The following is a 114,839-nucleotide window of genomic DNA, read 5'->3' as shown; positions in this document are numbered from 1 at the left end:
AGCTGCTGGAAGGCCAGCACCACCGTGCCGCGTGCAACCCCAAGTTTTTCCGCGAGAATTCGGCAGGACGGCAGCGGCATCGAGGCGGCGATCTGTCGGTCGAGAATGGCCGCGACGATCGCCTGGCGGATCTGCGCCTGAAGGGTTTGGCCGGATTCAGCCGAAATCCGGAACAGGCCGGACCATATGGCCGTGTCATTGCGCTGTGGCATGGGAAATCTTCCTCGGATGGCCAGCTGTTTTCACTTGGCTGGACCAGTGGAGTGTATGGGTGGCATAAGGGGTTGCGCCAATCAATTTTTCTGATCGCTGGGATTTATGCCAGTGATCTATCAAGCGCGACGCAGAGCGTCGTCGCCACGCGTTAAAGCCCGACGCGCAGCGTCGTTGCGGCACCCCAGGCGCGATGCATGGCGCACCGCACCCTCGCGGCGAAATTCCCGCCTCCTCACCGTCCAATATCACCTCTCATCAAAGCGTGACGAGGTGCGTCATCGCCACCGCTTGAATGAAATGGAAATCGGCTCGATAGAATGACGCGCCGACACGCGCCGGAAACATCCGGCCTGTTAAAATGGTCTAAAAACCCGCCAGGAGCCCGCTAGTGGACCAGTCATCCTTTGACAAGCAACTTGCAGCCTTGCGTGAGCAGCGCGCGGCAGCCAAGGGCACCATGCGCGAGGCCTTCGCCGCCGATCCCAAGCGCTTCGAGACATTCTCCGCCACCGATGGCGATCTTCTGCTCGATTGGTCGAAATGCGCGGTCGACGCGAATACCATGACGACGCTGGAGAAGCTCGCCGATGCCGCCGATCTCGCGGGACGCCGCGCCGCGATGTTCGAAGGCAAGAAGATCAACATCACCGAGAATCGCGCCGTGCTGCACACCGCGCTGCGCAACCTGACCGGCAAGAGCGTGATCGTCGACGGCCAGGACACCAAGGCCGACGTGATTGCCGTGCTCGATGCCATGGGCGCCTTCGCCGACGCCATCCGCTCCGGCAAGGCGGCCGGCGCCACCGGCAAGAAGATCACCGACATCGTCAACATCGGCATCGGCGGCTCGGACCTCGGCCCGGCGATGGTGACGCTGGCGCTAGCGCCCTACCATGACGGGCCGCGCGCGCATTACGTCTCCAATGTCGACGGCGCCCATATCCATGACACGCTGAAGGGCCTGTCTCCCGAAACGACTTTGTTCATCATCGCCTCCAAGACCTTCACCACGGTCGAGACGATGACGAATGCGCAAACGGCGCGCGATTGGGTGCAGAAGGCGCTTGGCAAGGAAGCGGTCGGCAAGCATTTCGCCGCCGTCTCGACCGCGCTCGACCTCGTGGCGAAATTCGGCATCGAGCAGGACCGCGTCTTCGGCTTCTGGGACTGGGTCGGCGGCCGTTACTCGGTCTGGAGCGCCATCGGCCTGCCGGTGATGATTTCCGTCGGCCCGCGCAACTTCCGCGCCTTCCTCGATGGCGCGCATGAGATGGACGAGCATTTCCGCACCGCGCCGATGCAAAAGAACCTGCCGGTGCTTTTGGGGCTCATCGGCTGGTGGCATCGCGTCGTCTGCAAATATCCGGCCCGTGCCGTCATCCCTTACGACCAGCGCCTGTCGCGCCTGCCGGCCTATCTGCAGCAGCTCGATATGGAATCGAACGGCAAGAGCGTCACGCTGGACGGCGCCGCGGTCGCCACGCCGACCGGTCCGCTTGTCTGGGGCGAGCCCGGCACCAACGGCCAGCATGCCTTCTTCCAGCTCCTGCATCAGGGCACCGACTTCATCCCGGTCGAGTTCCTCGCCGCCGCCGTCGGTCATGAGCCTGAACTGAAGCACCAGCACGATCTGCTGCTCGCCAACTGCCTGGCGCAGTCGGAGGCCTTCATGAAGGGGCGCACGCTGGAAGAGGCGCGCGCGCAGATGCTGTCCAAGGGCATGAAGCCGGCCGACGTCGATCGCATTGCGCCGCACCGCGTCTTCTCGGGCAATCGCCCCTCGCTGACCATTCTCTATAGAAAGCTCGATCCGCGCACGCTGGGCCGGGTGATCGCGCTTTACGAGCACCGCGTCTTCGTCGAGGGCACGCTCTTCAACATCAATTCCTTCGACCAATGGGGCGTCGAACTCGGCAAGGAACTAGCGACCGGCCTGCTGCCTGTCGTGGAGGGCAGGGAGACTGCCGCAAAACGCGACGCCTCGACCGCCGGACTGGTGGGACATATCCACCAATTGCGTGGCGCGGAGTAAACGGGATTGGCGGACATCAAGGGAATATTGTTCGACAAGGACGGCACGCTTGTCGACTTCAACACAACCTGGCTCGGCGTCGCCGACTTCATGGCGATGGATGCCGCCGAGGGCGACCGCTGGAAAGCGGATAGGTTGCTTGCCGCCGCCGGCTTCGACTTCGTCACGAAGCGCTTCAAGCCCGATTCGATCTTCGCTTCCGGTTCGAACATGGACGTCGTCGAGCTCTGGTTCCCGCGTCTGTCCGAGGAGGACCAGATGCACGCCGTTTCCCGCTTCAACGAGATCACTTCGGTGCAGGGGTCGGCCATGGCGGTCGCGCTGCCGGGCGTCATCGACTCGCTGCGGACATTGCACAAACGATCCTATCGGATGGGCGTTGCCACCAACGATTCGACCAGCGGCGCCGAAAGGACGCTCGCTACGCTCGGCATCGCGCAGCTCTTCGATGCCGCCTTCGGCTACGACGCTGTTGCCAATTCCAAGCCGGCGCCCGACACGGTCGTCGCTTTCTGTGACCTGACCGGGCTAAAGCCGGGCGAGATCGCCATGGTCGGCGACAACCGCCATGATCTGGAAATGGCGCGCGCCGGCGGGTGCGGTCTGGCGGTGGGGGTGCTCTCCGGCACCGGCACGCGCGACTCGCTGGCGCCGATGGCGGACGTCGTTTTGGATTCGGTCGCCGACCTGCCGGATTTCCTCGCCGCGCGGGTGAACGTGCCGGCGGACTAAAGCAATTTCAGGAAAAAGCGCGTAGCGGTTTTCCGTCCGGAATTGCGTAAAAACAGAGAGTTGGAGCGGTTTCGCGATTCGGTCTAATGCTGAATCGCTCTAACCGGTTTCCGCCACAAGCGCGAAGACGGCGCTGGACCTGGGCTCGCTGCCGCCGTTTCCACCGACATCCGGCACCTGATATTCGTCGAGCAGGCAAAGCCGTGGCCTGGGCAGCCAGGCGCGGCCGGGGTCGCCGACCAGCACGTCGATGCCGGCGGCGAGGCAGCGGTCGAGGAACGGCATCATCCGCTGCCCTACATCCCGCGCGTAGAAGACGTCGCCGGCGAGCACGAGATCGACCGCCGGCGGCGGACCGGCTGTGACGTCCTCAGCGCGTATCTGGATGGCGACACCATTGGCTTCCGCGTTGAGGCGGAGCGCCGCGACGCCATTGCGGTCGATCTCCGCCGCGATCACCGCGCGGGCTCCGGCTTTTGCCGCCGCGATGCCGACCAGCCCCGAGCCGGCGCCGAGGTCGAGCACGCGTTTGCCGGCCACGATCGACGGACGGTCGAGGATATAGCGTGCCAGCACGGTGCCGCCGGCCCAGGCATAGGCCCAGTAGGGCGGCTGTGGCTCCGGCCAGCTTTCGTCGCTGTCGTCGTCCGGTTCGAGCAGCCGCCGCAGTCCGCTGCCGGCATGCGCCAGGTAGAGCCTGATCTCCGGCAGCGACGGCACCGGCGCCAGCCGCATGTTCGCCCTGATGAATTCCGCCGGATCGCACCCCTTTGTCCGCTGTCGCCTTTGGCTGGCCGTGGGATCGCTCAAGCCTGGTCCCGTAACGCCCGCCGCAGGATCTTGCCGACCGGCGTCTTCGGCAGCTCGGTGCGGAATTCGATGAATTTCGGCCGCTTGTAGCCGGTCAGGTTCTCGCGGCAATAAGCCAACAGCGCCTCGACGGTGAGCGCCGGGTCCTTCTTCACCACGAACAATTTTGGCACTTCGCCGGAATGCTCGTCCGGCACGCCGATCGCCGCCACTTCAAGCACGCCGGGGTGATGCGCCACCACCTCTTCCAGTTCGTTGGGATAGACGTTGAAGCCGGAGACCAGGATCATGTCCTTCTTGCGGTCGACGATCTTGGTGTAGCCGCGCTCGTCCATGAAGCCCATGTCGCCGGATTTGAAGAAGCCGTCCTTGGTCATCACCTTGGCGGTCTCGTCGGGCCTGTTCCAGTAGCCGGCCATCACCTGTGGGCCGCGGATGCAGATCTCGCCCACTTCGCCGAGCGGCACGTTGTTGCCGTCGTCGTCGCGGATGGCGATTTCGGTCGAAGGCAGCGGCAGGCCGATCGTGCCGGTGAAGTCGCTGGAGCTGAACTTGTTGGCGGTCGCCACCGGCGAGGTTTCGGACAGACCGTAGCCTTCGCTCACCGGGCATCCCGTCAGCGCCTTCCAGCGCTCGGCGACGCCCTTCTGCACCGCCATGCCGCCGCCCAGCGTCAGGATCAGCGGCTTGAAGTCGAGCTTGCGGAACTCCTCATTGTTGAGCAGCGCGTTGAACAGCGTGTTGAGGCCCGGGAAGATATGCATCGGGTATTTCGCCAGTTCCTTGACGAAGCCCGGAATGTCGCGCGGGTTCGGGATCAGCACGTTCTGCGCGCCCTGCTGCATGCCCATCAGCGCGTTCACCGTCAGCGCGAAGATGTGATAGAGCGGCAGCGCGCAGATGAAGTTGAGATGCGCCGGCTTCGGCTTGATCGTGTAGGCGTCCTCCACCCACAGCGAATTCTGCGCGACGTTCGAAAGCACGTTGCGATGCAGCAGCACAGCGCCCTTCGAGACACCGGTGGTGCCGCCCGTATATTGCAGGAAGGCGATGTCGTCGCCGGAGACCGTGGGCGGCTTGAAAGCGATGGTCGCGCCGGTCTTGAGCACGGCGTTGAACTTGACGTGGCCGGGCAGCGACCATGCCGGAACCATCTTCTTCACCCGCCGCACGACGATGTTGACGATGGCGCCCTTGAGACCGCCCAGCATGTCGCCCATCGCCGCGACGATGACATGCTTGACCGACGTCCTGGCGATCACCGCCTGCAGCGTGCCGGCGAAGTTTTCGAGAATGACGATCGCCTGCGCGCCGGAATCCTTCAACTGGTGTTCCAGTTCGCGCGGCGTGTAGAGCGGATTGACGTTCACCACCGTGTAGCCGGCGCGCAGTATGGCCATCATCGCCACCGGATATTGCAGCACGTTGGGCATCATCAGCGCGACGCGCGCGCCCTTCTCCAGGCCTCTTGCCTGCAGATAGGCGCCGAACGCGGCCGACAGCCGCTCGAGCTCGGCATAGGTGATCGACTTGCCCATGCACACGAAGGCCGGCTGTCCGCCGAATTGCTTGCAGGCGCCGACCAGGAAGTCGCCGATGGACTTGTAGGGCAGGGCGCCGATCTCGGCCGGCATGTTCTTCGGATAGCTTTTCAGCCACGGTTTTTCCGGCAGGCCGGCGGTGAGCTCGGTGATCGCTTTCGGCAGGCCCTTCGAGGCAGGTTTCGCGACGGTCGGCTTCACGGCCGCCGCTTTTGCCGTTGCCGGCTTGTCCGCTTTCGCGGCTGCCGTCTTGGCTTTTGGCGTTGCGGGTTTGGCGGTGGCCTTGGCCTTTGCTTTCGCCGCGGCTGTCGTCTTGGCTGCTTTTGCCACCTGTCTCTCCCTGTCGCCTTCGATCTGGGCGCCCGCTTCCAGGGAAGCGTCCTCCACGCCGGTCATGGATTTTCCAGGAAATCCCGCCCATGGTCTATGTATTGCCTCTATCGGCAGCCGTGCAAGCCTTGCCCCAGCGGCAGGACCGGGAAAGATTTGCCGTCGAAATCTGATGCCCCGGCGACCTCCCGCATCGTGTCTGCGCGGCCGGCTGACCCCAGGCGGTCGGGCCCCGTAGGCTCATTTCCAAAGGCGGCCGATCAATAAAAAAATGCCGCCGTTAATAATGTCGTGAGGAGAAAAGACTACTCATTTTTGCTGCCTATAGAGCAAAAACTAGATTCTTTTCCTGCTTCCCATGGGGTACGCAAACGAGGTGTTCCAAAGGCGAAGAAACGGTGCTTATATGCGCCCTTCGCGAGCCTGATAGAGGGGCTTGAGAGAACATCAGGGAGTGCTCAATGAAAAAGACAATGACTTTTGCAGCCGCGTTGCTGGCTGCAAGCGTCCTCAGCGGCATGGCCAGTGCTAAGACGCTCGTTTATTGCTCGGAAGCGTCGCCGGCCAATTTCGATCCGGGTACGACGACCGGCGGTAACGACTTCGACGCGTCTTCGCGCACCGTTTATTCGCGACTGGTCGAATTCAAGCACGGTGGCACCGAGATCGAGCCTGGTCTGGCCGACAAATGGGAAATTTCCGACGATGGCCTGGTCTACACCTTCCATCTGCATCCGGGTGTGAAGTTCCAGACCACCGACTATTTCAAGCCGACGCGCGACCTCAACGCCGATGACGTCGTCTTCTCCTTCGATCGCCAGTTCAACAAGGAGAATCCGTGGAACGGCGACAAGTATCTGCCGAACCTCACCTGGGACTATTACACCGGCATGGACATGCCGAAATACGTCGCCAAGTGGGAGAAGGTCGATGACCTCACCGTCAAGCTGACGCTGACCGAGCCGAACGCGCCGATGCTGGCCAATCTCGGCATGGATTTCGCCTCGATCGTGTCGAAGGAATATGCCGACCAACTCCAGAAGGACGGCAAGATGGCCGACTTCTCGACCAAGCCGATCGGCACCGGTCCGTTCCAGTTCGTCGACTACCAGCTGGATTCGGTCATCCGCTATGCGGCCAATCCCGACTATTTCAAGGGCAAGGAAAAGATCGACGATCTCGTCTTCGCCATCACGCCTGACGCGACCGCCCGCATCCAGAAGGTGCTGGCTGGCGAATGCGACATCGCGCCCTATCCGAACCCGGCCGACATCGCCACCATCAAGGCCAACAAGGACGTGACCCTGATGGATCAGGCCGGCCTGAACATCGGCTATATGAGCTACAACACCACGATCCCGCCGCTCGACAAACCGGAAGTGCGTCATGCGCTCAACCAGGCGATCGACCGGGAAGCCCTGATCAAGTCGCTGTTCCAGGACGCCGGCGCCACCCCGGCCGAGAACCTCATCCCGCCAACCATGTGGTCGTGGGACAAGGACGTGAAGACCGACACCTACAATCCGGATGAGGCCAAGAAGGTGCTTGAGGCTGCCGGACTGAAGGAAATCCAGCTCTGGGCTGCCGACCGCGTTCGTCCCTACAACCCGAACTTCCAGCGCGCGGCCGAGCTGATCCAGGCGGACTGGGCCAAGGTCGGCGTCAAGGCGGACATCGTCAACTATGAGTGGACGAAGTATCGCGAGGAAGGCAAGAAGAAGGACCGTCCGGGCGCCTTCCAGATCGGCTGGACCGGCGACAATGGCGATCCGGACAACTTCTTCGCCACTCTCTTCGCCTGCTCCGCCATCGGCGTGTCGAACTACTCCAGTTGGTGCGACAAGGACTTCGAGGACCTGATCCAGAAGGCCAAGAGGACCAGCGACCAGGCCGAGCGCACCAAGCTCTATGAGCAGGCGCAGGTGATCTTCGCCAAGGAAGCCCCGGCTTTCCTGCTGGCCCACAGCCAGGTCTATTCGGTCGTTCGCAACAACGTCACCGGCTACAAGATGGACCCGCTCGGCATTCACCGCTTCGACGGCGTTGACAAAGCCGAATAAGATTGCGAACGGGGCGGCGTAAACTTCAGCGCCGCCCCATTCCATTCAAGATGCTCCGATATCTTCTCAACAAAATCGCCCTCCTGATTCCGACCCTTGTCGGCATCACCATCTGCGCCTTCGCGTTTGTGCGGCTGCTGCCCGGCGACCCGATCCTCGCCATGGCCGGCGAGCACGGCGTCGCGCCCGCCCGCTATGAAGAGCTCAAGCAGCAGTTCGGCTACAATCTGCCGATCTGGGAGCAGTACGCGCGCTATGTCGGTGAGGTCGCCACCGGCGATTTCGGCGTCTCCATTTCGTCCAAGCGTCCGGTGCTCGAGGAGTTCAAGACACTCTTCCCGGCAACGCTGGAGCTGTCCTTCTTCGCCATGATCTTCGCCATGATCATCGGCATCCCGGCCGGCATCTTTGCCGCCGTCAAACGCGGCTCCTGGTTCGACCAGTCGCTGATGGGCACGGCGCTTGTCGGCTATTCCATGCCGATCTTCTGGTGGGGCCTTTTGCTCATCATCTTCTTTTCCGGCTATCTCGGCTGGACGCCGGTCTCGGGCCGCATCGGCCTGCAGTTCTTCTTCAAGCCGATCACCGGCTTCATGACGATCGACACCTTGCTCTACGGCAAGTGGGACGCCTTCCGCTCGGCGCTTAGCCATCTCGTCCTGCCGGCGATCGTGCTCGGCACCATTCCGCTGGCGGTGATCGCGCGCCAGACGCGCTCGGCCATGCTGGAGGTGCTGGGCGAGGATTACGTCCGCACCGCGCGCGCCAAAGGCCTTTCCGCGGGCCGCGTCATCGGCGTGCATGCGCTGCGCAACGCGCTCATCCCGGTCGTCACCACCATCGGCCTGCAGGTCGGCACGCTGCTCGCCGGCGCCATCCTCACCGAAACCATCTTTGCCTGGCCGGGCATCGGCAAGTGGATGGTCGATTCCATCTTCAAGCGCGACTATGTCGTCGTGCAGTCGGGTCTGCTGTTGATCGCGCTCATCGTCATGGCGGTGAACCTCATCGTCGATGTGCTTTACGCCGTCATCAACCCACGCATCAGGGCGGCATAAATGAGCCAGACCGAAATCGCCCCGATGGCCGCCGGCAATCCGGATCGTCTCACCGGCCTCAAGACCTTCTGGCACTATTTCTCGGTGAACCGCGGCGCCGTCATCGGCCTGTTCGTCTTTGTCCTGTTGGTGCTGGCTGCCCTCTTCGCGCCGCTGCTCGCGCCCTATGCGCCCGACGTGCAGGACAAGACCGCGTTCCTGCGGCCTCCGGCCTGGCAGGATGGCGGCTCGACGCAATATCTGCTCGGCACCGACCCGGTCGGCCGCGACATCCTCTCGCGCCTGCTTTACGGCGCCCGCTTCTCGCTGCTGATCGGCGCGGTGGTGGTCACGCTGGCGCTCACCGGCGGCATCACGCTCGGCCTGCTTGCTGGCTATTTCCGCGGCTGGGTCGACGTCGCGATCATGCGCGTCATGGACCTGATCCTGGCCTTCCCGTCGCTGCTGCTCGCGCTGGTGTTGGTCACCATCCTCGGCCCCGGCCTGTTCAACGCCATGCTGGCGATCGCGCTCGTCCTGCAGCCGCATTTCGCCCGCCTGGTGCGCGCCGCCGTGATGGCCGAGAAGAGCCGCGAATATGTCGTGGCGGCGAAGGTCGCCGGCGCTGGCCATATCAGGCTGATGCTTGCCACCATCCTGCCCAACTGCCTGGCGCCGCTGATCGTCCAGGGCACGCTGTCCTTCTCCAACGCCATCCTGGAAGCCGCAGCGCTCGGCTTCCTCGGCCTCGGCGCGCAGCCGCCGACGCCGGAGTGGGGAACCATGCTTGCCTCGGCGCGCGAGTTCATCCTGCGCGCTTGGTGGGTGGTCACCTTCCCAGGTCTCGCCATCCTCATCACCGTGCTTGCCATCAACCTGGTCGGCGACGGCCTGCGCGATGCCCTCGATCCCAAGCTCAGGAGGTCGTGATGGCGCTGCTCGACATCCAGAACCTCGTCGTCGAATTCCTGACCGCATCGGGCCCGTTCCGCGCCGTCGATGGCGTCTCGCTCCATGTCGACGAGCGCGAGGTGCTCGCCATCGTCGGCGAGTCCGGCTCCGGCAAGTCGGTGTCGATGCTGGCCGTCATGGGCCTGTTGCCTTGGACCGCCACCGTCACCGCCGACCGTATGACCTTCAACGGCCGCGATATGTTGAAAATGAGCCCTGCCGATCGCCGCAAGATCATCGGCAAGGATATTGCCATGATCTTCCAGGAGCCGATCGCCAGCCTCAATCCCTGCTTCACCGTCGGCTTCCAGATCGAGGAAGTGCTGCGCTTCCACATGGGCATGGACAAGGCCCAGCGCCGGGCGCGCGCCATCGAGCTTTTCAAGCAGGTCGGCATTCCTGAACCGGAGGAGCGGCTCAATTCCTTCCCGCACCAGATGTCGGGCGGCCAGTGCCAGCGCGTCATGATCGCCATGGCGATCGCCTGCAACCCGAAGCTCCTGATCGCCGACGAGCCGACCACCGCGCTCGACGTCACCATCCAGAAGCAGATCCTCGACCTGCTGGTCTCGCTGCAGGCCAAATACGGCATGGGCCTGATCATGATCACCCACAATATGGGCGTCGTGGCCGAGACCGCCGACCGCGTCATCGTCCAGTACAAGGGCCGCAAGATGGAAGAGGCCGACGTGCTGTCGCTCTTTGAATCGCCTAAGAGCAACTACACGCGCGCGCTGCTCTCGGCGCTGCCGGAGAACGCCGTCGGCGACCGGCTGCCGACCGTCTCCGACATGCTGTTCGAGCCGGCGCCCCAAGGAGCTGGTACATGACCAAGGTCGTCGAAGGCAAGGACATCAAGCGCGACTACCATGTCGGCGGCGGCCTGTTCCGCGGCGCGCGCACCCTCCATGCGGTCAAGGGCGTGTCCTTTAGCGTCGAAAAGGGCAAGACGCTTGCCATCGTCGGCGAGAGCGGCTGCGGCAAGTCCACGCTTGCCCGCATCATCACGCTGATCGATCCGGCCACCTCCGGAGAACTCTTCATCGACGGCAACAAGGTCGACATCGCCAGGGATGGCTTGTCGAAGGAAATGCGCCGCAAGGTGCAGATCGTTTTCCAGAATCCTTATGGTTCGCTCAACCCGCGCCAGAAGATCGGCGACGTGCTCGGCGAGCCGCTCTTGATCAACACCGACAAGTCGGCCGAGGAACGGCGCGACCTGGCGATGAAGATGCTGAAGAAGGTCGGCCTCGGACCGGAGCATTACAACCGCTACCCGCACATGTTTTCCGGTGGCCAGCGCCAGCGCATCGCCATTGCCCGCGCGCTGATGCTGAATCCGAGCCTGCTGGTGCTGGACGAGCCGGTCTCGGCGCTCGACCTCTCCGTGCAGGCGCAGGTGCTCAACCTGCTTGCGGACCTGCAGGACGAGTTCAAGCTGACCTACGTCTTCATCAGCCACGATTTATCGGTGGTGCGCTACATCGCCGACGACGTGATGGTGATGTATTTCGGCGAAGCCGTCGAATACGGTCCGCGCGACGAGGTCTTCTCCGACCCCAAGCACGCCTACACCAGGACGCTGTTCGCGGCCACGCCGCGCGCGGACGTGGCGAGCATCAAGGCGAGGCTGGCGAAGAAGAAGGCGGCTTAGAATTAAAACTCAACTGCTCTGAACGACCGAGTTTTACTCGACGACGACTTACATCTGCCAAGGCGCGGGCGACTGCTTTGCGCCTTATGCCGGACGCTCAGGCAACCGAAACAAATTCTCGAAAGCTGCCATGCCGCTCCCGGCCCCGATCTAGACATTGAGGGTCCGGCCGGTAAGAGCGCCCGCTGTACTTGGTCGTCAAAGCCGCGTTCGCCGATCTCCTGAAGCACATGCTGAATGCTCTCCGGATTGAGCGGGCTCCGATTGCCGCGACGCTCATAACCCGTCTTTCCGTGCCCGCCCTATACCCTCGAATGGCCGGGGCTCTCGTACCGGCGGCAAGCCGGCGCACTATCCGGCGGACAAGGACGCCAGGGGCGGTCACAGCCCCAGTGCCGCAGCGACCCGTTCTTGGAAATACTGCACTCCCCGCTCATGCCGCCCCGAAAGCGGGCCGGAGCTATAGGCCCCCGCGGCATAGTTGCGATGCGTATCGGCGCAGATGGAGTAGTCCTCGCGTACCACGGCCAGGGTGCCTTGCACAGATTTCGCCCTGCTCTCGGATGCTTCTGCAGAGGTGTCGGCAAAGAAGAAATGGTAGTGCTGGTCTGTGTGATGCGGTGAGGTCGGGTTGATCCGGCTAACGTTCATGCCGCCATCGAAAAGCGACAGCGTCCAGTTCGGCCACATCCAAAGCCATTTGCCGCGATAGAACAGACCGTCTTTCGGCGGTGCGGTCATCCGGACATAACCGGGATGGGCGGTGGTCTGGAAAGCTTCGAAGTCGATGGCAGCGAAGAACGAGGGATGTGTGCCAGGAATGTGGTAGCCTTCGACGAAATTGTCGGTGTAGATCTTCCAGTTCGCCGCAAAGCTGACGGTGGCCTGATCGGTGGCGGCATAGGTCTCCAACGGCTCGTCCGCCAGTTCGGCGGGCAGAGAGCCAAGTTGCTCCAGAAGACTTTCCTTCGGGTCGAGTGCCGCGAAGAGCAGCCCGCGCCACTCGGACAATTGCACCGTCTCCAGCGGCCAGTCCTCGGCGATGATCGCGGGATCCTTGCCATACCACGGGGCCTGCACCAGCCGTCCGGTGTCGGCGAAGGACCATTTGTGATAGGGACAAACGATCAGCCCACATTTGCCCGCGCCATCTGCCAGAAGTTTCGCCCCCCCGGTGGCGGCAGACGTTCTTAAATCCGCGCAAGGTCCCGTCTCGGCCCCGGATGGCGAAGATCGGCGTGCCGGCGATGTCGATGGCAAGGTATTGACCGGACGCCGCGACCGAGGCGACAGGCCCCATGAACTGCCAGGTGTGCGCGAAAATGTTGCCTCGTTCCTGCTGCCAGATATCATCGCGGACATAAAGGGAAGGGTCCAGGTTCAGGTATTGCACGGGCGGCGTGTCGACTGGCACGTGGTCGGGCCGCAAGTTGTCTGGCGTCATAGGCTAACCTCGAGTTGCTGCCATCCTGTCGTAAGCGGGGCGACATCGCAAGGGAATGGGATCTGCTGCGCACTTCCCCAGCGGTTTGTTTAATTCGCCGACCTAATTGTCGACCGCGATCATCACGTCGGATGCCTAAACCGCAGCACAGGTTGCAGGCCGACTTCGAGCCCAGTTCGTCTTACCCCTAGTAAACGGCGGGTATCAGAATGATGCGCTTGCGAACTACGGGATGGCGTCGACGGCTGGCCAGGCAGACTTTTCCAGGTCAGACAGATCCGAAGCGGCAGCTTCCGTGTAGCGAGGACCAGAATCGGACTGTCTAGTTCCGGCCCCATTCCCGCCGCTCCGAAACGCATATCTGAAGGACCGTTCTGGCCCGTTCAACCCTCACGATAGCTTGGCGACGATCGCCCGCAGCGCCTCACCGAATTTGTGGATTTCCTCGACGGTGTTGTAATGCACCAGCGAGGCGCGGATGGCGCCGCTGTCCATCGACAAATTGAGCCGCTTCATCAGGCGCGGCGCGTACATGTGGCCATCGCGGATACCGATCTGCATCTCGGCCATTTCCTCGACGATCCGCTGCGGCGACAGCGTGCCGATGTTGAAGCAGAAGGTCGGCACGCGCTCATAGATGCGCGCCTCGTCGCCGACGCCGTAGATGGTGGCATTGCAATCCTTCAGCACTTTCAGCATCTCGCGTGCCAGCATCAGCTCATAGTCGCGAATGGCGCCCATGCCGGCGACGATATTTTCGCGCCGCGAGCGATTGTTGGACGGCGCGAGATTGCGGCCGATCAGCTCCAGATACTGGACGGCCGCATCCATGCCCGACACATTCTCGTAGATGAAGGTGCCGGCCTCGACCTTGTAGGGCGGCTCGTCGGGGATGAAATCCTCGCGGAACGTCGGCAGCCGCTTCAGCGTTTCGAAGCGGCCCCACAGGAAGCCCATATGCGGCGAGAAATTCTTGTAGCCGGAGCAGACCAGATAGTCGCAGTCCCAGGCCTGCACGTCCATCAGTCCGTGCGGCCCGTAATGCACGCAATCCAGAAACACTTCGGCGCCTGCCGCGTGCGCGATCCTGGCCACCGAGGCGACATCGACGATCGAGCCGATCGAGTGCGCCGTCACCGTGCAGGCGACGAGGCGCGTGCGCTCCGACACCAGCGGCTTGAGGTCGTCGACATGCAGATTGCCGTCCTCGCGCATGCGCCACCATTTGAACTTGGCGCCGGCGGATTCCAGCGCCAGCCATGTGGCGATGTTGGCGTCATGGTCCATGTCGGTGATGACGATCTCGTCGCGTCCCCCAACCGCGTCATTGGAAAGCATCTGGCCGATGCCGAGGCTGACAAGGCGGATGAACGATGTGGCGTTCATGCCGAAGCAGATTTCGGACGGGCTGTAGGCATTGATCAGCAGCGCCACGCTTGTCCGCGCCTCGGCGACCGACTGGTCGACGGTGACGCTGCGGCCATAGCGGCCGCCGCGCTGCACATTGTGCGACACCAGATGGTTGGTCACCGCGTCGAGCACGCTTTGCGGGATCTGCGCGCCGGCGGCATTGTCCATGAAGATGAAGTCGCCGGCACGCTGCAAGGCGGGAAACATGGCGCGGATCTTTTCGACCGGAAACGCGGCGACGTTTGTGTTGTCGGTCTGATGCTTGTTCACGGGGTGTGCTCCTGCGGGGGACTTGGGATCTGTTGGTGAGTTCAGCGCGTCTTCTCCGTCTGGAAACGGCGCTCGAGCAGGCTGACCAGGCGAACCATCGGCCAGAGGAAGATCAGATAGACGAGCGCCGCGCCGATCAGCGGCGAGGGGTTGGCGTAGAGCGACTGCGCATTGGTCGCTTCCTTCAAGAGTTCCGGCAACGCCACGGTCGAGGCAAGCGAGGTGTCCTTGAACATCGAGACGCAATTGCTGGTCATCGGCGGGATGACCACGCGGATCGCTTGCGGCAGCACCACCTTGCGCAGAGTGAGCAGGAATGGCAGGCCGAGCGCCTGCGCCGCCTCGAACTGGCCCTTAGGAATGCTCTCGATGCCGGAGCGGAACACTTCGGCCGAATAGGCCGACATGATGATGGCGAATGCCGTCACGGCGGACGCCCAGGACGACAGGCGGATGCCGAGGAAAGGCAGCGCGTAATAGATCAGGATCAGCACGACCAGCACCGGCAAGGCGCGGAAGATGTCGGTGTAGCCGATGGCGAGCCAGCGCAGCGGTTTCGGCGCGTAGAGCCGCACCAGGCTGATCGCCAGCCCCACGACGATGCCGATGACGATGCTCATCACCCCGAGCAGCAGCGTGTTGAGGAAACCGCGCAGCAGCGCCGGCAAGCTGGACGCAATGACCTCGGGATTGAAGAAGGTGTCGATCAGCGACATGGGAGCGTTCCCGAACCGTTTGCGTCAGAGCAATTCCACGAAATGCGAAGCGGCTTTCCGTTCGGAATTCGCGTCAAATCAAGGATAGACGCCAGAGCGAGGCCCGAAACGTCAACTGAAGGTCTGCCTGTGGTTCCGGGAAATTCAAGGAAAAAGAGCCGTGCGGGCCCTGAAAGCCGGCACGGCTCGCTTTTGTCTCGATCAGGCCTTGGGCAGCGGCATTTCCTTGACGGTCGAGGAGTCGGCCGGCGCGTCGCTGCCGAACCACTTCTTGTGGATCGCGGCCAGCGTGCCGTCCTTCTTCATCGCGGTGAGAGCGTCGTTGAGCTTACCGAGCAGCGGATGGTCCTTGCTCATCATCAGGCCGTACTGTTCGCCGGTCTTGATACGTTCCTTCACGACGAGGTCCTTCATCTTCTGGAACGAGTACTGCATGCCGGGGATGTCGCTGACGGCGGCGTCGACGCGGCCGGCGCTGAGGTCGAGCAGCAGGTTCTGCTGCGTGTCGTAGCCCTTCACGTCGCTGAACCCGTCGGCCTCCTGATGCGCCTTGACCCAGGTTTCGCCGGTCGAGCCGGACAGCACGCCGACGACCTTGCCCTTGAGATCGGCCTCGGCGTTGATCGCGCTGTCGGTCTTGGTGGCGATGCCCATGTCGGAATCATAATAGGGCTGGGTGAACGACAGCGTTTTCAGCCGCTCCGGTGTGATGGTGATCGAGGAGATGGCCACATCGATGCGGTTGGAACTGACAGCCGCAAACAGCGCCTGGAAGCCGAGGTCGGCGATGTCGGTGGTCATGCCGGCGCGCTTTGCCGCCTCGTTGACGATGTCGACCTCAAAACCCTCGAAAGTGCCGCTCTCGTTCTTGTATTCGAAGGGCGGATTGGTCGGATAGGCGCCTACATTGAGCACATCGGCGGCATAAGCGGTGGCGGGGCCGGCGGCGATGCCGATGGCGGCGGCCAGAACAAGCAGGTTGCGACGCGTAAAGCTCATTTGGTTACCCTCTGGGTCTTCCCTCTGGTTGTTGATCGGGCGGGCTGACCCCGCACGGTTCTTGCCGTCCCGCCTCCCAGCGGGGCGTCAATTCATGGCGGCGACCATGCGGGTGAGCGCGGTCGCTATCTGGTCGCGGTCGCGGCAGACGCACATTCTGAGGAATGCCGTTGCCGAGCTTCCGAAGAGATGGCCGGGCGCCAGCCCGACGCGGGCCGTCTCCAGGATCCTGGCGCAGGCTTGCCGGGCGTCGCTTTCACCCTCAAGCGCAAAGAAGGCATACATGCCGCCGCGCGGTTTGGTCGGCAGGATGATGCCTGGGATTTGCGCCAGCCTGTCATAGGCAAGGTCGAGGCCAGTCCTGATCCGCTGTCTGATTTCCTCGACCAGCGGCTCGCCCTGCCGGATCGCCGCCACGGCGCCGGCCTGGATCGGGGCCGCGGTGCCGCTGTTGATATATTGGGTCATCGCGCCGAGCTGGTCGGCAACGCCTGAAGGATGGGTCAGCCAGCCGATGCGCCAGCCGGTCATCGCCCAGGCTTTCGAGAAGCTGTTGACCGACAGCACCCGGTCCCCGTCCTCGGCGATCTGCAGGATCGAGGGCGCGACGTCGCCGTCGAAATAGAGCCGGCCATAGACCTCGTCGGAGATGATCCAGATACCGGTGCGCCGGCTGAAGTCGAGCAGCGCCTGCATCTCTTCGCGCGACGCCGTCCAGCCGGTCGGGTTGGACGGCGTCGACAGGAAGATGGCGCGGGTGCGCGCGTCGCAAGTGGCGAACAGCCGGTCGAGGTCGAGCCGCCAGTCATCCTTGAAGTCGAGCGAGAACGGCCGCGGCTCGCCGCCGATCAGGTGGATGGCGTTGTGGATGTTCGGCCATTGCGGCGCGACATAGACGACGTTGGTACCTGTATCGACCAGCAGCTCGAGCGCAAGGTACAGCGCCTGCATGCCGCCCGGCGTTACCGTGGTCCGCGCGATCGGGATCGAGCGGCCATGGATGCGCGTCTGGTACTCCGACAGCGCCTCGTTCAGCGGGCCGTGCCCGCGCATGTTGGGAACGTAGAAGGTCAGGCCCTCGTTGAAAGCGGCCTTCGCCGCGTCGCGGATGAAGGCGGGCGTCACCATGTCGCCCTCGCCGTACCAGAGTGCGATGACATCGCCGAGCTCTCGCGCGCGAACCGCCAGGTTTGCGATGTTTTCCGTGTGAAGGTCGCGAATTTGCGCCCGCACGCCATCGAAAGCATAGCGCGCGCTGGACGACGACTGGGGCAACACAAACGACAAGGACTGAAACCCCTTCCACCAACGATGGACCGACCGGAAAAGCCCCTCCGCCACGGCAGTCGCATCAGCTTCGGATGCTATCCAAAGCACGGCGCATTTCAAGGCAAAAGTTTTAAGCTTAAAAAGTTGGCCTGTCGCTTCGCCGATACGCCCTTTGACCGCGATCGTCATCAGGCGTGTTGAGGTAGGCCTGCATCACCTGAATAGCCTTAGCCCAGTTCGGCGCGCGCGGCGGTCCAGTTGGCCGCGGCGCCGGCGCCAAGAAACATCGTGTCGCTGGCCAGCACGAAGAAACTCGCGCCGATGGCTGTCCATCGGCCGACATTCTGCGGGCTGGCGCAGAATATGCCGGCGGTCCTGCCATGCGCCACCGCCGCGCCGATGATTGTCCTGATCGCCTGGGAGAGCTTGTCCGCGCCCGCCGGTCCGACGGCATCGATCGACACCGAGAGGTCGCCTGGGCCGACGAAGACAACATCGATGCCGTCGACGGCTGCGATCGCCTCGATATTGGCCAGCCCCTCGGCGGTCTCGACCTGAATGGCAACGACAATCCGCTCATTGGCGGCGGCAAGATATTCGGGAATGCGATAGCCATAGCCGGCGGCCCGGCCAGGGCCGACACCGCGCTCGCCGAGCGGCGGATAACGCGAGGCCTTGACCGCCATCGCCGCCTGGGCCGCTGTCGAGACGCGTGGGATCAGCACGCCTTGCGCGCCGCTGTCCAGCGCCGCCTGGATCGCTTCCGGCGCATGGCCGGGAACGCGCACCATGGCCGGCACGCGGTGCACGTCGGCCGCGCGCAGCATGGTCTCGATCGTCTCGCGCGAAATCTGCGCGTGCTCCCAGTCGATGCAGAGGAAATCGAGGCCGGACGACGCCATCACTTCCACCGCGACCGGATGGGGGATGGCGGCGAAGGACCCGATGACGTTCGCCTTGCCGATGCATTTCTGGCGGAATTCGCTCATGCCTATCCCCTTTTGGTGCTGCCCAATGCATATCCGCAAACGACGGTGAGGCGAAGCTGTTTCAGGCTTGAAATATTTTTGCCCGGCCCTAGCGTGTGGGTCTTCCGCCACAAGGTCCGGACATGATCAAAGCGCATCCCCTGCACGGCCCGAACAGACTGAAGCTCGGCGTCTTTTCCACCAACGCCGATGGCGGGCTGGCCATCACCGATGTGCCGGAACGCTGGACGGCAAGCTGGCAGGATAATCTGACGGCGGCGCAGATCGCCGATCGCGCGGGCCTCGAATTCATGCTGCCGATCGCCCGCTGGCGCGGCTTCGGCGGCCGCAACAAGGTGCGCGAATTCTCCTTCGAGACCTTCACCTGGGCGGCGGCGCTTGCCGCCGTGACCGAACAGATCGGCTTGTTCATGACTGTGCATGTGCCGCTGGTGCATCCGCTCTATGCCGCCAAGGCGCTGGCGACGGTCGACCATATCAGCCAGGGCAGGGCGGGGCTCAACATCGTCTGCGGCTGGAACCCGAAGGAATTCGGCATGTTCGGCACGCCGCTGGTCGAGAAGGGTTATGACCAAGCAGCCGAGTGGATCGAGATACTCGAACGGCTTTATGCTTCAAGCGAGCCGCTCGACCATGAGGGTACTTACTATCGGCTGAAGGAGGCGGTGAGCCGGCCGGCCAGCCTGCAGGCGCCGCGCCCGGTGACGATGAACGCCGCTTTCGGCGGACCGGGCCGGGATTTCGCCGCCGCCAGATGCGACTATCTTTTCACGACCTTCTCGGAGATGAGCGATGCCGGCAAGCATGTCGCCGATATCGGCGAGCGCGCCGCCAAGGTAGGTCGTGATGTCGGCGTCTACACCGTGGCGCATGTGGTCTGCCGCCCGACCATGGAGGAGGCGCAAGCCTATTACACGCGCTACGCCGTCACGATGGCCGATCACGAAGCGGTTGATGCCCATATGGCCGGCAAAAAGGAATTCTCGCAGTCGCATGATCCGCATGCCTATGACCGCTACCGCCAGCGTTTCGCCGGCGGCGCCGGCACCTATCCGCTGATCGGCACCCCGGAAACGATCGCCGCCGACATGGCGGCGATCGCCGCGCATGGCTACCAGGGCATCGCGCTGTCCTTCGTCAACTACACCCAGGAACTGCCCTATTTCTGCGACCACGTGCTGCCGCTGCTCAGGCAGGCGGGCCTTCGCCAGTAGCTACTCGGGTATCACCGCGGTCGCTTGAATCTCGATCTTGGCCCGGTCCTCGACCAGTGCCACGACCTGCATGGCGGCCATCGCCGGGAAATGCCGGCCGATCACGTCGCGGTAGGCTTCGCCGATGCCTTTGAGGTTGCCGACATACTCGGCCTTGTCGGTGAAGTACCAGGTCATCGAGGTGATGTGCCGCGGCTCGCCGCCGGCTTCGGCCAACACGGCGACGACATTGGCGAGCGTCTGGCGCACCTGGCCGACGAAGTCGTCGGTCTCGAATTTGCATTCGGCGTTCCAGCCAACCTGGCCGCCGACGAACACCATTCGTCCCTGTGCGGCAACGCCATTGGCGTAGCCGATCGGCTTGGCCCAGCCTTCGGGCTGCAGGATCGTATGCATGTCTGGCCTCCCCCTATTTCAAATTTGGTTCGCAAGGCATCGCGTCACGCCCCGCCTATCACCTGTCTGGCGATCACCACCTTCTGCACGTCCGAAGCGCCCTCATAGATGCGCAGCGCCCGGATCTCGCGATAGAGGCTCTCGACGATGTGGCCCTTGCGCACGCCGTCGCCGCCATGCAGCTGCACCGCCTTGTCGATCACGTCTTGCGCCTTGTCGGTGGCGAACAGCTTGGCCATCGCCGCTTCGCGCGTCACCCGCGCGGCGCCCATGTCCTTGGTCCAGGCGGCGCGGTAAACGAGGAGCGCAGCGGCATCCACATCCAGCGCCATGTCGGCGAGGTGACCCTGCACCATCTGCAGCTCCGCCATCGGCGCGCCGAACAGCTTGCGTTCGCTCGCCCGCTTGACGCTCTCGTCCAGCGCGCGTCGTGCGAAGCCGAGTGCCGCCGCGCCCACCGTCGAGCGGAACACGTCGAGCACCGACATGGCGATGCGAAAACCATCGCCGGGCTTGCCGATCAGGGCGGAAGCCGGGACGCGGGCATTATCAAAGGCGAGCCGCGCCAGCGGGTGTGGCGCGATGACCTCGAGCCGCTCGGCGACGCTGAGCCCCTTCGCGTCGCTAGGCACGACGAAAGCGGAAATCCCTTTCGCGCCGGGCGCCTCGCCGGTGCGGGCGAACACGACATAGAGGTCTGCGATGCCGCCATTGGAGATCCAGGTCTTTTCGCCGGAAAGCAGATAGTCGCCGCCGTCACGGATAGCGGTCATCTCCATGTTGGCGACGTCCGATCCCGAGCGCGGCTCCGACAGCGCGAAAGCCGAGATCGCCCGACCGGCCCGCGTCTTTTCCAGCCAGCGCTGCTGCTCCGACGTCCCGAACAGCGAGATCGCGCCAGTGCCCAGCCCCTGCATGGCGAAGGCGAAATCGGCGAGCCCATCGTGGCGCGCCAGCGTCTCGCGTGTGATGCAGAGCGTGCGCACGTCGAGCGGTCCGGGGTTGGTGGGGTCCAGCGCCGTCGGCTTCAGCCAACCGTCGCGGCCGAGTTTAGCGACGAGTTCGCGGCAGGCGGCGTCGACATCGTGATGGTCGACGGGGAGGTTTTTGCCGCACCAGGCGTCGAGCTGTTCGGCGAGTTGGCGGTGGCGGTCTTCGAAGAAGGGCCAGGAGAGGAAGGAGCGGTCAGGCATGCTTGCCTCCGCAGTTCTGCGAGGTTTGCACTCTACGGCGCCCCCCTCTGTCCTGCCGGACATCTCCCCCACAAGGGGGGAGATTAGCAACTCGGGCGCCCCGCTCGATCCTGCAATCTTGGCGATTGGCGAAAGTCGGCAAAACAGCTGATCTCCCCCCTTGTGGGGGAGATGTCCGGCAGGACAGAGGGGGGCGCTGTCCCGCCAGCATGTCCTTCTTAAACGGACACAACATCCTCAATTCCCCTCGAAAACCGGCTTTTCCTTCGCCACGAACGCGTTGTAGGCCCGTTCGAAATCACCGGTCTGCATGCAGATCGCCTGCGCCTGCGCTTCCGCCTCGATCGCCTGGTCGAGGCCCATCGACCATTCCTGGTTGAGCTGCGTCTTGGTGATGCCATGCGCGAAGGTCGGCCCGGCGACGATGCGCGCCGCCAAATCGAGCGCGTCGGCTTCGAGCGCCGCCGCATCGACCAGCCGGTTGTAGAACCCCCAGCGCTCACCCTCAGCGGCGCTCATGGTGCGGCCGGTATAGAGCAGCTCGGCGGCCCGGCCCTGGCCGATGATGCGCGGCAGGATCGCGCAGGCGCCCATGTCGCAGCCGGCGAGGCCGACGCGGGTGAACAGGAAGGCGGTCTTTGCCTCCGGCGTGGCGATGCGGATGTCGGAGCTCATGGCGATGATCGCGCCGGCGCCGACCGCGACGCCGTCGACGGCCGCAATGATCGGCTTGCCGCAGTTGAGCATAGCCTTGACGAAGTCGCCGGTCATGCGCGTGAAGGCGAGCAGCGCCTTCATGTCCATCTTCACCAGTGGCCCGATGATGTCATGGACATCGCCGCCCGAACAGAAATTGCCGCCATTGGGCAGGAACACCACGGCGTCGACGTCGTCGGCGTAGACGAGGTCGCGGAAAACGTCGCGCAACTCGGCATAGCTGTCGAAGGTGAGCGGATTCTTGCGCTCCGGACGGTCGAGCCGAACCTTCGCGACCTTACCTTCGGCCTCCCAGAGGAAATGCTTCGGCTTGAGTTTGGCCATGGCGCTCATTCGCGTCCCTCCCAATTGCTGCGGAACGATTTCAGCATGCCGGCCAGCCGCCGTGCCTCGTCCTCGCTGACATTGCCGAGCAGCTCGCCGACCCAGCTCTCATGCGCGGCGGCGATCGCGGCGAAAGATTTCGTGCCTTCCTCGGTCAGCCGCACCATGGAGGTGCGCCGGTCGCCATTGCGCCGCGCTCGCGTCACCAGCCCTTCGGAAACCAGCCGGTCGACAATGCCGGTGACATTGCCGTTCGACACCAGCAGAAAGCGCGACAGGTCGCTCATCAGCATACCTTCCGGCACGCGGTAGAGCGCCGCCATCACGTCGAAGCGCGGCAGCGTCGTGTCGAACTCCTTCTTCAGCCGCTCCCGCAGTTCGGCCTCGATGGTGCGCGAGGCGCGCAGCAGGCGTATCCACAGCCGCAGCCTGTCCTTGCCCGGTCCGGCGGACGTCGGTCCCGCTACCATGTTTCACCTCCCGAGACCGAGATTGCCTGCCCGGTGATCGACCGCGCGGCGCCGCTGCACAGCCAAAGCACCGCCGTCGCGATTTCCTCCGGCTGGATGAAACGCCCTTGCGGGTTCGTCGCCGCGAGGCTCGCGCGCGCCTCATCGGTGGAACGTCCCGTTTTCTTAACGATGCGCTGGACGGATTCCTCAAGCATGTCGGTTTCGACGAAGCCCGGGCAGATGGCGTTGACGGTGACGCCGGATTTGGCGGTCTCGGCGGCCAAAGCCCGCATCAGCCCGACCACGCCGTGCTTGGCGGCAACGTAAGGCGCGACATAGGCATAGCCTTTGAGGCCCGCGGTCGAGGCGACGAAAACAATCCTGCCCTCTTTGCGCCCCAGCATTCCCGCGAGCGCCGGCTTCACAGTCAGGAAGGCGCCGGTGAGGTTGGTGTCGAGCGTGCGCTGCCAGTCGGCCAGCGAAGTCTTGTGCGCCGGCGCACTGCCCGCCATGCCGGCATTGGCGACGACGATGTCGAATGGTCCGCGCGCTGCTTCCGCCTTCTCGTGGAGAGCCGCCATGTCGGCTTCGTTCGTGACATCGGCAGCGGCAGCAAAGATGCGGTCGCTTTCCTTTGCGACCTCGGCAAGGGCAGCTTCGCGCCGCCCGCAGATGGTGACGGCCAAACCTTCTGCCGCCAGTGCCAGCGCGATGGCCTTGCCGACGCCGGAACCGCCGCCGGTGACCAGCGCGTGCCTGCCGGCAATTTCGCGCGCGGCGCTCATACTTTGAGCCCTGCTGCCGCTTCGCGCTCGGCCAGCCGGTAGATCTGGTCGCGTCCGGGCAGATAGGGATCGGGCCATTTGACGCCGCGATCGCCGAGCGTCACCGCCGCGTGCAGCGTCCAGTAGGGATCGGCAAGATGCGGCCTGGCCAGCGCCACAAGGTCGGCGCGCCCGGCCATCAGGATCGAATTGGCATGGTCCGGCTCATAGATGTTGCCGACCGCCATCGTCGCCATTCCGACCTCGTTGCGGATACGGTCGGAAAACGGCGTCTGGAACATGCGGCCATAGACCGGCTTGGCGGCGATCGAGGTCTGCCCGGCCGATACGTCGCAAAGGTCGATGCCGGCCTCGTGCAGCATCTTCGCGATCTCGACCGCGTCCGAAGGCGTGACGCCTTCGATGCCGACCCAGTCATTGGCCGAAATGCGCATCGAGATCGGCTTTTCGGCCGGCCACACCGCGCGCAGCGCATGGAATATCTCCAGCGGATAGCGCATGCGGTTTTCCAGCGAGCCGCCATAGTCGTCGGTGCGGCGGTTGGTCAGCGGCGTGATGAAGGCCGACAGCAGGTAGCCGTGCGCGGCATGGATCTCCAGCATGTCGAAGCCGCAGCGTTCGGCCATCTGGGCCGAAGCGACGAACTGGTCGCGGACCAGATCCATGTCGGCGCGGTCCATCGCCTTAGGCACCTGGTTCTTCGGCGACCATGGCACGGCCGACGGCGCCATCACCGGCCAGTTGCCGGTAGCAAGCGGCACGTCCGTTCCCTCCCAGCCGACACGGGTCGAGCCCTTGGCGCCGGAATGGCCGATCTGGGCGCAGATCTTTGCTTCGGTCTCGGCATGGACGAAATCGACCAGCCGCTTCCAGGCGACCTCATGCTCCGGTCTGTAGAAACCCGGGCATCCAGGCGTGATGCGCCCTTCCGGGCTGACGCAGGTCATCTCGATGTAAAGCAGGCCGGCGCCACCTTTGGCGCGCTCGGCATAGTGCGAAAAATGCCAGTCGGTCGGGCAGCCGTCGATCGCCTTGTACTGCGCCATCGGCGAAACGACGATGCGGTTGGCTAAAGTCATGTCGCGCAGCTTGAACGGCGCGAACATCGGCGCGCGGCGCAGGCTGTTGTCGCCGGCGCCGGCCTTGCGCTGGAACCATTCCTCGGCGCCCGCCAGCCATTCGGCATCGCGCAGGCGAAGGTTCTCGTGGCTGATGCGCTGCGAGCGGGTGAGCAGCGAATAGTTGAACTGAACTGGATCGAGGCCGAGATATCGTTCGACTTCCTCGAACCATTCCAGCGAATTGCGCGCCGCCGATTGCAGCTTCAACACCTCGGTGCGCCGCGCATCTTCATACTTGCGGAAGGCCGCTTCGAGGTCCGGCTCGGACTCGACATAATCGGCGAGCGCCACCGCGCTCTCCAGCGCGAGCTTGGTGCCGGAGCCGATGGAGAAATGCGCCGAGGCCGCGGCATCCCCCATAAGCGCCAGGTTTTTGTAAGACCAGCGCTCGCACAACACGCGTGGGAAATTGATCCAGGCCGAACCTCTGATGTGGTTGGCGTTGGTCATCAGCGGATGACCGCCGAGATGCTTTGCAAAAATGCGCTCGCAGACCGCGATCGATTCCTGCTGCGTCATCTGGCCGAAGCCGAAGGCGGCCCAGGTCTCTTCGCTGCACTCGACGATGAAGGTCGCAGTCTCGCTGTCGAACTGGTAGGCATGCGCCCACACCCAGCCATGCTCCGTCTTCTCGAAGATGAAGGTGAAGGCGTCGTCGAATTTCTGCTTGGTACCCAGCCACACAAATTTGCATTTGCGGGTGTCGATGTCCGGCTTGAAGACATCGGCGAAGGCCGCGCGTGACTTCGAGTTCAGCCCGTCGGCGGCGACCACCAGCTCATGCGTTTCCATGAAGGGTTTCGGGTCGGAAATATCGGTCTCGAACATCATCTTGATGCCGAGCTCGCGGGCGCGCCGCTGCAGCAGGACCAAGAGCCGCTTGCGGCCGATGCCGCAAAAGCCATGGCCTGAGGACACCGTGCGCACGCCGTCATGGATGACGGCGATGTCGTCCCAATAGGCGAAATGCTTCTTGATCCAGACGGCGCTGACCGGATCGTTCCTGGTCAGGTTCTCCAGCGTCTCCGCCGACAGCACCACGCCCCATCCGAACGTGTCGTCGGCGCGGTTGCGCTCATAGACCGTCACCTCATGCGCGGCGTCGCGCAGCTTGAGCGAGATGGCAAAGTAGAGGCCGGCTGGTCCGCCGCCGAGAACCGCAACCTTCATGTCTTGCGATCTCCTCCAGAGCAATTCCAGGAAAATTGCGTAGCGGTTTCCGTCCGGAATTGCGTGAGCGCTATAAGGTATCCGGAACCGCCCGCATGGCAGGCGGTTCCGGAAGTCAGTATCGCGCCCGACGACAATTATTTCAAGCTTAAAGTTTTACAATTGAACGATGGTCGGACGCTTGAAGGACTGGGTTACTTGGAGGGGTCCTTCGGGCTCCACAGCACGGTCTCCGCGCCCTTCTCATAAGCCATGCCTTGCGGATAGCTGATCGCCTCAAGCTGCAGCCCCCACGGCGCCTGGAAATAGAGGATGGTCTGGCCCGCGGCCGGCCCTTCCTTCACCGGCAGCGGTCCCATCCGGGTTTTAACGCCTTTGCCCTCGAAATAGGTCTTCGCGGCGGCGACGTCGTCGACATAGAAGGCGATGTGGAAGCCGCCGATGTCGCTGTTCTTCGGCGTCAGGTCCTTCTGGTCGGGCGCGGTGTATTTGAACAGCTCGATGTTCGAGCCATAGCCGCAGCGCACCAGGGTGATCTCCTCGATCACCGCCTTCGGATCGACGCCGAGCACGTCTTGCATGAACGTGCCCTTGTCGTCGGCGAACGGCCCGAATGCCATCGCCTTCTTGCAGCCGACGACATTGGTGAAGAAGTCGACGGCCTGCTTCATATCGGGCACGGTAATGCCGGTATGGTCGTGCCCGCGCATGCCGGGAATCGCATCCGCCGATGCGGCTCCCATTGAGCCGAACAGGATTGCGGCAAGCATCGCGCCGCGAGTTATGTAGTTCATGTCACCCTCCGTTGGCGGGCTCACTTGTCCTTGCGCACATCCGAGGCCCGCTGGTCGGCGTGCGGATAGCTCAGTTCATCCGGGCGCCTTCGCCGCTGGCTGCAGCCAGTCCGGATCGATCTCAGGCAGCGGAATGGCGGCGAGAAGGTCGCGCGTGTAGGTTTCCTTAGGGCTGGCGAACAGCGCGTCGGTGGCGCTGGCCTCGACGATCCTGCCTTCGCGCATGACGATGACCTGCTGGCAGAGCCGACGGATCACCGAAAGGTCGTGGCTGATGAAGGCGACCGTCAGCCCCATCTCGGCCGCCAGTCTTTCCAGCAGCGTCAGGATCTGCGCCTGCGTCGAGACGTCGAGGCCGGAGACGATCTCGTCGGCCAGCACGAATTTCGGCGACAGCGCCAGTGCCCGCGCGATGCCGACGCGCTGCCGCTGGCCGCCCGAAAGCTCGTGGCGGTAGCGGCTGGTAAAACTTTGCGGCAGGCCGACGCGCTGCAGGGCTTCCGCGACGCGCTCCTTCAGCCGGTCGCCAAGCCCGTTCTGCCTCAGTGGCGCCGCGATGATGCTGAAGATCGTGTGGCGCGGGTTGAGCGACGACATCGGGTCCTGGAAGATCATCTGCAGGTCGCGGCGAAGCGGCCGGAGCTCGGCCTCCGAAAGATGGCTGATATCGCGCCGCTCGAAGCCGATCGAGCCGGCGCTCGGCTCGATCAGCCTGACCAGCGCGCGTCCGAGCGTCGACTTGCCGGAGCCGGACTCGCCGACGATGCCGGTGACCGATCCCTTGGGCAGGTCGAAGTCCAGCCCTTTCAGGATTTCGGCCAGCGGCGCGCGGCCGATCAGCGGCTTGCGCGTCATGTCGGGCAGCGCCACCTTCAGCTTGCGCACGGAAAACAGCGGCTCAGCCATGGCCGGGCCTCCAGCCTTTGTCGGCGGCGGCGATCTCGGCCGCCAGCCCGGCAAGCACGCCCTCGTCGACCGGCTTCAGCGAGGCATACGGATCGGTGTAGCGCGGCGTCGCCGCGATCAGCGCGCGCGTGTACGGATGCTGCGGGGCCGCCAAGAGCTGCGCGGTATCGGCCTCCTCGACCACCTTGCCGGCATAGAGCACCGAGACCTTCTGGCTGATCTTGGCGACGACGCCGAGGTCGTGGGTGACGAACAGGATCGCCGTGCCGTGATCGCGCTGCAGTTGCGCGATCAGCCGCAGGATCTGCTTCTGCACGGTGACGTCCAGCGCTGTCGTCGGCTCGTCGGCAACGATCAGCCTCGGCTCCGCCGCGAAGGCCGCCGCGATCAGCACGCGCTGGCGCATGCCACCCGACAATTCGTGCGGGTAGCTTTTCAGCACGCGCTCGGGATCGCGGATCTGCACCTCGTCGAGCAACTGACGGATGCGCTGCTCGGCTCTCTCCGCGCTCCAGCCGAGGATGCGCACCAGCCGGTCGGTCATCTGCGGGCCGATGCGCCGCGACGGGTTGAGCGCGGTGAGCGGATCCTGCGGGATCAGCGCCGTGCGCGCGCCGATCAGGTTCCGCCGCGCCTTGGCATCGAGCCGGCCGAGATCCTCGCCCTCGATCAGCATGTCGCCCTCGACGACGCGCACGCTTTTCGGCAGGACGCCGAGCACCGCCTTGCCGATCATCGTCTTGCCGGCGCCGCTCTCGCCGACCAGCGCGCGCACTTCGCCCGGCTGGACAGCAAGCGACACCGAGCGCAGCACGCGCCGGCCGTTGGGGAGCACGGCGCTCAAGCGGCGGATGTCGAGGCACGCGCTCATTGCAGCACCGGATCGAAGCGCGCCTTCAGCGCCTCGCCGAACTGGCTGAAGGAAAGCACGGTGAGGATCAGAGTGATCAGCGGGAACACCAGCACCCACCAGGCTTGATGGATCGACAGCCGGCCCTCGGCGATGATACCGCCCCAGGTCGGATCGTCGGTCGAGATGGACAGATTGACGAAGGAGAGGATCGCCTCGACGATCACGGCGATACCCATTTCGAGCGACAACAGCGCCACGACCGACGGCAGCACATTGGGCAGCACCTCGCGCAGCATGATGCCGATGCGGCCATAGCCGGCGATGCGCGCGCTCTCGACATAATCCATGCGCGCCTGGATCATCGCCTCGGCGCGGATCACGCGACAAAAGCGCGTCCAGTCGATGATCGCGATGGCGAGGATGACGGAACTGAGTCCCGTACCCAGCACCGCGACCAGCAGGATCGCGAACAGCACCGGCGGGAACGCCATCCACACGTCGACGATGCGCGAGATGATGCGGTCGGCCCAGCCGCCGAAATAGCCCGCGATCAGCCCCAGCGCCGAACCGAGGAGACAGGCGGACGTCGCGGCGGCGAAGGCAACGATGAAGGCGATGCGGCCGCCGAAGATCAGCCGTGACAGCAGATCCCGGCCGAGGCTGTCGGTGCCCAGCCAATAGCCCGGCTCCGCGCCGTCGAGCCAGAAGGGCGGCAGGCGCTCCAGCATCAGGTCCTGCGCCAGGGGATCCTGCGGCGCGACCAGCGGCGCGAAGATCGCCGCCAGCAGCGCCAGCACAAGCCAGCCGCCGGCCAGCCACGGCCGCAGGCTCAAGCCGCGTCGGGCGATGCGCGCGTCATCCATGGCGCAGCCTCGGATTGAGCAGCGCATACATCATGTCGACGGCGAGGTTGATCAGCACGAAGAGCAGCGCGAAGACCAGCACGATGCCCTGGATCAGCGGCAGGTCGCGGTTGATGACGGCATCGATCGCCATGTTGCCGAGGCCCTCATAGGAGAACAGCCGTTCGACGATGACGGTGCCGCCAATGAGGAAGGTGAACTGCACGCCGACCAGCGTCAGCGTCGGCAGCGCCGCGTTCTTCAGTGCCTCGCGCAGGATGACCTGCGTTTCGGAAAAACCCTTGACCCGCGCCAGCACGACATAGTCGAGGTCGAGCACTTCTTTCAGCGACTGTTTCAGGAGCTGCGCGATGATCGCCGCCAGCGGCAGCGCCAAGGCCACGGCCGGCATCAGCATGTGCTTGAGCAGGTCCCAGGTGAGGTCGAAGCGGAGCCGAAGGATGCTCTCGACCAGGTAGAACTGGGTGACGAAGGGCAAATCGAGTTGCGGCGAAACCCGCCCTGAAATGTCGAACACCGGCACCAGCACGCCGAACAACAGGATCAGCACAAGGCCCCACAGGAAATCGGGGATGGAAAGCGTCGCGCCACTGGCGATGTCGATGCCGGCTTCGACCGCCGTGCCGCGCGAGCGCGCGCCGAGGATCGCGGCCGTGGCGCCGATCGCGATCGCCATCAGCAGCGCCACGGTCGCAAGCTCCAGCGTCGCCGGCAGCCGGTTGAAGACCAGCCCGAGCACGTCCTGACGCAGCGAGATCGAGGTGCCGAAATCGCCATGCAGCACGCCGCCGAGCCAGATGAAGAATTGCTGCACGATCGACTTGTCGAGCCCGTAGAGCGCGCGCAGCCGCGCAATGTCGTCATTGCTGGCGCCGGGCGGCAGCATCATGGCGATCGGGTCGCCTGGCGCCACGCGGATGACGACGAAGACGACGATGGCGACGCCGAACAGCGTCACCAGCATCGTCAGCAGACGAACGAGGAATCTCTGCAGCAGCATGCGCCCATACGCTGGATGAAAATGCGCGCCGTCTTGCGGACGGCGCGCGTGGCAATCCAAGACCGACGATCAGGCGGCCGGGGTCATCAACGCCGGCAGCAGCGCGCCGGACACATGCTGCACGACATTGACCTTTTTCGAGTGCACGATCGGCTGCGCATATTGCATCAGCGGCAGCACATAGGCCTGTTCGGCGATGTATTTGTCGACGGCCTTCCAGCCGGCAATGCGCTTGGCCTCGTCCTTCTCGCCCCACAGCGGGTTGATCATGTCGATCAGGTCCTGGCTGTCCCACACCGAATGCGGGCTCGGGCCGTACATGGCGAAGCCGGTCGAGGTGGTCGGGTCGCCGATGGAATTGCCCCAGTTGTAGAAGGCGGCTGGCGCCAGCTTGTCGGCGGCGCGCAGCTCATAGTGCTTGGCGATCTCGTAGACCTCGATATTGGCCTCGATGCCGACCTTGCGCCACATGCCGACGATCGCCTGGATCATCTCGTAGTCCTTGGGCTTGAAGCCCTTGGTCGTCTGGATGGTGAACTTCACCGGCTTCTCCGGCGAATAGCCGGAAGCGGCGAGCAGCTCCTTGGCCTTGTCCGGATTGTGCTCGACCTTGATCGAGGCATCGAAGGCCGTGTATTCCGGCGTCTCCAGCGTCGCGATCGGCTGACCGTAGCCACGCAGCAGCCGCTTGACCAAGAGCTCCTTGTCCACCGCCATCACGGCCGCCTGGCGGACATTCTTGTCCAGCATCGCCTCGATGTCGTTGAAGAAGATCATGCCGATGTCGGAAACGTTCTTGATCGAGCCGGCCAGCTCGTCCTTGGCGATCAGCCGGTCATATTCCTCATAGGGGATTTCGAGCGTCACCTGCGAGGATCCGGATTCGATCTCGGCGACACGGCTCGCCGCATCGGTGACGAACTTGATCGTCACGTTCTCGAAGGCGGGCTTCGTGCCCCAATAGTGCGGGTTGGCCTTCAGCCGCAGGAAGGCGTTGCGCTCGAACTTGTCGACCATATACGGGCCGGTGCCGATCGGCGCCTTCTCGAAGCCTTCGGCGCCGACCTTCTCGTAATAGGCCTTCGGCAGGATGTAGCCGGTCAGGAACGACATCCACTTGAAATAGACCGGGTCGAACTGCACGACGTCGCCGGTGATCTTGTTGCCGTCGATCTTGAAGTTGTTGACGTTCTTCCAGACGAACTGGATCGGGTTGCCGGTCTTCTCGTCGCCGGCCCGTGTCAGCGACCACACCACGTCTTCGGGTGTGAAGGGCGAGCCGTCATGCCATTTCACGCCCTCACGCACCGTCATCATTACCTTGGTGCGATCCTCGTTCCAGCCCCATTCGGTGAGCAGGCCGGGCGTGAAGGACAGGTCCGGCTTCTGGCCGATGATCTGGTCGAACACCGACTGGTATAGCCCCTGGATGGTCGGGTTCACCGCCGAGGGTCCGGTCGTCGGATCCCAGGAAGGCAGGTTGACATTGTAGGCGATGGTGAGCTCGTCCGCCGCCTTTGCCGCCCTCGGCAGGCCGAGCGTGGCGGCGCCAATCGCTGCGGCGCTATATCCGAGCAAGTCGCGTCTGTTGATTGTCATGGTCGTTCCCCTTGTTGGTTGTCTTTGTTCGCGCGGCGTTTTCATTCGGTGGTGGGCAACCGCGCCTTGTCCATCCCGGAATTCTGGCCCTTTGTTGGAGCATGATCTTTCCCCGAAAGCCGGTTCCCACTTTTCGGGATCATGCCCTAGTTCCCTCCCAGCTGTTGGGCGAGCATGAAGCCGGAGCCCGCGCCCGTGCCGGCGCCGGGCCATGTCGCCGCGCCGGTGAGGTAAAGGTTCGAGACCGGCGTGCTCCAGCGCGCGAAGCCGCGCGCCGGACGGAAGAGGAAATTCTGCGCCAGATGATGGCTGCCGCAGATCTGGTCGCCGCCGACAAGGTTCGGGTTCTCGCGTTCCAGGTCGAGCGGCGAGAACACCGCGCGGCCGAGGATTTTCTTGCGCAATCCCGGCGCATAGTTCTCGATGATGTCCAGCACGCGCTCGGCACAGGCGTCCTTGACCGCGTCCCAGTGAGCGGGGGCGATCTTGCCCGCCGCATCGCCGAGGATCTCCGCCGGCAGCATGCGCACCTGCACCCACAGCACGTGCTTGCCTTCCGGCGCCCGCGACGGATCGACCGCCGTCGGCTGGCCGACGACCAACACGGGCTGGTCAGGCAGCAGGCCGGCGATCGCCTGCTGGTAGACGCGCGACATGGCGTCGAGCGACGGCGCCAGATGCACATAGGCGAACTGGCGAAGCTCGGCGCCGGCGCTCCAATCCGGCAGGTCGTCCAGCGCGAGGTGGATCATCATCGTGCCCGGCGCATGGCGGAATGTCTTCATCGCCGCATCGAAGCCGGCGTCGCCGGAGCCATTGGGCAGCAGCTTGCCCGGCAGCGCTTTCGGCGCGACACCGGCAATGACGGCCTTGGTCGCGGCATGGGTTTCGCCGGATGCCAGTCGCACGCCGGCCGCCTTGCCGCCGGAAACCGTTATCTCGGCGACATCCGCGCCGGTCGTGATCTGGCCGCCGGCCGCCGTCACCATGCCGGCCAGGGCTCGGATTATGGTGTCGGCGCCGCCCTTGCCCAGTACCATGCCGAAACTCTGGTTGGCCATCGATTCCAGATAGGGGAACACGGCGCCGCCGGCGATGTCGGGCGCGAAGTCGAGATGCATGCCCCAGGCCGCGAGGGTCGTGCGCACATGCGGCGTCTCGAAATTTTCCTCGAGCCAGGCGCGAGGCGATGACAGCAGCAATCGAGCCGTATCGAGAGTGCCGGCGATGCCCTTCTTGCGCCACAGGTTCCAGGCCGTGCCGACCAGCGCCTTTGCGCTCATCGGCGAGCCCAGCAAGCGGAACAAATGTTCGGCTTCCCCTGGAAAGGCGCCGACCAGGCGGCGCCATGCGGCTGCATCCGCCGACGAGAAGGCGGCCAGCCGCGACACCGTCTTTTCGAGGTCGTGGCTGACGCCGAACCATGTCCCGTCCGGGAAGGCGCTGGCGAAACAGTCGCCCACCGGCGTGAATTCCAGCCCGTGGCCTTTCAATTCATTTGCATATTTCCGGTGAAAGGCGGAGCCGGCGAAGAGGCTTAGGTTCATCGCGCCGAAATCGTGCCGGAAGCCGGGAAGCGTGTATTCGGCGGTCCGCACCGCGCCGCCGATCGCCTCGCTGCGCTCGAAAACCGCTATTTTCCAGCCCTTGAGCGCCAGATGCGCGGCGCATGCCAGACTGTTGTGGCCCGCCCCGACAAAGATGGCGTCGAACTCGCTCACGCCCCGCCCCAAAAATGCTTTATGCTTAAAGATAATTGCAGATGCATATGTTTTCGTCTAGTAGGTATATTAAGGGCCGCAACGAGCCTTGAAGATCACCGACAAGAGGGAACGAAAGACCATGGACACGCAGAAACTCCTCGGCGAGGTCGCCAGCCAGCTGCTCTCGGGCGCCATCAAGGTGGTCGACCTGACGGCGCCGCTCGGCCCCGATACACCGCTGATCAAGCTGCCGCCGGAACTCGCCGTCGACACGCCGAAGGTCGAGATCCACGCGATCTCCAAATATGACAAGAACGGCCCGTGGTGGGCGTGGAATTGGCTGAAGCTCGGCGAGCATTCGGGCACGCATTTCGACGCGCCGCAGCACTGGATCACCGGCAAGGACTATCCGGACGGCGCCACCGACACCATTCCGGCGCAGAATTTCATCGGCCCGGTCAACGTCATCGACTGCTCCAAGGAGTCGGCGGCCGACCACGACTTCCTGCTCACCGTTGACCATATCAAGGCCTGGGAAGCCGAGCATGGCGCCATCAATCCCGGCGAGTGGGTGGTGATGCGCACCGACTGGTACAAGCGCAACGGGTCGGAAGCCGAGTTCCTCAACGCCAACGAGACCGGCCCGCACACGCCCGGCCCGACGGCGGAAGCCATCCAGTTCCTGATAGCCAAGGACATCAAGGGCTGGGGTTCGGAGACGATCGGCACCGACGCCGGCAAGGCCGGCGGCATGGAGCCGCCATTCCCGGCGCACACGCTGATGCACAAGGCCAACCGCTATGGGCTGGCCAGCCTCTGCAACCTCGACCAGCTGCCGCCGAAGGGCGCGATCCTGATCGCCGCTCCGCTCAAGATCGAGCGCGGCACCGGCAGCCCGATCCGAGCGCTGGCGCTGGTGCCGGGCAAATAGGCGAGGCGGCGGTCTTCGGGAGAAGATCATGGTTGCGGGGAACGGAGTGATGACAGTGAGAGAGTGGCAGCCTGGCAAGGCTAGCGCTCTACGGCGCCCCCCTCTGTCCTGCCGGACATCTCCCCCACGAGGGGGGAGATTGGCTGTTTCGGCGCCCCGCTCAATCCTGCACAGTGGACAGTTGGCGAAAGCCGCGATGACGGCTGATCTCCCCCCTCGTGGGGGAGATGTCCGGCAGGACAGAGGGGGGCGCGAAGGAACTCGGCTTCACGCAATTGACGCTCCCTTACCCGCGAGCACCCTACAATGACCGTCGTCGATCACATCATCGTCGGCAGCGGCATCAACGCCCTGGTCTGCGCGGCGATGCTTGGCGCCAAGGGCGCCAAGGTGCTCGTGCTCGAGCGCAACGACCGCGTCGGCGGCTGCATGCGCACCGAGGAGATCACCGCGCCCGGCTTCGTCCATGACGTGATGGCCACGACCTTCGTGCTGTTCATCACCTCGCCGGCCTTTGCCGCGCTCGGCAAGGACCTGGCGCGGCACGGGCTGGAATTCTGCCACACGGCGACCCCCACCGGCGTGCTTCGGCCCGACGGCGGCCATGCCGTGCTCACCACCGACCGTGCCGCAAACATCGCGGCGCTAAACAAGATCGCGTCGGGCGACGGCGATCGTCATGGCGGCGATGTCGGCGATATCGAACGCAATGCCGGGCTGCTGTTCGGCCTGCTCGGCGGCGCGCTCTGGTCCTATCCGACGACCAAGCTCATCGCCGGCGAGGCCTGGCGGCGCGGCCCGCGCGACCTTGCCGCTTTCATGGGCGGGGCGCTGGTGCCCGCGCGCGGTTGGTTGGAAACGACCTACACATCCGACATCGTCCGCGCGCTCTGGGCGCCCTGGGTGCTGCATGCCGGGCTCGGCCCGGAAGACGCCTTCTCCGGCCAGATCGCCAAGGTCATCGCCTTCGCGCTGGAGGCCGCCGGCGCGCCGATTGTCAAGGGCGGCGCGAAAAACCTGCTCGCCGCCTTCGAGGCGCTGATCAGGGAACGCGGCGGCGAAATCCGCGTCAACGCCGACGTCGCCTCGATCGTCCGGACAGGCGGCCGCGCCAGCGGCGTCCGGCTCGCCTCCGGCGAAACCCTGAGCGCCGGGAAGAGCGTCATCTGCTCGGTCACGCCGACGCAGCTCTATGACCGTCTGCTCGGAGGGGATGCCCCAAAGCGCGACGTCGAAGCGACGCGCGTTTATCGCTACGGTAAGGGCAACTTCCAGATCCACTACGCGTTGGACAAGCCGCCGGCCTGGCGCGGCGAGGGTCTCGACAAGGTGGCTCTGCTGCATCTGACGCCGGGGCTCGACGGCGTGTCGAAAGCCTGCAACGAAGCAGTGCGCGGCCTGCTGCCGGAGGTACCGACCATCTGTGTCGGCCAGCCGCATGCGCTCGATCCATCGCGCTGCCCCGAGGGCAAGGCGATCCTTTGGCTGCAACTGCCCGAGGCGCCGCGCCACATCAAAGGCGATGCCGCCGGCAAGCTCGAGGCGCCGGCCGACGGCCGTTGGAGCGAGGCGTTGCGCGAGGCCTATGCCGACCGCGTCGAGGCGATCCTCGCCAACCACATCGACGGTTTTCGCGCGAGCGTGATCGCGCGCCGCGCCTATTCGCCGGCCGATCTCGAAGCGATGAACGTCAACCTGGTCGGCGGCGATCCCTATGGCGGCTCGTCCACCATCGACCAGTCCTTCCTGTGGCGGCCGTTCAAGGCCAGCCGCAACCACGAGACCGGCATCAAGGGCCTCTACCATATCGGCGCCTCGACCCATCCGGGCGCCGGCCTCGGCGGCGGCTCCGGCTTCCTCTTGGCGGGGAGGCTCTGATGGAACAAAAACTCGCCGAAAAACGCCAGCGCATCTCCACCCTCGGCCAGATCGGCCTGCAGCAGTTCGCGCCCTATCTGATGAACCGCATCATGGGCCGCTACAACGCCACGCTGCGCGACGACTTCCGCAAGCAGGGCCTGACCATTCCACAGGTGCGGACGCTCGCCGTGCTCTCGGTCACCGACGGCGTCACCGTCAACGACCTCTCGGTCTACACGGTGATCGAGCAGTCGACCTTGAGCCGCACGCTCGATGCGCTGGAAGGCCAGGGCCTGGTGCGGCGCGAGCAGGGCGTCACCGACAGCCGCTTCCGCCATGTGTTCCTGACCGATGACGGACGCACGCTGTTCACGCGTGCCTGGCCGGCCATGCACGACGCCTTCGAGGCGATGTTCGACGGTGTCGACGACGCCGAGTATGCCGCGCTGATCGCGACGCTGCAGAAAATGCTGAACAACATTCGCAAGCACGAGATCTAGATGTACGCGCCGCCCCTGGCGATGGGAGAGCGGCAACGGAAGGAGGCAGAGATGGCCGAACGGTCTTTTGCCAAGGAAGTCGAAAAGCTCAGGCTTGGCGCCGGCGAGGAATTCGCGGGCGAGGGCATCCTCGCCATCACCAAGGCGCTGCTGCAATGCGGCGTCGGCTATGTCGGCGGCTATCAGGGCGCACCGATCAGTCATCTGATGGACGTGCTGGCCGACGCGCAGGATATCCTGGGCGAGCTCGGCGTGCATTTCGAGGCGAGCGCTTCGGAAGCGACCGCCACCGCGATGCTCGCCGCTTCCGTGCATTACCCGATCCGGGGTGCTGCCACCTTCAAGTCGACCGTCGGCACCAATGTCGCTTCCGATGCGCTCGCCAACCTGGCGTCCGGCGGCGTCACCGGCGGCGCGCTGATCATCGTCGGCGAGGACTATGGCGAAGGCTCCTCGATCATGCAGGAGCGCAGCCACGCTTTCGCCATGAAGAGCCAGGTCTGGCTGCTCGACCCGCGTCCGAACCTGCCCTCGATCGTCAAGGCGGTCGAGGACGGCTTCGAATTGTCGGAAATCTCCAACACGCCGGTTATGCTGCAGGTGCGCATCCGCTGCTGCCACGTCCACGGCCACTTCACCGCCAAGGACAACAAGCGCCCGCCAATGTCGGTCGCCGATGCGCTTGCCGCGCCGCGCCGCGACACCGGTCGCATCGTGCTGCCGCCCGCTTCCTTCATGCATGAGAAGGAGAAGGTCGCCAAGCGCTGGCCGGCGGCGGTCGATTTCATCAAGAGCCGCAAGATCAACGAGATGTTCGGGCCGGACCATGGCTCGGTCGGCATCGTCATGCAGGGCGGCATGTACAATTCCGTCATCCGCGCGCTGCAGCGGCTGGGCCTCGCCGACACCTATGGCGACACCGACGTGCCGCTCTATGTGCTGAACGCCGTTTACCCGCTGGTCGACGACGAGTTTCTGTCCTTCTGCGAAGGCAAGCAGGCGGTGCTGGTCGTCGAGGAAGGCCAGCCCAACTACATCGAGCAGGCCTTTGCCGCGATGCTGCACAAGGCCGGCCGCGGCACCAAGCTGGTCGGCAAGGAGCATCTGCCGATGGCCGGCGAATATACCGGGCAGGTCATGCTCGACGGCATCGGCTCCTTCCTGCGGGCGCACGCCCCGTATCTGCTGCCGGGCGAGGTGCGCGCGCCGAACAAGCTGGGCGAGGGCGTCGATACGGCCGATCTCATCAATGTCGTTCCGGGCCGCCCGCCGGGCTTCTGCATAGGCTGCCCGGAGCGGCCGATCTTCGCGGCGACGAAACTGGTCGAACAGGAGCTCGGCAAGCACCACATCGCGTCCGACATCGGCTGCCATCTGTTCTCGATCATGCCGCCTTTCGAGCTCGGCGCCACCACCATGGGCTATGGACTTGGGCCGGCTTCTGCCTCGGCCTTCAATTCGCCGGACGCAAAACGCCGCTCGATCTCCTTCGTCGGCGACGGCGGCTTCTGGCACAACGGCCTGACCTCCTCGATCGGCAATGCCGTCTTCAACAAGAACGACGGCGTCATCGTCATCGTCGACAACTTTTACTCGGCCGCCACCGGTGGCCAGGACATCCTGTCCTCGCGCGCCTCGAACCGCACCAAGTCGACCAAGCATCCGATCGACGAAGCGGTGAAAGGCATGGGCGTCAAATGGCTGCGCCACATCGACCGCACCTATGATGTCGGCAAGATGCAAGCCGCGCTGCGCGAGGCGCTGACCACCGAGGAGAAGGGGCCGAAAGTCATCGTCGCCTCGTCGGAATGCATGCTCAACCGTCAGCGCCGCGAGAAGCCGCTGGTCGACAAGGCGATCAAGGGCGGCGAGCGCGTGGTGAAGCCGAAATTCGGCGTCGACGAGGACATCTGCACCGGCGACCATGCCTGCATGCGGCTCTCCGGCTGCCCGTCGCTGTCGGTGAAGTCGCTCGACGATCCGCTGCGCGACGATCCGGTCGCATCGATCGACCAGAACTGCGTCGGCTGCGGCAATTGCGGCGAGGTGGCGGATGCGGCCGTGCTATGCCCGTCCTTCTACCGCGCCGACGTCGTCCACAATCCGGGCCGCTGGGACCGTTTCCTGGAAAGCGCGCGCCGCGCCGTGATCGGCCTGTTGCAGCGACGCCGCGAGAGCCGCCGCTTGACGTTCGCCGATGCTTGACCACAACGCAGCGCTGCGCCCGAAGACGGGCGCTTCTGATGACGAGCGGGTGATAAAACTCGCCGTGCTCGCGGTCGGCGGCCAGGGCGGCGGCGTGCTTGCCGACTGGATCACCGATGTCGCCGAGCGCAACGGCTATGTCGCGCAATCGACCTCCGTCGCCGGCGTCGCCCAGCGCACCGGCGCGACGATCTATTACATCGAGATGGCGCGCGACACCGGCCGGCTGCCGGTCTTCGCGCTGTCGCCCTCGCAGGGCGATGTCGACATCCTCATCGCCGCCGAGCTGATGGAGGCCGGCCGCGCCATCATCCGCGGTTTCGTCACGCCCGAGCGCACGACGCTGATCACCTCCTCGCACCGCATCGCCGCCGTCTCGGAAAAGATCGAGCCGGGCGATGGCCGCGCCTCGTCGGAGAAGGTCCATGCGACGGCGCAGGCGGCGGCCAAGCGCTTCATCGCCTTCGACATGGAAAAGATCGCCGCCGACAACGGCACCATGATCTCGGCCAGCCTGCTCGGCGCGCTGGCCGGTTCCGATGCGTTGCCCTTCACCCGGGAAAGCTACGAACAGGCGATCGGCGCCGGTGGCCGCGGCGTCGGGCCAAGCCTCGCGGCCTTCGCCGCCGCTTGCGACCGCGCGCGAGGCATCGCTGCTGCTCCGGCGGGCGACGAGGCAGAGGCGAGACCTGCCATTGCTCAACCCAGGCCAACGGCGAGCGTCAGTGGGCCCGAAACCTTGCTGAAGGGCTGGCAGGCCCTTGCCGGCCGCGTCGCGGCACTGCCGGTGCCGGTGCGCGACATGGCCGAACGCGGGCTGAAGAAGGTCGTCGACTATCAGGACATCGCCTATGGCGGCGAATATCTCGACCGGTTGGACAAGGCCATCGCGCTAGACGATGCGGAGCGCGGCTATGCTCTGTCGATCGCCGCGGCAAAGCATCTCGCCAACGCCATGTGCTACGACGACATGATCCGCGTCGCCGATCTGAAGACGCGCTCGACCCGCGACCGGCGCGTGCGCAAGGAGGTCGGCGTCAAGGAAGGTTCGGTCCTGCAGGTCACCGAATATTTCCATCCGCGCATCGAGGAGTTCTGCGGCACGCTGCCGGCGGGGCTGGGCAGCTACATCGAAAGCCGGCCGAAGCTCGCCGCTTTCCTCGACCGCCGCATCAACCGCGGCCGCCACATCCGCACCGACAGCTTCACCGGCTTCGCCATGCTGTGGTTCATCGGCGGCCTGCGCCGCTGGCGCCGCCGCCTGCTGCGCCACAGGATAGAAGTCGAGCATATGGAGCGCTGGTATGAACTGGCACTCGGCAAGGCGCGTGAGGATTATGCGCTCGGGGTCGAGATCCTCAACTGTCGCCGGTTGATCAAGGGCTACAGCGACACCCATGCGCGTGCCCAGTCGAAATTCGACCGCGTGCTCTCGGCGCTTCCCATGCTGAAAGGCCGCGACGATGCCGCCGACTGGATCCGCCGCCTGCGCGAGGCGGCGCTGAAGGACGAGAAGGGCGACATGCTGGACGGCGCGCTGAAGACCGTGGTGACGCTCGACGAGACCTCTGCCCCGATAACGAAGATGTGATCCGCCTGCCTGCGACGGGTTTCGGCCACGTCCTCCGTTTCACGGAGGTAGGGATCAATTTCGGAGATAAACTCATGTTGGCTAAGTATTTTCTGCCCGTTGCGCTGGCGGCCGGCACCTTGCTGCTGTCCGGAGCCGGCTCGCGGGCCATGCCGATGGTCAAACCAAGCGCTGCGTCGTTGCCGATCGAGACCGTAGGCTGGCGCTGCGGCCCCGGCTGGCACATGAACCACTGGCACAATTGCGTGCCGAACCACCGCGTCCGGCCGCTGCGCGCACGCCATTGGCACCCCCGCTTCTGGGCGCATCACCACTGGCATCCCGGCTATTGGGGCTGACGATCGGCTTCACCAGGTGAATGGACGCCCGCCCCGGAAACGGCGCGGGCGTTTTCGTTCAGGCGACGAGATCGCGCATCGGCTTCACCGCCGCAGACTCCGGAAATATCTTATCGCCAAGCACAGCGGCGGAAAGCCCGAACTGTTCGGCGAGCAGGCCCTTCAGCACTGCCCGCACATCGCTGGTCGGCGCGAGGTCGCGTTGCTCGTAGAGCTGGTTCGGCTTCAGCCCCGGCCAGTCGGCGATGACGCGGCCGCCCTTGATCGCACCGCCGGCGAGCAGCGCCACCGTGCCCGTGCCGTGGTCAGTTCCGACGGTGCCGTTGATGCGCGCGGTGCGGCCGAACTCGGTGATCGCGATGATTGCCGTGTCCTTCCACCGTTCGCCGAGCCCCGTCTCGAACTCCTCGAAGGCGCCGTCGAGGCCGCCGAGCAGATTGGCGAGCCGGCCGGTGGCGCCGCCTTCATTGACATGCGTGTCCCAGCCGTCGAAGGCGAGTGCTGCGATGCGCGGCCCGTCATCGGCAGCCATCAGCCTCGCCGCGCCTTGCGCCGACTGGCGCATGCCGGCGGCATTGCCGAGACCGCCTCTGGGTTTCATCGTCTTGGCCTCGAGCGCGTCGCCGATCGCCATCCGGTCGGCGTCGAGGCCTTTCTGAAGTGCGGCCGCCAGCACAGGATCGCGATGGTTGTAGAGGTCGAGTACGCGCTCCGCCAGCGCATCGCCGGGCGTCGGCAGGGCCTGCGGCGCCCAGCCGAGCACGGGTGCTGCGCCGCGGATCACCAGCGGCGTCGACGGTCCGACCGCGAGGCCGCCGAGTTTCGCCACGCGTTCGCCCGCGGGCAGGCTGGCCAATGCCCGGTTGAGCCAGCCGGTGGTCGCGTTGCCGGGACCGGGCAGGCCGCTTTCCAGGACGTCCTGGCCGTCGAAATGCGAGCGGTCGCGGTAGCCGGTCGCGGCCGCGTGCACCACCGCCGCCTGGCCTGCTTTGAACAGGCGCGCAAACACCGGCATTGCCGGGTTGACGGCGAAGAAATCGTCGAGCGGCGATGCCGGGTTGGCGCCTGAGAGCGAAAGCGCGATGTCGCCATGCAGGCCGGCATAGTCCGGATCGCCGACCGGCCCGACCGTCGACAGCCCGTCGAGCGCGCCGCGCAGCACGATGACAATCAGGCGCGGGTCGCGATTGTCGGCCGCTCGGGCAAAGCGCGGCAGGTAGGCCCAGGCGAACAGCGCGCCGCCGGTCGTCAAGACGCCACGGCGGGACAGGTTGGGAGTTTCGCAGAGAAGGCTCATGGGTTCATCTCCGTTGCTAGGTCACCGGCGCTGGAATTCCGGCGCCATCAACAGCAGCGCCAGGCCCTGCTGCCTGGACTCCGCCCGCGCAATCGCCTGTCGTGTCTCGGCCGAAACGGACGCACCGATCAGCGACGCCAGCGTCTCGTCGGGGTCGCCGATGTCGTCCGCCTGCTTCGCGGCCTGCCAGGCGATGTCCAGCCGCGTCTTGAGGCCCTCGGCGGAAGCCCACGCATCCGTCCGGTCGGGAAAGCCGTTCGGCCCCGGGGGCTGCCATAGCGGCCCGCCAAGCACGCTCAGCCAGCGAAGCGATCGTTGCAGTTCGTTGCCGGCGGTGGCGCCGACCGCTCGCCGCAGCGCGACGACATAGTCCAATGGCGAGCGCAGCTTCGTGAGCGGCGTCGACCAGGCTTCGGGCATGTCGACCAGCGTCAATGCGATCGAGCGCAGGTCGCCATCGGTCTTGGTGAAGACCGAGGCCAGGCGGGCGACAGCCGCCGGCGGCGGATCGTCCGCGATGAAATGGTGCGCAAGCTTGGTGGCGATGTGCCGCGCGGTGGCCGGATGGCGGGCAATGTCGTTGAGCGCCGCCTCCGCCTGGCCCATGCCGCCGTCGGGATAGGTCTTGCCGAGCAGCACGGCCTGGCCCGGCTGATGCGCATTGGCGTTGAAGACGAAGCTTCCCGGCTCTCCCAGCCGTCCCTCGCGTCCGGCCATCGTCCAGCCGGTCAGCATGCCGGCGAAGCTGGTGACGTCGGCTTGGGCATAGCCACTGCCGACGCCCAGCGTGTGCAATTCCAGAATTTCGCGGGCGAGGTTCTCGTTGAGGCCGCGTCCGCGTCGCTTGCCGGCTCGGGAATCGGGGCCAATGGACTGCTGGTTGTCGAGATAGAACAGCATGGCCGGGTGGTGCTCGACTGCCAAAAGCATGTCGGCGAAGCGGCCGAGCACGAAGGGGCGGATCGCTTCGCGTTCGAAGGCGCCGGCGCATGCCCGCACGACCGGCGCCTTGGCGACGGAGACGCAAAAATGGTTCGACCAGAAGCCGACCAGCCGTTCCACGAAACCGGGTGTCGCGGCGAGCGCCTTGTCGAAACGGGCCTGCGCTTCGTCGCGATAGATATCGGCCTCGACACGCGGCACCGCTGGTTTGGCTTTTGTCACGACCGGGCCGGCCGGGTCTTCCGCGGCTGTCGGCTGCATGGCGGCCGCTGCCCTCTCATCCCGCGCCGTCTTGCGTTCCATGGCCGCCGCCATGCTGGCCTGGATCGCCGCGGTGCTGTCCAGCAGCCCGGCATTCCTCGGATCGTCGGGGGGAATGAGCGCGATGTCTTGCTGCTTGAGCTCGGCCTTGAGGTAGCCGCGTGGATCGACGGCGACCTTGCAGAGGTCGTCGCTTGGCTTTGCGCCGAGGCCGAACCGGTTGAGCGCGACCAGCGCCGGATTCGGCGAGACGGAATTTGAGACTGGTGCGGCCAATAAAGCCTCCGTTCCGAACCGACGCCTCGGCCGGCATGTTGCATGGATCGGGAAGGGCACTCACGGCGCCGGCCGCAGCACCGGCGTCATGAGCGGGCCGTCACCAGCGGCGCCAGTGGTGCCAGCGATGGTAGGGATGCCAGACCGGGCCGATATAGACCCGCGGTCCGCCCCAGTAATAATAGCCGGGATAGATCACGCGGTGATTGGGCACGCAGCGGCCCCAATGGTTGGGATGCCAGCCCGGACCGCAGCCCCAGGCGACATGCTCGATCACCGCCGGTGCGGCGACCGGTGCAATCGGCATCGCCGAGGCGGCGCTTGCGGCGACCGTCCCCCCGATGGCGAGCGCGGCGGCGATCGAATATTTCGTCAGACTGTTCATGGGATACTCCCGAAAGTTTCGAGGTTGAAGAGAACCTGCCGGCATCGAACGATGGCAGGCCTGTCCCTCTTTCCCTTGAACGGCGCGTGCTCGCCCTTTCCGTCGCTGCCTATGGCGATTTTTTTGCAGGCGCCAGCGGCTGCCTGCCGACGCGCCGCATCAGGGCGTCCGCCAGCAGCTGGCGATCTTCCGCCGATCCCGATGCGGCGAATTCGATGATGCGCTGCTCCAGCCGGGTGCGCATGGTGACATCGGCATTGCGCGCCCGCTCGAGTGCCGCCGCAAGCGCGTTGCTGTCGAGCGTCGGCTGCTGCAGAAGGTTCGCCGCCTCGCGCCGAGCGGCCTGTCCGTCGAGGATCACGTCGCGGGACTCGCGACGCACCTCGCGCAGCGCCTGGCGGAAGATCTTGCGGTCGGCGGCCGGCAGCCTGCCGCCCGCCGATTCCAGCGAAAAGCCTGGATTGGATTTGCCGATCAGCCAGCCGGCGCCGCCGGCCAGCGCGCCGATCAGAAAGACATTCAGCACCAGCGATGCCGCGACGAGACGGGGGCTCATAGGTCTTCCTCGTAAGGATCGGCGTCGAGGCCGGCGTCGCCGAACGACGTCGCGTTGGCGTCCATGACATAATGGTCGGGCTGCGTATCCGGGTTGACGATGGTCACCAGCGCCAGCCCGGCCACGGCGCCGGCCAGGCCGATGCCGGCAAGCCCGAAGCCCAGCCACCAGAACCGGCGGTGGCGGCCCTGCCTGACCTCGGTCGCGGCGCGGGCGACAACGGCGCGATGGAGCGCCGGGCCGGGTGCTTCGACGCGATGCCGGTCGAGCATGGCGTCGAGCCTGCCGGCGCGCGCCAGGATGGCTCGGCCCTCGTCGGTTCCGGCAAACAGCATCGCGGCGGCATGTTCGGCCGGCGGCCAGCGGTGCAATGCGCCGCCATAGGCATCCGCAAGCGCGGCGAAGCGCCCGGCATCCATCGGCCCGTTTGCGGTCTTCTCAGCCATCTCGTTCCCCCTTCCACCGTTTTGACGTGGCCCCCCACGCCGCAGTCCTCAAAATTCGCAGTCCCTTCGAAGTCTCAGTCATCGCCATCTCCCGCGAGCATGGCCTGCAGAGCGCGCCGGCCGCGCGCGAGCAGGCTTTCCAGCGCGTCGACGCTGACCTGCATGGCGCCGGCAGCCTCGATGTTGGACAGCTCCTGATAATACACCAGCACGATGGCTTCGCGCTGGCGCGGCGCGATGCGCTGCAGCGCCTGATTGACCCTGCGCTCCTCGTCGCCCGGCATTGCATCGGGAAGCGGCGCTTCATCGGCCACCTCCGGCAGCTCGTCCGTCGTCCATTCGCGCCGGCGCCGCAACTGGTCGTAGCAGAGATTGAGCGCGACGCGGTGGATCCAGGTGTCGAAGCGAGCCTGCCCCTGACGCCAGCCCGAGGCGTGGCGCCAGATGCGCACGAAGGTTTCCTGGGCGACGTCCTCCGCCTCCGCCGCGTCGCCGAGCATCCGGGCGGCCAGGGCCAGGATGCGCGGCAGCTTGCGCGCCACCATCGCCTGCACGGCGCCGGGGTCGCCGGCGCCGATGCGGCGTACCAGCTCCTCGTCCGGATCGGCGCCCATCAACCGGGGCGCTCGCGACTGTCATTGTGCGGCATAGCCTCTTGGTCATTGCTCCTGATTGGGAGCGGATTTGTGGCCCGGCCTCTCGTCGGCGCCAAGCACGCCGTCGCCGTTCTTGTCGAGCTTGGCGAAGCGCTTGGCGAGGAAGGCGTCGAGCTCGCCCTTATCGACGAAGCCGTCCTTGTTGGTGTCGATGCGCGCGAAGGATTTGGCCGGATCGCCCTTGGCCTTGCGGGCGGCCTGGAAAGCGGTCCATTCGGCGAGGCTGACCTTGCCGTCATTGTCCGTATCCGCGCGCATGAACGCCTTTTCCCGGCGCGCCTCGAACTTTTCCAGCGTCAGCCCGGATTTGATTTGGTCAGACTTGGTGGCCGGAGCCGAGGTGCTCGGCGCCGTCTGGACCGGGGCAGGGGTCGGCGTCGTTGTCTGGGCGACCGCCGCTGCGGTCTGCAAGCCAAGGGCAACGACAAATATCGTTTGGCGGATCATGCTCTCGTCTCCGGTTGGGCGCGGCCATTGGCGGCCACGCTTCAGCCGTTAAACGCGAGGCAAAGCAAAATCCGTCGGTCCTTTTTCGACCGGACAAAACGTCCCCGGGATCCGGCCCGGCCGGACCGAATCGTCCCTGAAGGACCGAAAGCGACGACTATCTCGGGTGGTCGACGGCCACCAGCTGGTCCGGCTTGAAGCCGGCATGCTGCGGGGTCCAGACGTCGCCTTCGCGGTTGAACCAGTGGCACAGATACGTGCCGGAGGCCGCGCCGTCGCTGATTGTCATTTCCGGGCCTCCGGATTTCAGCCTGACGACGTCTCCGGTCTTGAAACTGTTGGGCATTTCGACCTCCCATGCTGACAAGGCGAGTTTCCCACCAACAGCGATTCCCGACAATGGCCGAGATGCGCCGATGACGTGGTGCAGGCGGGAAGGCGTGGAAAACTGGTGCCGCTAGCGTGATCCGCGAGGCAGCACTGTCATATCAAGGCTTTTGAGCTCCACTGATTGGCTGCCTTCTCCGCCCGGGAGGACGATCATGGACCTTTCTTCCGACAATTTCGGCATGGGCGCACAGGTGGAAGCCCGGCTCGCTTTTTGTGGTTAGGATTTGAGGTCAGCAAGCCGGGCTATGCGCCGACCGATGGGCGGGGGGCTTGGGGTTATCAGCCGGCGCGATCGCGAGACTGTCCGATTTGCCTGCAGGCCCACAATCGACCGAGGTCCGTCCTGCCAAACGCATTGGTCCGAAAGGACCAAAGATATAGCCCCTTATTCCGTTGGGGCAGGTTGCCCGCCGGCGGTCTTTTGTTACCTGCCCATTGCCTATGGTTCATGGGCAGACCGCTCAAACGCTCGGCCTTCAGCAACAGTTTGGTTCTCGCGGAGAAGTTTTGGTGCCGCTTGCGTGACTCGAACACGCGACCCCATCATTACGAATGATGTGCTCTACCAACTGAGCTAAAGCGGCCCGGGAAGCGTCAGGCTTCCAGAATGGGCTGGGTGATAGACTCAACCGCTCGCTAATTCAAGATGGGCAGCGGTGAATTCCGGCCTCGTTGGCGGCAATTCCGATCTAGGGTTACCGCGCCACGGGCGCAGGCGCGCCCCGTGGCGCGTGCGGGCCGCACGTCCTTCGCACCTGGCTGGCCGGCGCGACCGTACCGGTGGTGACGAAAAATGTTGATTCTTAAACAAAAAATGCCGAAATGGCTTTGGCCGGCAAGGCAGCCGCTCGCCGTTGATCGATTGGTCGCCTGTGGCCGACGATCAGACAACCGTGAGCGAACGCGCAGAGGGAGCTCGCTTGGACCCAATCGAGAAAGCGATCCGCAATGCCTTCGAGAAAGGCAATGCCGAGGACCGGGCGTTCCGCGAGAAGGTCTATCGATCGGCCTTTGCCGCGCTCGACCGCGTCCTGCAGGCCAATCCGAACGTCACGGTCGAGGCCGCCATCAGCCGCCGCAAGGCGGTGCAAGCCAAGATCGCCGAGATCGAATCGGAATTCCTGCCGGCCGTGCCCGATGTGACGCTGCCGCCGGAAAACATCGCGTCGGCCGGCAATGGCGCGCCGGATCCCCGCGTCGAAGCGCCGGCCGTGTCGGCCGCGCCGTCGGTCGACGCGCCGCTGTCGCCGTCGCAATCCGCGCCCTCGCCCTCGATCACCGTCGACGGCCCGGTCCAGCCCGATGCTTCGGACCAGCCGCGCTCACGCGTGCTGCCGCGCGTGCCCGACATCATGCCGGACGAGACCGCACTTCCCGACGCGCCGTCGCTCGACGATTCGCCGGGCGCTCCCGTCGGCAACGGCGCTGAGGTCGCGCCCGACCGCGACGAGCGGCGCATCAGGGGGCGGCGCTTGCCGCTGACCGCGATCTTCGTCGTCGCGACGCTGCTCGCGGCCGCCGGCATCGGCCTCTATTTCGCCAAGCAGACCGGCGTCTTCAAGACGGCGGCAGAGCTCGACACCGGCCCGCCGGAACCGACGCCGACGCTGGACGACGAGGACTCCTCGCCGCCGGCCGAACCCGGCTCGCCGCAGAAGCCGGGCGAGGCCGACCAGTCGAAGAACTGGATCAACGTCTTCTCGCCGGCCGATCCGACCCGTGTCAGCACGCCGTCCGACGCCGCCGCCGAGGTGATGAAGGACGACACCGGCCAGTTCTTGCGCATCCGCTCGGGCGCGTCCGGTTCGGCCATTGCCTTCGATGTCGGCCAGGGCGTGCTGGAGAAGCTTGCCGGCAAACATGCCATGTTCGACATCGTCGCCCGCTCGGAAGAGGGCAAGGAGACGCAGATTTCGGTCGACTGCAATTTCGGCGACTTCGGCGATTGCGGCCGCAAACGCTACGCGGTCGGCCACGAGCGCAACGAATATCTGTTCGACGTGCAGTTCCCCGACAAACATCCGGGCGCCGCCGGCACCATCGCCGTCAACTCCGACTTCGACCAGAAGGGCAAGTCCGTCGATATCTACGAGATCCGCGTTTCGATCGCGGAGTGATCGCGCCGCTCTATCTGCCGGCGCCGGCGCGCCGGCGAGGGGGCGTCCCTAGCCGTCCAGCAGCGCCTGCAACGTTTCGATGCGATCGGCTTCCGCGGCCGGCTTGTCCCAGCGCAACCGCGAGATGCGGGGAAAGCGCATCGCGACGCCCGATTTGTGGCGGGTCGAGCGGTTGAGGCCTTCGAACGCCACCTCCAGCACTAGGCCGTTCCCGCGGTCGGCGCGCACCGAGCGCACCGGCCCGAAACGCTCGATCGTGTTGTCGCGCACATATTTGTCGATCTCTCTCAGCTCCTCGTCGGTGAATCCGAAATAGGCCTTGCCGACGGGGACCAGTTCTTCCGAACCCTCGGGGCCGGACCAGACACCGAACGTGTAGTCGGAATAAAAGCTCGAGCGCTTGCCGTGGCCGCGCTGAGCATACATCAGCACCGCGTCGATGGTGTGCGGATCGCGCTTCCACTTGAACCAGGGCCCTTTTGGCCGGCCGGCGAGGTAGGGCGAATCCCAGCGCTTCAGCATCACCCCTTCGATGATTGGATGCGGCGGCGCCTGGCGCAGGCGCTCCAGCGGCTCCCAGTCGGAGAACGCGACAAAGGGCGAGAGATCGAAGCGGCTGGGATCGAGCGTCCCGACGAAGGCCTCAAGGCGCTTGCGGCGCTCGCCGAAGGGCAGCGCGCGCAGATCCTGGCCATCGATCTGCAGCGCGTCGTAGCAGCGCATGAATGCCGGATATTGCTGCTGGATCTTTGGCGAGACGCTCTTGCGGTTCAGCCGTTGCTGCAGGTCGGAAAAGGTTCCAGTCGCCTCGCGCGGGTCGCCGACCAGCAGCTCGCCGTCCAGCGCCGCTTCGAAATTCATGGCCGCGGCGAGGTCCGGGAAGGCGCCGGACACGTCATCGCCGGTGCGCGAATAGAGCCTGCGGACGCCGCCTTCGCACACCGCCTGCACGCGGATGCCGTCCCACTTCCATTCCGCCGCATAATCGGCCGGATCGAGCTTTTCGAGGTCGTTGTCGCCAACGGCATTGGAAAGCATCACCGGCCGGAACAGCGCGAGCGCTGCGCTCCTCGGCTTTTCCGCCCGGCCCTCCAGCCAGGCGAACAGCTCGGTGTAGGGCGGCGCCAGACCGTGCCAGAGCTCCTCGATCTCGGCGACGTCGATCTTGCCGAGGTCGGCCAGCGCCTGCTTGGCGAGCCGCGCCGACACACCGATGCGCAGGCCGCCGGTGACTAGCTTGATGATGGCGAAGCGCGCCGAGATGCTGGCGTCGTCGAGCAGCCGCGCCAGCACCTTCGGCCCGTCGGAACGGCTCGCCGCCTGCAGCCTGCCGACCACCTCGGCAAGCGTCGGCACATGATTGGGGATATGCCCTTGCGGCTGCGGCCAGACCAGCGACACAGTCTCGGCGAGGTCGCCGACATAGTCGTAGGAGTAGCCGAACAGCACCGGGTCCATGCGCTCGACCACCAGCGCGCGCAGCATCGCCGGCTTCACCGCCGCGATCGAAAGATCACCCGTGATCGCCGCCAGCGCCAGCCCGCGATCGGGGTCCTCGACGCTGCGGAAATAATCGGTGAGCAGCGTCAACTTGCCGTTGCGCGACGGCGTCAGCACCAGACGGTCGAGGAGCTCGGCGAAGCGGTTCATGGGGATGTGCGCCCCGCCAATGGCGAAAGCCGGCGCGAGGCACCCCCCTCTGTCCTGCCGGACATCTCCCCCGCACGGGGGGAGATTGGCAGTTTCGGCCCTGCCGCACATCCTGCAATGTCGGAGATTGGCGAAAGTGGGCGTGACGTCTGATCTCCTCCCTTTAGGGGGAGATGTCCGGCAGGACAGAGGGGGGCGCCGTAGAGCGCGGCGGTGGCGATTTTCCTATGCGCGTACGCCATCAATCGCCCTCGTCCTCATATCCCACCAGATGCAGCGGCCGCGCGGCGATGCCCTCCATCTCGCACCAGCGCACCAGCGCCTCCTCGCGGCCATGCGTCACCCAGATTTCTTCCGCCCCCGTTTCCTTGATGGTGATGATCAGCTCGTCCCAGTCGGCATGGTCGGAAATGATCAGCGGCAGCTCGACGCCGCCCTGCTTGGCGCGCTGGCGGATGCGCATCCAGCCTGAGGCGAAGCAGGAGATCGGGTCCGGAAAACGCCGCGCCCAGCGGTCGGCGAAGGCCGATGGCGGGCCGACGACAATCGCGCCGGCGAAATCGGCCTTGCCGCTGCTTTCAACCGTCGCCGGCTCGAGCCGGCCAAGATCGATGCCCTGGCTTTGATAATATTCGCTGAGCTTGGCCAGCGCGCCGTGGATATAGATCGGCATGTCATAGCCGGCGTCGCGCAGCAGCCGCATCACGCGCTGCGCCTTGCCGAGCGCATAGGCGCCGATCAGATGCGAGCGCTCGGGAAACTGCGCCGCCGATTTGAGCACGCGCGCGATCTCCTCATGGTCGGGCGGATGCCGGAACACCGGCAGGCCGAAGGTCGCTTCGGTGATGAAGACATCGCAGCGGACAGGCTCGAACGGCAGGCAGGTCGCGTCCTTCTGCCGCTTGTAGTCGCCGGAGGCCACGATGCGCATGCTCCCATGCTCGACGCAGATCTGCGCCGAGCCCAGCACATGCCCGGCCGGATGGAAGGTGACGGCGACGCCGTTGATCTCGATCGTCTGACCGGGAGTTGCCGCTTGCGTCGTTCCGGCGAAATCCTCGCCATAGCGCAGTCCCATGATGTCGAGCGTCTCTTGCGTCGCAAGCACCGAGCGGTGCCCGGATCGCGCATGGTCGGAATGGCCGTGCGTGATCAGAGCCCGCTCGACGGGCCGCACCGGATCGATGAAGAAATCGCCGGGCGGGCAGTAGAGGCCCTCCGGCCGGGATTTGAGCAGGTCGCTGGCGCGCATGGCTTTGAACATAGTAGCTAAATTTGCCGCGGGAAGCCCGCTGCAAGAGACTGCTGACTCGTCCTGGATCGCAATCGCGTTTCGTTGAAACCCCATCACGATCCGGCTCTTTGTTTGAACATGACCTCTCTCCGAAAACCGGTTCCCACTTTTTGCTTCCTGACCTTCGGTTCGGGATCATGCTATGGAGCCGGCCGCCGGCCCGCCTCGCCGGTGGGATCCTTCACGAATGAAACCGCTCCAAGCCTCGTCGGGCGATTTGAACGCTGACCGTCGCGCGGATTTCGCCGAGATGCTTCTCGCTTCGGGCGAGTCTGCGCGGGCGGCGGAGCTTCTGCTTGGCGCGCTGGAGCTGGCGCCGCGCTGGGCCGCCGGCTGGTTTCGCCTCGGCGAGATGCAGGAAGCGGCCAGTCTGCCCGACCAGGCCGCGCAGGCCTGGGCCATGGCGCTGAAGCTGGAGCCCGCGGATCGCCTTGGCGCCGCGCTCAAGCTTCAGCTGATCGGCAAGGCGGCCGCCGCGGCGGCGCCGCCCAGCGCCTTTGTCGAGACCTTGTTCGACCACTACGCCGACAGTTTCGAGGAATCGCTTGTCGGGAAACTCGGCTACGGGCTGCCGGATTTTCTCGGGCACGCCATTGGCAAGGCAAGGCCCGGCCGGTTCCGGCTGGCCCTCGACCTTGGCTGCGGCACCGGCCTGATGGGCGAAAGGCTGCGCCCTTTCGTCGACCGGCTTGAGGGCTACGACATCTCGGCCGGCATGCTGAGGAAGGCGAGGGGCAAGGGCATCTACGACCTGCTGGCCAAGGCCGACCTTCAGCATTTCTCCCGCACCGGCGACAGAGCCGACCTCGTGGTCGCGGCCGACGTGTTCATCTATGTCGGCGCGCTCGACCGTATCGTCGGCGCGGTTGCGAACATGCTTGCCGATGGCGGCATATTCGCCTTTTCGCTCGAGACGCTTGTCGGCGGCGGCGATTTCGCCCTTTTGCCGTCAAGGCGTTATGCTCATTCCGAGGCCTATGCGCGGCGCGCGCTTTGTGCCAACGGGCTTGCGATCCTGTCGCTGGAAAGCATGATTATCCGGCACGACCGGCGTGACCCGGTCGAGGGCCTGGCCATCGTGGCTGGCTTCCCTGCTACAACTACCGAGGCGGGGAATCCGGCAACGGCATGAGGTCGACCTTGCTGCGAAAAAGCCTGAATGGCATGGTCCGGGTTGCGCGGGGCGGATACCATGAGGAGATATCCATGCGCTGGACCATGGTTGCATTGGCATCTTGCCTGACCGTTGCCGGCTGTGTCGGCGGCACATCGATGGCCGAGCGTCAGGACGAGGATGTCCAATCCTCATTGCAATATGACGATGTGCCTTGCGACCAATTGCTGGCGCAGCGCAATCAACTGGCGCGGCAGAACAATCTGCCCGTCACCGCCAAGCCGAGCTTTTCCAATCCGGCCATGGGCTTCGGCCCGTTCATACCTGACACGCGCTCCAAGGCGCGGCGCGACAGCAACAAGGCGAGCGGCGAGATCGACGCCATGAACCGCTCGATCGACCGCCGCGACTGCGGCAAGCCGAAGAAGAAGGAGACGCTCGGGCTGCCCGGCTCGAAGCCTTCCTGAGTATCCGATATTCGATATTCCGCTTTGCGATCGGTCGGGTCGTCGAGCTTTCGTGTCTGAAGGCCGCCATGAGTCTCTCGGATCTCGGCAATCGCATCTGCATGCTAGGACCGTCCAACAGCGGCAAGTCCACTCTTGTCAATGCGATCGCCCGCAAGCGCGGCCTGGATCGCCTGGATCAGCTCTTTGCTTCCGCGATCGGGTTTGTTTCCCAACTAATATCCGGCCTCTCTGTCGACCAGGTTGTCCAGCTTTTCGCCGCGCTCGAAGGCGGCCATCTGGCGAAGCATGATCGGCACCAGATGGGCCGGGTCCGAGGTCGCCGCCGCATGCGGCGTGACGAACACTTTCGGGTGGCTCCATAACGGGCTGGTCTTCGGCAGCGGCTCGACTTCGAACACGTCGAGGCTCGCTTCTTTCAGCGTGCCGTCGTCCAGCGCGCGCACGATGTCGGTGTCCTTCTGCAGGCGTCCGCGCCCGGCATTGATCAGCACGGCGCCGCCAAGCCCGTTGCGCCGGCGCAGTTCCTTGAGCAGCCCGTAATTGACGATGCCCTGGGTTTGCGGCGTGAGCGGCAACAGCACGACGAGGATGTCGGTAGCATTGAGGAACGGGATCAGCCCCGCTTCCCCCGAATAGGTCGAAACGCCCTTCGTCGGATGCTCGCTGCGCGACCAGCCATTGACGGCGAAACCGAGCGAAAGCAGCACCGATGCCGCGGCGCGGCCGAGATGGCCGAGGCCCATGATGCCGACGGAGATGTCGCCGGCCGGCCGTTGCGGCGGCTCGTGCCAGGTCTTCTTCGCCTGTTGGCTGCGGTAGAGCATGCTCTGGCGGTGATGGTCGAGCACCCGCCACACCACATATTCGGTCATGTATTGGGTGAGATTGTCGGCGACGATCCTGACGATCGGCACGTCGGGCAGGCCGGGATCGGCAAAGATGTGGTCGACGCCGGCGCCGATCGAAAAGATGACGCGCAGATTGGGCAGCGACTTGAGAAGGTTGGGCTTCTGCTTCCACACCACCGCATAGGCGATCGACGGATCGTTCGGACCGTCCGGTTCCAGCACGACCTCGCGCTCGGCGGCTAGCAGCTCATGCCAGCGCTGCGGGTGAAAGCCGGTGAGGGCAAGCAGAACTTTGCCTTTTTCCATTTTCGGATGTTTCCCTGTTGTCCCGGTGCCGGTCCGATTACTCGCTGACCACGCCGGTCGGTGCCGTCTCGATCTTGAAGGCCGCCGCCATCAGCGCCCGCGTATAGTCGGTTTGCGGGCTGCTGAAAATCTGCGCGGAAGGTCCCGCCTCGACGATCTGGCCATTGCGCATGACGATGACGTCATTGGCAAGTGCGCGGACCACCTTGAGGTCGTGGCTGATGAAGAGATAGGCGAGATTGTGCTTGGCCTGAAGGCCGCGCAGAAGGTCGACCACTTGCGCCTGCACGCTCATGTCGAGCGCCGAGGTCGGCTCGTCGAGCATGACGAAGCGCGGGTTGAGCACCATGGCGCGGGCGATGGCGACGCGCTGGCGCTGGCCTCCGGAAAACTCGTGCGGGTAGCGGTGGCGCGTCTCGGGATCGAGGCCGACCTCCTTCAACACGGCGACCACCTTGTCGTCGCGCTGGTCGGCCGAAAGCTTCGGCTCGTGGATCTTCAACCCTTCCTCGATGATCTCCGAGACCGACAGGCGCGGGCTGAGCGATCCGAACGGATCCTGGAAGACGATCTGCAGTTCGCGCCGCAGCGGCCGCATGGCGCTGAAGGAGAGCTGGTTGATGTCGCGTCCATTGAAATTGATCGTGCCGGTCGAGGAGATCATCCGAGCGAGCGCCAGCCCGAGCGTCGTCTTGCCCGAGCCGGATTCGCCGACGACACCAAGCGTCTGGCCGGCGCGCACCGTGACGTCGATGCCGTCCACGGCCTTCACATGGTCGACGGTCTTGCGGAAGAAACCCTTCTTGATCGGGAACCAGACCTTGATGTCCCTGCCGGTCATGACGGATTTGGCGCCCGGGTCGGCCGCGGGCGGCTTGCCCTTCGGCTCAGCCGCCAGCAGATGCTTTGTATAGTCATGGCGCGGATTGGCGAAGATTTCCCCGGTCGGGCCGCTCTCGACGATCTTGCCCTTGGTCATGACGCAGACGCGGTCGGCGATCCTGCGCACGATGCCGAGATCGTGCGTGATGAACAGGAGCGACATGCCCTTGCGGGCTTTGAGCTTCGCCAGCAATTCGAGGATCTGCGCCTGCACGGTGACGTCGAGCGCCGTCGTCGGTTCGTCGGCGATCAAAAGCTGCGGCTCGTTGGCCAAGGCCATGGCGATCATGACGCGCTGGCGCTGGCCGCCGGAGAGCTGGTGCGGATAGGCGTCGAGGCGTTTCTGCGGATCGCGGATGCCGACCTCGTTGAGCAGCTCCAGCGTGCGGGCACGGGCAGCTTGATCGCGCATGCCCTGATGCAACTGCAGCACCTCGACGATCTGCTGCTCGATCGTATGCAGCGGGTTGAGCGAGGTCATCGGCTCCTGGAAGATCATGGTGATCTTGTTGCCGCGCACGCCGCGCAACGCCTTCTCGTTCATGGCAAGCAGGTCGGCGCCGCTGAACAGGATCTTGCCCGAGGGATGGCTGGCGGCGGGATAGGGCAGGAGCTTCAGCACCGACAGCGCCGAGACCGATTTGCCCGACCCGGATTCGCCGACCAAGGCAACCGTCTCGCCCTTGGCGATGTCGAATGAGATATGGTCGACGGCGATCGATTGCTTGCCGCCCTGCGCGAAGGCGACGCTCAGATCTTGGACGGACAGCAGGGCTTCGCTCATTTGAACGTCTTGCGCGGATCGAAGGCGTCGCGCGTCGCCTCACCGATGAAGACCAGCAGCGACAGCATGAGCGAAATCACGATGAACCCGGAGATGCCGAGCCAGGGGGCGTTGAGGTTGCGCTGCGCCTGTTTCAGCAGTTCGCCGAGCGAGGCCGAGCCGGGCGGCAGGCCGAAGCCGAGATAGTCGAGCGAGGTCAGCGTCGAGATGGAGCCCGAGAGCAGGAAGGGCAGGAAGGTCAGCGTCGCCACCATGGCGTTCGGCAACAGGTGCCGGAACATGATGGTGAGGTTCGGCACGCCCAGCGCCCGCGCCGCGTTGACATATTCGAAATTGCGGGCGCGCAGGAATTCGGCCCGCACCACGCCGACCAGCGCCACCCAGGAGAACAGCAGCATCAGGCTGAGCAGGATGAAGAAGCCGGGCGGCAGGATCGCCGAGACGATCAGCAGGAGGTAGAGCACCGGGATCGCCGACCAGATTTCGATGAAACGCTGGAAGAGAAGGTCGGTCCAACCGCCGAAATAACCTTGCACCGCGCCGGCCGCGACGCCGATCAGCGACGAGCCGAGCGTCAGGATCAGGCCGAACAGAACCGAGATGCGGAAGCCGTAGAGCACGCGCGCCAGCACGTCGCGCGCCTGGTCGTCCGTGCCCAGCCAGTTCCAGTTGCCGACGACGCAGTTCTCGTCGGCCTCTCCCTTCGGGTACTGACTGCAACGCTTGCTCTTGTCGTAAAGCCAGGACGGCTTTGCCGGTGCCGGTTCCGGAATGGCGTTGTTGACCGTCTGATAGGAATAGCGAACCGGTGGCCAGATCATCCAGCCATTGGAGTTGATCTCGTCCTGGATCACCGGATCGCGATAGTCGGTGACGGCGTAGAAACCGCCGAACTTCTCTTCCGGATAAGCGACCAGAACCGGAAACAGAATCTCGCCCTTGTATGAGACGATGATCGGCTTGTCGTTGGCGATCAGCTCGGAAAACAGCGACAGCACGAACAGCAAAAGGAAGATCCAGAGCGACCAGTAGCCGCGCCGGTTGGCCTTGAAATTCTGCAACCGCCTCTGGTTGAGCGGCGACAGAAATGGCCTGCGAGGCCGCGCCGGCGCGCTTTCGATCGCGGCCTCGGCCATCAGATGTCTCTCCGCTCGAAGTCGATGCGCGGATCGACCCAGGTGTAGATCAGGTCTGACAAAAGTCCGACGAACAGGCCAAGCAGCGAGAAGATGTAGAGGGTGGCGAACACCACCGGATAGTCGCGGTCGATCACCGACTTGAAGCCGAGCAGCCCGAGGCCGTCGAGCGAGAAGATGTTCTCGATCAGCAGCGAGCCGGTGAAGAAGGCCGAGATGAAGGCGCCGGGAAAGCCGGCAATCACGATCAGCATGGCGTTTCGGAAGACATGGCCGTAGAGCACCTTGTGCTCCGACAGCCCCTTGGCGCGCGCCGTCACCACATATTGCTTGCGGATTTCTTCAAGGAAGGAGTTCTTGGTGAGAAGGGTGGTCGTCGCGAAAGCCGAAAGCACGAGCGCCGTCAGCGGCAGCGTCATGTGCCAGAAATAGTCGGCGATCTTGCCGGGCCAGGACAGCTGGTCCCAATTGTCCGAAACGATACCGCGCAGCGGAAACCAGTCCCAGAACGAGCCGCCTGCGAACAGCACCATGAGCATGATGCCGAACAGGAAGCCGGGAATGGCATAGCCGACGATGACGACGCCGCTGGTCCATACGTCGAAGGTCGAGCCGTCCTTCACCGCCTTGCGGATACCGAGCGGGATCGAGATCAGGTAGGATAAAAGCGTGATCCACAGGCCGATGGAGATGGAGACGGGCATCTTCTCCAGGATCAGGTCCAGCACCGAGATATCGCGGAAATAGCTGTCGCCGAAATCGAAGCGGCTATAGTTCCACAGCATCATGCCGAAGCGCTCGAGCGGCGGCTTGTCGAAGCCGAACTGCTTTTCCAGCTTTTTGATGAATTCGGGATCGAGCCCCTGCGCGCCGCGATATTTCGAGCCGACATCGCCGGCAACGTCGAAATTGCCGCCGCCACCGGCGTCGCCGCCACCGCTGCCGAGGCGATCGTTGCTGCCCTGGTTGGTCAGCCGGGCAATCACCTGCTCGACCGGGCCGCCCGGCGCGAACTGGATGACCGCGAAGGAGATCGCCATGATGCCGAACAGCGTCGGGATCATGAGAAGAATGCGGCGCAGGATATAGGCGCCCATCAGGCGACGGGTCCCGCGCGAACAGTGATGTCAGGCTTTGCCAATCTTTGCCGCCTTGCCCTTGTCGACCCACCACAGCGCCTCGACCGGAAAGCCGAAATCGGGTTTCTGCTCGGGGAACCCGAACATGTCCCAATAGGCGCTTCGGTGATTCGCCAGATACCAACTTGGAATCCAATCGCGCCGCGCGCGCAAGGCCCGGTCCAAGGCGCGCATGGCGGTGGTCAGGCCTTCACGGTCCTTGGCGGCGCCGACGGCATCGATCAGCGCGTCGACTGCAGGGCTTGCAATGCCCGACAGGTTGCGCGAGCCCGATACGGCGGCGCTGCGCGAGTGGAAGAAGATCTCCAGATCGTCGCGGGTCGGCGTGGCGCTGAAATTGAAGGCCGCCGACAGCAGGTCGAAATCGAATGTCGATTGCCTGAGCTGGTACTGTGCCGAATCCACCAGGCGGATCGAGGCATCGATGCCGATGGCTTTCATGTTGGCGACCCAGGGCGAATAGACCTGCACGAAGGTCTCGTCATCGACCAGGAATTCGGCGGAGAGCCGCCCGCCCTTGTCGTTGACCGCGAAATCGCCGGAGCGTTTCCAGCCGGCCTCGGCGAGCAGCTTCAGCGCCGCGCTCAGTTGCTTGCGGTCCCGCCCTGAACCGTCCGGCGGTGGCTGTGTCACGGCCTCGCCGAAGGTCTCCGGCGGCAACCGGTCGCGCAGCGGCTCCAGCAGCGCCAGCTCCTGCGGCGTTGGCATACCCGAGGCCCGGAAGTCGGATTTCTCGAAGCAGGATTGCGAGCGCTCGTAGGAACCATAGAAGAAGTTGCGCCGCGTCCATTCGAAATCGAAGCAGAGCGCGATCGCCTGCCGCACGCGCGGGTCCTTGAATTGCTCCCGCCGCTGGTTGACCGCGGTGGCCTGCATGGAAGGCGTGGTTTCGGCGGGGAACTCATGCTTGATCACCTTGCCGGCGGTGAAGGCCGGAAAGTCATAGGCCGTCGCCCAGACGCGCGACGTGAATTCCTCGCGGTAGAGGATCTCGCCCTTCTTGAAGGCCTCGAACCCGGCCGCGCGATCCTGGTAGAATTCGATGCGGATGCGCCCGAAATTGTTCTGGCCGCGATTGACCGGCAGGTCGTTGCCCCAGTAATCGGCCACGCGCTCGTATTCGATCCAGGCGCCTGCCGACCACCGTCCGACCTTGTAGGCGCTGGAGCCGAGCGGCGGATTGAGCTGCGAGGAATCGAACGGGTTGGCCGTGAAGAAGGCCTTCGAAAGGATCGGGAACCCGACCACGTTGAGGATAGTGCGGGCCGACTGCTTGCCGGAGAATTTGAGCTCGACCGTATGGGTGTCCTTCGCCACCGCGTCATCCAGATGCGTCAGCGACAGCGCGTAGTCCGGATGCCCTTTGTCTTTCAGCAACTTGAAGGTGAAGGCGACATCGTCGGCGGTGAGCGGCGTGCCGTCATGGAAGCGCGCCTGCGGGCGCAGCGAGAAGGTGAAGCCGTTGCGGTCGTCCGAAATGGTGACGCTCTCGGCGATCAGCCCATAGACCGCGTCCGGCTCGTCGAGCGCCCGCACCATCAGCGAATCGAAGCACATCTCCATGCGCTGCGGAGAATCGCCCTTGGCGACGAATGAGTTCAGCGTGTTGAAAGTCTGCGGGCTCTGGTTGGCGCCCCAGTTCGGCGGCGAGAAATTGAAGATGCCGCCTTGCGGCGCATCGACATCGACATAGTCGAAACGGGTGAAATCGGGCTTGTATTTGAGGTCGCCGAAGGCCGACAGGCCGTGCAGCTTGACACCGGCCGGGGTGTCGGCAAAGGCCCGGCCAGGCAGCAATGCGGCGGCCGTCGCCGCCGCGCCAAGCGCCAGGAAGTCGCGACGAGGAAGCAAACTCCGCCGCCCCATCAATTGAGGCCCTTGTACTTGGCGGCCAGCGCCTTTTCCTTCTCGGGGTCGATCCACCAGGAATCGATATCGGCGCCGAGATATGCCGGCTGCTTTTCCGGCATGCCGAACTTGTTCCAATAAGCATACCAGACTGCCGAGCGATGGTACTGCGGCAGAACATAGAAGTTCCACAAAAGCACGCGGTCAAGGGCGTGGGTGGCGGCGACAAGGTCGGCGCGGTCGCTGGCAAAAACGATCCGATCGATCAGGGCGTCGACGACCGGGTCCTTAATGCCCATCAGGTTACGCGAGCCTGGAGCTTCTGCTGCCTTCGAACTCCAGAATTCGCGTTGCTCGTTGCCGGGCGATTCAGATTGCTGAAGCACCGTCGTTACCATGTCGAAGTCGAAGTGATTGATCCGGTTGATGTACTGGGTCTGGTCGATGATGCGTAGGGTCGCGTCGATCCCTATCTTGCGCAGGTTAGCGATGTAAGGGCTGGAGATGACTTGGTCGGTGTCGTTCGAACCGAGTATCTCGAACTTAAGCGGCTCGCCGGTCTTGGTGTTGATCATTTTGCCGCCCTTGATCTGCCAGCCGGCCTGAGCAAGGAGATCAACGGCCCGCTTAAGATATTTCCGCTCCGCTTGCGGTGTGTCATAGACAGGTAGCTTGAACTCCTGAGTGAACAATTCGGGCGGCAGCTTGTCGCGATATTTTTCCAGGATCTCCAGCTCCTTGCCTTGCGGCAGCCCGCTCGACGCCAGTTCGGTGCCTTGGAAATAGCTCGACGTTCTGGTGTTGAAGCCAAAAAACAGCGTCCTGTTCATCGTCTCGAAATCGAAGGGCTGGGTCAGCGCCTCGCGCACCCGACGATCTTGGAAAAGTGCTCGCCGCTGGTTGAACACGAAGCCCTGCATGGGCTGCGCATGTTCGCTTTCGAAGGTCTTCTTGATCACGTCGCCGCCCTTGAAGGCCGGAAAGTCATAAGCGGTTGCCCATTTGCGCGAACTCATCTCGCGGTGGATGTCGTCGAGCCCGCCCTTGGTGAAGGCCTGCCAGGCGGCGTTGTCGTCGAGGATGTAGGTAAAGCGCTGGGTATCGAAATTCTCGCGCCCGATCTTCACCGGCAGCTTCGCGCCCCAATAATCGGGCACGCGCTGCCAGACGATCTCCGAGCCTGGCTTGAAGCTGGCGATCTTGTAGGCCGCGGAGCCCAGCGGCGGCTCCAGCGTTGGCTTGGTGATGTCGCGCTTCTTGCCGCTGGCGTCGGTGCCCTCCCACCAGTGCTTCGGTAGGACGACGAGATCGCCGAGGATCTTAGGCAACTCGCGATTGCCCTTCTGGTTGAAATGGAATTCGACCTCGCGGTCCGAGATCGCGACGGCCTCGGTCACGTTCTCGAAATAGCGATTGTATCTCGGGCTGTTGGCTTTGAGCACCTGGAATGACCAGACCACGTCGTCGACGGTGATCGGCTGGCCGTCATGCCATTTAGCGCGCGGATCGAGCCGGTAGGTGGCCGACGAAAAATCGGCAGGGTACTTAAAGGCGTCGGCGATCAGCGGGTGACTGACGCTGCCTTCGTCGGTAGCCTGATCCATCAGCGTGTCGTAGAGCAGGCCGCCGCCAAACTCGGCGAAGCCGCCTGCAGGCGATCCTTGCACGATGTATGGGTTGAAGCTGTCAAACGTGCCGACGGCGACGGCGTTATACGTTCCGCCCTTCGGCGCATCCGGATTGACGTAGTCGTAATGCTGGAAATTCTCGCCGTATTTTGAAGATCCGATCAGCGACGACGTCGTACGCCACTCGTCGGCGAAGCCGGCCTGCAGGCTGGCGGCGAAGGCGAGCGCGAACGCCGATGCGAAAAGCGTGCGGAAGCGTCCAACCTTCATGCGTTCTCCTCGTCGCGAGCAACTGGAGCGTTCATCGTTTACGAAAACGACGGGCTCTCTATCGCTTTGTCTCGACGCAATTCCGGACGGAAACCGGTTCCCCTTCCTGGAATTGCTCTGACCACCCGCAATCTAGATCATTTGACGCCGGTGGGAACCGCAAGTGCCGCCTTTGTCGCCGCCCATGCAGCTTTCCCAACAGAAAAGCCGGGACGAACCCGGCTTTTCCAAGGAAGTCTCTGCGACAAATTGTTTATTGAGCGGGCGCCGCGGGCTTGGCCGGAGCGGCTCCTTCGGCCGGCTTGGCCGGCGCGGCGCCTTCCGCGGGCTTCGCGGGTGCGGCGCCTTCCGCCGGCTTGGTGCCTTCGGCGGGCTTGGCCTCGGCCGAAGCGCCCGGCTGCGGCAGCGGCTTCGGATTGTCCGACAGCGTGCGCAGATAGGCGATCACATTGGCCCGGTCTTCATCCTTCGGCAGACCGGCGAAGCCCATCGCCGTGCCCTTCACGAACTTCTTCGGCGAGGTGATGAAGTGGTTGAGATTGTCGTAGGTCCAGTGCTCCTGGCCGCCTTTCGAAAAATCCTTCATGCCGGCCGAATAGGCGAAGCCTTCATGCTCGGCGACGGGGCGGTCGACGATATCCCAGAGATCCGGGCCGACCTTGTTCGGACCGCCCTTTTCGCCGGAATGGCAGGCCTGGCATTTCTTGAAGATCGCGGCGCCAGCCTCGGCATTGGCGGTGGCGAGCAGGTCGGCGATCGGCTTGGCTTCCGCCGCGGGAGCAGCCGGACCGCCTTCGGCCGGTTCCTGCGCTTCGATGGCGAAGCCGGGCTTTTCGGGCGCCGGCGAGGCGAACAATCCGTCCGAGACGAGGCCTATCGAAAAGACGAGGAAGCAGGTTCCCAGAAATCCGCCGAGCAGCTTGTTGACTTCGTTGGAATCCATACGCCCCTTGCTCCCTTTTCCGGCGGACCGTCCCGTCCACTCCGTCCGTCGGTATCGCGAACTGCCTCGAAAGGCCAGTCAAATCGGGCGGAAACTAGGTCTTTTGCTCAGGCGTTGCAACACCTATAAGGGCGCTTCCAGTGAGACCTTTTGCCACTTTTCCATCCGCTTTTTTCGACCGCCCTGAAATCCGATGTCAACCTTGATCCTGATCCCCGCCCGCATGGCCTCGACGCGTCTGCCGGGCAAGCCGCTGGCCGACATTGCGGGCGCGCCGATGATCGTCCATGTCGCCCGCCGGTCCGCCGAGGCCGGGCTTGGCCGCGTGGTGGTGGCGACCGATACCGAAGCCGTCGCGCAAGCCGTGCGGGCGCATGGCTTCGAGGCTGTCATGACCCGCGCGGATCACGAATCGGGCTCCGACCGCATCTTCGAGGCGCTGACGGCCCTCGACCCCGAAAGGCAGGTGGAAACGATCGTCAACGTCCAGGGCGACCTGCCGACCATCGATCCCGAGATCATTGGCGCGTCGCTGCGGCCGTTTGAGGACAAATCGGTCGATATCGCTACGCTGGGCGTCGAGATCGTGCGCGACGAGGAGAAGACCAACCAGAACGTGGTCAAGATCGTCGGCTCGCCGCTGTCGGCGACACGGTTGAGAGCGCTCTATTTCACCCGCGCCACCGCGCCCTGGGGCCAGGGACCGCTCTACCACCACATCGGCCTCTACGCCTATCGCCGTGCGGCGCTGGAACGCTTCGTGGCGCTCAAGCCGTCGCCGCTGGAGCGGCGCGAACGGCTGGAGCAACTGCGCGCGCTGGAAGCCGGCATGCGCATCGACGCCGAGATCGTCAAATCGCTGCCGCTTGGCGTCGACACCCCCGACGACCTCGAGCGGGCGCGAAAAATCCTCTCAAACTGAGACATCCGTGATGGCTGAAAAGACCAACAGAATCTCCTTCCAGGGCGAGCCAGGCGCCAATTCCGATACGGCCTGCCGCAACATGTTCCCGTCGATGGAACCGTTGCCTTGCCCGACCTTCGAGGACGCCTTCAACGCGGTCGAGACCGGCAAGGCCGAGCTCGCCATGATCCCTATCGAGAACACGATCGCCGGGCGCGTCGCCGACATCCACCACCTGTTGCCGGAATCGAGGCTGCACATCGTCGGCGAGTATTTCCTGCCGATCCACTTCCAGCTCATGGTGCTGCCGGGGGTGAAGCGCGAAGAGATCAAGACCGTGCACAGCCACATCCATGCGCTCGGCCAGTGCCGCAAATATATCCGCAAGAACGGCTGGAAGCCGGTGATCGCCGGCGACACGGCGGGTTCGGCCAAGATGGTCTCCGAGGTGCGGGACCGCACCATGGCCTCGCTGGCGCCGGCTTTGGCCGCCGAGCTCTATGGGCTCGATATCATCGAGAAGAATGTCGAGGACACCGATTCGAACGTCACTCGCTTCGTCGTGCTGACCAAGAACAAGCAATGGATCGAACGCCCCGCGCCGGACGCCAAGATGATGACCACCTTCATCTTCCGCGTCCGCAACGTGCCGGCCGCGCTCTACAAGGCGATGGGCGGCTTCGCCACCAACGGCATCAACATGACCAAGCTCGAGAGCTACCAGCTCGGCGCCTTCACCGCGACGTTGTTTTACGCCGACATCGAAGGCCACCCGGACGATCCGCTGGTCAAGCTGGCGCTCGACGAGCTACGCTTCTTCTCGCGCGAAATGCGCATCCTCGGCGTCTATCCGGCCAGCGCCTCGCGTGATGAGTGGAAGGTGGCGGACTGAACGGCTAGTCGGAGCTCACGACCTTCGAGATTGGGGGAGCCTTCGCGACTTCGTCATCCACGGGCGGAGCGACGCGAAGCGGAGCGCAGACCCGAGGATCCATTCCGTAACCTTGATCGTAGAGCGCAGCGGAGCAGAATTCTGGACCGTCGCAACGCGTCGAAGTCACGGCATGGATCCTCGGGTCTGCGCGCGTCGCTTTCGCTCCTTGCTTCGCCCGTGGATGACGAAGCACGAAGGCCTTCGCCAATCTCCGACGTTTGCACTCAACCCGATATCACCCCCAGCCGAGCGGCACGTAGTCGATCTCCATGAACGTCTCGACCTCGGGCACCCAGCGGTCGCGCACGAAGGCGACATGGTCCGGGTGTTCGTTGTAGCGCGTGTAGGCCGCCTGGTCGGCGAACTCCATCGAGAAGCCGAACTGGTAGTCGTTCTTCGGGCTCACCTGCCGCAACTGCTCGAAATGCGCGACGCCCTTGATCCCGGTCAGGATTTTCTTCGCGTCGTGCAGAAAGCGCTTCGTCTCCAGCGACTGCAGCGGGTGCTTCAGCGTGAACACGACGGTGTGACGGATCATTCTTCTGCTCCTATTCGCTGTCGACCCAGGCGCGGATGAGATGATGGGCGATCGCCCCTTTCGGCGGTGTAATCAAGCCGTCGGCGTGCGTCCTGTCCAGCATCGTGCGCACCTCGTCGCGGAAAAACCAGCGGCAGTCCTCCAGCTCGTTGAGGTCGGCCTGGATATCCTCGTTGAGCGGCTCGCCGAAGCAGCCGATCATAAGCGAATAGGGGAACGGCCAGGGCTGGCTGGCGTGATAGACCACGCGGCCGAGCCGGATGCCCGCCTCTTCAAGCGTCTCGCGCCGCACCGCCGCCTCGATCGTCTCGCCCGGCTCGATGAAGCCGGCAAGCGCGGAATACATGCCCGGCGCGAAATGCTTGCCGCGCCCGAGCAGGCATTTTTCGTGCGTCACCGTCAGCATGATCGCGACCGGGTCGGTGCGCGGGAAATGGTCGGTGCCGCAGGCCGGGCAATGCCGCCTGTAGCCGCCGGCCCGCATCTCCGAGCGGTTGCCGCATTTCGAGCAGAAGGCATGGCTGGCGTGCCAGGCGAGCAGCGCCGCGCCTTGCGCCAGCGCGCCGGCCGCCGCCTCGTCGACCAACCCCTGCATATAGACGGAGCGGTAGTCGATCGCCTTGATCGTCTCGGGCAGCTTTTCCGGCTCGACGCCGGCGGGCGCCGCCAGCACAGGACCTTCCTCGGAAAAGCCGAGCAGTACGCCTTGGCCGAGCGAAACCTCGAAGGCCTGGCTTTCATCCGCCTTGAACCACGGGTCGAACGTGCCGTCGTCGAGTTTGAGATACAACCGCCCGGCATGCATCAGCATCAGCCGCGCGGTCCGGTCGGCCAGCGCTTTTTCGACCGCGTCGTCGGCGCGGTTCTCGGACTGCCGGTCGATCCGGTTGCCGGCGAAACCGACGAATTGACTGGGCTCGCGCAAGGGCGCGTCGAACAGGCGAAAGCTCATGGGGACTCGGGTGGGCTAAGGACTCGGGGATGCGGAATGGACACTGGTCAGCTTATAGCGCCGCCTTGATCGTTTCGGCAAACCGCCTGATATCGGAGCGCTGGTAGGGCTCGCGCATGCCGTGCCCCCAGACCGGTCCCGGCCAGCCGGGATCGCCCTCGGAGCGGGCGACGACATGGACATGCAGCTGGCGCACGATGTTGCCCAAAGCGCCGGTGTTGATCTTGGTGCAGCCGGTCACCCGCTTCAGCGCTTGCGCCACCATATTGGTCTCGAAGGTGAGCATCGCCTGGTCGAGCGGCGTCATTTCGTGGATTTCCTCGACACCCGGCCGCTGCGGCACCAGCACCAGCCATGGCCAGCGGCGGTCGTTCATCAGCCTGAGCTCACAAAGGCCAAGCCACATAAGCTGCTCGCTATCCGCCTCCAGCCGGGCGTCCAGCGTGAATCCGGCCTTGAGGCCAGGCAGCATGGGTGTTTCCTTCACTTTTGTTATTTGTAAGCATTTCCCAAACCAGGGACGCTAGAGCGGCGGCAAGGTGGCTGCAAGCGATTCATTGACCGCCGCCATCGATTTGGAGGACTCTCCGCCTTCGATGTGGCTACGGATTCTGGCTCGGCTCTTGCATTTCGCCGCCGAATTGCCGATATGGAGCGCGGGAGGTTGGTGGTGGACGATCCACTCGCCAACCGGGTCAGGTCCGGAAGGAAGCAGCCCTAACGAGCCCGGAACGGGTCATTGTTCCAGCCTCCCACCTCTTCGCCTTTCTCCCGCGACATTGACGGCCCCGAGCCGTGCGGGTGAGACTATGCGCAGGAATCGGCCGCCTTCCGTCGCGGTCCTGGGAGCTTTTGACGGCGAATGAGCGAAGCCGCAAATTTGGGGCCAGAAAGCCTGGAAACAGGTAAGGCCGCCGCTTATCGCGTCCTGGCGCGCAAATATCGCCCTTCGAATTTCTCCGAGCTGATCGGCCAGGAGCCGATGGTCCGCACGCTGACCAATGCGTTCGCCACCGGCCGTATCGCCCAGGCCTGGATGCTGACCGGTGTGCGCGGTGTCGGCAAGACGACGACCGCGCGCATCCTGGCGCGGGCACTGAACTACAAAACGGCGACCGTCGATCAGCCCTCCGTCGACCTTTCGATCCCCGGCGAGCATTGCCAGGCGATCATGGAAGGACGCCATGTCGACGTCATCGAGATGGATGCCGCCTCTCACACCGGCATCGATGACATCAGGGACATCATCGACCGCGTCCGCTACGCGCCGGTCTCGGCACGCTACAAGGTCTACATCATCGACGAAGTGCACATGCTCTCCACGCAGGCCTTCAACGGCCTCCTGAAGACGCTGGAAGAGCCGCCGCCGCACGTCAAATTCATCTTTGCCACCACCGAGATCCGCAAGGTGCCGATAACGGTGCTGTCGCGCTGCCAGCGCTTCGACCTGAGGCGCATCGATGCCAGCGCGCTGGTCGGGCATCTGTCCTCGATCGCGGCTAAGGAAGGCATTGCCGTCGACGACGAGGCGCTGGCGATGATCGCGCGGGCCGCCGAAGGCTCGGCGCGCGATTCGCTCTCCATCCTCGACCAGGCGATCGCCCATGGCAGCGGCACGGTGAGCGCCGAGGCGGTGCGCGCCATGCTCGGCCTTGCCGACCGCGCCCGCATCATCGACCTGTTCGAGTATGTCATGAAGGGCGACGTGGCGGCCGCGCTCGCCGAGTTCCGCGCGCAATACGACACCGGCGCCGATCCGGCCGCCGTGCTTACCGATCTTGCCGAGTTCAACCACCTCGTCACCCGCCTGCGCTTCGTGCCGGCAGCCGCCGACGATGCGTCGCTTTCCGAAGACGAGCGCCGGCGCGGCGCCGAATTCGCCGGCACGCTCTCGGTGCGCGTGCTGTCGCGGACCTGGCAGATGCTGCTCAAGGGCATTCCCGAGGTGCAGTCCTCCAACCGCCCGGTCAGCGCCGGCGAAATGGTGTTGATCAGGCTGGCGCACGCCGCCGACCTGCCGACGCTGGACGAGGCGCTGAAATCGCTGGAGGGCGCGGGCCCGCTGCCGAATGGTGCACCGCGCGCCAACGCAGCGCCGGCCGGCAATGCCGGCGGCGCGAGCCCCGTCGCGCAGACCCGGATGCCTGCTTCCACCGGTGGCGGTGCCCAGACGATGCGCCTGGTCGAAACGCAGCCCGCGCCCGCCGCCTTCGTTCCGGCGCCGGAGCCGGTCGCCGAGGCGCCCGTCGTTCCGGTAAAATCGCTGGCCGACATCGTCGCGCTTGCCGACGCCAATCGCGACATGGCCTTCAAGGTGCTGCTGAAACGCTGCGTGCGGCCGGTTCGCATCGAGCCCGGCCGTCTCGACGTCACCTTGACCGACGACGCACCGAAGATGCTGCTCAACGACCTCACTGCCAAGCTGCGCGCCTGGACCGGCCGCAACTGGCTGGTGTCGCTGTCGAAGGAAGAGGGTGGCCAGACATTGGCCGAAATGGAGACGACGAAGCGCGAGAACGCCTTCTCCGACGCCAGGAGCGACCCGACTGTCGCGGCCATACTCGCCCGTTTCCCTGGCGCCAAGATCATCGACGTGCGCATCCCGGACGTGCCGGACGTGGAAGAGGCCGAGGCCGACCTGCCGGTCGAACCGGCGGCCGATGACGACGAGACCTGAAACATTTTTAGAGGACCACCCGATGAAAGATCTTCTCGGCCTTATGGGCAAGGCAAAGGAAATGCAGGCCAAGTTCCAGGCCATGCAAGACGAGATCGCCACGCTTGAAGCCACCGGCCAGGCCGGCGGCGGTCTGGTCAGCATCACGCTTTCCGGCAAGTTCGAAATGAAGACGCTGAAGATCGATCCGTCTTTGATCAAGGCGGACGAAGCCGAAATCCTTGAGGACCTCATCCTGGCCGCCCACAATGACGCCAAAAATAAGGTCGAGCAGATCATGCAAGAGAAGACCAAGGCGCTCACGGCAGGCTTGCCGATTCCGCCCGGAATGAAATTGCCGTTCTGAGATCGTGTCCGCCAGTTAATTGATTATGAACGGAAATTGAGTCCGGGCTGCAATATTAACCATTTTGCCGGCAATGCTCACGGGCACATTTCGCGACATTCATAAAGTTTTACCCAAGTCCAGAAGTTGCTAACCTTCTAGCCATCTTTTTGCCCGAAAGAGTCTCATTCTTGCCACATCTCGGGGCGGGCTGGCATCTGGACATGAGGCTTTTTTGGTGATCGCGACGCGATGGAAGACGCCGCTGCTGCTTATCGGCATCGTCACTTCCCCCTTGCTCCTGGCCGGCTGCAGCCAGACCACTTCCTCCCATGGCATGTCGGTGTCGGGTCTGACCGATGCCCTTACGCCGAGCTTCCTGACGCGTTCCTCCAGCCATTCGCTGAAGGACAAGGAATGCTTGCAAAGGGCAATGTTCTTCGAGTCCAACCGGTCGAGCCGCGACGGCATGATCGCGGTCGGCACGGTCGTCATGAACCGGCTTCGCTCGGGCCAGCACGGCAACACCATCTGTCAGGTTGTCGGCGAGCCGGGCCAGTTTGCTCCGGGCGTCATGACTCGGCCGATGAACTCGAAGGCCCTGCCGGATGTCGAGGAGGCGGCCGATGCGGTGCTGAGAGGCGAACGCAAGGCCAAGCTCAAGAACACGATGTATTTCCACACCGCCGGCCTGCGCTTCCCCTACAAGAACATGCATTACACCATGGTTGCCGGCGGCAACGCCTTCTATGAGAAGCGCGGCCGCAACTGGCAACCGCTGCCGGACGAGCCGATGGTCGCCATGAACGTGGGCGACCAGCAGAGGTCTGACCGGCAGAAACCCGCGGCCGACGCTCCGATGCTCGTGGCTTCCGCCGAGCCGATCGTCAAGACGATCGTCCGTCCGGACCCGGCAAAGCAGGCCGCATTGGCCGCGGCCGCGCGGACCGAAGACGCTTCCGCCGAACAGACCTATGTGACGGCTTCTGTTGCGCCTTCTGCCAAGTCCGGCCGTCTGGCGCAGAAGCAGTTGGTCGTGGCGATGCAGGAGCCGATGGCCGAACCGGACGCCTCGCGTTTCGGCGGCGCCCTCAAGGGCCGCTACATCACTTCGGTGCCCAATGCGCCGCAGGAAGCGGCGATGGGCTTCCAGTCGACGCCTGAGAACACCGACGCCATCGGCGCGATGATCGTCAGCCAGGACCGGCCGCTCGAAGCCAACTGAACCCGATTGCATCCAACGCAAGGCCCGCCATGGCAGCATGGCGGGCCTTGTGCCGTTGCTGGCTGTCGTGAAAAATCCTAGATCAAGGCGATGTCGAAGAGAATCGCCGGTCCGGAAATCGAACGCCTGATCCAGCTCCTGGCCAAGGTGCCGGGGCTTGGGCCGCGCTCGGCCAGGCGCGCCGCGCTTCATCTCATCAAGAAGAAGGAACAGCTGCTCGAGCCTCTGGCCGCCGCCATGGGCGAGGCAGTCGACAAGGTGCGCATCTGCTCGACCTGCGGCAATGTCGATACATCCGACCCCTGCATGATCTGCACCGACCCGCGTCGCGACGCCGGCACGCTGATCGTCGTCGAGGACGTCTCGGACCTCTGGGCGCTGGAGCGCGCCGCGGCCATGAACGTGCGCTACCACGTGCTTGGCGGCACGTTGTCGCCGCTCGACGGCATCGGTCCGGACCAGCTCAACATCCGCTCGCTGGTCGACCGTGTCGCCGGCGGCGAGGTGAAGGAGGTCATCCTTGCCGTCAACGCCACCGTCGAGGGGCAGACGACCGCGCATTATGTGACGGATCAGCTGTCGGGCTTCGATGTGAAGGTGACGCGGCTCGCGCATGGTGTGCCGGTCGGCGGCGAGCTCGATTACCTCGACGAAGGCACGCTGGCGGCCGCGCTGCGATCGAGGACGGCGTTTTGAAGTTGGCGGTGAGGGGACCTTGGAAATGACAGCATTCTGTCGCGCGACAGAACGCGGCTTTTGCATGCTTGCTCTCGCATTCCTGCTGGTCGCGTTGATCGGGCTTTTCGCCTCCCCCACCCACGCCGCCGCCATCGACGACCAGTTCCAGGCCTGGCTGCAGAACGACCTCTGGCCCGAAGCCAAGTCCAAAGGAATCTCGAAAAAGACCTTCGACGCCGCCTTCCTCGGCGTGAAGCCGAACCTCAAGCTTCCCGACCTCGTCCTTCCCGGCGAGACGCCGACCACGCCTGAGAAACAGCACCAGGCCGAGTTCGGCCCGCCCGCCAACTATTTCGCCGAGAAGATCATTCGGGCCGTCACGTCGGGCGGAAGGACGCGCGAGAGCGCCAACGCCCGGACGCTTGGGCTGATCGAGAAGCGCTACGGCGTTCCGGGCGAGATCATGCTGGCGATCTGGGGCCGCGAGACCGGCTTCGGCGCGGCCAAGATGCCTTACGACGCGTTCGAGGTGCTTGGCACCAAGGCGTTCATGTCGACCAAGAAAGACTTCTTCCGCACCGAGGTGCTGGCGGCGCTCGAAATCGTCGAGCGCGGGCTGGCACCGGTCAATGCGATGAAGTCGTCTTGGGCCGGCGCGCTCGGCCAGCCGCAATTCATGCCGACCTCATTCTTGAAGCACGCCGTCGACTTCGACGGCGACGGACGGCCCGACATCTGGAACTCGACGCCCGACGTGCTCGCCTCGATCGCCAACTACCTCGTCCATTATGGCTGGGTGAGGGGGCGCGGCTGGGGGACCGAGGTGACGGTTCCGGCAAATGTCTCTTGCTCGCTCGAAGGACCCGACCAGGGCAAGAAGATCTCCGACTGGGTGGCGACGGGCATCAGGCGCGTTGACGGCAAGGCGTTTCCGGCGAGCGAATTGAAGGCGGAGGGTTTCCTGCTGATGCCGGCCGGGCGCAGCGGCCCGGCCTTCATCGTCACGCCGAACTTCTATGTGATCAAGCAATACAACAACAGCGATCTCTATGGCCTGTTCATCGGCCATGCCGCCGACCGCATCGCCAGAGGCGACGCCACCTTTGCCGGCACCTGGGGCGCGGTCGGCGATCTCCATCGCTCCGATATCGCCGCCCTGCAGCGGGCGCTGGAGGCCAAGGGCTACGACGTCGGCAGCGCCGACGGCCTGCCCGGCTTCAAGACCCGCCGCTCGATCGGCATCTGGCAGGCAAAGAACGGCAGGCCCGCCACCTGCTTTCCCGATGCTGCACTGGTCGCGCAGCTGAAATAGCGGCTGTCTCCCGAAAGCACGACCCCTGGCAGATTTTTGCGGATCGGCGGCTTCAATCGGCCGGCGCATGGGTCGATTCATGGCGGCCCGTCTGGTCCGAAATGGTGTCTGGCAAATGCGTGTTGCCGCTTTGATGCGCCGTCGAATAGGGAGTTGACCAACTGGACAAAAAACACGACGGTAAGCGGCCAAAGCCGCTGCTGGCCTTGCAAAGAACAATACAGCCCTGAGCCGGGAACTCAGGTCAACAAGACAGGGAACGATCACCATGATGCTGGAAAAGTTTGCTCTCCGCTCTCGCGCCCTGCTTGCGGGCGCCGCGCTGTCCGCGCTGCTCGTCGCGCCCGCCTTCGCGGTCACGCCCGCCGATACGCTGGTCGAGGGCTTTGCCATCGACGACATCATCTCGATGGACCCGGGCGAAGCGTTCGAGTTGTCGACGGCCGAAGTCACCGGCAACACCTATGATCTCCTGGTCCGCCTCGACCTCAGCGACACATCCAAGGTCAAGGGCGACCTTGCCGAGAGCTGGACCGTTTCCGACGACGGCCTGACCTACACATTCAAGCTCAAGCCCGGCATGAAGTTCGCGTCCGGCAATCCGATCACCGCGGCCGATGTCGCCTATTCCTTCGAACGCGCCATCAAGCTCGACAAGAGCCCGGCTTTCATCATCAACCAGTTCGGCATCACCGGCGACAACGTCACCGAGAAGGCCAAGGCCGTCGACGACACCACCTTCCAGTTCGTCGTCGACAAACCCTACGCACCGAGCTTCGTGCTGAACTGCCTGTCGGCCACGGTCGCCTCGGTCGTCGACGCCAAGCTGGTCAAGGAACATGTCGCCGCCGTCACGCCGAGCGCCGACTACAAATGGGACAACGACTTCGGCAATGCCTGGCTGAAGACCGGCTATGCGGGCTCGGGCAAGTACAAGCTGCGTGAGTGGCGCGCCAACGAGGCCGTCGTCATGGAGCGCAACGACAATTACAACGGCGAGAAGGCCAAGCTTGCCCGCGTTATCTATCGCAACATGAAGGAAAGCTCGGCGCAGCGCCTGGCGCTCGAGGCCGGCGATATCGACGTCGCCCGCAATCTCGAGCCGAACGATCTCGACGCCATCGCCAAGAACGCCGATCTCACCACCACCAGTGCGCCGAAAGGTACGGTCTATTACATCAGCCTCAACCAGAAGAACCCGACGCTTGCCAAGCCGGAGGTGCGGCAGGCGTTCAAATATCTGGTCGACTACGATGCGCTGGGCTCGACCATCCTCAAGGGCACCGGCGAAATCCACCAGTCCTTCCTGCCCAAGGGCGACCTCGGCGCAATGGATGACAATCCTTTCAAATTCGATGTCGCCAAGGCCAAGGAATTGCTCGCCAAGGCGGGCGTGCCGGATGGCTTCAAGGTGACCATGGACGTGCGCACCGGACAGCCGACCACGGGCATGGCGGAATCGATCCAGCAGACGCTCGGCCAAGGCGGCATCCAACTGGAGATCATTCCCGGCGATGGTAAGCAGACGCTGACCAAATACCGCGCCCGCAACCACGACATCTATATCGGCCAGTGGGGCCAGGACTATTTCGATCCGAACTCCAACGCCCAGACATTCGCCTCGAACCCGGACAATTCCGACGACGCCAAGATCAAGACGCTGGCCTGGCGCAATGCCTGGGACATCCCGGACCTGACCAAGGAAACCGAGGCGGCGCTGCTGGAGAAGGATTCGGGCAAGCGCGCCGATATGTACAAGGACCTGCAGCAGAAGATCCTCGACACCAGCCCCTTCGTCATCATCCATCAGCAGCTGGAAGTGGCCGGGCTGCGCAAGAACCTCAAGGGCTTTGCGCTCGGCCCGAGCTTCGACACCAATTTTGTCGGCGCGGTTTCCAAGGAATAGCGTCGGCGGATCCGCCGCGTGAGCGTAACTGACAATCAGGTGGCGGCGGGGCGCGGCAGCGCCCGCGCCGTCGCCGTCCTATCGTCGCTCGGCCGCTTCCTGGTCGTCGCGGTGACGACCTATCTCGGTCTTCTCGCGGTGACCTTCTTCATCGGCCGCGTCATCCCGATCGATCCGGTCCTGGCCGTCCTCGGCGACCGTGCACCCACGGTCGTCGTCGAGCGCACGCGCCGCGAAATGGGCCTCGACCTGCCCTGGATCGAACAGTTCTACATCTATGTCAAAAATGCGCTGAGCGGCGACTTCGGCACTTCGGTGCTGACCACCAATCCGGTGATGTCCGATATCCGCCGCGTCTTCCCGGCGACCATCGAACTGGCGACGCTGGGCACGATCATCGGCGCCGTCATCGGCGTGCCGCTCGGCGTGCTGGCCGCCGTCAAACGCGGCAGCCTGATCGACCAGGTCGCGCGCGTCGTCGGCCTCATAGGCTATTCGGTACCGATCTTCTGGCTTGGCCTGCTCGGGCTGGTGCTGTTCTACGCCAAGCTGCAATGGATCGCCTTTCCGGCGCGGCTCGACGTCGTCTACGAATACACATTCACGCCGATCACCGGCTTCTACCTGCTCGATGCCGCGATCCAGGGGCAGTGGGACGTCTTCTACGACGCCTGGCGCCACATCGTCCTGCCGGCCGCGCTGCTTGGCTATCTGTCGCTCGCCTACATCAGTCGCATGACCCGCTCCTTCATGCTGAACGAGCTGGCGCAGGAATACATCGTCGCGGCGCGCGCCAAGGGCCTGTCGGAAGGTCGCATCATCTGGGGCCATGCGCTGCGCAACGCTGCCGTGCCGATGGTGACGGTGATCGCGCTTTCCTACGCCAACCTGCTCGAAGGCTCGGTATTGACCGAGACCGTCTTCTCCTGGCCGGGCATCGGCCTCTACATCACCAATTCGCTGCAGAACGCCGACATGAACGCCGTGCTCGGCGGCACCATCGCCATCGGCTCGGTCTTCATCGCCATCAACCTTCTGTCCGATCTGCTCTACCGGCTGCTCGATCCAAGGACGAGGGTTGGATGAGCGCTGGAACCATCCAATCCAGGCGCGCGTGGCTCCTCAGCGACCGGCCGGCCTCGCGCCTGCAGGCAAGACTCGGCCGCGCCTATATCGCCTGGCGGCGCTTCTCCGCCAATCGGCTGGCGCTGGTCGGCATGCTGATCATCATCGCGTTGCTGGTGGTCGCCGCCTTTGCCGATGTGCTGGCGCCCTATTCGCCGACCGTCGGCGATCTCAAGAACGCCCGCCTGCTGCCGCCCGGCGCCGCGCATTGGTTCGGCACCGACGACCTCGGTCGCGACATCTTTTCGCGCATCGTTTACGGCGCGCGCTGGACGCTTTATGTGGTGATCCTCGTCGCCGTCATCGCCGCGCCCATCGGCCTGCTGGTCGGCACGATCGCCGGTTATGCCGGCGGCTGGACCGACACGATCCTGATGCGCATCACCGATATCTTCCTCGCCTTTCCGAAGCTGGTGCTGGCGCTCGCCTTCGTCGCGGCGCTCGGTCCCGGCATCGAGAACGCGGTAATCGCGATCGCCATCACCTCATGGCCGCCTTACGCGCGTATTGCCCGTGCGGAAACGCTGACGGTGCGCAACTCCGACTACATCAAGGCGGTGCAGCTGATGGGCGCTTCGCCCTTCCGCATCGTGCTGCGCCACATCATGCCGCTCTGCATCTCCTCGCTGATCATCCGCGTCACGCTCGACATGGCCGGCATCATCCTGACTGCCGCCGGCCTTGGCTTCCTCGGTCTCGGCGCGCAGCCGCCGCTGCCCGAATGGGGCGCGATGATCGCGTCGGGCCGCCGCTTCATCCTCGATCAGTGGTGGGTTGCTGCCGCACCTGGTGCCGCGATCCTCATCGTCAGCCTCGGCTTCAACCTGCTCGGCGACGGCCTACGCGACGCGCTCGATCCCCGGAGCGGCGACCAATGAGCGGCGACACCCTCCTCGACGTCGACGACCTGCGCGTCACCTTCCCGACCCGCACCGGCCTCGTGCAGGCCGTGCGCGGCGTCTCCTTCTCGCTCGGTCGCGAGCGGCTGGGCATCGTCGGCGAGAGCGGCTCCGGCAAATCGCAGACCGGCCGCGCCATCATGGGCCTCACCCCGCCGCAGGCCGAGGTTTCGGCGAAGAAGCTCGCCTTCGACGGTATCGATCTGCTTTCTATATCGCCCCGCCAGCGCCGCGCGTTGCGGGGAAACCGCATCGCCATGATCCTGCAGGATCCCAAATATTCGCTCGATCCGGTGATGACCATCGGGCGCCAGATCGTCGAGACGCTGCGCACGCACGAAAAGGTCTCCAGGGCCGAGGCGCGCGAGCGCGCGCTCGCCATGCTGCAGTCGGTGCAGATCCGCGATCCAGTCCGCGTTTTCGACCTTTACCCGCACGAGGTCTCGGGCGGCATGGGCCAGCGCGCCATGATCGCCATGATGCTGGTCACCGGACCCGAGCTGATGATCGCCGATGAGCCGACCTCGGCGCTCGACGTCACCGTGCAGCTCGACGTGCTCAGGATCCTCGACAAGCTCGTCGCCGAGCGCGGCATGGGCCTGATCTTCATCTCGCACGACCTGCGCCTGGTCTCGTCCTTTTGCGACCGCGTCGTCGTCATGTATGCCGGCAAGGTGGTCGAGCAGATCAAGGCTTCCGAACTGCGCGATGCCCGGCACCCCTACACGCGCGGCCTGCTCAACTGCATGCCGAGAATCGGCTTCGAGCGGCATCCGCTGCCGGTGCTCGACCGCAAGCCGGAGTGGGCGGCATGACGGCCTCCATCGCTGTCGAAGGACTGGAAGTGGTCTTCGACCGTTTTCGCGCGCTGAAGGGCGTGAGCCTCGAAGTGAGGGAAGGCGAATCCTATGGGCTGGTCGGGGAGAGTGGTTCGGGCAAGTCGACGCTGCTGAGGGCCATCACCGGCCTCGCGCCGGTCGCCTCGGGCGCCATTACCGTGAACGGCAAGAGGCTCGGCAAGACCCGTGACAAGACCTTCTATCGCGACGTGCAGATGGTCTTCCAGGACCCCTACGGCTCGCTGCATCCGCGCCAGACGGTCGACCGCCTGCTGCAGGAACCTTTGGCCATCCATGGCATTGCCGACGGCGAGAAGCGCATCGAGCGCGCGCTGGACGAGGTCGGCCTCGGCACCGGCTTCCGTTTCCGCTACGCGCACCAACTGTCCGGCGGCCAGCGCCAGCGCGTGGCGATAGCCCGGGCGCTGATTCTGGAACCCTCGATCCTTTTGCTCGACGAGCCGACCTCGGCGCTCGACGCGTCCGTGCAGGCGGAGGTGCTGAATCTTCTGGAAGAGGTGCGCCGCCGTCGCAAGCTCACCTTCCTGATGGTCAGCCACGACCTCGCCATCATCACCCATATGTGCGAGCGGCTGATGGTGATGCAGAATGGCGAGGCGGTGGAGACGCTGACCGCGAGCCAGCTGATCGGCCATCGCGTCAGCGCGGATTATACGCGCAATCTGCTCAGGGCCAGCGAAGGGTTTGTGAGAACGGCTTGAATGAGTACTCCCTTGCGCACGAGCAACGATATTGGGAAAGTCCTGATGAAAGATTGGAAGTTCGAGGATCCACCCAACGTCGCGGTGTTGTCAGACAAGAGCATATTCAAACGTGGCGACTGGATCGCATACGTTTTGCGTGAGGATGACAATGATGACGACGACGATGATGAAGGTGGCAGTTGGCAGTTCTACAGCAGCGACACTCGAGATCGGGATGAAAGCGACATAATGCTCGTTGGCCTGCAAGAGGTGATCGCGCGGGACGAGAGCATCCTGGCATTGGCCGATTTGCCAAAAGGTTGGCATGCTTGGCGCAACTCAAAGTCAGCGCCGTGGCAGCGCGCCAAGTCTCACCCTACCCGCCAAAGATAACGAATGAATGTCTTAGCTCTGATGCTGCACAAATTCTCCGGTACCTGAGGCAGGCGGGCTTTCCTCGCCTTTCGGCTCCTTGATCCGGAACCACGTCACATAGAGCGCCGGCAGGAACAGCAGCGTGATCGCGGTGCCGGCGATGATGCCGCCCATCATGGCGTAGGCCATCGGGCCCCAGAACACTTCGCGCGCGATCGGGATCAAGGCCAGGCTGGCGGCAGCCGCCGTCAGCGCGATCGGCCGCATGCGATGCTCGGTCGCCTCGATCACTGCCGCCCAGCGGTCCTTGCCTTCTTTGACGAGGTCCTCGATCTGCACGATCAGGATGACCGAGTTGCGGATCAGGATGCCGATCAGCGCCAGCACGCCGAGGATGGCTACGAAGCCGAGCGGCGCGCCGCTGGGCACCAGGGCGGCCACCACGCCGATCAGGCCGAGCGGCGCCACCGCCACCACCAGGAACAGGCGTTGGAAGCTCTGCAGCTGCACCATCAGGATGGTCGCCATGATGAACAGCATCAGCGGCACCACGGCAGCGATCGGTCCCTGGCTCTTGGCGCTTTCCTCGACGGAGCCCGCCGTCTCGACCGAATAGCCAGGCGGCAGCTTGGCGATGAAGGCGTCGACCGACGGTTTCAGCTCGTTGACGACGGTCGCCGGGAGCACGTCGCCGGCCAGGCCGGCGCGCACGGTGATGGTCGGCGTCCGGTTGCGCCGCCACACGGTTGGCTGCTCGAGGTCGTAGCGGAAATTGGCGACGGCGGCGAGCGGGATTGCTTCGCCGTTGCCGGTCGGCAGCTGCATGTTCTGCAGCGTCTCGATCGAGCCGCGTTCGGCCTCGCGCGAGCGCGCCACGACATTGATGAGATATGTCGCATCGCGTACCTGCGTGATCGTCGAGCCGCCCACGGTGCTGTTCAGCGCGCTGGCGATGTCGGACGAGGTGATGCCGAGCTGGCGCGCCTTGTCCTGCAACACGTCGACCCTCAGCACGCGCTGCGGCTCGTTCCAGTCGAAAGTCGGCGCGGCGAGCTTCGGATTGGCCGAGATCAAGCCGGCGAATTGCTGCGCCAGCTCGCGCACCGTCTGGATATCGGGACCGCCGACGCGGTATTGCACCGGACGCCCGACCGGCGGGCCGAGCTCGAGCGGCTTGACGAAGGCATCGGTGCCGACGAACTCCGCGCGTAGCAGTTTTTCCAGCGCCGGCTTCACCCTGTTGCGCGCCTCGATGCTCTTGGTGACGATCACCGTCTGGCCGAAATAGGGGTTGGCCGGCTGCACGTCATAGGCGAGCACGAAGCGCACCGCGCCTTGGCCGATATAGGAAGAGAAATGATCGATGTCGGGATTGCCGACCAGCGCCCGCTGTTCGAAGCGTTCCATCTGGTCGCGCGTTTCCGTGACCGAGGAGTTCTGCGGCAGGTTCCAGTCGACGATCAGCTCCGGCCGGTCGGAAGGCGGAAAGAACTGCTGCTGCACGAGCCCAAAGCCGGCGATCGAGCCGGCGAACAGAAGCACCGTCACGATGATCGTCAGCCAATGGCGGCGAACGGAAAAGATGAGCACGCGCCTGAACAGCAAGGTGAAGCGTCCAGGCTGGTCGTGATGCTTCTCCTTCATCGTTGCCGGCAGGATGGTGACGCCGAGCAGCGGCGCGAACAGCACCGCCACGATCCATGACACCAGAAGCGACACGGCGATCACGACGAACAGCGTGAAGGTGTATTCGCCGGCAGCGCTCGAATTGAGGCCGATCGGGATGAAGCCGGCGACCGTCACCAGAGTGCCGGTCAGCATCGGGAAGGCGGTCGAGGTATAGACGTAAGTCGCCGCCTTGCGCAGATTGTCGCCGACCTCCAGCCGCGCCACCATCATCTCGACCGCGATCATCGCGTCGTCGACCAGGAGGCCTAGCGCGATGATCAGCGCACCGAGCGAAATGCGCTGAAGCGATATGCCGAGATACTCCATCACGGTGAAGGTGATGGCCAGAACCAGCGGGATCGACAGCGCGACGACGAAGCCGGCGCGCATGCCGAGACTGATGAAGGACACCGCAAGCACGATGGCCACTGCCTCGAACAGCGCCCGCGTGAAGCCCGAGACCGCTTCCTCGACGATGACCGGCTGGTCGGCGACCAGATGCACGCCCACGCCGACCGGCAGGTCGGCCAGCACCTTCTGCATCTCCTCGTGCAACGCCTCGCCGAATTTCAGCAGATTGGCGTTGGGCTTCATGCCGATGGCGAGCCCGATCGCGTCCTGGCCGTTGAAGCGGAACAGGGCCGTCGGCGGGTCGACATAGCCGCGCCGGATCGTCGCCACATCGCTCAGCCGGAAGAAGCGGTCGTTGACGCGCAGGTTGATGGCCCGCAGGCTCTCCTCGGAGGTGAACTGGCCGCCGACCCGCACGCTGATGCGCTCCGGCCCGGACTGGATGACGCCGGAAGGCGTGATCGCGTTCTGCGCCTGCAGGCTGGCGACGATCGCCTGCTGGTTGAGGCCGAGCGCCGCGATCTGGCGCGTCGAGAATTCGAGATAGATGGCCTCGTCCTGCGCGCCGACCAAGTCGACCTTGCCGGCGTTCGGCACAGTCAGGATCTTGGTCCGCACATCCTCGACATAGTCGCGCAATTGGCGCGGCGTCAGCCCGTCGGCGGTGAAGGCATAGATGTTGCCGTAGACGTCGCCGAAGCGGTCGTTGAAGAACGGCCCCTGCACGCCTTGCGGGAACTGCGCCTTGATGTCGTTGACCATGTTGCGCACCTGAAGCCAGTTCGGCACGACGTCGCGCGCCTTGGTGGTGTCCTTCAGGTTGACGAAGATGACGGTCTGGCCGGCGGTGGTGACGGATCGGGTGAAGTCGAGGCTGTCGAGTTCCTCAAGCTTCTTCTCGATGCGGTCGGTCACCTGCTGCACCGTTTCCTTGACCGAGGCGCCGGGCCAGTTGGCCTGGATGATCATGGTCTTGATGGTGAAGGCGGGGTCTTCCTCGCGGCCGAGATTGAGATAGGAGAAGATGCCGGCCACCACGAAGACCAGCATGAAATACCAGACCAGCGAACGGTGGCTGAGCGCCCAGTCGGAGAGATTGAAGCCCTTCATCAGACCCCGCCCTCCGGCACTTTGACCTTCTGGCCTTCGCTCAGGCTGTGCACGCCCGCGGTGACGACGCGCATGCCGGCCTCGAGCCCCTCCGCTACCGTGAAGCTGCCACCGCTCTTGGAGGCGATCTTGATCTCGCGCGTGCTCACGCTGGAGGATTGCGGATCGACGATCCACACTTTTTCAGAGCCGTCCTTTTCGAGCAGCGCCGATATCGGCAGTTCGATCGTCGGCGCGACCTTGGTCATGCGCGTCGCCGTGATCGTCGAACCGAGCCGGAACGCCGTCGGCGGATTGACCAGCGTCAGCTTTACGCGCCGTGTGCGGGTTGTGCCTTCCGACTGCGGCGCGACCTCGCGCAGCTTGGCGTCGGTTTTGATGGTCGGCACCGACTGCAGGACGATCTCGAAGGGCATGCCGACAGTGAGGTCGCCGGTCAACTGGTCGGGGATGTCGACCACCGCCTCGCGCGGGTCCGTGCGCGCCACGGTGACGACTGTCTGCCCGGCCGAAACGGTCTGGCCGACCTCGGCGCCTGCGGCGGTGACGACGCCGTCGAAATCCGAGAACAGCCGGGCATAGCCGAGCTGCTCCTGCGACTTGGCCAAAGCGGCATTGGCGCGCTCCACGCCGGCTTCCGCCGCCTGCCGCGCTTGTTTCGCGGCATCGAATGTGGCTTGCGACGTGTTCGCCGAGGCGAGCAGCTGGCGCTGTCGATCCTCGCTGGCGGCGGTATTGGTGAACTGCGCCTGCGCATTCGACAGGTCGGCTTTCGATGCCTGGACGGCAAGCTCCAGCGCCGTCGGATCGAGCGCCGCGATGGTCGTGCCCTTGGTGATGAGGTCGCCGACCTTTACGTCGCGCGAGACGACGCGGCCGAGCAGGCGGAAAGCAAGGTCGGCGCTGTATTGCGGCTCGACCGAACCGGCGAAGCCGAAGGTTTCGACCGTCTTCGGTTCGACCACCATCGACAGGACCGGCCGGATGATCTCCGGCGGCTTCTCTTGCGAGCGTGAGCAGGCGGCAAGCGCCGCAAGGATCAGCAGGGAAGCGAGGCGCGGCAACCGGTTCATTGGCTCGCCCCCGCCACCTCGATCGTCTGTCCGGGGCTGAGCAACTGCCCGCCGGCGGTGACGACGCTCTGGCCTTCCTGCAAACCCTTGTCGACGACGACAATGCCGGAATCGAAGGCGAGCACCTCGACCGGCGCCGGCGTCACAGCCTTGCTCGACGGATCGACGATCCAGACGGCGGGCTTGCCGGCGGTCGAGGTCAGCGCCTGCCACGGCAACAGGATGGCTTTGACCGACCTGGCGCTGACCGTGCCGATCACCGCCGCGCCCAGCGGCATGCCGGCAGGCGTGCCGGGAATGCCGACCTTGACCCGGATCGATCCTGACTGGGTATCGACCGCCGGCGAGATTTCGCGCACCTTGCCGACCGCCCGGACCTGCGGGTCCGACAGCAGCGTGATCGTTACCGCGGGCGACGGCGGCGTCTGGGCAACCAGCGTTTCATGCACGTTGAAGACCGCGTCGCGGTCCCCATCCTCGGCGATGGTGAACACCGTCTGCGCCGCCTGCACCACCTGCCCGGCCTCGACCTGGCGTGCCGTGATGACGCCGGCGGCGCCCGCCTTGAGCTCGGTGTAGGACAGGTTCTCCTTGGCGTTGGCCAAAGCGCTTTGCGCGGCATCGACGCTGCCCTGCGCCACTTTCAGCGTCTGGTTGGCGGTGTCGAATTCCCGTCTCGTCGTAAACCCTTGCGAAAGCAGCGTCTTTTGCCGTTGATAAGTGGCCGCTGCCTGCGTGAGTTGCGCTTGTGCCGCGTCGAGATCGGCCTGTGCTGAACGCAGATCCGATTCCTGTTCCTGCGGATCGATGCGGGCGAGCACCGCGCCCTGGTCGACATGCTGGCCGACATCGACAAGCCGCTCGGCGATGCGGCCGCCGACGCGGAAGGAAAGATTGTTGAGCGTGCGGGCCGCGATCACGCCGGTCAGCGAGGTTCGCGGTGCATAATCGGCGAGCGCGACCGTCTGGGTGGTCACCACCACCGGCAATTTCTTTTCGGCCGCCTGCTGCTTCTGGCAACCGGCGGCTGAGAACGCGGCGGCGAAGCAGGCCAGCAGCAACAACATGTTTGGACGAGGCAAAGGGCGGAGCGGCGAAGACGGCAAGGCGGTCGCGTTCCTGCTCATGGTTCCCCTCAGCCCGCGGGAGCCGCTCCTGACGGCGGCACGTCGCCGATGAAACGAGATTAATCGATCGGCGGGAAAAGGAAACTATTTCCGCGGCGCGCATCGTCACTCTGGTTAAGATCGCCCCGCCGGCAGGCCCAATCGACTGGGCCATGGTGCCGACTTGAGCAAAACGTGAAATAAGGTCAGAAGAGGCCTGCAGCGGCACCAACAAGAACGGGCCAGTCGATGAAGGATGGCCCGATTGAGGGATGAGATGAAGAATTCAGCCATTTCCGAACGCAAGAACCAGTCGATCTCGCGCGGCGTCGGCATGACGACGCAGATCTATGCCGATCGCGCCGAGAATTCGGAAATCTGGGACGTCGAGGGCCGCCGCTACATCGACTTCTCTTCCGGCATAGCCGTGGTCAACACCGGCCACCGCCATCCGAAGGTGATCGAGGCCGTCAAGGCGCAGCTCGACCGCTTCACCCACACCTGCCACCAGGTCGTGCCTTACGAGAGCTATGTGCATCTCGCCGAGCGGCTTAACGGCATGCTGCCCGGCAAGTTCGACAAGAAGACGATCTTCGTCACCACCGGCGCCGAGGCGGTCGAGAACGCCATCAAGATCGCCCGCAACGCCACCGGCCGCCAAGCGGTCATCGCCTTTTCCGGCGGCTTCCACGGCCGCACCTTCATGGGCATGGCGCTGACCGGCAAGGTCGTGCCCTACAAGGTCGGCTTCGGCGCCATGCCAGCCGATGTCTTCCATGCGCCGTTCCCGGTCGCGCTGCACGGCGTCTCGGTCGCCGATTCGCTCGCCGCGCTCGACAAGCTGTTCAAGGCCGATGTCGATCCAGGCCGCGTCGCGGCCATCATCGTCGAGCCGGTGCAGGGCGAGGGCGGCTTCTACGAAGCGCCGCGCGACTTCATGACGGCGCTGCGCAAGATCTGCGACCAGCATGGCATCCTGCTCGTCGCCGACGAGGTGCAGACCGGCTTTGCCCGCACCGGCAAGATGTTTGCCATGGATCATCATGACGTGGCCCCCGATCTCACCACCATGGCCAAGAGCCTCGCCGGCGGCTTTCCGCTCTCGGCCGTCACCGGCCGCGCCGAGATCATGGACGCGCCCGGCCCCGGCGGGCTCGGCGGCACCTATGGCGGCAGCCCGATCGGCGTCGCCGCCGCGCACGCCGTGCTCGACGTGATCGACGAGGAGAAGCTTTGCGACCGCGCCAATGCGCTCGGCGCCAGGCTGAAGCAGCGGCTGGACTCGATCCGCGACGACGTGCCGGAGATCGTCGACATCCGCGGCCCGGGCTTCATGAACGCCGTCGAATTCAACGACGTGAAGAAGGGCCTGCCCTCGGCGGAGTTCGCCAATTTGGTCAGGCTGAAGGCGCTGGACAAGGGCCTTATCCTGCTCACCTGCGGCGTCTACGCCAACGTCATCCGCTTCCTGTCGCCGATCACCATCCAGGACGGCGTCATGACCGAGGCCCTGGATATCCTGGAGACCTCGATCCGCGACGCGCGGGCCGCCTGATCGGGCGCGTCCTAGCCCGTCGCCCTGGTCGGTTCGTCCTGACTGAAGTCCGCAAGCGCCGCCTTCAGCGCATCCGGGCCGCCCGCGACCGTTTGCGGCGTCGGCGAGAAGCCGGCGCCGAGCATCTTGCGGCCGAGCATGTGGTCGGCAGGGCGATTGACGGATTCGATGCCGAGCAGCCGGTCGCCGGCATAGTGGTAGATCGAGAACTTGTTGTCGGCGAGATCGCCAAGGACGACATGGTGATCGCCGCCTTGCGTCAGGCCGACCATCTGCAATTTCATGTCGCCGATATCCGACCAGAACCACGGCACGGCCGAGAACGGCTCGGCATGGCCGAGGATGGTACGGGCGGCAAGCCTGGCCTGGTCGGTGGCGTTCTGCACCGATTCCAGCCGAACGTCGCCGCCGGTGAACCAATGGCGATAGGAGGCCGCGTCGCCGATGGCGAGGATTTCGGGAACAGAGCTTTGCATATGCTGGTCGACGCGGATGCCGTTGCCGATGGCCAGGCCGGCGGCTTCCGCCAGTTCGACATTGGGCACCACGCCGATGCCGATGATGACCATCTGCGCCGGCAGGCGCTCGCCGCCGGACGTGATCGCGGCCGAGACGCGGCCGTTTTCGCCCTCCAGGCGGGCGATGGTGGTGCCGGTCAGGATGCGCACGCCGATCGCTTCCAGGCGCTGGCGAACATGCGCGGCGATGACAGGCGCCACGGCGCGGCCAAGCAGCCGGTCGACGGCCTCGACGACGGTGACGTTGCGGCCGGCGGCTCTCAGCGTCGCCGCTATCTCCAGGCCGATGAAGCCGCCGCCGAGAATGACCACGTCCTCGGTTTGCGCGCTGAGCTCGCGGATCGCCCGCGCGTCGGCCAGCGAGCGCAGCGAGACCACGCCGGCAAGGCCGGTGCCGTCGAGCTTGAGCAGGCGCGGCCGCGAGCCGGTTGCAAGCACCAGCCGGTCGAAGCCGAGCGTTCCACCGCCCGCGACATTCAACTGGCCCGCGCGGGCGTCGATGCTCGCGATGCGCACGCCCGGCCGGTAATCGATGTTGTGGCCAATGTAGAACGCTTCGCCGCGCAGGGGCTGCGGCTTGGCCTCCGTGTCCTTGATGAAGGTCTTGGACAGCGGCGGCTTGTGATAGGGCAGTTCCTTCTCGTCGCCGATCAGGACGACAGGCCCTTCATAGCCCTCATCGCGCAGGCTGGCTGCGGCCTGCACGCCGGCATGGCCGGCACCGACAATCACAACCCCGTTCGTCATCGCAATCCTTTTGTCTTGGAAATCTAGGCTCTTGCGCCAAGTGGCGATTGTCTGCCGCCGCCGCAAGGGCAGGCGTCCGGGTCGCACCCAGAACGGCCGCCTGTCAATCCTGTCTCCCGGTCGGGCGATCGTCTTAAAGTTGATAATCCTAGTTTAGAATAATTCTAAACTATTGTTTCAATTGATTTTTTTCTGCCACACCAGTTGACTCCCCGCCTCTCCATCGCTTTATGGAGAGCTGCGCGCGAAGCGCATCCTTTGATGTCTGGGCCTTGAACCCTTTCGATTGGAGGCAAGTGGGTGTCTTTTTATCGCGAACCGCGCATCGACGCGGCCACCATTTTTCCCGGCATGCTCATGCCTCGGCGCGGGTGGACACATGCGCCTATTGTTGAATTTCCAAGCAACTGGAGAAGGATAATGACGGCACGTAACGGCGGCAGGCTGGCTGCGATCTGCGCCACGGCTGCACTGACGGCGGCGGTGTTCGTGTTGCCGGCGAAAGCCGAGACAGACGCGAAGGCGGTGATCAAGACCTATGCCGACATCGCTTTAGCCAAATACGAGGATTCGCTGACCACGGCGCAGGCGCTGGACAAGGCGGTGGACGCACTCATCGCCAGTCCCTCGGCCGACACGTTGAACGCCGCGCGCGAAGCCTGGAAGGCGGCGCGCATTCCCTACCAGCAGACCGAAGTCTACCGCTTCGGCAACAAGATCGTCGACGACTGGGAAGGCAAGGTGAATTCGTGGCCGCTGGATGAGGGCCTGATCGATTACGTCGCCAAGAGCTATGGCAGCGAGTCGGACGAAAACGCGCTCTATACGGCCAACGTCATCGCCAACAAGGAAATCGAGATCAACGGCAAGAAGGTCGACGCCTCGAAGCTGACGCCCGAGTTCCTTTCGGGCACGCTGCAGGAGGCCGGCGGCGTCGAAGCCAATGTCGCGACCGGTTATCACGCCATCGAATTCATGCTCTGGGGCCAGGACCTGCACGGCACAGGCCCGGGCGCGGGCGAGCGGCCCTTTACCGACTACGATCTCAAGAATTGCAGCAATGGCAATTGCGACCGTCGCGCCGAATATCTGAAGTCGGCGAGCGATCTTCTGGTGTCCGACCTGCAGGAAATGGTCGGCAACTGGAAGGAGGACGGCGCCGCGCGCAAGAACCTGACCGACGGCGAGGCGAATGCCAGCATCTCCACCATCTTCACCGGCATGGGCTCGCTCTCCTATGGCGAGCTTGCCGGCGAGCGCATGAAGCTCGGCCTTTTGCTGCACGATCCGGAAGAAGAGCACGACTGCTTCTCCGACAACACCTACATCTCGCATCTCTATGACGCGGTCGGCATCCGCGACGCCTACCGTGCCAGCTACAAGCGGCTCGACGGCTCCGTGGTTTCGGGTCCGTCGGTGTCCGACATGGTGAAGGCCGCCGATCCGGCGATCGACAAGGAGTTGTCGGGCAAGCTGGACACCACCGTCGCCAAGATGGAGGCCATCCAGGCGCGCGCGCTGGCCGGCGAGGCCTATGACCAGCAGATTGCCGAAGGCAACACCGAAGGCAACGCTACCGTCCAGGCGGCAATCGACGCCTTGATCGACCAGACCAAGTCGATCGAGCGCGCCGTCGGCTCGCTCAAGCTGAACCAGATCGCCTTCGAGGGCTCTGACAGCCTGGACGCTCCCGACAAGGTGTTCAAGTAAGGTCCAGGGCATGATCCCAAAAAGTGGATACCGGTTTTTGGACGAGATCATGCCCGACTAGGAAACAGGCATGATCCCAAAAAGTGGATACCGGTTTTTGGACGAGATCATGCCCGACTGACAAGTAAGCCAAGCGGCGCCGTGGCCGGCGCCGCCAGCCAGAGCAAGTGAATGTTGATCTGCCATTGCAACATCATCACCGAGAAGGAGATCGAGCAGACGATCGTCGGTCTGCTGGATGAGGATCCCTGGCAGTTGATCGTGCCGGCGAAGGTCTACCATGCGATGCGCAAGCGCGGGCGCTGTTGCGGCTGTTTCCCAAATGTGGTGGAAACGATCATTCGGGTCACCGAGAACTACCACGCCCGCTCAGAGGTGGGCGGCGTGGACATCGTTTCACACCTGGATCGCGTGCGAGGCTTGCGCGTCCAATACGGGAGCAGAACCCATGAAGGGCGAACCGCAGGTCATCGAGCGGCTTAACGAAGCTCTGTTTCTGGAGCTTGGAGCCGTCAACCAGTACTGGGTGCATTATCGTCTGCTCGAAGATTGGGGCTACACCAAGCTGGCAAAGAAGGAGCGGGCGGAATCGATAGAGGAAATGCATCACGCCGACAGGCTGATCGCGCGCATCATCTTCCTCGAAGGCCATCCCAATCTGCAGTCCGTCGCGCCGTTGCGCATCGGCCAGAACGTCAAGGAAGTGCTCGAATCCGATCTGGCCGGCGAATATGACGCGCGCACCGCTTACAAACGCTCGCGCGAGATCTGCCACGAGGAAGGCGATTTCGTCTCGATGAAGCTGTTCGAGGACCTTTTGACCGACGAGGAAGGACATATCGACTTCCTGGAAACGCAGCTCGACCTGCTTGCCTCGATCGGCGAGGAAAAGTACGGCCAGCTCAACGCCGACTCGGCCAACGAGGCGGAGTAAGGACATGCGGGAATGCGGCGCCCCGTAGATCATTTTTCGCGCCGCGCGCTGCGGGCCGCAATCGACGGCCTGCCGCTTCGGAAGACCCCGCGATACCGGATCGGCAGCGGGGCGTCGCTTTTGCTGGCGGTCATGCTTTCCGCGCCCGCCATGACGGGTGAGCCAGCGGCTCTGCCGACGAGCCGCACCGACCTGACGCCGAAGGATCAGGCGCGGGTTCTGGCAGTCACCAGGCCAACGACCGACTTTACCAGGCCCGAGCCGTTCGAGCTGATGCAGGGCGGCGCCGGCACGTCGCGCAAGGACGTCAACCGCGATGCCTTCTCGCAATCCTCCGCCAACATCACCTTTGAGGAAGAGGGCAGCTTCAAGCTCGGCAACGCGCTGTTCCGCAAGAACTGGGTGTCGTCGCCGTCCTCGACCCAGGCTTCGGACGGGCTCGGCCCGCTGTTCAACGAGCGCGCCTGCCAGAATTGCCATTTGAAGGACGGCCGCGGGCGTCCTCCGGAAGGCGATGCCGGATCGACGTCTATGTTCCTGCGGCTGGCGCGCGACGCCGCCAGTGCGGAGGAAAAGGCCGCGCTTGCCGACCACAAGGTGCTGAACTTTCCCGATCCGGTCTATGGCACGCAACTGCAGGATCTTGCGGTGCCCGGGCTCAGGGGTGAGGGCCGCATGCGCGTTGAATACTCCGAGGAAAAGGTCGCGCTCGGCGACGGTGCCGTGGTTTCGCTACGCAAGCCGCGCTATTTCGTTGAAAATCCCGGTTACGGCCCGCTCGATCCGCGCACCACGCTCTCGCCTCGGCTGACGCCGCCGATGATCGGGCTCGGCTTGATCGAGCAGATTGCGCCAGCTGATATCCTTGCCCATGCCGATGCGGATGACCGCGACGGCGACGGCATTTCGGGCAGGCCGAACATCGTGCGCGACGAGCTGAGCGGCGCGGTGACCGTGGGCCGCTTCGGCTGGAAGGCGCAGACCGCCTCGATCCGCCAGCAGGCGGCCGATGCCTTTGCCGGCGATATCGGCATCTCCACGCCGGAAATGCCGAAGCATTGGGGCGATTGCACCAAGGCACAGACGGATTGCCTTGCCATGCCGGACGGCGTGCAGCAACGCCTCGGCACGGCCGAGGCGCCGCCGCCGGTGATGGACCTCGTCACCTTCTATTCGCAGAATCTGGCCGTGCCGGCGCGGCGCGACATCGCCACACCGCAAGTGCTCGCCGGCAAGAAGCAGTTCTACGAGATGGGCTGCATTTCCTGCCACACGCCGAAATTCGTCACCTTGCGCGGCACGCCCAACAAGGCGCAGGCCTTCCAACTGATCTGGCCCTATTCCGACTTCCTGCTGCACGACATGGGCGAGGGCCTTGCCGACGGGCAACGGGTCGGCGAAGCGAGCGGCAGCGAGTGGCGCACCCCGCCGCTCTGGGGTATTGGGCTCACCGCGACAGTCAACGGCAATGCTTTTTATCTGCATGACGGCCGCGCCCGCACGCTTGCCGAGGCGATCCTGTGGCATGGCGGCGAAGGCCAGAAGGCGCGCGATCGTTTTGCCGGGACCGCCGCGGCCGATCGTGACGCGCTGATTAAATTCCTGGAGTCGCTTTGATGTCGAAACGCGTGGCCGCCGCCCTTGCCCTTCCGCTTTTTCTGGCCATCTCCCCGCCGGCATCGGCCGCGGTCGAGGCCTCCGATGTCATCGGCCGCGCGATCGACGGTTTCGTCCGCCCGGCCTATGCCAGCCTCGACGAGCACGCGGCGGGCCTGACCAAGGCGATGCACCAGCTTTGCGAAACGCCGTCCGAAAAGAATCTCGAAGCGGCGCGCGCGGCGTTTTCAAGCACGATGGAGGCCTGGTCGGTGGCCGAGATCATCGCCTTCGGGCCGATCAAGGAGAACAACCGGCTGGAGCGCATGCTCTATTGGCCGGACCGCAAGAGCATCGGCCTGAGGCAAGTGCAGGCCACGCTGGCGTCCAAGGATGCGTCAGCCACCGATCCGGCGCAACTGGCGCAAAAGAGCGTCGCCATGCAGGGCCTCGGCGCGCTCGAATATGTGCTTTACGGCGACGGCGCCGAAACGCTTGCCGGGAAAGACGATCCTTACCGCTGCGCCTATGGGGAGGCGGTTGCCGGCAATGTCGAAACGATGGCCGGCGAGGTGCGCGATGCCTGGCAAAAGCCCGACGGCTTTGCGTCGCTCTGGGCCAATCCGGGGCCGAAAAACCCGCTCTACCGAGACGGCAACGAAGCGGTGACGGAACTGGTCGGCGTCTTCATCAACGAGCTGGACATGATCCGCGACGTGCGGCTCAAGGGCTTTCTCGGCGCCAAGCCCGATGCCGACAAGCCGAAGCAGGCGATCTACTGGCGCTCGCAGTACACGACGGCTTCGCTGGCCGCAAACCTGTCCGGCATCGACCAACTGTTCCAGGCTTCCAAGCTCGGCGACGCGCTGCCCGCCGATGCGCAATGGATGGCCGAATCCATCCACATCCAGCTCACTAACGGCGTGGCGGCGGCGAAGTCGATCGCCGGTCCGATCGACAAGGCGCTCGCCGATCCGGCGCTGCGCGACAAGCTCGAGCATTTCGCGCTGATCACGTCGAGCTTGTCGACCTTGATCGGCACCAGGATGACCGCCGAGTTCGGTCTGACCGCCGGCTTCTCGTCGCTGGACGGAGATTGATCGATGGCGTGGACAGGTACTAAGCTCATCGATCGCCGCGATTTCCTGCGGGCCGCGGGCGCGGGCTTTGCCGCCGCCATGGCGCCGCGCGCTTGGGCCGACACGCTTGCCGCGGACGCGGTGTTTGCCACGGCCTTCGTCAAGCGCGACGGCAGCTTCGGCGCCGCCGTGCTCTCCGAGGCGGGGAAAATCCTGCACACGGTCGATCTGCCGGATCGCGGCCATGACGTCGCCTTCGATCCGGTGTCGAAGCGTTCGGTGGTCTTCGCCCGTCAGCCCGGCACCTTCGCGCTTGTCTTCGACCAAGCCGGCCGCGACAAGCCATTGACCATCGCCAGCATCGCCGGCCGGCATTTCTTCGGCCATGGCGTGTTCTCGCCCGACGGCGCCTTGCTCTATGCGACCGAGAACGACTTCGACAACGCGGCAGGTGTCGTCGGTGTCTACGATGCGCGGGAGAAATTCAATCGCATCGGCGAGTTCCCGACCTATGGCATGGGGCCGCATGAATTGCTCCTGCTCGGCGATGGCCGCACTTTAGCCATCGCCAATGGCGGCATCGAAACCCATCCCGACTATGGCCGGGCCGAGCTCAACATCGCGACGATGCAGCCGTCCTACACGCTGGTCGACCGCATCAGCGGGGGCCTCATCGAAAAGCATGAATTGCCCTCGGCGCTGCATCAGCTGTCGATCCGCCACATGGATCGCGACCGGGCGGGCACGGTCTGGTTCGGCTGCCAATATCGCGGGCCGGCGACCGACCGCCCGGCGCTGGTCGGGCGCGCCGCGCGCGGTAAGGATCTCGAGCTCTTGGAGATGCCGCAGGACGTGCTCTCCGGCTTCCGCAACTATATCGGCTCGGTAGCCGCCAACGCCGCCGCAGGCACGGTCGCCGTCACTTCGCCGGAAGGCAATTCGCTGGCCGTTCTCGACGCCGCCAGCGGGCGCGTGGTCGCCACCAGGTCGCTGGTCGAGGTCTGTGGCCTCGCCCCCGACGGCACCGGCTTCATGGCGACGACCGGCGCCGGCGAGATCGTCGGCGGCGCCGGCGCCACCCGTTCCGAGCCGGACTATGTCTGGGACAACCACATGCTGCGCATCGCAGTCTCTGCTTGATAATCGAGGCCCCAGGGAGCGAAGCCGCTTAACATTTCTCCGCCCTGGCCCTTGCGGCCGCGGCCCATGCCGGGCAGAGGGAATTGTGTTTCGATCCAGTTCTTTAACCGGCGATATGAAGCTGCCCGTATGAAGGTGCTCGCCATCGACTGTGCCGCCAATCTCTGCGCCGCCTGCGCCTATGACGCAGGCGCGGGGAAGGAGCTTGGCCGTGAGGTGCGCGACCTCGGCAAAGGCCATGCCGAGCATTTGATGGCCGTCATCGAGACGGCCCTGCAAGCCGGCGGGATCGGCTACCCGGACCTCGACGCTGTTGCCGTCTCGATCGGACCCGGCTCCTTCACCGGCCTGCGCGTCGGCGTCTCGGCAGCGCGCGGCCTGGCGCTGGCGCTGAAAATCCCGGCGATCGGCGTGACGACGCTGCAAGCCCTGGCGGCGGAGGGTGCGAATGCCTTTCCCGGGCGCGCGGTGCTTGCCGCGCTCGATGCCGGCCGCGAAGAGATCCACGCGGCGCTCTATGACAAAATGTTAGTCGAGACTTACGGACCTTCCGTCGCTGCGCTTTCCGAGGCAGTGACCATGGCCATCGGCGCCGACGCGGTCCTGGTCGGGACCGCCGCGCCGCAGATTGCCGAGGCGGCGGGGCGTGCCTTCGAAACCGGTCCGGTGGCCGCCACAGCCGACATCGCGACCTATGCCAGGCTGGCCTCGGCCAGGGAGACGGGCGAAAAGCCGAAACCGCTTTATCTGCGCGGCGCTGACGCCAAGCCGCAGGCGGGTTTCATTCTGCCAAGGCAGGACAAGGGAAACGATTCCTGATGCGCATACCATTCTTTCAGCCGCGCCGCAGGGACTATGCGCTGGAACCGCTGACAGTCGCCGACAGCGCCGCTGTTTCGGTGCTGCATCGCGAGGATTTCGTGCGGCCCTGGACCGATGGCGAATTCGCAGCACTGCTCGAGCAGGACACGGTCTTCGGCTATGCCGCGCGTGAGACCGGCCAAGGCTCCAAGCCGCCGGTCGGCTTTGTGCTCGCGAGGCTGGCGGCCGGCGAGGGCGAGATCCTGACCGTTGCCGTCGCCCGCACGCATCGCCGCCAGGGCCTTGGCTGGCAATTGATGGACGCGGTGCTGCGCGAATTGCATGCGCAGCGCGCCGACGCGCTCTTCCTCGAGGTCGACGAGACCAATGCGCCGGCGATCGGGCTTTACCGCAGGCTGGGCTTCCGCCAGGTCGGTCACCGTCCGAACTATTATCGTTCGACCGAGCACGGTCCGACCGGCGCGCTTGTCATGCGCCGCGATCTTCGCTAGCCACAGGCCGGTTGGGGCGGAGCGAATGATCAAGAAATTGCGGATTTCCCTGGCGCTCTTCTATGTCGTCGTCTGTTCACTGGTGCTGGTGCCGCTGCAGATGCTGTCGATGAAGACGGGGCTGTGGCCCGAAACGTTCATCCTGAGGATCTGGCACGGTATGATCCTTCGGGCGCTGGGCATGCGGGTGCATGTGAAGGGCGCGCTGGCCAGGGAACGTCCGCTGCTGGTGGCGGCCAACCACATTTCCTGGACCGACATCATGGTGCTCGGCTCCTTTGTCGATGTGAAATTCATCGCCAGGGCCGACATGGAGGGCTGGCCGCTGATCGGCATGCTGTCCAAGCTGCAGCGCACCGTCTACATCGAGCGCGAGCGCAAGCGCACCTCCGGCGACCAGGCAAGCGAGATTGCCAGGCGCATGGCCAAGGGCGATGCCATGGTGCTGTTCGCCGAAGGCTCGACCGGCGACGGCAACCTCGTGCTGCCGTTCAAGAGCACGCTGTTCGGCGCGGCCTCCATGGCGATTTCGGAAGGGGCGGCCGAACAGGTCTTCATCCAGCCCGTGGCGATCGCCTACACGCGCCTGCACGGCATGCCTATGGGGCGCCGCCATCGGCCGATGACCGCCTGGATCGGCGACCAGGATCTGATGCCGCACCTGAAAACCTTGCTTGCCGAAGGGGCGATCGATGCCGAGGTGCATTTCGGCGAGCCGGTGCCGTTCTCCAAGGGTTCGAACCGCAAGGAGACGGCAAGGTTGATGGAAGCCAAGGTGCGCGAGATGATGCAGGCCATCCTCGCCGACCCGGCAAAGAGCCGCTGATCGGTATGTCGCCCAAAGGCCCTGTAGCGATTTTGGAACAAGGCGGCGCGATGCGCCGCGGGCAGAATCGTCTGTTTTTTGTCACGGAAAGGCGCTAGAAGCCGCCCGATGGAATTGAACACGATTGAAAGCCACGGCATCGGCACTGCGGCCGAGCACTTGGCCGGCACTGACCGCACGGCGAAAAAGGTCTTCGTCAAGACCTATGGCTGCCAGATGAATGTCTACGATTCCCAGCGCATGACCGATGCGCTGGCCGCCGACGGTTATGTCGCCACCGACGCCGTCGAAGAGGCCGATTTGGTGCTGCTCAACACCTGCCATATCCGCGAAAAGGCGGCGGAAAAGGTCTATTCCGAGCTTGGCCGCATCCGCGACATGAAAGCCGAACGCGCCGCGGCCGGCGGCGTGCTCCTGATCGGCGTCGCCGGCTGCGTGGCGCAGGCCGAAGGCGCCGAGATCATCCGCCGTGCGCCGGCGGTCGATCTGATCATCGGCCCGCAGACCTATCACCGGCTGCCCGACGTGCTGGCGCGCGTCCGTGGCGGCGAAAAGATCGTCGAGACCGAATACGCCGTCGAGGACAAGTTCGAGCATCTGCCGCAGCCCAAGCGCGCCGAATTGGCAAAGCGCGGCGTCACCGCCTTCCTGACGGTGCAGGAGGGGTGCGACAAGTTCTGCACCTTCTGCGTCGTGCCTTATACGCGCGGCTCCGAGGTTTCGCGGCCAGTGGCGCAGATCGTCGCCGAGGCCGAGCGCCTGGCCGAGGCCGGCGTGCGCGAGGTGACCTTGCTCGGCCAGAACGTCAACGCCTGGCACGGCGTCGGCGGAAATGGCGAGGAATGGGGCCTCGGCCGCCTGCTGTTCCGTCTGGCGGAAATTCCTGGACTGGCGCGGCTGCGCTACACCACCAGCCATCCGCGCGACATGGACGACGAGTTGATCGCCGCGCATCGCGATCTGCCGGCGCTGATGCCCTATCTGCATCTGCCCGTGCAGTCCGGCTCGGATCGCATTCTCAAGGCGATGAACCGCCGGCATACGGCGCGCGACTATCTGGCGCTTATCGAGCGCATCCGCGCCGCCCGAACCGACATCGCCATGTCCGGCGACTTCATCGTCGGCTTCCCCGGCGAGACGGAGGAAGATTTCGAGGCGACGCTGCAGCTGGTGCGCGAGGTGAACTATGCCTCGGCCTTTTCGTTCAAATATTCGCCGCGTCCCGGCACGCCGGGCGCTGAGATGAGCGACCATGTGGCCGAAGCGGTCAAGGACGAGCGGCTACAGCGGCTGCAGGCCCTACTTTTGAAGCAGCAGCAGGATTTCGGCTTGAGCCTGGTCGGCAAGACCGTCGGCACGCTGATCGAGAAGCCTGGCCGGCAGGCCGGCCAGATAGTAGGCCGTTCTCCGTGGCTGCAGCCGGTTATTGTTGACGACAAGGCCGGCGGAATCGGTGACATTATCGACGTACGAATCACAAGGACGGGCTACAACAGCCTGTTCGCCGAATTGGTCTGACGACCTCGGCAGATGAGGAGAGACGGTTGAGCGCTGCTGAACTGAAGAATCCGCCCCAGAGCCAGGCGTCCGGGGCCTCCGATATGGCGCACATCGTACTGACCTTCGACAACAACAAGCTAGCCAGCGCCCTTTACGGCCAGTTCGATGAGAACCTCGCCCGGCTCGAGCAGAAGCTCGGCGTCGACATCCGCTCGCGCGGCAATCAGCTGACGATCAAGGGCTCCGCCGCCGCCGCCGAACAGGCGCGCCGGGCGCTGGACACCCTCTACGGCATCCTGCAGAAGGGCGTCGACATCGCACAGTCGGACGTCGACGGCGCCGTGCGCATGGCGATTGCCGCCGACGACCAACTGACCCTGCCGACGATGGAGCGCAAGGGCAAGGTTTCGGCCGCCCAGATCGCGACGCGCAAGAAGACGATCTACGCCCGCTCGCTCAACCAGGACGCCTATATGCGGGCGTTGGAGCGTTCCGAAATGGTGTTCGGCATCGGTCCCGCCGGCACCGGCAAGACCTATCTGGCGGTGGCGCATGCGGCGATGCTGCTAGAACGCGGCATGGTCGAGCGCATCATCCTGTCGCGTCCGGCCGTCGAGGCCGGCGAGCGGCTTGGCTTCCTGCCCGGCGACATGAAGGAGAAGGTGGACCCGTATCTCAGGCCCCTCTACGACGCGCTCTACGACATGATGCCGGCCGACAAGGTCGAGCGGGCGATCGCGGCCGAAGTCATCGAGATCGCGCCCTTGGCCTTCATGCGCGGCCGCACGCTGGCGCATGCGGCGGTGATCCTCGACGAGGCGCAGAACACCACGCCGATGCAGATGAAGATGTTCCTGACCCGTCTCGGCGAGAATTCGCGCATGATCGTCACCGGCGATCCGACCCAGATCGACCTTCCGCCCAACACCAAGTCTGGCCTGGTCGAAGCGCTGCGCGTCCTCGACGGGGTGCCTGGTATCGTCACCGTCCGCTTCAACGAGGGCGATGTGGTGCGCCACCCGCTGGTCGCCGAGATCGTCAAGGCCTATGACCGCGACGGCAAGCTGGCGCGAGGCTTGGGCGCCGAAAGCTGATTATAGGCCCTATGGCTCAAAATCCGGAATTTGGCGGCGAAGCGCCGGTCGATATCGATATTTTCGTCGAGGCAGGTGCTTGGCCCGCGGAAGCCGAATTGACACGCCTCGTCGATCGCGCCGTTGCGGCCGCTTTTGCCGAGACCGGCGCGGGCGGCGCTTCCGAGCTCAGCGTCGTCTTTTCCGACGATGCCCATATCCGAACGCTCAACGCCGAGTGGCGCGGCAAGGACAAGCCAACCAACATCTTGTCTTTCCCGGCTTTTTCCTTTCCGAAAGGCGGCGCGCTGCCGCCGATGCTGGGCGACATCGTGCTGGCTTCCGAGACGGTGGCGCGCGAGGCCGCTCTGGAAGACAAGCCGATTGGAAACCATATCACCCATCTCGTTATCCATGGCCTGCTGCATCTTTTGGGCCATGATCACGAGACCGACGCCGAGGCGGAGGAGATGGAAGCGATCGAGCGCGCGGCGCTTGCGAGGCTTGCCATTCCCGATCCCTACGCGTAACAAAAAAGCTCAATTGACCCGATGGCGATGAACGACACACCAGAAACTGCCGCCCGTCCGGACGCCGGCAGTGCTGCCAAGCCTTCCGAAAAAACGGAAGAGGGCTCCAGTCCGAGTATTCCCGCCGGCAGCGCGGCCGCGGAGTCCACGCATGCCGGTCCTTCGCTCTTCGACCGCGTGCTCGGCCTGTTCCGGCACCGCAACGGCACCAGCCTGCGCGAGGAGATTGCCGGCGCGCTCGCCGAAACGGCGACCGACGCCGGCGCCTTCTCGCCCGGCGAACGCGCCATGCTCAACAACATCCTTCGCCTGCGCGAAGTGCGGGTCGAGGATGTCATGGTGCCGCGCGCCGATATCGAGGCGGTCGAGATCAACACGACGCTTGGCGACCTGCTCGGCCTGTTCGAGCAGTCCGGCCATTCGCGCATGCCGGTATATTCCGAGACGCTGGACGATCCGCGCGGCATGGTCCACATCCGCGACGTGCTCGCCCACATCACCAAACTCGCTCGCGTCAAGAAGGGCCGCAGCAGAGCGAAGACGCCGGCGTCGACCGCGCTCGACCTTGCCCAGGTCGACCTTGCGCGTACCATCGGTGATCTCAGCCTGATCCGCCCGGTGCTGTTCGTGCCGCCCTCCATGCTTGCCTCCGACCTGATGGGGCGCATGCAGACGAACCGCACGCAGATGGCGCTGGTCATCGACGAATATGGTGGCACCGATGGCCTCGCCTCGCTGGAGGATATCGTCGAGATGGTGGTCGGCGACATCGAGGACGAGCATGACGACGACGAGCCGATGATCACGCAGACCGGCGACGGCGTCTTCGTCGTCGACGGCAAGGCCGAGATCGACGAGGTCGCCAAGATGATCGGCGAGGATTTCACCGCCGGCGAGCATGGCGAATATGTCGATACGATCGGCGGCATGATCTTCAACACGCTCGGCCGCGTCCCGGCCAGGGGCGAAGTCGTACAGGCCATTCCCGGCTTCGAGTTCCACGTGCTCGACGCCGACCCGCGCCGCGTCAAGCGCGTACGCATCGTGCAGAGCCCGAAGGGCGAGCGCCAGCGCCGCCGCGCGGCCCGCACCGAACAGGCCTGATCTGCAGCAATTCCAGGAAAAGTAGGCAGCGGTTTTCCGTCCGGAATTGGGCAAAGGCAAAGACTTGGAGCGGCATGCCGATCGACGATCCGTTCAAGCACGCCACCTTTGGTTCAGGCGTCTTCTATCGCGATCCGCGCGCGGCCCTGGCCTGGCTGCAGGCGGCCTTCGGCTTCCAGCCGAGCATGCTGGTCAGCGATGCCGACGGTCGGCTGGTGCATGCCGAAATGCGTTTTGGCGACGGCTACATCATCGTGGATTCCGAATGGGATGAGCATATCGCCAGCCCGGCCTCCGTCGGCGGCAAGAACACGCAAGCCGTTTATGTCCGTCTGCAGCAAGATATCGACGCGCATTGCGAGCAAGCGCGCGCGGCGGGCGCGAAGATCGTCGAGGAGCCCGCCGACCATTTCTACGGCGAGCGCCAATACCGCGCCCGTGACCTCGAAGGCCATATCTGGACATTCACCCGCACCGTGCGCGTTGTATCCAAGGACGAGGCTGAGCGATTGAGTGGCCTGCGCATCGAGGGCTGGCACCGCTGAGCTTTTTGCAACCAGGCGGAACCGCTTGGCGTTGCGGAAACGCGGCTAAACAATGAGCTATCGCGGGATTCCCGCGATGGCGCGACCGTGTGTCAGGCCGCGCTTATCTGGGTTTGGAACGCCGGGCCCAGCCTGTTAAACCTCTAGCTCCCTGATTCGCGCGACTTGGGAAGCTGGATGCTGCGCTTTGCCGGCCGGATAATTCTGCTGTGGGGGTGGCGGCGGGCGCTGGTGGCGTTTGCCGCCGGAGCGCTGGCGGTGCTTGCCCAGGCGCCTTACGATTTCTTCGCCGTCTGCTTCGTTTCGTTCCCGGTCCTCGTCTGGCTGCTCGACGGCGCCACTGGCGAGGCTTCCGATGGCTGGTTCCGGCGCCTGCGGCCGGCTTTCGCAACAGGCTGGTGGTTCGGCTTCGGCTACTTCCTCGCCGGTCTCTGGTGGATCGGCCAGGCCTTGCTGGTCGAGGCCGACAATTTCGCCTGGGCCTTGCCCTTCGCCGTTGTCGGCATCCCCTTCGCGTTGGCCTTCTTCTATGGCTTTGCCGCCGTGGTGGCGCGGCTGTTCTGGAGCAGCGATATCGGCCGCATCGCCGCCCTCGCCTTCGGGTTCGGCCTTGCCGAATGGTTGCGCGACTTCCTCTTCACCGGCTTTCCCTGGAACGCCGTCGGCTACGCGGCGATGCCTGTGCCGCTTCTGATGCAGAGCGTGTCGGTGACCGGCATGATCGGCATGAACACGCTCGCGGTCTTCCTGTTTTCGCTGCCCGCGCTGGTGGCGGCGCGCCGGCATCTGAGGCTGGGCGTTGCCCTGTTCGTCGTCCTCGCCGCCGCCCATGTCGGCTTCGGCTATTTCAGGCTCGCCATGCCCGTCGAGCCGGCGAAACGATCCATCGACGTCCGCATCGTCCAGCCCGCGGTCGACCTCAGCGAAAAATGGGATGCCTCGGTGCGCGACCGCATCTTCGCGACTTTGCTGGGGATATCGGGGAAAGCACCCGAAGAAAGTCACGCCAAGCCCCAGCTCATTCTGTGGCCGGAGACATCGGTGCCGTTTCTCTTCACCGAGCGTCCGGACGCGCTGACGGCATTGGGCGACATGCTGGCCGACGGCCAGATGCTGATTGCCGGTGTCGTGCGCGAGGAGGGCGGATCGGCGAATGCCGGCAGCCGTTATTACAATTCCGTGGTGGCGATCAACGACAAGGGCGAGATCGTCGATGCCGTCGACAAGGTGCATCTGGTGCCCTTCGGCGAATATCTGCCCTTCGCCGATCTGTTCGAACGCTTCGGCATAGGCCAGCTCGTCGCCGGGCCGATGAATTTCGCCGCCGGCAACGAGCGCCATCCGATCGCCGTGCCGGGCGGCCTGCGCGCCGCGCCGTTCATCTGCTACGAGGTTATCTTTCCCGATCTCGTCGCCGCCGACTCTGCGTCATCTGACGTAATTGTGAACGTCACCAACGATGCCTGGTTTGGCGACACGCCAGGCCCGTATCAGCACTTCAGGCAGGCGCAGATTCGGGCGGTGGAAAATGGGTTGCCGCTGCTGCGCGCGGCCAACAATGGCATCTCCGCAGTCGTCGATTCGCGCGGGCGCATTATCGACGCGCTTGCCGTCGACGCGCGCGGCGCCATCGACGCGCATGTGCCGGTTTCTGGGCGAGCCCTCCTGTCTGCGAAACAGCGGCGCATTAACGGATTGCTGATCATGTTGCTGTTTGCGCTGATTGCCTTCACATTGAATGTAAGGCAGCGGCTACGGGTGAATTGACAGTCAGCACATTAGAAACTCATACTGTAACGCCTAAAATTTTCTCGAAGTCGGTTGGAGGGTTCTGTTGGGGCAGGTGGCTCCGGCTTCATATGGGCGGAACAAAATAGAAAAAGCCGGAAAAATTCGGCGAGGAAAAAATGACAGAAGAGAACAAGAAGAAGCCGAATCCGATCGACATCCATGTCGGGAGTCGCATCCGGCTGCGACGCAACATGCTTGGAATGAGCCAGGAAAAGCTGGGTGAAAATCTCGGCATCACCTTTCAGCAGATCCAGAAGTACGAAAAGGGCACGAACAGGGTTGGCGCCAGCCGTCTGCAGGCGATCGCCTCCATCCTGAGCGTTCCTGTCGCCTTCTTCTTCGAGGATGCCCCGGGCGAGGAGACCGGCGGCGGCAATCGAGGATTTGCGGAAGACTCCTCGATGGCGTTCGCCATCGAATTCTGCGGCAGTCCCGAAGGGCTTCAGCTCAACCGGGCTTTCGTCAAGATCGGCGACGTCAAGGTGCGCCGCCGGATCATCGATCTGGTCAAGGCGCTCTCCGCCGACGACGCCGATTGATTTTACCTATGCCACTGGCGGCGCTCTGCCGCCGGTGGCATAGCCGGCCTTACCTACATTCATGCCAGATCCGTCGCGCCGCTTGACGAGCGGCGCCCGGCACCGCTAACACGTGGCGCGCCAAAATCGGCAGCCTGCCGATCTTTTCAAGAGGGGACACCCGTGACGCGGCAGAATTATCTCTTCACCTCGGAATCCGTCTCCGAGGGTCATCCCGACAAAGTCTGTGACCGCATCTCCGACGAGATCGTCGATCTGGTCTATCGCGAAGCCAAGAAGACGGGCATGGATCCGTGGAAGGTGCGCGTTGCCTGCGAAACGCTGGCCACCACCAACCGCGTCGTCATCGCCGGCGAGGTCCGCGTCCCCGACACGCTTTTGAAGAAGGACAAGGCGGGCAACGTCCTCAAGGATGCGTCCGGCCACCCTGTGGTCAACCCGGCCAAGTTCAAGTCGGTTGCCCGCAAGGCGATCCGCGAGATCGGCTACGAGCAGTCCGGCTTCCATTGGAAGACCGCCAAGATCGACGTGCTGCTGCATGGCCAGTCGCCCGACATCGGCCAGGGCGTCGACAATGCCGCCGACCGCCAGGGCGAGGAAGGCGCGGGCGACCAGGGCATCATGTTCGGTTACGCCTGCCGCGAGACGCCCGACCTCATGCCGGCGCCGATCTACTACAGCCACAAGATTCTCGAATTGCTGGCGGCCGCGCGCCATGAAGGCAACGGCGATGCCGGCAAGCTCGGCCCGGACGCCAAGAGCCAGGTCACCGTGCGCTATGCCGACGGCAAGGCGGCGGAAGTCACGCAGATCGTGCTCTCCACCCAGCATCTCGATGCGAGCTGGGACTCCAGGAAGGTCCGCAAGGTGGTCGAGCCCTATATCCGCGAGGCGCTTGGCGACCTGAGGATCGCCGAGGACTGCAACTGGTACATCAACCCGACCGGCAAGTTCGTCATCGGCGGGCCTGACGGCGATGCCGGCCTCACCGGCCGCAAGATCATCGTCGACACCTATGGTGGCGCGGCGCCCCACGGCGGCGGCGCCTTCTCGGGCAAGGACACCACCAAGGTCGACCGCTCGGCCGCCTATGCGGCGCGCTACCTTGCCAAGAACGTGGTGGCGGCCAAGCTTGCCGACCGCTGCACCATCCAGCTCTCCTACGCCATCGGCGTCGCCCAACCGCTGTCGGTCTATGTCGACCTGCACGGCACCGGCAAGGTGGACGAATCGAAGCTCGAGGATGCGCTGCGCAAGGTCATGGACCTGTCGCCGTCGGGCATTCGCCGTCATCTCGATCTCAACAAGCCGATCTATGCAAAAACCTCGTCCTACGGCCATTTTGGCCGCAAGGCCGGTCGCGACGGCTCCTTCTCTTGGGAGAAGACCGATCTCGCCAAGGCGCTCAAGGACGCCGTCGCAGCCTGACGACAGCGGACGCAAAGGACAGGCCGAGCCGGGCGACCGAAGGCTTCTTCGGTCGCCGGCACGGCAAGACTATACGCCCGCAGCAGGCGATCGCCCTCGAAGGCGGTCTGCGCGAATATCGGGTCGACCTGACGGCGGAAGCGCCGGCTGACCTCAGGACCTTGTTCAAGGCACAGGTTTCGGCGCTCCAGCTGGAAATCGGCTTCGGCGGCGGTGAGCATCTGTTGCATCGCGCCGCGGAAGCGCCGGCAACCGGCTTCATCGGCGTCGAACCCTTCGTCAACGGCATGGCCAAGATGATGACGGCGCTTGGCAAGACGCCGCTTGCCAATCTGAGAGTCTATGACGACGACGCCACGCGCCTGCTCGACTGGCTGCCGGAAGCCTCGCTCGGCGGCATCGATCTGCTCTATCCCGATCCATGGCCCAAGAAGAAGCATTGGAAGCGACGCTTCGTCGGCGCCGCCAATCTCGGTCGCTTCGCCCGGGTGCTGAAATCGGGCGGCAGGTTCCGCTTCGCCTCCGACATCGACAGCTATGTGAACTGGACGCTGCTTGCCTGCCGCGCCAGTGGCGCCTTTGAATGGCAGGTGCGGGATGTCGCCGATTGGCACCGGCCCTATGAAGGTTGGCCCGGCACGCGCTATGAGGCCAAGGCCATCCGCGAGGGGCGGCGGCCCGCCTATCTGACGTTCATCCGGAAGTAATCGGGCGATCTGTATTGCATATAGAGCTACAGATCGCTGCATTGCAGGCCGGAGACAGCTATGGCCGCCTCGGTGGAGCGTAAGGATACCCGATCTCGATGCGCCTGCCGGAAGCGGACGTGGCGATGATCGATCGTGCCGCCACGCTGCGTGCCTCAAGCCTTTGCCTGCAGACTTGAAACACAATTCGGGATCGTCTATATCAACCTCAAATTCTTGGTCGGTATGACGAAGAGTGGGTCCACCCGGTCCCGCTCTTTTTTATTACCTGCCGGCCGGAAGTGAAAAGCGACAGGGATCTGATGACTGCAGCGGCAAGCGAGGCCGACGACCGTATCATCCGCGAAAGCGGTATCGATGCGCGCATTGCGCTGATCGTGCAGCCGGTGCTCAAGGCCATCGGCTTCCGTCTCGTGCGGGTGCAACTGACCGGCCAGAACGGGCTGACGGTGCAGATCATGGCAGAACGCGAAGACGGCACCATGACCGTCGAGGATTGCGAAGAGGTCAGCCGCGCCGTGTCGCCGGCGCTCGATGTCGATGATCCGATCGAAAAAGCGTATCATCTGGAAGTTTCGTCGCCAGGCATCGACCGGCCGCTGGTGCGCAAGTCGGATTTCACCGCCTGGACCGGCCATCTGGTCAAGCTGGAGACATCGGTTCTTGTCAGCGATCGCAAGCGCTTCAAGGGCAAGATCGCCGAGGCGGATGCCGACGGCATCCTGATCGAGCGCGACAAGGCGGCCTATGGCGAAGAGCCGACGGTGCGCGTGCCTTACGACGCGATCGCAGAGGCCCGGCTGGTGCTGACCGACGATCTCATCCGCGATGCCCTGTCGAAGGACAACCGGGCGCGCAAGGAAGCCAGGAAGCGCCGCGGCGAAGCGGAAGACGCCGCCGCCGGCGAGGAAAATGAAACCGAACAGGAAAGTTGATTGAGTAGCCGGGCTGCATGCCCGGCGCGAAATCGGGAGAAAGACAATGGTTGTAAGCGCCAACAGGCTTGAACTGCTGCAGATCGCCGATGCGGTCGCGCGTGAAAAGTCGATCGACAAGCAGATCGTCATCGCCGCCATGGCCGATGCGATCCAGAAGGCGGCGCGCTCCCGTTACGGCCAGGAGACCAACATCCGCGCCGACATCAACCCGAACACCGGCGAGATGAAGCTGCAGCGGCTGATGGAGGTGGTCGAGGCGGTCGAGGACTACGCGACGCAGATCGCGCTTTCCACGGCCCGCGAGCGCAATCCCGACGCACAGGTCGGCGACTTCATCGCCGAGCAGCTGCCGCCGATGGATTTCGGCCGCATCGCCGCCCAGTCGGCCAAGCAGGTCATCGTGCAGAAGGTGCGTGAGGCTGAGCGCGATCGCCAGTATGACGAATACAAGGATCGCATCGGCGAGATCGTCAACGGCACCGTCAAGCGCGTCGAATACGGCAACGTCATCGTCGATCTCGGCCGTGGCGAGGCGATCATCCGCCGCGACGAACTGATCCCGCGCGAGAACTACAAATATGGCGACCGCGTGAGGGCCTATGTCTATGACGTGCGCCGCGAGCAGCGCGGGCCGCAGATTTTCCTGTCGCGCACGCATCCGCAGTTCATGGCCAAGCTCTTCACCATGGAAGTGCCGGAAATCTACGACGGCATCATCGAGATCAAGTCGGTCGCCCGCGATCCGGGCTCGCGCGCCAAGATCGCCGTCATCTCGCGCGACAGCTCGATCGATCCGGTCGGCGCCTGCGTCGGTATGCGCGGCAGCCGCGTCCAGGCGGTGGTCGGCGAATTGCAGGGCGAGAAGATCGACATCATTCCGTGGTCGCCATCGGCGGCGTCCTTCATCGTCAACGCGCTGCAGCCGGCCGAAGTCGCCAAGGTGGTGCTCGACGAGGATGCCGAGCGCATCGAGGTGGTGGTGCCGGACGATCAATTGTCGCTGGCCATCGGTCGCCGCGGCCAGAACGTGCGGCTTGCCTCGCAGCTGACCGGCTGGGATATCGACATCCTGACCGAGCAGGAAGAGAGCGAGCGTCGCCAGAAGGAATTCGTCGAGCGTTCCGCACTCTTCATGGAAGCTCTCGACGTCGACGAGATGGTCGGCCAGGTGCTCGCTTCCGAAGGCTTCACCAGCGTAGAGGAAGTCGCTTATGTCGACTCGGGCGAGATCGCCTCGATCGACGGCTTCGACGAGGACACCGCTTCGGAAATCCAGACCCGCGCCCGCGAATATCTGGAGAAGATCGAGGCCGAGCACGACGAGAAGCGCAAGGCGCTCGGCGTCCAGGACGAGCTGCGCGAGATCCCCGGCGTGACCACCGCCATGATGGTGACGCTCGGCGAGGACGGCGTGAAGTCGATCGAGGACTTCGCCGGCTATGCCGCCGACGACCTGACCGGCTGGAAAGAGCGCAAGGACGGCGAGACCAAGGTTTATCCTGGTGTGCTCGCCAGCCACGGCGTCTCGCGCGCCGATGCAGAGCAGATGGTGCTCGCGGCGCGCAAGAAGGCCGGCTGGATCACCGAAGACGAGCTTGCGGCCGAAGAAGCATCGGCTGACGAAGCCGTTGGTGCGTGAGGTGAACCCGCATCGCACACAACCCGCCCCAGGACGAGATGAACGATCGCACTTGCATCGTTACGCGCAGGCAGGCCGAACCGGATGAACTGATCCGCTTCGTCGTCGGCCCGGATTCGGCCGTCGTCCCGGACATCAAGAGAAACCTGCCCGGCCGTGGTTGTTGGGTGAGCGCTGACCGCCTACATATCGAGAAGGCAGCGGCGAAGAACCTGTTTGCCCGCGCCTTCAAGGCGCAGGTGACCGTGCCGACCGATCTTGGCGGCATGGTTGACGGGCTGCTCTCCAGATCCGCTCTGGGTATGCTTGGCCTTGCCCGCAAGGCTGGCGCTGTCGTTCTTGGAGCCGCCAAGGTCGAGGGCGCGGTACGCGACGGGCAGGCGTTGCTTGTGCTGCATGCGACCGAGGCTTCGGACGACGGTGTCCGCAAGATCAGTCAGGCGCGGCGGGCGACCGTCCATCTCGGCGGTCCCGCCACCCTTGCCTACAAACTTTTCTCCGAGGCCGAGTTGAGCTTGGCATTGGGGGGTACAAATGTGATACATGCTGCCGTCCTCGCGCAGGACGCGGGACAGGCGGTTGAGAAGCGCGTTGTTGCGCTCGACCGATATCGGGGCGGTACCCCGAACGATCTGGCAATGCTTGCGGTCGTTGCTGACGAAGATGATGCCGCAGAGGATATGGAATGAACGATACGAAATCGGGCGACGACAAGACGTTGAGCGTTACGCCGAAGAAGACCTTGACGCTGAAGCGCCCCGGCCTCGAGCAGGGCACCGTGCGCCAGAATTTCTCGCACGGCCGCACCAAGTCGGTCGTGGTCGAGACCAAGAAGCGCAAGTTCTCGCTGCCCGGCGACAAGCCGGAGCCGGTGGCTGCGTCCGTCTTCACGCCGAAGCCCGCCCCTGCCCCTGTTGCCGCCGCCCCTGTCGTGCAGGAAGCGCCGAAGGCGCCGCCTCCGCCACCGGAGCGTTCCGGCATGGTTCTGAACGAACTCTCGCGCGGCGAGATGGAAGCGCGTCGCAAGGCGCTGGAAGGTTCCAAGGTCCGTGAGGCTGAGGATCGCCAGCGCGCTCAGGAAGATGCCAAGCGCCGCACCGAGGAAGAAGAACGCCGCAAGCGCGAGCGTGACGAATCCGCGCGCCGTCAGGCCGAGGAGGAGGCACGCCTGCAGACTGAGGCCGAGGCCCGCCGGCGCGCCGAGGAAGAGGCTCGCCGCCGCGCGCCGCTGGCGGCGGATGTCGTCACCGCCGAGGACGAGGAAGAGGCCAAGCCGAGGCGTACCGGTGCCGGCGCCGGGGCGAGTGCGCCGCCGCGCCGTCTTGCGACGCCGGAAGTGGCGCGGCCGGCCAAGCCGACAAAGGGCGAGGAAGATCGCCGCCGTGGCAAGCTGACGCTGAACTCGGCTCTGTCGGATGACGACGCGCGCGCCCGCTCGCTGTCGTCGATGCGTCGCCGCCAGGAAAAATTCAAACGCGCGATGCATAACGAGCCGCGCGAGAAAGTCATGCGCGAAGTGATCCTGCCCGAAACCATTACCATCCAGGAATTGGCGCAGCGTATGTCCGAGCGCGCCGTGGACGTGGTCAAGTTCTTCATGAAGCAGGGCCAGATCCTCAAGCCGGGCGACGTCATCGACGCCGACACGGCCGAACTGGTCGCCTCCGAATTCGGCCACACGGTCCGCCGCGTCGCCGAGTCCGACATCGAGGAAGGCCTGTTCAACATCGCCGACCGCCCGGAAGACCTTGTGTCGCGTCCGCCGGTCGTGACCATCATGGGCCATGTCGACCACGGCAAGACCTCGCTGCTCGACGCCATCCGCAACGCCAATGTCGTCTCCGGCGAGGCCGGCGGCATCACCCAGCATATCGGTGCCTACCAGATCGAGAAGAACGGTCAGAAGATCACCTTCATCGACACGCCCGGCCACGCGGCCTTCACGGCCATGCGCGCCCGTGGCGCGCAGGTCACCGACATCGCCGTGCTGGTGGTGGCGGCCGACGACAGCGTAATGCCGCAGACGATCGAATCGATCAGCCACGCCAAGGCGGCCGGCGTGCCGATCATCGTGGCCATCAACAAGATCGACAAGCATGACGCCGACCCGCAGAAGGTGCGGACCGAACTGCTGCGCCATGAAGTGTTCGTGGAATCGATGGGCGGTGAGGTGTTGGACGTCGAGGTTTCGGCGACCAAGGGCACCAATCTCGACAAGCTGCTGGAAGCGATCCTGCTCCAGGCCGAAGTCCTCGACCTCAAGGCCAATCCCGACCGCACCGCCGAAGGCGCGGTCATCGAGGCGCAGCTGGACAAGGGACGCGGGCCTGTCGCCACCGTGCTGGTGCAGACCGGCACGCTGATGCCGGGCGACATCATCGTCGCCGGCAACGAGTGGGGCCGTGTGCGCGCGCTCGTCAACGACCGCGGCGAGCACGTTCCGGAAGCGCCGCCGGCAATGCCGGTCGAGGTGCTCGGCCTCCAGGGCACGCCGCAGGCGGGCGACCGCTTCGCCGTCGTCAACAACGAGGCGCGCGCTCGTGAGATCACCGAATACCGCCAGCGCCTGGCGCGCGACAAGGCGGTGGCCAGGCATGCCGGCCAGCGCGGCTCGCTCGAGCAGATGATGTCGCAGCTGCAGACGAGCGGATTGAAGGAATTCCCGCTGGTCATCAAGGGCGACGTGCAGGGTTCGATCGAGGCGATCAATGCCGCACTTGAAAAGCTCGGCAATGACGAGGTGCGCGCGCGCATCGTCCATGCCGGTGCCGGCGGCATCACCGAAAGCGACGTCTCGCTCGCCGAGACGTCCGGAGCGGCGATCATCGGCTTCAACGTCCGTGCCAATGCGCAGGCGCGTGCGGCCGCGGCCGCGGCCGGCATCGAGATCCGTTACTACTCGATCATCTACAACCTCGTCGATGACGTGAAGGCAGCGCTTTCCGGCATGCTTTCGCCGGAGCGGCGCGAGACCTTCATCGGCAATGCCGAGATCCTCGAGATCTTCGACATCTCCAAGATCGGCAAGATCGCCGGCTGCCGTGTCACCGAAGGCAAGGTCGAGCGTGGCGCGGGTGTTCGCCTGATCCGCGACAACGTCGTGATCCACGAAGGCACGCTGAAGACGCTGAAGCGCTTCAAGGACGAGGTTTCGGAAGTGCCGGGCGGCCAGGAATGCGGCATGGCCTTCCAGAACTACGAGGACATGCGTGTCGGCGACGTCATCGAGTGCTTCCGCATCGAGATGGTAACCAGAACGCTCTAATTCAGGTATACTTGCCGAATAATAACGGGCGGCAGCCGAAAGGCTGCCGCTCAGACCCCTATGCATGTTGAGACATGTGGCGCGGTCCCATCCCGCGCTTCACGATTTCAGGACCAGAGAAAAATGCCCCGTTCGACACCGTCAGGACCCTCCCAGCGCATGCTGCGCGTCGGCGAGCAGGTGCGCCATGCCCTTTCCGAGACCTTGCAGCGCGGCGAAATCATCGATCCGGTGATCGAGAACAGCGTTGTCTCGGTGTCCGAGGTGCGCATGTCGCCCGACCTCAAGATCGCCACCGCCTTCGTCTCGCCGCTTGGCGCGGGCGACGACGGCGCCGTGATCGAGGCGCTCAACAGGCACGCGAAGTTCATCCGCGGCCGTGTCTCCGGCGCGCTCAGGCAGATGAAGTACATGCCGGAGTTTCGTTTTAGGCTCGACACTTCGTTCGACAATTTCGCGAAGATCAATGAACTGCTGAAATCGCCCGAAGTCGCGCGCGATCTCGGTGACGGCAAGAACAACGATAAGGACGAGGAATAGGTGGCGCGTCGCGGCAAGAAGAAGGGGCGGCCGATCTCCGGCTGGGTGGTGCTGGACAAGCCGGTCGGCATGGGTTCGACCGAAGCGGTCTCCAAGATCAAATGGCTGTTCCAGGCCGACAAGGCGGGCCATGCCGGCACGCTCGATCCACTGGCCTCCGGCATGCTGCCGATCGCGCTCGGCGAGGCGACCAAGACCGTGCCCTATGTGCAGGACGGCGCCAAAGTCTACCGCTTTAGCGTCGCCTGGGGCGAGGAGCGCTCGACCGACGACCTCGAAGGCCCGGTGACCAACAGTTCCGACCGTCGACCGGACGAGGCGGAGGTGAGGGCGCTGCTGGCGAAATACACCGGCGTCATCATGCAGACACCGCCGCAATTCTCGGCCATCAAGATCGCCGGTGAACGCGCCTATGACCTTGCCCGTGAAGGCGAGACGGTCGAGATACCAGCGCGCGAGATCGAGATCGGTCGCCTCGACATCATCGAGCACGGTGCCGACAAGACTGTTTTCGAGGTCGAATGCGGCAAGGGCACCTATGTGCGCTCGCTGGCCCGCGACATGGGCCGCGACCTCGGCTGCTTCGGCCACATCGCCGAATTGCGCCGCGTCGAAGTCGAGCCGTTCACGCCGGATGATTTCGTCACGGTCGCCGAGCTGGAAGCGGCCCGCCTTGGCGAAAGGAATGACGACAAATCGGACGAAATGGATGCCCCGATCGATTTCAGTGCCATCGATGCGCTGCTCGTCGAAACGGCGGTGGCGCTCGACTGCTTGCCGCAGGTCGCGGTCAGCGACGATGCGGCGACGAAGATCCGCCTCGGCAATCCCGTCATCATTCGCGGCCGCGACGCACCGGTCGAAGCCGAGGAGGCCTGCGCCACAGCGCGCGGCAAGCTCGTCGCCATCGGCGCCATCGAGCAGGGCATGTTCAAGCCCAAGCGGGTCTTTGTCGGGTGAATCCGGTCTAAAGTGCGACGCGCTGAAACGGATTCAGGCGACGCGCTTTAAGTCTTTGTTTTGATGCATGTCGTTGTCCCAGAACCGCTGCGCACTTGTGGGCGACATGCACTAAGTGTTTGTTATTTACGCAATTCCGGACAGAAAACCGCTGCGCACTTTTCCTGAAATTGCTCTAATCTCGGCCGAATGCTGAGTCCCGAGGGTATCTCATGGCCAAGGCTGATGCAGGCAAGAAGCGGGCATCGCTGAAAACCCGCCGGCCACCGGTCGGGGCGTCGCCCGGCACGCTTATCGCCGACCCGGCGGCGCGACGCAGCGAGCTTCGGCTGACGCTGATCTCGCCCGAGAAATACAAAACCATCGACAATGCCTCGATAGACGATCTCAACGCCCATTGCGAGAAATGGCCCGTCGTCTGGCTGGATTGCACCGGACTTGCCAATATCCCGCTGATCGAGGAGATCGGCCGCATCTTCAATTTGCACCCGCTGGCGCTGGAAGATGTCGTCAACACCGGCCAGCGGCCCAAGGTGGATTTCTTCGAGGACCACGCCTTCGTCGTCATGCGCATGATCGACGATGTCACCTCGCATCGTTACGAGCAGATGTCGCTGTTCTTCGGCGGGAATTTCGTCGTCACCTTCCAGGAGCGCGAGGGCGACCCGTTCGATCCGGTGCGCAAGCGCATTGCGGGCGCGATGCCCAACCGCCTGCGCTCGCGCGGCGCCGATTATCTGGCCTATGCGCTGATCGATGCCATCGTCGACAGCTATTTCCCGCCGATCGAGGCGGCGAGCGAAGCGGTCGACGGCATCGAGGACGAGATGCTGAACAAGCCGCACAAGCACCAGATGCAGCAGCTGCATGAACTCAGGCGCGACGCCAACGTGCTCAAAGGCGTGCTGTGGCCGATGCGCGACGCGCTGGCGACGCTGATCCGCAACGACGTGGCCTTCGTGAAGGCGGAGACCAAGATCTTCTTCAACGACACGCTCGACCATTCGCTGCGCCTGATCGAGCTGGTCGAGAACCAGCGCGACATGCTCACCGGCCTGATCGAGATGCATGTCTCGCTGACCCAGGCCCGCACCAACGACGTCATCTCCTACCTGACGATCGTCTCGGTGATCTTCATGCCGCTGACCTTCCTGGTCGGCGTTTGGGGAATGAATTTCGATCCGGAAAGCTCGCCCTGGAACATGCCGGAACTGAAAACCTATTACGGTTATCCGGCGGCAATTCTGTTCATGGCGCTTGTCGCTGCCGGACTGATCTTCTTCTTCAAATGGAAGAAGTGGCTATAGCCGCTGAAGCCTTTGTTTTCATGGCAAGACCTGCGACAAGCCGGCTTGATATTTGGGCTGGTGTTTTTTCCGGAATTGCACTATATGCGCCGCAGCTTCGCGCCCTGACGCGTCGCTTGCACTGGCCCCTGCTGGACGACATCCCGGCTGTGGGCGTCCCGTTTCCTCCAACAGATAAGGAAAAGCACGATGTCGATTACTGCCGACCGCAAGAACGAATTGATGACCGAATTCGCAACCACCAAGGGCGACACCGGATCTCCGGAAGTCCAGGTTGCCATTCTTTCCGAGCGCATCAAGAACCTGACCGAGCACTTCAAGGACCACAAGAAGGATAACCATTCCCGCCGTGGCCTGCTTGCTCTGGTCTCCCAGCGCCGCAGCCTGCTTGACTACCTCAAGCGCAAGGATGACGCGCGCTATCAGACGCTGATCGACAAGCTCGGTCTCCGTCGCTGACGAATTGACCGGCGGGCCCTCCCCGGAGGGCCCGCCGGTCGCGCATTGGCGCATCGGTCGATACGGTGCGATAATGGCGGAGCGCGACGCGCTCTTGAAATTCGCATTCGCGCAGGGCGGGTTCCGGAAACAGCGGTTTCCGGCGTCATGCGCAAGCCGGCCGATCGGCCGGCCAAACACGGTTCCGGACGCGCAGAGGGCCATTCGGAACCGCCCATGGACGGTCATGGGGCAGGATTGCAGGATGCTCGCTTGGCTTATGAGCCGAACCTACGAGCCTCCCGTTGTCTTGCCCGTGGCTGCCCGAAGGAAGCCAGGAAAGGGAGAATCCGTGACCGTTAGGACGGCGCGGCCCTTTCCGCATATGAAGGACAAGACATGTTCAATCAACACAAAGTGGAAATCGAATGGGGCGGCCGTCCGCTCATCCTCGAGACCGGCAAGATCGCGCGCCAGGCTGACGGCGCGGTGCTCGCCACCTATGGCGAGACGGTCGTTCTCGCCACCGTCGTTTCGATGAAGGAGCCGAAGCCCGGCCTCGATTTCTTCCCGCTTACCGTCAACTACCAGGAAAAGACCTATGCCGCCGGCAAGATCCCGGGCGGCTACTTCAAGCGTGAGGGCCGTCCGAGCGAAAAGGAAACGCTGGTTTCTCGCCTGATCGACCGCCCGATCCGCCCGCTTTTCGCCGACGGCTACAAGAACGACACCCAGATCGTCGTCACCGTCGTCCAGCATGATCTCGAGAACGATCCGGACATCCTGTCGATCGTCGCCACCTCCGCCGCGCTGACCCTTTCGGGCGTGCCCTTCATGGGCCCGATCGGCGGCGCCCGCGTCGGCTACATCAACGGCGAATATGTGCTCAACCCGCATATCGACGAAATGCAGGAATCCAAGCTCGACCTCGTGGTTGCCGGCACCGGCGACGCTGTGCTTATGGTCGAATCCGAGGCCAAGGAACTCTCCGAGGACCTGATGCTCGGCGCCGTAGTGTTCGGCCACAAGGGCTTCCAGCCTGTGATCGACGCGATCATCAAGCTGGCCGAGGTCGCCGCCAAGGAGCCGCGCGACTTCACCGCCCCGGATCATTCCGCGCTCGAAGGCGAGATGCTGAAGATCGTCGGCGACGAGCTTCGCGAAGCCTACAAGATCACCGACAAGCAGAAGCGCTATGCCGCCGTCGACGCCGTCAAGGCGAAGGTCAAGGCGGCGTTTGCGCCGGCCGAAGGCGAAGAGGCCAAACACACCTCCGAGCAGATCGGCTCGGTGTTCAAGGAACTCCAGGCCAAGGTCGTGCGCTGGAACATCCTCGACACCGGCTCGCGCATTGAT

At 64.4% G+C, this 114,839-nt stretch carries 104 protein-coding genes, 1 tRNA gene, 1 other RNA gene and 1 pseudogene (2 of these 107 cut by a window edge); 60 read left to right on the top strand and 47 right to left on the bottom strand.

Annotated features, from left to right (window positions below; translation table 11 throughout):
* On the bottom strand, positions 1-212 hold the 5' end (the start) of the coding sequence (locus tag FJW10_RS04650; protein WP_140647084.1) for a PLP-dependent aminotransferase family protein. 1,282 nt of this gene lie to the left of the window's left edge; the window shows 212 of its 1,494 coding nt (coding positions 1-212); its start codon is at positions 210-212; the stop codon falls past the left edge of the window.
* 392 nt (positions 213-604) lie between these two features.
* Between FJW10_RS04650 and pgi the strand changes: the two genes are divergently transcribed.
* Positions 605-2,248 (top strand): glucose-6-phosphate isomerase, encoded by a 1,644-nt coding sequence (gene pgi / locus FJW10_RS04645; protein ID WP_140898738.1) that lies wholly within the window; start codon positions 605-607, stop codon positions 2,246-2,248.
* Between the two features lie 6 nt (positions 2,249-2,254).
* On the top strand, positions 2,255-2,980 hold the full coding sequence (locus FJW10_RS04640) for an HAD family hydrolase (protein WP_140898737.1): 726 nt from the start codon (positions 2,255-2,257) through the stop codon (positions 2,978-2,980).
* Between the two features lie 99 nt (positions 2,981-3,079).
* Here FJW10_RS04640 and FJW10_RS04635 read toward each other — a convergent pair whose 3' ends face one another.
* Positions 3,080-3,715, bottom strand: coding sequence for a 50S ribosomal protein L11 methyltransferase (locus FJW10_RS04635; RefSeq protein WP_140898797.1), 636 nt, complete (start codon positions 3,713-3,715; stop codon positions 3,080-3,082).
* 71 nt (positions 3,716-3,786) lie between these two features.
* On the bottom strand, positions 3,787-5,661 hold the full coding sequence (locus FJW10_RS04630) for a long-chain fatty acid--CoA ligase (protein ID WP_140898795.1): 1,875 nt from the start codon (positions 5,659-5,661) through the stop codon (positions 3,787-3,789).
* A 461-nt stretch (positions 5,662-6,122) separates the two neighbouring features.
* On the opposite strand from FJW10_RS04630, the gene FJW10_RS04625 reads away from it, so the two are divergent.
* Genes FJW10_RS04625 through FJW10_RS04605 form a run of 5 tightly spaced genes read left to right on the top strand, consistent with a single transcriptional unit; the run spans position 6,123 to position 11,363 of the window.
* Complete coding sequence (locus FJW10_RS04625; RefSeq protein WP_140832410.1) at positions 6,123-7,721, top strand: ABC transporter substrate-binding protein; 1,599 nt, start codon at positions 6,123-6,125, stop codon at positions 7,719-7,721.
* A gap of 50 nt (positions 7,722-7,771) precedes the next feature.
* Positions 7,772-8,779 (top strand): ABC transporter permease subunit, encoded by a 1,008-nt coding sequence (locus FJW10_RS04620; RefSeq protein ID WP_140782594.1) that lies wholly within the window; start codon positions 7,772-7,774, stop codon positions 8,777-8,779.
* Entirely contained in the window at positions 8,780-9,688 is a 909-nt protein-coding gene (locus FJW10_RS04615) for an ABC transporter permease subunit (RefSeq protein WP_140898735.1), read from the top strand.
* Complete coding sequence (locus FJW10_RS04610; protein ID WP_140898733.1) at positions 9,688-10,539, top strand: ABC transporter ATP-binding protein; 852 nt, start codon at positions 9,688-9,690, stop codon at positions 10,537-10,539. The genes FJW10_RS04615 and FJW10_RS04610 overlap by 1 nt, the downstream gene beginning before the upstream one ends.
* A complete protein-coding gene (locus FJW10_RS04605) occupies positions 10,536-11,363 on the top strand; it encodes a dipeptide ABC transporter ATP-binding protein (protein ID WP_140898731.1) in 828 nt (275 codons plus the stop codon). Before FJW10_RS04610 ends, FJW10_RS04605 begins: the two co-directional genes overlap by 4 nt.
* A 381-nt stretch (positions 11,364-11,744) precedes the next feature.
* On the opposite strand, the gene FJW10_RS04600 is transcribed toward FJW10_RS04605, so the two are convergent.
* From FJW10_RS04600 to FJW10_RS04570, 6 genes are all read right to left on the bottom strand, one after another.
* Complete coding sequence (locus FJW10_RS04600) at positions 11,745-12,443, bottom strand: SRPBCC family protein (protein WP_181177400.1); 699 nt, start codon at positions 12,441-12,443, stop codon at positions 11,745-11,747.
* Between the two features lie 754 nt (positions 12,444-13,197).
* Positions 13,198-14,487 (bottom strand): cysteine desulfurase-like protein, encoded by a 1,290-nt coding sequence (locus FJW10_RS04590; RefSeq protein ID WP_140898727.1) that lies wholly within the window; start codon positions 14,485-14,487, stop codon positions 13,198-13,200.
* Positions 14,488-14,528: 41 nt separating this feature from the next.
* Positions 14,529-15,203, bottom strand: coding sequence for an amino acid ABC transporter permease (locus tag FJW10_RS04585; protein WP_140898725.1), 675 nt, complete (start codon positions 15,201-15,203; stop codon positions 14,529-14,531).
* Positions 15,204-15,404: 201 nt separating this feature from the next.
* Positions 15,405-16,202: an ABC transporter substrate-binding protein gene (locus FJW10_RS04580; protein ID WP_140898723.1), complete on the bottom strand. Its 798-nt coding sequence runs from the start codon at positions 16,200-16,202 to the stop codon at positions 15,405-15,407.
* 87 nt (positions 16,203-16,289) lie between these two features.
* Positions 16,290-17,480 carry a pyridoxal phosphate-dependent aminotransferase gene (locus FJW10_RS04575; RefSeq protein WP_246674111.1) on the bottom strand — a complete coding sequence of 397 codons (1,191 nt, stop codon included), beginning with the start codon at positions 17,478-17,480 and terminating at the stop codon, positions 16,290-16,292.
* 218 nt (positions 17,481-17,698) lie between these two features.
* Positions 17,699-18,460 (bottom strand): HpcH/HpaI aldolase/citrate lyase family protein, encoded by a 762-nt coding sequence (locus tag FJW10_RS04570; protein WP_140898720.1) that lies wholly within the window; start codon positions 18,458-18,460, stop codon positions 17,699-17,701.
* Between the two features lie 122 nt (positions 18,461-18,582).
* On the opposite strand from FJW10_RS04570, the gene FJW10_RS04565 reads away from it, so the two are divergent.
* Positions 18,583-19,674 (top strand): LLM class flavin-dependent oxidoreductase, encoded by a 1,092-nt coding sequence (locus FJW10_RS04565; protein WP_140898718.1) that lies wholly within the window; start codon positions 18,583-18,585, stop codon positions 19,672-19,674.
* Here FJW10_RS04565 and FJW10_RS04560 read toward each other — a convergent pair whose 3' ends face one another.
* The 13 genes from FJW10_RS04560 to FJW10_RS04495 all read right to left on the bottom strand — a co-directional run bounded on the left by FJW10_RS04560 (position 19,675) and on the right by FJW10_RS04495 (position 33,568).
* A complete protein-coding gene (locus FJW10_RS04560; RefSeq protein WP_140898716.1) occupies positions 19,675-20,070 on the bottom strand; it encodes a RidA family protein in 396 nt (131 codons plus the stop codon). It lies immediately after the preceding gene.
* Positions 20,071-20,114: 44 nt separating this feature from the next.
* Complete coding sequence (locus tag FJW10_RS04555) at positions 20,115-21,263, bottom strand: acyl-CoA dehydrogenase family protein (RefSeq protein ID WP_140898714.1); 1,149 nt, start codon at positions 21,261-21,263, stop codon at positions 20,115-20,117.
* Between the two features lie 237 nt (positions 21,264-21,500).
* Positions 21,501-22,313: an enoyl-CoA hydratase family protein gene (locus tag FJW10_RS04545; RefSeq protein ID WP_140898712.1), complete on the bottom strand. Its 813-nt coding sequence runs from the start codon at positions 22,311-22,313 to the stop codon at positions 21,501-21,503.
* On the bottom strand, positions 22,310-22,774 hold the full coding sequence (locus FJW10_RS04540; RefSeq protein ID WP_140658297.1) for a MarR family transcriptional regulator: 465 nt from the start codon (positions 22,772-22,774) through the stop codon (positions 22,310-22,312). The genes FJW10_RS04545 and FJW10_RS04540 overlap by 4 nt, the downstream gene beginning before the upstream one ends.
* Positions 22,768-23,541 carry an SDR family NAD(P)-dependent oxidoreductase gene (locus FJW10_RS04535; protein WP_140898710.1) on the bottom strand — a complete coding sequence of 258 codons (774 nt, stop codon included), beginning with the start codon at positions 23,539-23,541 and terminating at the stop codon, positions 22,768-22,770. The genes FJW10_RS04540 and FJW10_RS04535 overlap by 7 nt, the downstream gene beginning before the upstream one ends.
* The gene (locus tag FJW10_RS04530) at positions 23,538-25,832 is read right to left on the bottom strand and encodes a bifunctional salicylyl-CoA 5-hydroxylase/oxidoreductase (protein WP_140898709.1); all 2,295 of its coding nucleotides are present in this window, start codon (positions 25,830-25,832) and stop codon (positions 23,538-23,540) included. The genes FJW10_RS04535 and FJW10_RS04530 overlap by 4 nt, the downstream gene beginning before the upstream one ends.
* A 194-nt stretch (positions 25,833-26,026) precedes the next feature.
* A complete protein-coding gene (locus tag FJW10_RS04525) occupies positions 26,027-26,602 on the bottom strand; it encodes a VOC family protein (RefSeq protein WP_181177411.1) in 576 nt (191 codons plus the stop codon).
* Between the two features lie 99 nt (positions 26,603-26,701).
* The gene (locus tag FJW10_RS04520; RefSeq protein WP_140898705.1) at positions 26,702-27,532 is read right to left on the bottom strand and encodes an ATP-binding cassette domain-containing protein; all 831 of its coding nucleotides are present in this window, start codon (positions 27,530-27,532) and stop codon (positions 26,702-26,704) included.
* Positions 27,525-28,403: an ABC transporter ATP-binding protein gene (locus FJW10_RS04515; RefSeq protein WP_140898703.1), complete on the bottom strand. Its 879-nt coding sequence runs from the start codon at positions 28,401-28,403 to the stop codon at positions 27,525-27,527. The genes FJW10_RS04520 and FJW10_RS04515 overlap by 8 nt, the downstream gene beginning before the upstream one ends.
* The gene (locus FJW10_RS04510) at positions 28,400-29,248 is read right to left on the bottom strand and encodes an ABC transporter permease (protein ID WP_140898701.1); all 849 of its coding nucleotides are present in this window, start codon (positions 29,246-29,248) and stop codon (positions 28,400-28,402) included. Before FJW10_RS04510 ends, FJW10_RS04515 begins: the two co-directional genes overlap by 4 nt.
* The gene (locus FJW10_RS04505; protein WP_140832449.1) at positions 29,241-30,248 is read right to left on the bottom strand and encodes an ABC transporter permease; all 1,008 of its coding nucleotides are present in this window, start codon (positions 30,246-30,248) and stop codon (positions 29,241-29,243) included. Before FJW10_RS04505 ends, FJW10_RS04510 begins: the two co-directional genes overlap by 8 nt.
* Before the next feature lie 69 nt (positions 30,249-30,317).
* A complete protein-coding gene (locus FJW10_RS04500) occupies positions 30,318-31,847 on the bottom strand; it encodes an ABC transporter substrate-binding protein (protein WP_140898699.1) in 1,530 nt (509 codons plus the stop codon).
* A 146-nt stretch (positions 31,848-31,993) separates the two neighbouring features.
* On the bottom strand, positions 31,994-33,568 hold the full coding sequence (locus FJW10_RS04495) for an NAD(P)/FAD-dependent oxidoreductase (RefSeq protein WP_140898697.1): 1,575 nt from the start codon (positions 33,566-33,568) through the stop codon (positions 31,994-31,996).
* A 121-nt stretch (positions 33,569-33,689) separates the two neighbouring features.
* Here FJW10_RS04495 and FJW10_RS04490 point away from each other — a divergent pair, with 121 nt between their 5' ends.
* The 6 genes from FJW10_RS04490 to FJW10_RS04460 all read left to right on the top strand — a co-directional run bounded on the left by FJW10_RS04490 (position 33,690) and on the right by FJW10_RS04460 (position 40,975).
* Positions 33,690-34,481, top strand: coding sequence for a cyclase family protein (locus FJW10_RS04490; RefSeq protein WP_140898695.1), 792 nt, complete (start codon positions 33,690-33,692; stop codon positions 34,479-34,481).
* 306 nt (positions 34,482-34,787) lie between these two features.
* Positions 34,788-36,359: an NAD(P)/FAD-dependent oxidoreductase gene (locus FJW10_RS04480; protein WP_140898692.1), complete on the top strand. Its 1,572-nt coding sequence runs from the start codon at positions 34,788-34,790 to the stop codon at positions 36,357-36,359.
* Positions 36,359-36,841 carry a MarR family transcriptional regulator gene (locus FJW10_RS04475; RefSeq protein WP_140832459.1) on the top strand — a complete coding sequence of 161 codons (483 nt, stop codon included), beginning with the start codon at positions 36,359-36,361 and terminating at the stop codon, positions 36,839-36,841. Before FJW10_RS04480 ends, FJW10_RS04475 begins: the two co-directional genes overlap by 1 nt.
* 51 nt (positions 36,842-36,892) lie before the next feature.
* Positions 36,893-39,046: an indolepyruvate ferredoxin oxidoreductase subunit alpha gene (locus FJW10_RS04470; RefSeq protein ID WP_140898690.1), complete on the top strand. Its 2,154-nt coding sequence runs from the start codon at positions 36,893-36,895 to the stop codon at positions 39,044-39,046.
* The gene (locus FJW10_RS04465) at positions 39,039-40,637 is read left to right on the top strand and encodes an indolepyruvate oxidoreductase subunit beta family protein (protein WP_140898688.1); all 1,599 of its coding nucleotides are present in this window, start codon (positions 39,039-39,041) and stop codon (positions 40,635-40,637) included. The genes FJW10_RS04470 and FJW10_RS04465 overlap by 8 nt, the downstream gene beginning before the upstream one ends.
* A 74-nt stretch (positions 40,638-40,711) precedes the next feature.
* Positions 40,712-40,975, top strand: coding sequence for a hypothetical protein (locus FJW10_RS04460; protein ID WP_140898686.1), 264 nt, complete (start codon positions 40,712-40,714; stop codon positions 40,973-40,975).
* A gap of 58 nt (positions 40,976-41,033) precedes the next feature.
* Here FJW10_RS04460 and FJW10_RS04455 read toward each other — a convergent pair whose 3' ends face one another.
* The 9 genes from FJW10_RS04455 to FJW10_RS04415 all read right to left on the bottom strand — a co-directional run bounded on the left by FJW10_RS04455 (position 41,034) and on the right by FJW10_RS04415 (position 47,215).
* The gene (locus FJW10_RS04455; protein WP_140898684.1) at positions 41,034-42,272 is read right to left on the bottom strand and encodes a DUF1501 domain-containing protein; all 1,239 of its coding nucleotides are present in this window, start codon (positions 42,270-42,272) and stop codon (positions 41,034-41,036) included.
* A 21-nt stretch (positions 42,273-42,293) separates the two neighbouring features.
* On the bottom strand, positions 42,294-43,751 hold the full coding sequence (locus tag FJW10_RS04450) for a DUF1800 family protein (RefSeq protein WP_140898682.1): 1,458 nt from the start codon (positions 43,749-43,751) through the stop codon (positions 42,294-42,296).
* Between the two features lie 100 nt (positions 43,752-43,851).
* Positions 43,852-44,136, bottom strand: coding sequence for a hypothetical protein (locus FJW10_RS04445; RefSeq protein ID WP_140898680.1), 285 nt, complete (start codon positions 44,134-44,136; stop codon positions 43,852-43,854).
* A 109-nt stretch (positions 44,137-44,245) separates the two neighbouring features.
* Positions 44,246-44,692, bottom strand: a complete 447-nt coding sequence (locus FJW10_RS04440; protein ID WP_140898678.1) for a periplasmic heavy metal sensor — start codon at positions 44,690-44,692, stop codon at positions 44,246-44,248.
* On the bottom strand, positions 44,689-45,138 hold the full coding sequence (locus tag FJW10_RS04435; protein WP_140898676.1) for a hypothetical protein: 450 nt from the start codon (positions 45,136-45,138) through the stop codon (positions 44,689-44,691). The genes FJW10_RS04440 and FJW10_RS04435 overlap by 4 nt, the downstream gene beginning before the upstream one ends.
* A gap of 74 nt (positions 45,139-45,212) precedes the next feature.
* On the bottom strand, positions 45,213-45,752 hold the full coding sequence (locus tag FJW10_RS04430) for an RNA polymerase sigma factor (RefSeq protein ID WP_140898674.1): 540 nt from the start codon (positions 45,750-45,752) through the stop codon (positions 45,213-45,215).
* 45 nt (positions 45,753-45,797) lie between these two features.
* Positions 45,798-46,241, bottom strand: a complete 444-nt coding sequence (locus FJW10_RS04425; RefSeq protein WP_140898672.1) for an acid-shock protein — start codon at positions 46,239-46,241, stop codon at positions 45,798-45,800.
* 157 nt (positions 46,242-46,398) lie between these two features.
* Positions 46,399-46,587, bottom strand: a complete 189-nt coding sequence (locus FJW10_RS04420) for a DUF2158 domain-containing protein (protein WP_140648157.1) — start codon at positions 46,585-46,587, stop codon at positions 46,399-46,401.
* A gap of 552 nt (positions 46,588-47,139) precedes the next feature.
* Positions 47,140-47,215: transfer RNA gene (locus FJW10_RS04415), tRNA-Thr, on the bottom strand.
* Between the two features lie 336 nt (positions 47,216-47,551).
* On the opposite strand from FJW10_RS04415, the gene FJW10_RS04410 reads away from it, so the two are divergent.
* Entirely contained in the window at positions 47,552-48,748 is a 1,197-nt protein-coding gene (locus tag FJW10_RS04410) for a hypothetical protein (protein WP_140898671.1), read from the top strand.
* A 48-nt stretch (positions 48,749-48,796) separates the two neighbouring features.
* On the opposite strand, the gene FJW10_RS04405 is transcribed toward FJW10_RS04410, so the two are convergent.
* Both FJW10_RS04405 and FJW10_RS04395 read right to left on the bottom strand, forming a co-directional pair.
* A complete protein-coding gene (locus FJW10_RS04405; protein WP_140898669.1) occupies positions 48,797-50,398 on the bottom strand; it encodes a cisplatin damage response ATP-dependent DNA ligase in 1,602 nt (533 codons plus the stop codon).
* Between the two features lie 241 nt (positions 50,399-50,639).
* Positions 50,640-51,650 carry a ligase-associated DNA damage response exonuclease gene (locus FJW10_RS04395; protein ID WP_140898793.1) on the bottom strand — a complete coding sequence of 337 codons (1,011 nt, stop codon included), beginning with the start codon at positions 51,648-51,650 and terminating at the stop codon, positions 50,640-50,642.
* A 229-nt stretch (positions 51,651-51,879) separates the two neighbouring features.
* Between FJW10_RS04395 and FJW10_RS04390 the strand changes: the two genes are divergently transcribed.
* The 3 genes and pseudogenes from FJW10_RS04390 to FJW10_RS30705 all read left to right on the top strand — a co-directional run.
* On the top strand, positions 51,880-52,824 hold the full coding sequence (locus tag FJW10_RS04390; RefSeq protein WP_140898668.1) for a methyltransferase domain-containing protein: 945 nt from the start codon (positions 51,880-51,882) through the stop codon (positions 52,822-52,824).
* A gap of 74 nt (positions 52,825-52,898) precedes the next feature.
* Entirely contained in the window at positions 52,899-53,273 is a 375-nt protein-coding gene (locus FJW10_RS04385) for a hypothetical protein (protein ID WP_140833743.1), read from the top strand.
* A 68-nt stretch (positions 53,274-53,341) separates the two neighbouring features.
* Positions 53,342-53,443 (top strand): annotated as a pseudogene (locus tag FJW10_RS30705) (GTPase); the annotation flags it as partial.
* Between the two features lie 45 nt (positions 53,444-53,488).
* Here the strand turns inward: FJW10_RS30705 and FJW10_RS04375 are convergent.
* From FJW10_RS04375 to FJW10_RS04345, 7 genes are all read right to left on the bottom strand, one after another.
* Positions 53,489-54,430: a glyoxylate/hydroxypyruvate reductase A gene (locus FJW10_RS04375; protein ID WP_140898667.1), complete on the bottom strand. Its 942-nt coding sequence runs from the start codon at positions 54,428-54,430 to the stop codon at positions 53,489-53,491.
* Between the two features lie 37 nt (positions 54,431-54,467).
* The gene (locus tag FJW10_RS04370; protein ID WP_140898665.1) at positions 54,468-56,096 is read right to left on the bottom strand and encodes an ABC transporter ATP-binding protein; all 1,629 of its coding nucleotides are present in this window, start codon (positions 56,094-56,096) and stop codon (positions 54,468-54,470) included.
* Entirely contained in the window at positions 56,093-57,232 is a 1,140-nt protein-coding gene (locus FJW10_RS04365) for an ABC transporter permease (protein ID WP_140898663.1), read from the bottom strand. The genes FJW10_RS04370 and FJW10_RS04365 overlap by 4 nt, the downstream gene beginning before the upstream one ends.
* A complete protein-coding gene (locus FJW10_RS04360; protein WP_140898662.1) occupies positions 57,232-58,329 on the bottom strand; it encodes a microcin C ABC transporter permease YejB in 1,098 nt (365 codons plus the stop codon). The genes FJW10_RS04365 and FJW10_RS04360 overlap by 1 nt, the downstream gene beginning before the upstream one ends.
* 30 nt (positions 58,330-58,359) lie before the next feature.
* The gene (locus FJW10_RS04355) at positions 58,360-60,237 is read right to left on the bottom strand and encodes an extracellular solute-binding protein (protein ID WP_140898660.1); all 1,878 of its coding nucleotides are present in this window, start codon (positions 60,235-60,237) and stop codon (positions 58,360-58,362) included.
* Positions 60,237-62,117: an extracellular solute-binding protein gene (locus FJW10_RS04350; protein WP_140898658.1), complete on the bottom strand. Its 1,881-nt coding sequence runs from the start codon at positions 62,115-62,117 to the stop codon at positions 60,237-60,239. Before FJW10_RS04350 ends, FJW10_RS04355 begins: the two co-directional genes overlap by 1 nt.
* A 253-nt stretch (positions 62,118-62,370) precedes the next feature.
* On the bottom strand, positions 62,371-63,060 hold the full coding sequence (locus tag FJW10_RS04345) for a cytochrome c family protein (protein ID WP_140898656.1): 690 nt from the start codon (positions 63,058-63,060) through the stop codon (positions 62,371-62,373).
* A 193-nt stretch (positions 63,061-63,253) separates the two neighbouring features.
* On the opposite strand from FJW10_RS04345, the gene FJW10_RS04340 reads away from it, so the two are divergent.
* Complete coding sequence (locus FJW10_RS04340) at positions 63,254-63,982, top strand: 3-deoxy-manno-octulosonate cytidylyltransferase (RefSeq protein ID WP_140898655.1); 729 nt, start codon at positions 63,254-63,256, stop codon at positions 63,980-63,982.
* A gap of 10 nt (positions 63,983-63,992) precedes the next feature.
* Positions 63,993-64,856, top strand: a complete 864-nt coding sequence (locus FJW10_RS04335) for a prephenate dehydratase (RefSeq protein ID WP_140833760.1) — start codon at positions 63,993-63,995, stop codon at positions 64,854-64,856.
* Between the two features lie 277 nt (positions 64,857-65,133).
* Here FJW10_RS04335 and FJW10_RS04330 read toward each other — a convergent pair whose 3' ends face one another.
* From FJW10_RS04330 to FJW10_RS04320, 3 genes are read right to left on the bottom strand one after another with little or no spacing between them, the layout of a single operon-like run.
* On the bottom strand, positions 65,134-65,436 hold the full coding sequence (locus tag FJW10_RS04330) for a Dabb family protein (RefSeq protein WP_140645377.1): 303 nt from the start codon (positions 65,434-65,436) through the stop codon (positions 65,134-65,136).
* Positions 65,437-65,446: 10 nt separating this feature from the next.
* Positions 65,447-66,388 carry an NAD(+) diphosphatase gene (nudC, locus tag FJW10_RS04325; protein WP_140898652.1) on the bottom strand — a complete coding sequence of 314 codons (942 nt, stop codon included), beginning with the start codon at positions 66,386-66,388 and terminating at the stop codon, positions 65,447-65,449.
* A 52-nt stretch (positions 66,389-66,440) separates the two neighbouring features.
* Positions 66,441-66,860: an HIT family protein gene (locus FJW10_RS04320; protein ID WP_040985997.1), complete on the bottom strand. Its 420-nt coding sequence runs from the start codon at positions 66,858-66,860 to the stop codon at positions 66,441-66,443.
* Between the two features lie 187 nt (positions 66,861-67,047).
* On the opposite strand from FJW10_RS04320, the gene ffs reads away from it, so the two are divergent.
* From ffs to FJW10_RS04260, 12 genes are all read left to right on the top strand, one after another.
* Positions 67,048-67,144, top strand: an RNA gene (gene ffs / locus FJW10_RS04315) — signal recognition particle sRNA small type.
* A gap of 106 nt (positions 67,145-67,250) precedes the next feature.
* A complete protein-coding gene (locus FJW10_RS04310) occupies positions 67,251-69,065 on the top strand; it encodes a DNA polymerase III subunit gamma/tau (protein ID WP_140898649.1) in 1,815 nt (604 codons plus the stop codon).
* A 22-nt stretch (positions 69,066-69,087) separates the two neighbouring features.
* Complete coding sequence (locus tag FJW10_RS04305) at positions 69,088-69,411, top strand: YbaB/EbfC family nucleoid-associated protein (protein WP_140702714.1); 324 nt, start codon at positions 69,088-69,090, stop codon at positions 69,409-69,411.
* A gap of 217 nt (positions 69,412-69,628) precedes the next feature.
* The gene (locus FJW10_RS04300; RefSeq protein ID WP_140833767.1) at positions 69,629-70,615 is read left to right on the top strand and encodes a cell wall hydrolase; all 987 of its coding nucleotides are present in this window, start codon (positions 69,629-69,631) and stop codon (positions 70,613-70,615) included.
* A 90-nt stretch (positions 70,616-70,705) separates the two neighbouring features.
* Positions 70,706-71,311 carry a recombination mediator RecR gene (recR, locus tag FJW10_RS04295; RefSeq protein ID WP_140833769.1) on the top strand — a complete coding sequence of 202 codons (606 nt, stop codon included), beginning with the start codon at positions 70,706-70,708 and terminating at the stop codon, positions 71,309-71,311.
* A gap of 64 nt (positions 71,312-71,375) precedes the next feature.
* Positions 71,376-72,605, top strand: a complete 1,230-nt coding sequence (locus FJW10_RS04290) for a lytic murein transglycosylase (RefSeq protein WP_246674102.1) — start codon at positions 71,376-71,378, stop codon at positions 72,603-72,605.
* A gap of 271 nt (positions 72,606-72,876) precedes the next feature.
* Positions 72,877-74,511, top strand: coding sequence for an ABC transporter substrate-binding protein (locus tag FJW10_RS04285; protein WP_181177410.1), 1,635 nt, complete (start codon positions 72,877-72,879; stop codon positions 74,509-74,511).
* Positions 74,512-74,529: 18 nt separating this feature from the next.
* Positions 74,530-75,597, top strand: a complete 1,068-nt coding sequence (locus FJW10_RS04280; protein ID WP_140898643.1) for an ABC transporter permease — start codon at positions 74,530-74,532, stop codon at positions 75,595-75,597.
* Entirely contained in the window at positions 75,594-76,514 is a 921-nt protein-coding gene (gene nikC / locus FJW10_RS04275) for a nickel transporter permease (RefSeq protein ID WP_140898641.1), read from the top strand. Before FJW10_RS04280 ends, nikC begins: the two co-directional genes overlap by 4 nt.
* A complete protein-coding gene (locus FJW10_RS04270) occupies positions 76,511-77,350 on the top strand; it encodes an ABC transporter ATP-binding protein (RefSeq protein WP_140898638.1) in 840 nt (279 codons plus the stop codon). The genes nikC and FJW10_RS04270 overlap by 4 nt, the downstream gene beginning before the upstream one ends.
* On the top strand, positions 77,347-78,096 hold the full coding sequence (locus FJW10_RS04265; protein ID WP_140833779.1) for an ABC transporter ATP-binding protein: 750 nt from the start codon (positions 77,347-77,349) through the stop codon (positions 78,094-78,096). The genes FJW10_RS04270 and FJW10_RS04265 overlap by 4 nt, the downstream gene beginning before the upstream one ends.
* Positions 78,097-78,141: 45 nt before the next feature.
* Positions 78,142-78,471 carry a DUF2185 domain-containing protein gene (locus FJW10_RS04260; RefSeq protein ID WP_140898636.1) on the top strand — a complete coding sequence of 110 codons (330 nt, stop codon included), beginning with the start codon at positions 78,142-78,144 and terminating at the stop codon, positions 78,469-78,471.
* Positions 78,472-78,483: 12 nt separating this feature from the next.
* Here FJW10_RS04260 and FJW10_RS04255 read toward each other — a convergent pair whose 3' ends face one another.
* From FJW10_RS04255 to FJW10_RS04245, 3 genes are read right to left on the bottom strand one after another with little or no spacing between them, the layout of a single operon-like run.
* Positions 78,484-81,582, bottom strand: coding sequence for an efflux RND transporter permease subunit (locus tag FJW10_RS04255; RefSeq protein ID WP_140898634.1), 3,099 nt, complete (start codon positions 81,580-81,582; stop codon positions 78,484-78,486).
* A complete protein-coding gene (locus tag FJW10_RS04250; protein ID WP_140898631.1) occupies positions 81,582-82,655 on the bottom strand; it encodes an efflux RND transporter periplasmic adaptor subunit in 1,074 nt (357 codons plus the stop codon). The genes FJW10_RS04255 and FJW10_RS04250 overlap by 1 nt, the downstream gene beginning before the upstream one ends.
* The gene (locus tag FJW10_RS04245; RefSeq protein ID WP_246674100.1) at positions 82,652-83,722 is read right to left on the bottom strand and encodes an efflux RND transporter periplasmic adaptor subunit; all 1,071 of its coding nucleotides are present in this window, start codon (positions 83,720-83,722) and stop codon (positions 82,652-82,654) included. The genes FJW10_RS04250 and FJW10_RS04245 overlap by 4 nt, the downstream gene beginning before the upstream one ends.
* A 316-nt stretch (positions 83,723-84,038) precedes the next feature.
* Between FJW10_RS04245 and FJW10_RS04240 the strand changes: the two genes are divergently transcribed.
* The gene (locus FJW10_RS04240; RefSeq protein WP_140898626.1) at positions 84,039-85,316 is read left to right on the top strand and encodes a 4-aminobutyrate--2-oxoglutarate transaminase; all 1,278 of its coding nucleotides are present in this window, start codon (positions 84,039-84,041) and stop codon (positions 85,314-85,316) included.
* Positions 85,317-85,327: 11 nt separating this feature from the next.
* Here FJW10_RS04240 and FJW10_RS04235 read toward each other — a convergent pair whose 3' ends face one another.
* A complete protein-coding gene (locus tag FJW10_RS04235) occupies positions 85,328-86,581 on the bottom strand; it encodes an FAD-dependent oxidoreductase (RefSeq protein ID WP_140898624.1) in 1,254 nt (417 codons plus the stop codon).
* 420 nt (positions 86,582-87,001) lie between these two features.
* Between FJW10_RS04235 and FJW10_RS04230 the strand changes: the two genes are divergently transcribed.
* From FJW10_RS04230 to pnp, 27 genes are all read left to right on the top strand, one after another.
* Positions 87,002-88,291 (top strand): imelysin family protein, encoded by a 1,290-nt coding sequence (locus FJW10_RS04230; protein WP_140833792.1) that lies wholly within the window; start codon positions 87,002-87,004, stop codon positions 88,289-88,291.
* A 171-nt stretch (positions 88,292-88,462) separates the two neighbouring features.
* Positions 88,463-88,774: a (2Fe-2S)-binding protein gene (locus tag FJW10_RS04225; protein WP_140898622.1), complete on the top strand. Its 312-nt coding sequence runs from the start codon at positions 88,463-88,465 to the stop codon at positions 88,772-88,774.
* Positions 88,740-89,225, top strand: coding sequence for a bacterioferritin (gene bfr / locus FJW10_RS04220; RefSeq protein ID WP_140673174.1), 486 nt, complete (start codon positions 88,740-88,742; stop codon positions 89,223-89,225). The genes FJW10_RS04225 and bfr overlap by 35 nt, the downstream gene beginning before the upstream one ends.
* A gap of 12 nt (positions 89,226-89,237) precedes the next feature.
* Positions 89,238-90,842 (top strand): di-heme oxidoredictase family protein, encoded by a 1,605-nt coding sequence (locus tag FJW10_RS04215; protein ID WP_140898619.1) that lies wholly within the window; start codon positions 89,238-89,240, stop codon positions 90,840-90,842.
* Positions 90,842-91,921, top strand: a complete 1,080-nt coding sequence (locus tag FJW10_RS04210; protein WP_140898616.1) for an imelysin family protein — start codon at positions 90,842-90,844, stop codon at positions 91,919-91,921. The genes FJW10_RS04215 and FJW10_RS04210 overlap by 1 nt, the downstream gene beginning before the upstream one ends.
* A gap of 3 nt (positions 91,922-91,924) precedes the next feature.
* A complete protein-coding gene (locus tag FJW10_RS04205) occupies positions 91,925-93,040 on the top strand; it encodes a DUF1513 domain-containing protein (RefSeq protein WP_140898614.1) in 1,116 nt (371 codons plus the stop codon).
* 129 nt (positions 93,041-93,169) lie between these two features.
* Complete coding sequence (gene tsaB / locus FJW10_RS04200) at positions 93,170-93,859, top strand: tRNA (adenosine(37)-N6)-threonylcarbamoyltransferase complex dimerization subunit type 1 TsaB (RefSeq protein ID WP_140833803.1); 690 nt, start codon at positions 93,170-93,172, stop codon at positions 93,857-93,859.
* A complete protein-coding gene (locus tag FJW10_RS04195) occupies positions 93,859-94,353 on the top strand; it encodes an N-acetyltransferase (protein ID WP_140833804.1) in 495 nt (164 codons plus the stop codon). The genes tsaB and FJW10_RS04195 overlap by 1 nt, the downstream gene beginning before the upstream one ends.
* 25 nt (positions 94,354-94,378) lie before the next feature.
* Positions 94,379-95,179, top strand: coding sequence for a lysophospholipid acyltransferase family protein (locus FJW10_RS04190; protein WP_140898612.1), 801 nt, complete (start codon positions 94,379-94,381; stop codon positions 95,177-95,179).
* A gap of 108 nt (positions 95,180-95,287) precedes the next feature.
* The gene (miaB, locus tag FJW10_RS04185) at positions 95,288-96,697 is read left to right on the top strand and encodes a tRNA (N6-isopentenyl adenosine(37)-C2)-methylthiotransferase MiaB (RefSeq protein WP_140898610.1); all 1,410 of its coding nucleotides are present in this window, start codon (positions 95,288-95,290) and stop codon (positions 96,695-96,697) included.
* A gap of 83 nt (positions 96,698-96,780) precedes the next feature.
* Positions 96,781-97,773, top strand: coding sequence for a PhoH family protein (locus FJW10_RS04180; protein WP_246674110.1), 993 nt, complete (start codon positions 96,781-96,783; stop codon positions 97,771-97,773).
* Positions 97,774-97,784: 11 nt separating this feature from the next.
* Entirely contained in the window at positions 97,785-98,282 is a 498-nt protein-coding gene (gene ybeY / locus FJW10_RS04175) for an rRNA maturation RNase YbeY (protein WP_140898605.1), read from the top strand.
* A 27-nt stretch (positions 98,283-98,309) separates the two neighbouring features.
* Entirely contained in the window at positions 98,310-99,386 is a 1,077-nt protein-coding gene (locus FJW10_RS04170) for a hemolysin family protein (RefSeq protein ID WP_140833812.1), read from the top strand.
* Positions 99,387-99,460: 74 nt separating this feature from the next.
* Positions 99,461-99,931, top strand: a complete 471-nt coding sequence (locus FJW10_RS04165) for a VOC family protein (protein WP_140898603.1) — start codon at positions 99,461-99,463, stop codon at positions 99,929-99,931.
* A gap of 177 nt (positions 99,932-100,108) precedes the next feature.
* Positions 100,109-101,698, top strand: a complete 1,590-nt coding sequence (lnt, locus tag FJW10_RS04160; RefSeq protein WP_140898600.1) for an apolipoprotein N-acyltransferase — start codon at positions 100,109-100,111, stop codon at positions 101,696-101,698.
* 140 nt (positions 101,699-101,838) lie between these two features.
* The gene (locus FJW10_RS04155) at positions 101,839-102,261 is read left to right on the top strand and encodes a helix-turn-helix transcriptional regulator (protein WP_040985949.1); all 423 of its coding nucleotides are present in this window, start codon (positions 101,839-101,841) and stop codon (positions 102,259-102,261) included.
* A 162-nt stretch (positions 102,262-102,423) separates the two neighbouring features.
* Positions 102,424-103,689, top strand: a complete 1,266-nt coding sequence (gene metK, locus FJW10_RS04150; RefSeq protein WP_140833817.1) for a methionine adenosyltransferase — start codon at positions 102,424-102,426, stop codon at positions 103,687-103,689.
* On the top strand, positions 103,686-104,396 hold the full coding sequence (locus tag FJW10_RS04145; RefSeq protein ID WP_140898791.1) for a tRNA (guanosine(46)-N(7))-methyltransferase TrmB: 711 nt from the start codon (positions 103,686-103,688) through the stop codon (positions 104,394-104,396). The genes metK and FJW10_RS04145 overlap by 4 nt, the downstream gene beginning before the upstream one ends.
* Positions 104,397-104,698: 302 nt before the next feature.
* Positions 104,699-105,331, top strand: coding sequence for a ribosome maturation factor RimP (gene rimP / locus FJW10_RS04140; RefSeq protein WP_140898586.1), 633 nt, complete (start codon positions 104,699-104,701; stop codon positions 105,329-105,331).
* 46 nt (positions 105,332-105,377) lie between these two features.
* Complete coding sequence (gene nusA, locus FJW10_RS04135) at positions 105,378-106,973, top strand: transcription termination factor NusA (protein ID WP_140833821.1); 1,596 nt, start codon at positions 105,378-105,380, stop codon at positions 106,971-106,973.
* Between the two features lie 38 nt (positions 106,974-107,011).
* Positions 107,012-107,662 (top strand): RNA-binding protein, encoded by a 651-nt coding sequence (locus FJW10_RS04130; protein ID WP_140898584.1) that lies wholly within the window; start codon positions 107,012-107,014, stop codon positions 107,660-107,662.
* The gene (gene infB / locus FJW10_RS04125; protein WP_140898582.1) at positions 107,659-110,238 is read left to right on the top strand and encodes a translation initiation factor IF-2; all 2,580 of its coding nucleotides are present in this window, start codon (positions 107,659-107,661) and stop codon (positions 110,236-110,238) included. Before FJW10_RS04130 ends, infB begins: the two co-directional genes overlap by 4 nt.
* Before the next feature lie 123 nt (positions 110,239-110,361).
* The gene (rbfA, locus tag FJW10_RS04120; RefSeq protein WP_095765961.1) at positions 110,362-110,778 is read left to right on the top strand and encodes a 30S ribosome-binding factor RbfA; all 417 of its coding nucleotides are present in this window, start codon (positions 110,362-110,364) and stop codon (positions 110,776-110,778) included.
* Positions 110,779-111,738 (top strand): tRNA pseudouridine(55) synthase TruB, encoded by a 960-nt coding sequence (gene truB, locus FJW10_RS04115; protein ID WP_140898580.1) that lies wholly within the window; start codon positions 110,779-110,781, stop codon positions 111,736-111,738.
* 212 nt (positions 111,739-111,950) lie between these two features.
* A complete protein-coding gene (corA, locus tag FJW10_RS04110; RefSeq protein ID WP_140898578.1) occupies positions 111,951-113,045 on the top strand; it encodes a magnesium/cobalt transporter CorA in 1,095 nt (364 codons plus the stop codon).
* Between the two features lie 147 nt (positions 113,046-113,192).
* Entirely contained in the window at positions 113,193-113,504 is a 312-nt protein-coding gene (gene rpsO / locus FJW10_RS04105; RefSeq protein WP_281405110.1) for a 30S ribosomal protein S15, read from the top strand.
* Positions 113,505-113,882: 378 nt separating this feature from the next.
* A protein-coding gene (pnp, locus tag FJW10_RS04100; protein ID WP_140898576.1) for a polyribonucleotide nucleotidyltransferase crosses the window boundary here: on the top strand, positions 113,883-114,839 show its 5' portion. 1,194 nt of this gene lie beyond the right edge of the window; 957 of the gene's 2,151 nt are visible here — the first part of the coding sequence; it begins with the start codon at positions 113,883-113,885; its stop codon lies beyond the right edge, outside the window.

Source organism: Mesorhizobium sp. B4-1-1 (assembly GCF_006439375.1).
Lineage (GTDB): Bacteria > Pseudomonadota > Alphaproteobacteria > Rhizobiales > Rhizobiaceae > Mesorhizobium.
This window is presented reverse-complemented; position numbering and strand designations above follow the sequence as displayed.

Excerpts from the sequence above, each read along its gene's own strand:
- FJW10_RS04560 (WP_140898716.1), bottom strand. The coding sequence starts at position 20,070 with ATGCATACGATCCTGCAGCCCGAAGGCTGGGCCAAGCCGATCGGCTAC.
- FJW10_RS04635 (WP_140898797.1), bottom strand. The coding sequence starts at position 3,715 with ATGCGGCTGGCGCCGGTGCCGTCGCTGCCGGAGATCAGGCTCTACCTG.
- FJW10_RS04250 (WP_140898631.1), bottom strand. The coding sequence starts at position 82,655 with ATGAACCGGTTGCCGCGCCTCGCTTCCCTGCTGATCCTTGCGGCGCTT.
- ybeY (WP_140898605.1), top strand. The coding sequence starts at position 97,785 with ATGGCTCAAAATCCGGAATTTGGCGGCGAAGCGCCGGTCGATATCGAT.
- FJW10_RS04605 (WP_140898731.1), top strand. The coding sequence starts at position 10,536 with ATGACCAAGGTCGTCGAAGGCAAGGACATCAAGCGCGACTACCATGTC.
- FJW10_RS04505 (WP_140832449.1), bottom strand. The coding sequence starts at position 30,248 with ATGCTGCTGCAGAGATTCCTCGTTCGTCTGCTGACGATGCTGGTGACG.
- FJW10_RS04270 (WP_140898638.1), top strand. The coding sequence starts at position 76,511 with ATGAGCGGCGACACCCTCCTCGACGTCGACGACCTGCGCGTCACCTTC.
- FJW10_RS04385 (WP_140833743.1), top strand. The coding sequence starts at position 52,899 with ATGCGCTGGACCATGGTTGCATTGGCATCTTGCCTGACCGTTGCCGGC.
- FJW10_RS04265 (WP_140833779.1), top strand. The coding sequence starts at position 77,347 with ATGACGGCCTCCATCGCTGTCGAAGGACTGGAAGTGGTCTTCGACCGT.
- FJW10_RS04350 (WP_140898658.1), bottom strand. The coding sequence starts at position 62,117 with ATGAAGGTTGGACGCTTCCGCACGCTTTTCGCATCGGCGTTCGCGCTC.
- FJW10_RS04435 (WP_140898676.1), bottom strand. The coding sequence starts at position 45,138 with ATGGCTGAGAAGACCGCAAACGGGCCGATGGATGCCGGGCGCTTCGCC.
- FJW10_RS04210 (WP_140898616.1), top strand. The coding sequence starts at position 90,842 with ATGTCGAAACGCGTGGCCGCCGCCCTTGCCCTTCCGCTTTTTCTGGCC.
- FJW10_RS04565 (WP_140898718.1), top strand. The coding sequence starts at position 18,583 with ATGATCAAAGCGCATCCCCTGCACGGCCCGAACAGACTGAAGCTCGGC.
- FJW10_RS04420 (WP_140648157.1), bottom strand. The coding sequence starts at position 46,587 with ATGCCCAACAGTTTCAAGACCGGAGACGTCGTCAGGCTGAAATCCGGA.
- recR (WP_140833769.1), top strand. The coding sequence starts at position 70,706 with ATGTCGAAGAGAATCGCCGGTCCGGAAATCGAACGCCTGATCCAGCTC.
- bfr (WP_140673174.1), top strand. The coding sequence starts at position 88,740 with ATGAAGGGCGAACCGCAGGTCATCGAGCGGCTTAACGAAGCTCTGTTT.
- FJW10_RS04470 (WP_140898690.1), top strand. The coding sequence starts at position 36,893 with ATGGCCGAACGGTCTTTTGCCAAGGAAGTCGAAAAGCTCAGGCTTGGC.
- FJW10_RS04335 (WP_140833760.1), top strand. The coding sequence starts at position 63,993 with ATGGCTGAAAAGACCAACAGAATCTCCTTCCAGGGCGAGCCAGGCGCC.
- FJW10_RS04465 (WP_140898688.1), top strand. The coding sequence starts at position 39,039 with ATGCTTGACCACAACGCAGCGCTGCGCCCGAAGACGGGCGCTTCTGAT.
- FJW10_RS04245 (WP_246674100.1), bottom strand. The coding sequence starts at position 83,722 with ATGTTGTTGCTGCTGGCCTGCTTCGCCGCCGCGTTCTCAGCCGCCGGT.
- FJW10_RS04255 (WP_140898634.1), bottom strand. The coding sequence starts at position 81,582 with ATGAAGGGCTTCAATCTCTCCGACTGGGCGCTCAGCCACCGTTCGCTG.
- FJW10_RS04305 (WP_140702714.1), top strand. The coding sequence starts at position 69,088 with ATGAAAGATCTTCTCGGCCTTATGGGCAAGGCAAAGGAAATGCAGGCC.
- FJW10_RS04240 (WP_140898626.1), top strand. The coding sequence starts at position 84,039 with ATGAAGAATTCAGCCATTTCCGAACGCAAGAACCAGTCGATCTCGCGC.
- nusA (WP_140833821.1), top strand. The coding sequence starts at position 105,378 with ATGGTTGTAAGCGCCAACAGGCTTGAACTGCTGCAGATCGCCGATGCG.
- FJW10_RS04405 (WP_140898669.1), bottom strand. The coding sequence starts at position 50,398 with ATGAACCGCTTCGCCGAGCTCCTCGACCGTCTGGTGCTGACGCCGTCG.
- miaB (WP_140898610.1), top strand. The coding sequence starts at position 95,288 with ATGGAATTGAACACGATTGAAAGCCACGGCATCGGCACTGCGGCCGAG.
- FJW10_RS04520 (WP_140898705.1), bottom strand. The coding sequence starts at position 27,532 with ATGGCTGAGCCGCTGTTTTCCGTGCGCAAGCTGAAGGTGGCGCTGCCC.
- FJW10_RS04360 (WP_140898662.1), bottom strand. The coding sequence starts at position 58,329 with ATGGGCGCCTATATCCTGCGCCGCATTCTTCTCATGATCCCGACGCTG.
- FJW10_RS04455 (WP_140898684.1), bottom strand. The coding sequence starts at position 42,272 with ATGAGCCTTCTCTGCGAAACTCCCAACCTGTCCCGCCGTGGCGTCTTG.
- FJW10_RS04235 (WP_140898624.1), bottom strand. The coding sequence starts at position 86,581 with ATGACGAACGGGGTTGTGATTGTCGGTGCCGGCCATGCCGGCGTGCAG.
- FJW10_RS04260 (WP_140898636.1), top strand. The coding sequence starts at position 78,142 with ATGAAAGATTGGAAGTTCGAGGATCCACCCAACGTCGCGGTGTTGTCA.
- FJW10_RS04355 (WP_140898660.1), bottom strand. The coding sequence starts at position 60,237 with ATGGGGCGGCGGAGTTTGCTTCCTCGTCGCGACTTCCTGGCGCTTGGC.
- FJW10_RS04170 (WP_140833812.1), top strand. The coding sequence starts at position 98,310 with ATGAACGACACACCAGAAACTGCCGCCCGTCCGGACGCCGGCAGTGCT.
- FJW10_RS04440 (WP_140898678.1), bottom strand. The coding sequence starts at position 44,692 with ATGAGCCCCCGTCTCGTCGCGGCATCGCTGGTGCTGAATGTCTTTCTG.
- FJW10_RS04370 (WP_140898665.1), bottom strand. The coding sequence starts at position 56,096 with ATGAGCGAAGCCCTGCTGTCCGTCCAAGATCTGAGCGTCGCCTTCGCG.
- FJW10_RS04130 (WP_140898584.1), top strand. The coding sequence starts at position 107,012 with ATGAACGATCGCACTTGCATCGTTACGCGCAGGCAGGCCGAACCGGAT.
- FJW10_RS04285 (WP_181177410.1), top strand. The coding sequence starts at position 72,877 with ATGCTGGAAAAGTTTGCTCTCCGCTCTCGCGCCCTGCTTGCGGGCGCC.
- FJW10_RS04480 (WP_140898692.1), top strand. The coding sequence starts at position 34,788 with ATGACCGTCGTCGATCACATCATCGTCGGCAGCGGCATCAACGCCCTG.
- FJW10_RS04545 (WP_140898712.1), bottom strand. The coding sequence starts at position 22,313 with ATGAGCGCCATGGCCAAACTCAAGCCGAAGCATTTCCTCTGGGAGGCC.
- FJW10_RS04340 (WP_140898655.1), top strand. The coding sequence starts at position 63,254 with ATGTCAACCTTGATCCTGATCCCCGCCCGCATGGCCTCGACGCGTCTG.
- rimP (WP_140898586.1), top strand. The coding sequence starts at position 104,699 with ATGACTGCAGCGGCAAGCGAGGCCGACGACCGTATCATCCGCGAAAGC.
- FJW10_RS04155 (WP_040985949.1), top strand. The coding sequence starts at position 101,839 with ATGACAGAAGAGAACAAGAAGAAGCCGAATCCGATCGACATCCATGTC.
- FJW10_RS04535 (WP_140898710.1), bottom strand. The coding sequence starts at position 23,541 with ATGAGCGCCGCGCGCGAAATTGCCGGCAGGCACGCGCTGGTCACCGGC.
- FJW10_RS04525 (WP_181177411.1), bottom strand. The coding sequence starts at position 26,602 with ATGCTTGCCGCAATCCTGTTCGGCTCAATGGGAGCCGCATCGGCGGAT.
- FJW10_RS04290 (WP_246674102.1), top strand. The coding sequence starts at position 71,376 with ATGCTTGCTCTCGCATTCCTGCTGGTCGCGTTGATCGGGCTTTTCGCC.
- FJW10_RS04330 (WP_140645377.1), bottom strand. The coding sequence starts at position 65,436 with ATGATCCGTCACACCGTCGTGTTCACGCTGAAGCACCCGCTGCAGTCG.
- FJW10_RS04460 (WP_140898686.1), top strand. The coding sequence starts at position 40,712 with ATGTTGGCTAAGTATTTTCTGCCCGTTGCGCTGGCGGCCGGCACCTTG.
- FJW10_RS04620 (WP_140782594.1), top strand. The coding sequence starts at position 7,772 with ATGCTCCGATATCTTCTCAACAAAATCGCCCTCCTGATTCCGACCCTT.
- FJW10_RS04365 (WP_140898663.1), bottom strand. The coding sequence starts at position 57,232 with ATGGCCGAGGCCGCGATCGAAAGCGCGCCGGCGCGGCCTCGCAGGCCA.
- FJW10_RS04205 (WP_140898614.1), top strand. The coding sequence starts at position 91,925 with ATGGCGTGGACAGGTACTAAGCTCATCGATCGCCGCGATTTCCTGCGG.
- lnt (WP_140898600.1), top strand. The coding sequence starts at position 100,109 with ATGCTGCGCTTTGCCGGCCGGATAATTCTGCTGTGGGGGTGGCGGCGG.
- rbfA (WP_095765961.1), top strand. The coding sequence starts at position 110,362 with ATGCCCCGTTCGACACCGTCAGGACCCTCCCAGCGCATGCTGCGCGTC.
- FJW10_RS04320 (WP_040985997.1), bottom strand. The coding sequence starts at position 66,860 with ATGCTGCCTGGCCTCAAGGCCGGATTCACGCTGGACGCCCGGCTGGAG.
- FJW10_RS04555 (WP_140898714.1), bottom strand. The coding sequence starts at position 21,263 with ATGCCTGACCGCTCCTTCCTCTCCTGGCCCTTCTTCGAAGACCGCCAC.
- FJW10_RS04540 (WP_140658297.1), bottom strand. The coding sequence starts at position 22,774 with ATGGTAGCGGGACCGACGTCCGCCGGACCGGGCAAGGACAGGCTGCGG.
- FJW10_RS04215 (WP_140898619.1), top strand. The coding sequence starts at position 89,238 with ATGCGGCGCCCCGTAGATCATTTTTCGCGCCGCGCGCTGCGGGCCGCA.
- FJW10_RS04430 (WP_140898674.1), bottom strand. The coding sequence starts at position 45,752 with ATGGGCGCCGATCCGGACGAGGAGCTGGTACGCCGCATCGGCGCCGGC.
- FJW10_RS04225 (WP_140898622.1), top strand. The coding sequence starts at position 88,463 with ATGTTGATCTGCCATTGCAACATCATCACCGAGAAGGAGATCGAGCAG.
- FJW10_RS04165 (WP_140898603.1), top strand. The coding sequence starts at position 99,461 with ATGCCGATCGACGATCCGTTCAAGCACGCCACCTTTGGTTCAGGCGTC.
- FJW10_RS04500 (WP_140898699.1), bottom strand. The coding sequence starts at position 31,847 with ATGACAATCAACAGACGCGACTTGCTCGGATATAGCGCCGCAGCGATT.
- FJW10_RS04490 (WP_140898695.1), top strand. The coding sequence starts at position 33,690 with ATGGACACGCAGAAACTCCTCGGCGAGGTCGCCAGCCAGCTGCTCTCG.
- FJW10_RS04570 (WP_140898720.1), bottom strand. The coding sequence starts at position 18,460 with ATGAGCGAATTCCGCCAGAAATGCATCGGCAAGGCGAACGTCATCGGG.
- FJW10_RS04425 (WP_140898672.1), bottom strand. The coding sequence starts at position 46,241 with ATGATCCGCCAAACGATATTTGTCGTTGCCCTTGGCTTGCAGACCGCA.
- FJW10_RS04390 (WP_140898668.1), top strand. The coding sequence starts at position 51,880 with ATGAAACCGCTCCAAGCCTCGTCGGGCGATTTGAACGCTGACCGTCGC.
- FJW10_RS04230 (WP_140833792.1), top strand. The coding sequence starts at position 87,002 with ATGACGGCACGTAACGGCGGCAGGCTGGCTGCGATCTGCGCCACGGCT.
- FJW10_RS04515 (WP_140898703.1), bottom strand. The coding sequence starts at position 28,403 with ATGAGCGCGTGCCTCGACATCCGCCGCTTGAGCGCCGTGCTCCCCAAC.
- FJW10_RS04310 (WP_140898649.1), top strand. The coding sequence starts at position 67,251 with ATGAGCGAAGCCGCAAATTTGGGGCCAGAAAGCCTGGAAACAGGTAAG.
- nudC (WP_140898652.1), bottom strand. The coding sequence starts at position 66,388 with ATGAGCTTTCGCCTGTTCGACGCGCCCTTGCGCGAGCCCAGTCAATTC.
- FJW10_RS04375 (WP_140898667.1), bottom strand. The coding sequence starts at position 54,430 with ATGGAAAAAGGCAAAGTTCTGCTTGCCCTCACCGGCTTTCACCCGCAG.
- FJW10_RS04580 (WP_140898723.1), bottom strand. The coding sequence starts at position 16,202 with ATGAGCTTTACGCGTCGCAACCTGCTTGTTCTGGCCGCCGCCATCGGC.
- infB (WP_140898582.1), top strand. The coding sequence starts at position 107,659 with ATGAACGATACGAAATCGGGCGACGACAAGACGTTGAGCGTTACGCCG.
- nikC (WP_140898641.1), top strand. The coding sequence starts at position 75,594 with ATGAGCGCTGGAACCATCCAATCCAGGCGCGCGTGGCTCCTCAGCGAC.
- FJW10_RS04510 (WP_140898701.1), bottom strand. The coding sequence starts at position 29,248 with ATGGATGACGCGCGCATCGCCCGACGCGGCTTGAGCCTGCGGCCGTGG.
- corA (WP_140898578.1), top strand. The coding sequence starts at position 111,951 with ATGGCCAAGGCTGATGCAGGCAAGAAGCGGGCATCGCTGAAAACCCGC.
- FJW10_RS04180 (WP_246674110.1), top strand. The coding sequence starts at position 96,781 with ATGGCGCACATCGTACTGACCTTCGACAACAACAAGCTAGCCAGCGCC.
- FJW10_RS04610 (WP_140898733.1), top strand. The coding sequence starts at position 9,688 with ATGGCGCTGCTCGACATCCAGAACCTCGTCGTCGAATTCCTGACCGCA.
- FJW10_RS04190 (WP_140898612.1), top strand. The coding sequence starts at position 94,379 with ATGATCAAGAAATTGCGGATTTCCCTGGCGCTCTTCTATGTCGTCGTC.
- FJW10_RS04395 (WP_140898793.1), bottom strand. The coding sequence starts at position 51,650 with ATGCGCGCCAGCGACCTGCTCAAATCCCGGCCGGAGGGCCTCTACTGC.
- FJW10_RS04615 (WP_140898735.1), top strand. The coding sequence starts at position 8,780 with ATGAGCCAGACCGAAATCGCCCCGATGGCCGCCGGCAATCCGGATCGT.
- FJW10_RS04195 (WP_140833804.1), top strand. The coding sequence starts at position 93,859 with ATGCGCATACCATTCTTTCAGCCGCGCCGCAGGGACTATGCGCTGGAA.
- FJW10_RS04530 (WP_140898709.1), bottom strand. The coding sequence starts at position 25,832 with ATGAAGGTTGCGGTTCTCGGCGGCGGACCAGCCGGCCTCTACTTTGCC.
- tsaB (WP_140833803.1), top strand. The coding sequence starts at position 93,170 with ATGAAGGTGCTCGCCATCGACTGTGCCGCCAATCTCTGCGCCGCCTGC.
- FJW10_RS04475 (WP_140832459.1), top strand. The coding sequence starts at position 36,359 with ATGGAACAAAAACTCGCCGAAAAACGCCAGCGCATCTCCACCCTCGGC.
- FJW10_RS04585 (WP_140898725.1), bottom strand. The coding sequence starts at position 15,203 with ATGTCGCTGATCGACACCTTCTTCAATCCCGAGGTCATTGCGTCCAGC.
- FJW10_RS04345 (WP_140898656.1), bottom strand. The coding sequence starts at position 63,060 with ATGGATTCCAACGAAGTCAACAAGCTGCTCGGCGGATTTCTGGGAACC.
- FJW10_RS04445 (WP_140898680.1), bottom strand. The coding sequence starts at position 44,136 with ATGAACAGTCTGACGAAATATTCGATCGCCGCCGCGCTCGCCATCGGG.
- FJW10_RS04625 (WP_140832410.1), top strand. The coding sequence starts at position 6,123 with ATGAAAAAGACAATGACTTTTGCAGCCGCGTTGCTGGCTGCAAGCGTC.